Source organism: Winogradskyella ludwigii, assembly GCF_013403985.1.
In the GTDB taxonomy this organism is placed as follows: domain Bacteria; phylum Bacteroidota; class Bacteroidia; order Flavobacteriales; family Flavobacteriaceae; genus Winogradskyella; species Winogradskyella ludwigii.
The window spans coordinates 922745-1038087 of the sequence record NZ_JABFDF010000001.1 but is presented as its reverse complement, the minus strand read 5'-3'; the positions used below and the strand labels follow the sequence as shown (position 1 = coordinate 1038087).

Annotated in this window: 92 protein-coding genes (2 of these 92 running past the window's edge); 51 read left to right on the top strand and 41 right to left on the bottom strand. The window is 32.3% G+C overall.

Features of this window, described 5'->3' with window-relative positions:
• From HM981_RS04335 to HM981_RS04320, 4 genes are all read left to right on the top strand, one after another.
• On the top strand, positions 1-523 hold the 3' portion of the coding sequence (locus HM981_RS04335; protein ID WP_179337345.1) for a succinate dehydrogenase cytochrome b subunit. The gene continues 149 nt to the left of window position 1, outside the view; 523 of the gene's 672 nt are visible here — the last part of the coding sequence; its start codon lies beyond the left edge, outside the window; it ends in the stop codon at positions 521-523.
• Between the two features lie 14 nt (positions 524-537).
• The gene (locus HM981_RS04330) at positions 538-2550 is read left to right on the top strand and encodes a fumarate reductase/succinate dehydrogenase flavoprotein subunit (protein WP_179337344.1); all 2013 of its coding nucleotides are present in this window, start codon (positions 538-540) and stop codon (positions 2548-2550) included.
• A gap of 10 nt (positions 2551-2560) precedes the next feature.
• The gene (locus HM981_RS04325; protein ID WP_179337343.1) at positions 2561-3307 is read left to right on the top strand and encodes a succinate dehydrogenase/fumarate reductase iron-sulfur subunit; all 747 of its coding nucleotides are present in this window, start codon (positions 2561-2563) and stop codon (positions 3305-3307) included.
• Positions 3308-3417: 110 nt separating this feature from the next.
• Positions 3418-5190 carry a MutS-related protein gene (locus HM981_RS04320; protein WP_179337342.1) on the top strand — a complete coding sequence of 591 codons (1773 nt, stop codon included), beginning with the start codon at positions 3418-3420 and terminating at the stop codon, positions 5188-5190.
• A gap of 2 nt (positions 5191-5192) precedes the next feature.
• Here HM981_RS04320 and HM981_RS04315 read toward each other — a convergent pair whose 3' ends face one another.
• The 3 genes from HM981_RS04315 to rplU form a co-directional block, all read right to left on the bottom strand.
• Positions 5193-5441: a GldM family protein gene (locus tag HM981_RS04315; RefSeq protein WP_179337341.1), complete on the bottom strand. Its 249-nt coding sequence runs from the start codon at positions 5439-5441 to the stop codon at positions 5193-5195.
• 178 nt (positions 5442-5619) lie between these two features.
• Positions 5620-5880: a 50S ribosomal protein L27 gene (rpmA, locus tag HM981_RS04310; RefSeq protein ID WP_179337340.1), complete on the bottom strand. Its 261-nt coding sequence runs from the start codon at positions 5878-5880 to the stop codon at positions 5620-5622.
• A gap of 41 nt (positions 5881-5921) precedes the next feature.
• On the bottom strand, positions 5922-6554 hold the full coding sequence (gene rplU, locus HM981_RS04305; protein WP_179337339.1) for a 50S ribosomal protein L21: 633 nt from the start codon (positions 6552-6554) through the stop codon (positions 5922-5924).
• 288 nt (positions 6555-6842) lie between these two features.
• Between rplU and HM981_RS04300 the strand changes: the two genes are divergently transcribed.
• Together HM981_RS04300 and HM981_RS04295 are read left to right on the top strand one after the other, a co-directional pair.
• Complete coding sequence (locus HM981_RS04300) at positions 6843-8171, top strand: M16 family metallopeptidase (RefSeq protein WP_179337338.1); 1329 nt, start codon at positions 6843-6845, stop codon at positions 8169-8171.
• Positions 8172-8190: 19 nt separating this feature from the next.
• Positions 8191-10272 carry a M16 family metallopeptidase gene (locus HM981_RS04295; RefSeq protein WP_179337337.1) on the top strand — a complete coding sequence of 694 codons (2082 nt, stop codon included), beginning with the start codon at positions 8191-8193 and terminating at the stop codon, positions 10270-10272.
• 61 nt (positions 10273-10333) lie between these two features.
• On the opposite strand, the gene HM981_RS04290 is transcribed toward HM981_RS04295, so the two are convergent.
• Positions 10334-11206 (bottom strand): DMT family transporter, encoded by an 873-nt coding sequence (locus HM981_RS04290; protein ID WP_179337336.1) that lies wholly within the window; start codon positions 11204-11206, stop codon positions 10334-10336.
• Between the two features lie 95 nt (positions 11207-11301).
• Here HM981_RS04290 and HM981_RS04285 point away from each other — a divergent pair, with 95 nt between their 5' ends.
• Positions 11302-11817, top strand: a complete 516-nt coding sequence (locus HM981_RS04285) for a cation transporter (RefSeq protein WP_179337335.1) — start codon at positions 11302-11304, stop codon at positions 11815-11817.
• An 80-nt stretch (positions 11818-11897) separates the two neighbouring features.
• On the opposite strand, the gene HM981_RS04280 is transcribed toward HM981_RS04285, so the two are convergent.
• The 3 genes from HM981_RS04280 to HM981_RS04270 all read right to left on the bottom strand — a co-directional run bounded on the left by HM981_RS04280 (position 11898) and on the right by HM981_RS04270 (position 16608).
• Complete coding sequence (locus tag HM981_RS04280; protein WP_218846273.1) at positions 11898-12269, bottom strand: hypothetical protein; 372 nt, start codon at positions 12267-12269, stop codon at positions 11898-11900.
• A 75-nt stretch (positions 12270-12344) separates the two neighbouring features.
• Positions 12345-13802, bottom strand: coding sequence for a DUF5689 domain-containing protein (locus HM981_RS04275; protein ID WP_246286103.1), 1458 nt, complete (start codon positions 13800-13802; stop codon positions 12345-12347).
• Between the two features lie 43 nt (positions 13803-13845).
• On the bottom strand, positions 13846-16608 hold the full coding sequence (locus HM981_RS04270; RefSeq protein WP_179337333.1) for a carboxypeptidase regulatory-like domain-containing protein: 2763 nt from the start codon (positions 16606-16608) through the stop codon (positions 13846-13848).
• Between the two features lie 139 nt (positions 16609-16747).
• Between HM981_RS04270 and HM981_RS04265 the strand changes: the two genes are divergently transcribed.
• Complete coding sequence (locus tag HM981_RS04265; protein WP_179337332.1) at positions 16748-17809, top strand: endonuclease/exonuclease/phosphatase family protein; 1062 nt, start codon at positions 16748-16750, stop codon at positions 17807-17809.
• 77 nt (positions 17810-17886) lie between these two features.
• Here HM981_RS04265 and HM981_RS04260 read toward each other — a convergent pair whose 3' ends face one another.
• Both HM981_RS04260 and pbpC read right to left on the bottom strand, forming a co-directional pair.
• Entirely contained in the window at positions 17887-18327 is a 441-nt protein-coding gene (locus HM981_RS04260; RefSeq protein WP_179337683.1) for a hypothetical protein, read from the bottom strand.
• Between the two features lie 50 nt (positions 18328-18377).
• Complete coding sequence (pbpC, locus tag HM981_RS04255) at positions 18378-20729, bottom strand: penicillin-binding protein 1C (protein ID WP_179337331.1); 2352 nt, start codon at positions 20727-20729, stop codon at positions 18378-18380.
• A 79-nt stretch (positions 20730-20808) separates the two neighbouring features.
• Here pbpC and HM981_RS17555 point away from each other — a divergent pair, with 79 nt between their 5' ends.
• Entirely contained in the window at positions 20809-23256 is a 2448-nt protein-coding gene (locus HM981_RS17555) for a T9SS type B sorting domain-containing protein (RefSeq protein WP_179337330.1), read from the top strand.
• A gap of 52 nt (positions 23257-23308) precedes the next feature.
• Here the strand turns inward: HM981_RS17555 and HM981_RS04245 are convergent, their stop codons facing one another.
• The 7 genes from HM981_RS04245 to HM981_RS04215 all read right to left on the bottom strand — a co-directional run bounded on the left by HM981_RS04245 (position 23309) and on the right by HM981_RS04215 (position 34277).
• Positions 23309-24160 (bottom strand): SH3 domain-containing protein, encoded by an 852-nt coding sequence (locus tag HM981_RS04245; RefSeq protein WP_179337329.1) that lies wholly within the window; start codon positions 24158-24160, stop codon positions 23309-23311.
• A 197-nt stretch (positions 24161-24357) separates the two neighbouring features.
• Entirely contained in the window at positions 24358-29934 is a 5577-nt protein-coding gene (locus HM981_RS04240) for an alpha-2-macroglobulin family protein (RefSeq protein ID WP_179337328.1), read from the bottom strand.
• 590 nt (positions 29935-30524) lie between these two features.
• Positions 30525-31547: a DUF6090 family protein gene (locus tag HM981_RS17535; protein WP_179336532.1), complete on the bottom strand. Its 1023-nt coding sequence runs from the start codon at positions 31545-31547 to the stop codon at positions 30525-30527.
• Between the two features lie 60 nt (positions 31548-31607).
• Positions 31608-32390, bottom strand: a complete 783-nt coding sequence (locus HM981_RS04230) for a DUF6090 family protein (protein WP_179337327.1) — start codon at positions 32388-32390, stop codon at positions 31608-31610.
• A complete protein-coding gene (locus HM981_RS04225; protein WP_179337326.1) occupies positions 32387-33106 on the bottom strand; it encodes a DUF6090 family protein in 720 nt (239 codons plus the stop codon). The genes HM981_RS04230 and HM981_RS04225 overlap by 4 nt, the downstream gene beginning before the upstream one ends.
• A 41-nt stretch (positions 33107-33147) precedes the next feature.
• A complete protein-coding gene (locus HM981_RS04220; protein WP_179337325.1) occupies positions 33148-33483 on the bottom strand; it encodes a hypothetical protein in 336 nt (111 codons plus the stop codon).
• Between the two features lie 23 nt (positions 33484-33506).
• Positions 33507-34277: a DUF6090 family protein gene (locus HM981_RS04215; RefSeq protein ID WP_179337324.1), complete on the bottom strand. Its 771-nt coding sequence runs from the start codon at positions 34275-34277 to the stop codon at positions 33507-33509.
• Between the two features lie 286 nt (positions 34278-34563).
• Between HM981_RS04215 and amaB the strand changes: the two genes are divergently transcribed.
• The 5 genes from amaB to HM981_RS04190 all read left to right on the top strand — a co-directional run bounded on the left by amaB (position 34564) and on the right by HM981_RS04190 (position 40329).
• Complete coding sequence (gene amaB, locus HM981_RS04210; protein ID WP_179337323.1) at positions 34564-36117, top strand: L-piperidine-6-carboxylate dehydrogenase; 1554 nt, start codon at positions 34564-34566, stop codon at positions 36115-36117.
• A gap of 122 nt (positions 36118-36239) precedes the next feature.
• A complete protein-coding gene (locus HM981_RS04205; RefSeq protein ID WP_179337322.1) occupies positions 36240-36935 on the top strand; it encodes a carboxypeptidase-like regulatory domain-containing protein in 696 nt (231 codons plus the stop codon).
• Positions 36913-37617: an outer membrane beta-barrel protein gene (locus HM981_RS04200; protein ID WP_179337321.1), complete on the top strand. Its 705-nt coding sequence runs from the start codon at positions 36913-36915 to the stop codon at positions 37615-37617. Before HM981_RS04205 ends, HM981_RS04200 begins: the two co-directional genes overlap by 23 nt.
• A 152-nt stretch (positions 37618-37769) precedes the next feature.
• Positions 37770-39131: a DUF1800 domain-containing protein gene (locus HM981_RS04195; RefSeq protein ID WP_179337320.1), complete on the top strand. Its 1362-nt coding sequence runs from the start codon at positions 37770-37772 to the stop codon at positions 39129-39131.
• A 10-nt stretch (positions 39132-39141) separates the two neighbouring features.
• On the top strand, positions 39142-40329 hold the full coding sequence (locus HM981_RS04190; protein WP_179337319.1) for a DUF1501 domain-containing protein: 1188 nt from the start codon (positions 39142-39144) through the stop codon (positions 40327-40329).
• Between the two features lie 381 nt (positions 40330-40710).
• Here the strand turns inward: HM981_RS04190 and HM981_RS04185 are convergent, their stop codons facing one another.
• From HM981_RS04185 to HM981_RS04170, 4 genes are all read right to left on the bottom strand, one after another.
• Positions 40711-41844: an ATP-binding protein gene (locus HM981_RS04185; RefSeq protein ID WP_179337318.1), complete on the bottom strand. Its 1134-nt coding sequence runs from the start codon at positions 41842-41844 to the stop codon at positions 40711-40713.
• Between the two features lie 37 nt (positions 41845-41881).
• On the bottom strand, positions 41882-42970 hold the full coding sequence (locus tag HM981_RS04180; protein WP_179337317.1) for a hypothetical protein: 1089 nt from the start codon (positions 42968-42970) through the stop codon (positions 41882-41884).
• 4 nt (positions 42971-42974) lie between these two features.
• Positions 42975-43730: an SDR family NAD(P)-dependent oxidoreductase gene (locus tag HM981_RS04175; RefSeq protein ID WP_179337316.1), complete on the bottom strand. Its 756-nt coding sequence runs from the start codon at positions 43728-43730 to the stop codon at positions 42975-42977.
• Positions 43731-43791: 61 nt separating this feature from the next.
• Positions 43792-44655 carry an aldo/keto reductase gene (locus HM981_RS04170; protein ID WP_317167160.1) on the bottom strand — a complete coding sequence of 288 codons (864 nt, stop codon included), beginning with the start codon at positions 44653-44655 and terminating at the stop codon, positions 43792-43794.
• A 104-nt stretch (positions 44656-44759) separates the two neighbouring features.
• Between HM981_RS04170 and HM981_RS04165 the strand changes: the two genes are divergently transcribed.
• The 16 genes from HM981_RS04165 to HM981_RS04090 all read left to right on the top strand — a co-directional run bounded on the left by HM981_RS04165 (position 44760) and on the right by HM981_RS04090 (position 61765).
• The gene (locus HM981_RS04165; protein WP_179337315.1) at positions 44760-45329 is read left to right on the top strand and encodes a DUF4382 domain-containing protein; all 570 of its coding nucleotides are present in this window, start codon (positions 44760-44762) and stop codon (positions 45327-45329) included.
• Between the two features lie 201 nt (positions 45330-45530).
• The gene (locus tag HM981_RS04160; protein ID WP_179337314.1) at positions 45531-46532 is read left to right on the top strand and encodes an AAA family ATPase; all 1002 of its coding nucleotides are present in this window, start codon (positions 45531-45533) and stop codon (positions 46530-46532) included.
• Between the two features lie 98 nt (positions 46533-46630).
• The gene (locus HM981_RS04155; RefSeq protein WP_179337313.1) at positions 46631-47497 is read left to right on the top strand and encodes a DUF58 domain-containing protein; all 867 of its coding nucleotides are present in this window, start codon (positions 46631-46633) and stop codon (positions 47495-47497) included.
• Positions 47498-47628: 131 nt separating this feature from the next.
• The gene (locus HM981_RS04150) at positions 47629-49263 is read left to right on the top strand and encodes a hypothetical protein (protein ID WP_317167159.1); all 1635 of its coding nucleotides are present in this window, start codon (positions 47629-47631) and stop codon (positions 49261-49263) included.
• 2 nt (positions 49264-49265) lie between these two features.
• Positions 49266-50270 (top strand): vWA domain-containing protein, encoded by a 1005-nt coding sequence (locus HM981_RS04145; protein WP_179337680.1) that lies wholly within the window; start codon positions 49266-49268, stop codon positions 50268-50270.
• On the top strand, positions 50263-51303 hold the full coding sequence (locus HM981_RS04140) for a vWA domain-containing protein (RefSeq protein ID WP_179337312.1): 1041 nt from the start codon (positions 50263-50265) through the stop codon (positions 51301-51303). Before HM981_RS04145 ends, HM981_RS04140 begins: the two co-directional genes overlap by 8 nt.
• A gap of 120 nt (positions 51304-51423) precedes the next feature.
• Entirely contained in the window at positions 51424-52269 is an 846-nt protein-coding gene (locus HM981_RS04135) for an aerotolerance regulator BatC (protein WP_179337311.1), read from the top strand.
• Between the two features lie 41 nt (positions 52270-52310).
• Entirely contained in the window at positions 52311-54080 is a 1770-nt protein-coding gene (locus HM981_RS04130; RefSeq protein ID WP_179337310.1) for a BatD family protein, read from the top strand.
• Between the two features lies 1 nt (position 54081).
• Positions 54082-54849 carry a tetratricopeptide repeat protein gene (locus HM981_RS04125; RefSeq protein WP_179337309.1) on the top strand — a complete coding sequence of 256 codons (768 nt, stop codon included), beginning with the start codon at positions 54082-54084 and terminating at the stop codon, positions 54847-54849.
• A gap of 47 nt (positions 54850-54896) precedes the next feature.
• On the top strand, positions 54897-55190 hold the full coding sequence (locus HM981_RS04120; RefSeq protein WP_179337308.1) for a hypothetical protein: 294 nt from the start codon (positions 54897-54899) through the stop codon (positions 55188-55190).
• Positions 55191-55440: 250 nt separating this feature from the next.
• Positions 55441-57033, top strand: coding sequence for a SulP family inorganic anion transporter (locus tag HM981_RS04115; protein WP_179337307.1), 1593 nt, complete (start codon positions 55441-55443; stop codon positions 57031-57033).
• Positions 57034-57038: 5 nt separating this feature from the next.
• Positions 57039-57842, top strand: coding sequence for a universal stress protein (locus HM981_RS04110; RefSeq protein WP_179337306.1), 804 nt, complete (start codon positions 57039-57041; stop codon positions 57840-57842).
• A gap of 36 nt (positions 57843-57878) precedes the next feature.
• The gene (locus tag HM981_RS04105; protein ID WP_179337305.1) at positions 57879-58508 is read left to right on the top strand and encodes a carbonic anhydrase family protein; all 630 of its coding nucleotides are present in this window, start codon (positions 57879-57881) and stop codon (positions 58506-58508) included.
• A 37-nt stretch (positions 58509-58545) separates the two neighbouring features.
• Complete coding sequence (locus HM981_RS04100) at positions 58546-59193, top strand: DUF2490 domain-containing protein (protein ID WP_246286101.1); 648 nt, start codon at positions 58546-58548, stop codon at positions 59191-59193.
• Positions 59194-59263: 70 nt separating this feature from the next.
• Complete coding sequence (locus tag HM981_RS04095; protein WP_179337303.1) at positions 59264-61126, top strand: SulP family inorganic anion transporter; 1863 nt, start codon at positions 59264-59266, stop codon at positions 61124-61126.
• Positions 61127-61138: 12 nt separating this feature from the next.
• Complete coding sequence (locus tag HM981_RS04090; protein ID WP_179337302.1) at positions 61139-61765, top strand: carbonic anhydrase; 627 nt, start codon at positions 61139-61141, stop codon at positions 61763-61765.
• A 26-nt stretch (positions 61766-61791) separates the two neighbouring features.
• Here HM981_RS04090 and HM981_RS04085 read toward each other — a convergent pair whose 3' ends face one another.
• Positions 61792-62319, bottom strand: a complete 528-nt coding sequence (locus HM981_RS04085; protein ID WP_179337301.1) for a CvpA family protein — start codon at positions 62317-62319, stop codon at positions 61792-61794.
• A gap of 193 nt (positions 62320-62512) precedes the next feature.
• Between HM981_RS04085 and HM981_RS04080 the strand changes: the two genes are divergently transcribed.
• The 7 genes from HM981_RS04080 to HM981_RS04050 all read left to right on the top strand — a co-directional run bounded on the left by HM981_RS04080 (position 62513) and on the right by HM981_RS04050 (position 71022).
• Positions 62513-62869, top strand: a complete 357-nt coding sequence (locus HM981_RS04080) for a hypothetical protein (protein WP_179337300.1) — start codon at positions 62513-62515, stop codon at positions 62867-62869.
• A 70-nt stretch (positions 62870-62939) separates the two neighbouring features.
• Complete coding sequence (gene pheS, locus HM981_RS04075) at positions 62940-63959, top strand: phenylalanine--tRNA ligase subunit alpha (RefSeq protein ID WP_179337299.1); 1020 nt, start codon at positions 62940-62942, stop codon at positions 63957-63959.
• A gap of 167 nt (positions 63960-64126) precedes the next feature.
• A complete protein-coding gene (locus HM981_RS04070; protein WP_179337298.1) occupies positions 64127-64630 on the top strand; it encodes a GbsR/MarR family transcriptional regulator in 504 nt (167 codons plus the stop codon).
• A gap of 13 nt (positions 64631-64643) precedes the next feature.
• Entirely contained in the window at positions 64644-65777 is a 1134-nt protein-coding gene (locus HM981_RS04065) for an efflux RND transporter periplasmic adaptor subunit (protein WP_179337297.1), read from the top strand.
• Between the two features lie 21 nt (positions 65778-65798).
• On the top strand, positions 65799-68936 hold the full coding sequence (locus tag HM981_RS04060) for an efflux RND transporter permease subunit (RefSeq protein WP_179337296.1): 3138 nt from the start codon (positions 65799-65801) through the stop codon (positions 68934-68936).
• 4 nt (positions 68937-68940) lie between these two features.
• Positions 68941-70359, top strand: a complete 1419-nt coding sequence (locus HM981_RS04055; protein WP_179337295.1) for an efflux transporter outer membrane subunit — start codon at positions 68941-68943, stop codon at positions 70357-70359.
• Between the two features lie 267 nt (positions 70360-70626).
• Positions 70627-71022, top strand: coding sequence for a hypothetical protein (locus tag HM981_RS04050; protein ID WP_179337294.1), 396 nt, complete (start codon positions 70627-70629; stop codon positions 71020-71022).
• Between the two features lie 205 nt (positions 71023-71227).
• Here the strand turns inward: HM981_RS04050 and HM981_RS04045 are convergent, their stop codons facing one another.
• From HM981_RS04045 to HM981_RS04035, 3 genes are all read right to left on the bottom strand, one after another.
• A complete protein-coding gene (locus HM981_RS04045; RefSeq protein ID WP_179337293.1) occupies positions 71228-72229 on the bottom strand; it encodes an NAD(P)H-dependent glycerol-3-phosphate dehydrogenase in 1002 nt (333 codons plus the stop codon).
• Positions 72230-72326: 97 nt separating this feature from the next.
• Positions 72327-73520 carry a helix-turn-helix domain-containing protein gene (locus HM981_RS04040; protein WP_179337292.1) on the bottom strand — a complete coding sequence of 398 codons (1194 nt, stop codon included), beginning with the start codon at positions 73518-73520 and terminating at the stop codon, positions 72327-72329.
• A 65-nt stretch (positions 73521-73585) separates the two neighbouring features.
• On the bottom strand, positions 73586-75307 hold the full coding sequence (locus tag HM981_RS04035; protein ID WP_179337291.1) for a T9SS type A sorting domain-containing protein: 1722 nt from the start codon (positions 75305-75307) through the stop codon (positions 73586-73588).
• 156 nt (positions 75308-75463) lie between these two features.
• Here HM981_RS04035 and HM981_RS04030 point away from each other — a divergent pair, with 156 nt between their 5' ends.
• A complete protein-coding gene (locus HM981_RS04030; protein ID WP_179337290.1) occupies positions 75464-76405 on the top strand; it encodes a nicotinic acid mononucleotide adenyltransferase in 942 nt (313 codons plus the stop codon).
• Positions 76406-76557: 152 nt separating this feature from the next.
• Here HM981_RS04030 and HM981_RS04025 read toward each other — a convergent pair whose 3' ends face one another.
• The 4 genes from HM981_RS04025 to mfd form a co-directional block, all read right to left on the bottom strand.
• Positions 76558-80994, bottom strand: a complete 4437-nt coding sequence (locus tag HM981_RS04025) for a chemotaxis protein CheB (protein WP_179337289.1) — start codon at positions 80992-80994, stop codon at positions 76558-76560.
• Positions 80995-81700: 706 nt separating this feature from the next.
• The gene (locus HM981_RS04020; protein ID WP_179337288.1) at positions 81701-83002 is read right to left on the bottom strand and encodes a TlpA family protein disulfide reductase; all 1302 of its coding nucleotides are present in this window, start codon (positions 83000-83002) and stop codon (positions 81701-81703) included.
• A gap of 49 nt (positions 83003-83051) precedes the next feature.
• Positions 83052-83924: a DMT family transporter gene (locus tag HM981_RS04015; RefSeq protein ID WP_179337287.1), complete on the bottom strand. Its 873-nt coding sequence runs from the start codon at positions 83922-83924 to the stop codon at positions 83052-83054.
• A complete protein-coding gene (gene mfd, locus HM981_RS04010) occupies positions 83924-87277 on the bottom strand; it encodes a transcription-repair coupling factor (protein ID WP_179337286.1) in 3354 nt (1117 codons plus the stop codon). The genes HM981_RS04015 and mfd overlap by 1 nt, the downstream gene beginning before the upstream one ends.
• A gap of 273 nt (positions 87278-87550) precedes the next feature.
• Here mfd and HM981_RS04005 point away from each other — a divergent pair, with 273 nt between their 5' ends.
• Positions 87551-87982, top strand: a complete 432-nt coding sequence (locus HM981_RS04005; protein WP_179337285.1) for a tellurite resistance TerB family protein — start codon at positions 87551-87553, stop codon at positions 87980-87982.
• 84 nt (positions 87983-88066) lie between these two features.
• Here the strand turns inward: HM981_RS04005 and fbp are convergent, their stop codons facing one another.
• Complete coding sequence (gene fbp, locus HM981_RS04000) at positions 88067-89077, bottom strand: class 1 fructose-bisphosphatase (RefSeq protein WP_179337284.1); 1011 nt, start codon at positions 89075-89077, stop codon at positions 88067-88069.
• Between the two features lie 131 nt (positions 89078-89208).
• On the opposite strand from fbp, the gene HM981_RS03995 reads away from it, so the two are divergent.
• The 4 genes from HM981_RS03995 to HM981_RS03980 are packed head-to-tail and all read left to right on the top strand — an operon-like array spanning position 89209 to position 93793.
• Positions 89209-89685, top strand: a complete 477-nt coding sequence (locus HM981_RS03995; protein ID WP_179337283.1) for a GNAT family N-acetyltransferase — start codon at positions 89209-89211, stop codon at positions 89683-89685.
• Positions 89685-90935, top strand: a complete 1251-nt coding sequence (locus HM981_RS03990) for an aspartate kinase (RefSeq protein WP_179337282.1) — start codon at positions 89685-89687, stop codon at positions 90933-90935. Before HM981_RS03995 ends, HM981_RS03990 begins: the two co-directional genes overlap by 1 nt.
• A gap of 19 nt (positions 90936-90954) precedes the next feature.
• The gene (locus HM981_RS03985; RefSeq protein ID WP_179337281.1) at positions 90955-92787 is read left to right on the top strand and encodes a GNAT family N-acyltransferase; all 1833 of its coding nucleotides are present in this window, start codon (positions 90955-90957) and stop codon (positions 92785-92787) included.
• Positions 92774-93793, top strand: coding sequence for a carboxypeptidase-like regulatory domain-containing protein (locus HM981_RS03980; protein WP_179337280.1), 1020 nt, complete (start codon positions 92774-92776; stop codon positions 93791-93793). The genes HM981_RS03985 and HM981_RS03980 overlap by 14 nt, the downstream gene beginning before the upstream one ends.
• Positions 93794-93843: 50 nt before the next feature.
• On the opposite strand, the gene HM981_RS03975 is transcribed toward HM981_RS03980, so the two are convergent.
• The 12 genes from HM981_RS03975 to pth all read right to left on the bottom strand — a co-directional run bounded on the left by HM981_RS03975 (position 93844) and on the right by pth (position 105905).
• The gene (locus tag HM981_RS03975; protein WP_179337279.1) at positions 93844-94311 is read right to left on the bottom strand and encodes a hypothetical protein; all 468 of its coding nucleotides are present in this window, start codon (positions 94309-94311) and stop codon (positions 93844-93846) included.
• Positions 94312-94384: 73 nt separating this feature from the next.
• Positions 94385-94771 (bottom strand): VOC family protein, encoded by a 387-nt coding sequence (locus tag HM981_RS03970; RefSeq protein ID WP_179337278.1) that lies wholly within the window; start codon positions 94769-94771, stop codon positions 94385-94387.
• Positions 94772-94822: 51 nt separating this feature from the next.
• Positions 94823-95278, bottom strand: coding sequence for a DUF1801 domain-containing protein (locus tag HM981_RS03965; protein ID WP_179337277.1), 456 nt, complete (start codon positions 95276-95278; stop codon positions 94823-94825).
• Positions 95279-95306: 28 nt separating this feature from the next.
• A complete protein-coding gene (locus HM981_RS03960; RefSeq protein WP_179337276.1) occupies positions 95307-96290 on the bottom strand; it encodes a 2-hydroxyacid dehydrogenase in 984 nt (327 codons plus the stop codon).
• A gap of 322 nt (positions 96291-96612) precedes the next feature.
• Complete coding sequence (gene mgtE / locus HM981_RS03955; RefSeq protein ID WP_179337275.1) at positions 96613-98013, bottom strand: magnesium transporter; 1401 nt, start codon at positions 98011-98013, stop codon at positions 96613-96615.
• Between the two features lie 32 nt (positions 98014-98045).
• Positions 98046-98834 carry a 16S rRNA (adenine(1518)-N(6)/adenine(1519)-N(6))-dimethyltransferase RsmA gene (gene rsmA / locus HM981_RS03950; RefSeq protein WP_179337274.1) on the bottom strand — a complete coding sequence of 263 codons (789 nt, stop codon included), beginning with the start codon at positions 98832-98834 and terminating at the stop codon, positions 98046-98048.
• Positions 98835-98968: 134 nt separating this feature from the next.
• A complete protein-coding gene (locus tag HM981_RS03945) occupies positions 98969-99289 on the bottom strand; it encodes a DUF4286 family protein (protein ID WP_179337273.1) in 321 nt (106 codons plus the stop codon).
• A 126-nt stretch (positions 99290-99415) separates the two neighbouring features.
• Complete coding sequence (locus HM981_RS03940) at positions 99416-101200, bottom strand: tetratricopeptide repeat protein (protein ID WP_179337272.1); 1785 nt, start codon at positions 101198-101200, stop codon at positions 99416-99418.
• Between the two features lie 323 nt (positions 101201-101523).
• Positions 101524-102795, bottom strand: a complete 1272-nt coding sequence (serS, locus tag HM981_RS03935) for a serine--tRNA ligase (RefSeq protein WP_179337271.1) — start codon at positions 102793-102795, stop codon at positions 101524-101526.
• A 213-nt stretch (positions 102796-103008) separates the two neighbouring features.
• Positions 103009-104316: an HTTM domain-containing protein gene (locus HM981_RS03930; RefSeq protein WP_179337270.1), complete on the bottom strand. Its 1308-nt coding sequence runs from the start codon at positions 104314-104316 to the stop codon at positions 103009-103011.
• Positions 104309-105217, bottom strand: a complete 909-nt coding sequence (locus HM981_RS03925; protein WP_179337269.1) for a bifunctional riboflavin kinase/FAD synthetase — start codon at positions 105215-105217, stop codon at positions 104309-104311. The genes HM981_RS03930 and HM981_RS03925 overlap by 8 nt, the downstream gene beginning before the upstream one ends.
• Before the next feature lie 55 nt (positions 105218-105272).
• Positions 105273-105905, bottom strand: a complete 633-nt coding sequence (gene pth, locus HM981_RS03920; protein ID WP_179337268.1) for an aminoacyl-tRNA hydrolase — start codon at positions 105903-105905, stop codon at positions 105273-105275.
• A gap of 274 nt (positions 105906-106179) precedes the next feature.
• Here pth and HM981_RS03915 point away from each other — a divergent pair, with 274 nt between their 5' ends.
• From HM981_RS03915 to HM981_RS03880, 8 genes are all read left to right on the top strand, one after another.
• Positions 106180-107340 carry a homogentisate 1,2-dioxygenase gene (locus HM981_RS03915; RefSeq protein WP_179337267.1) on the top strand — a complete coding sequence of 387 codons (1161 nt, stop codon included), beginning with the start codon at positions 106180-106182 and terminating at the stop codon, positions 107338-107340.
• 117 nt (positions 107341-107457) lie between these two features.
• Entirely contained in the window at positions 107458-107934 is a 477-nt protein-coding gene (locus HM981_RS03910; RefSeq protein WP_179337266.1) for a CCC motif membrane protein, read from the top strand.
• Positions 107935-107970: 36 nt separating this feature from the next.
• The gene (gene hppD / locus HM981_RS03905) at positions 107971-109131 is read left to right on the top strand and encodes a 4-hydroxyphenylpyruvate dioxygenase (RefSeq protein ID WP_179337265.1); all 1161 of its coding nucleotides are present in this window, start codon (positions 107971-107973) and stop codon (positions 109129-109131) included.
• A gap of 288 nt (positions 109132-109419) precedes the next feature.
• Complete coding sequence (locus tag HM981_RS03900; RefSeq protein WP_179337264.1) at positions 109420-110208, top strand: DUF3108 domain-containing protein; 789 nt, start codon at positions 109420-109422, stop codon at positions 110206-110208.
• A 13-nt stretch (positions 110209-110221) separates the two neighbouring features.
• Positions 110222-111154: a tryptophan 2,3-dioxygenase family protein gene (locus HM981_RS03895; RefSeq protein ID WP_179337263.1), complete on the top strand. Its 933-nt coding sequence runs from the start codon at positions 110222-110224 to the stop codon at positions 111152-111154.
• Between the two features lie 12 nt (positions 111155-111166).
• The gene (locus HM981_RS03890) at positions 111167-112474 is read left to right on the top strand and encodes a peptidoglycan DD-metalloendopeptidase family protein (protein WP_179337262.1); all 1308 of its coding nucleotides are present in this window, start codon (positions 111167-111169) and stop codon (positions 112472-112474) included.
• A gap of 8 nt (positions 112475-112482) precedes the next feature.
• The gene (gene pgi, locus HM981_RS03885; protein WP_179337261.1) at positions 112483-114129 is read left to right on the top strand and encodes a glucose-6-phosphate isomerase; all 1647 of its coding nucleotides are present in this window, start codon (positions 112483-112485) and stop codon (positions 114127-114129) included.
• Between the two features lie 160 nt (positions 114130-114289).
• A protein-coding gene (locus HM981_RS03880) for a TonB-dependent receptor (RefSeq protein ID WP_179337260.1) crosses the window boundary here: on the top strand, positions 114290-115343 show its 5' portion. It continues 1481 nt past the right edge of the window; the window shows 1054 of its 2535 coding nt (coding positions 1-1054); its start codon is at positions 114290-114292; its stop codon lies beyond the right edge, outside the window.

Sequence of the window (115343 nt, the reverse complement as noted above, 5' to 3'; positions counted from 1 at the left end):
GGGGACGTTTTGGGTGATTCAATATGTTATACAACCTATTTTAATTATTGGTGTTATTTTTCACTTTGTAATGGGTTTTGTATTAGAAATCAAAAACAACAAAGCAAATGGTGTTAAATATGCTAAAAACAATGGTGCTGCCAATTCTACATGGATGAGCAGAAACATGATTTGGAGTGGAGGTTTTATCCTAGCATTCTTAATCATTCACTTTATTGATTTTTGGATTCCAGAAATTAATACAAAGTATATTGTTGGAGATATGACTGGAATGCACAATGGTGAGTTCAGATATTTTCATGAATTACAAGAAAAATTTGTTCCACTTTGGAGAGTTGCATTTTACATCGTAGGTTTTGTGTTTTTAGCACTTCACTTATTACATGGTTTTGACTCTGCATTTCAATCTACAGGCGCAAATAACAAATACACAAAAGGATTACAGGGATTCGGAAAAGCTTACGCGATTTTAGTTCCATTAGGATTTATTTTCATTGCGTTATTCCATCACTTTACTCACTAAAAAACATATCTAATATGGCTTTAGATTCAAAAGTACCAAAGGGTCCAATTAAAGATAAATGGACAGATTATAAAAATAAAATTGATTTAGTAAACCCAGCCAACAAACGTAACATTGATGTTATTGTTGTTGGTACAGGTCTTGCTGGAGGTTCTGCTGCTGCAACTTTAGCGGAATTAGGTTATAATGTAAAAGCATTTGCATATCAAGATTCACCTCGTAGAGCACACTCAATTGCTGCTCAAGGAGGTATTAATGCAGCAAAAAATTATCAAGGTGATGGTGATTCTACTTACAGGTTGTTCTACGATACTGTAAAAGGTGGTGATTACCGCTCTCGTGAAGCAAACGTTTACCGTTTAGCTGAGGTGTCTTCTAATATTATTGACCAATGTGTGGCGCAAGGTGTTCCTTTTGCACGTGATTATGGTGGATTATTAGATAACCGTTCGTTTGGTGGTGTTTTAGTCTCTAGAACATTCTACGCTAAAGGTCAAACAGGTCAACAATTATTATTAGGAGCTTATTCTGCAATGAATAGACAAATTGCTCGTGGTAAAATTGAGATGTTTAACCGTCACGAAATGCTAGACGTTGTTATTGTAGACGGAAAAGCAAGAGGTATTATTGCTCGTAATTTAATTACTGGTGAAATAGAAAGACATTCAGCTCATGCTGTTGTTATTGGTTCTGGTGGATACGGAAATGTATATTTCTTATCAACAAACGCTATGGGTTCTAATGCAACTGCAGCTTGGAAAATACATAAAAAAGGAGCATATTTCGCAAATCCTTGTTACACACAAATTCACCCAACATGTATTCCGCGTTCGGGAGATTACCAATCGAAATTGACTTTAATGTCAGAATCATTACGTAATGATGGTCGTATTTGGGTTCCTAAAAACATGGAAGATGTAATGGCAATTAGAGAAGGTCGTAAAAAACCAACTGATCTGTCAGAAGATGAACGCGATTATTACTTAGAACGACGTTATCCTGCATTTGGTAACTTAGTGCCTCGTGATGTAGCATCGAGAGCAGCAAAAGAACGTTGTGATGCTGGTTATGGTGTAAACGCAACTGGTGAAGCAGTTTATTTAGATTTTGCTTCTGCTTTTCAACGTTATGGAAAAGAGCAAGCTAAAATTCATAATTTAGATAATCCTACTAAAGAAAAAATAATTGAATTAGGTCAAGCTATCGTAAAAGAAAAATACGGTAACTTATTTCAAATGTATGAGAAGATTATAGATCAAAATCCATACGAAACACCAATGATGATTTACCCAGCAGTACATTACACAATGGGTGGTGTTTGGGTAGATTATAACTTAATGACTACCATTCCTGGATGTTACTGTATTGGTGAAGCTAATTTCTCTGATCACGGTGCAAACAGACTTGGAGCTTCGGCCTTAATGCAAGGTTTAGCAGATGGTTATTTTGTATTGCCTTATACAATTGGTGATTATTTATCTGATGATATTAGAACTGGGGAAATTCCAACAAATACTAAAGAGTTTGATGATGCTGAGAAAGAAGTTTCTGAGAGAATTAATTTCTTTGTAAACAATAAGGGAACAAAATCTGTCGATTATTTCCATAAGAAATTAGGGAAGGTAATGTGGGACAAGGCAGGAATGTCTAGAAACGCAGAAGGCTTAACTGAAGCAATGGTAGAAATTAAAGCGATTAGAGAAGAATTTTGGAAGGAAGTTTCTGTACCAGGAACAGCTAATGAAATGAATACTGAGCTTGAAAAAGCAGGTCGTGTTGCCGATTTCTTAGAATTAGGAGAATTATTCGCAAAAGATGCTTTAGTAAGAGCTGAATCTTGTGGTGGTCACTTTAGAGAAGAATCTGCAGAATTAGATGGTCCTCAAAAAGGTGAAGCAAAACGTAATGATAAAGATTTTGCGTTTGTATCTGCTTGGGAATATAAAGGAGAACCTGCTGATGCTGTTTTACATAAAGAAGAATTAGAATTTAAAGATATTGAACTAAAACAACGTTCATACAAATAAGAAAGACGATATGAATTTAACACTTAAAATTTGGAGACAAAAAGACTCACAAGCTAAGGGTCAAATGGTCGATTATAAAGTAACTGAAATTTCAGAACACATGTCTTTCTTAGAAATGATGGATGTTTTAAATGAACAGTTAGTAAACTCTGGTGAAGAACCTGTAGCCTTTGATCATGATTGTCGTGAAGGAATTTGCGGAATGTGCTCAATGTACATCAATGGTGAAGCTCATGGACCTGACAGAGGAATTACAACATGTCAGTTACACATGCGTATGTTTAATGATGGTGATACAATAACAATTGAGCCATTTAGAGCAGCAGCATTTCCTGTAATAAAAGATTTAGTAGTAGATAGAATGGCTTTTGAGCGTATTCAACAAGCAGGTGGTTACATTTCTGTAAACACTTCTGGTAATACACAAGATGCTAATAATATTCCTATTTCTAAACATGATGCTGATGAAGCTATGGATGCAGCAACTTGTATTGGTTGTGGTGCTTGTGTAGCAACTTGTAAAAACTCTTCTGCTATGTTATTTGTTGGTGCAAAGGTGTCTCAATATGCATTATTACCGCAAGGACAAGTAGAGGCTGCAGATCGTGTTCAAAACATGGTAGCGCAAATGGATCTAGAAGGTTTTGGTAACTGTACTAACACAGGAGCTTGCGAAGTAGAATGTCCTAAAGGCATTTCTCTAGAAAATATTGCACGTATGAATCGTGAGTATTTATCAGCGACTCTAAAAGGTTAAGCCTATTAAATATCTTCTTTTAGTGAAGACGTTAAATGATATATAAATCCCAAGCATAATTATGACTTGGGATTTTTACTTTTCTTATATTTCGCATTTAAAATCGCATCATGCAAAATCCAAATACATTTTATAAAGAACAATTAGAACGTAATCAAATTGAATCTAAACGTATATTTAAACAACTAAGCCTGTTGAGTATTACGCGGCTTTCAGTTTTTGTTCTTACTGGAATAGGGATCTACTTTACCTATCTGAATTGGCAAGTTGCTGTTGGAATTGGAGTTGTAGGAATGGCAGTTTTTCTTTTCCTCTTATCTAGATATACAGATTTAAAGTCGAAAAGGGATTTACACAAACGACTAATTACAATCAATGAAGATGAATTAAGAATTGCAAAAGGCGATTTTTATGAGCGACCAGATGGTTTAGAATTTCAAGATCCTAAACATTTTTTTAGTCTTGATATAGATTTATTTGGAAAAGGTTCTTTCTTTCAATTTATGAATAGAACAGCTGTAAAAGAAGGTGCTCAAAAACTAACAGAAAATCTATTGTCTAACGATATTACTAATATCAAAGAACGTCAACAAGCCATACAAGAACTAGCAGCATTACCAGAATGGAGACAAAACTATTCGGCCATTGCACAAGGTGTTGAGATAGAACATTCGGCAGCCTCAATTATAACTTGGTTAAAAGACTACAAGCCTTTTTTAGGAAAAACACAATATGGTTTAACTATTATATTTAGTATCGCTTCATTGGTACTTATAGGCTTAGGAATCGCAGAAATAATACCGATTTCTATTGCTGGTTATTGGCTGTTTTTAGGTCTTGGAATTACGGGTAGCTATTTAAAACAAATCAATAATTTAGCCCAACATACCGAAAGAGCAAAAGACACTTTTAGACAATATGCTTTATTACTAAAAGCGATTGAAGGTTCAGAATTTAATTCAGAATTATTAAAGTCTAAACAAAAAATGATTCAATCAGAAGGTTTAAAAGCTTCTGAGATATTCTCGAAATTCTCAAAGGTTTTAGACGCTTTAGATAATCGAAACAATCTGATATCGGCGGTTTTTGGAAACGGTTATTTACTTGTAGATATTAGAACGAGTTATAACGTTGAAAAATGGATTACTGAATATTCAGATAAAGTAGACGATTGGTTTGAAGTGGTTACCTTCTTTGATGCGTTTAATAGCTTTGGAAATTATGCGTTTAATAATCAAGATTTTACCTACCCAATTCTAACAGAAGAGCCTATGACTATTTTAGCCGAAGAATTAGGACATCCGTTATTAAATGCTGAAAAGCGAGTTGATAGTGATTTAAAACTAGAAGAAGAACAATTCTTCATCGTAACAGGTGCAAACATGGCAGGTAAGAGTACCTTTTTAAGAACTGTAGCACTTCATATTGTTATGTCTAATGTTGGATTGCCTATTTGTGCTAAACAAAGTAAATACAAGCCAATTAAACTTATTACAAGTATGCGAACAACAGATTCGTTAACGGATGATAGTTCGTACTTCTTTAGTGAGCTTACGAGATTAAAGTTTGTTGTAGATACTATTGAAAATGATAAAAATTATTTCGTTATTCTAGATGAAATTTTAAAAGGAACCAACAGCACAGATAAGGCTATTGGGTCACGAAAATTTGTAGAAAAATTAGTAAAGCTGCATGCTACAGGAATCATTGCTACACATGATTTAAGTCTCACGGAAATTGAAACCCAATTAGAAGCTGTAAAAAATTACTACTTTGATGCTGAGATTATAAATGATGAACTCTTTTTCGATTACAAATTAAAACAAGGCGTTTGCCAAAATATGAATGCGAGTTTTTTATTGAAGAAGATGGAGATTATTTAAGGCTATTTTATAATTGTAATCGAAATAGGATCTAAGCTTTCTCCAGATTCTAATTTGATGTCAAATAAAATAACAGTATCGCCGACTTTAGATGTAGAGGCGTATTTTCTAGCTTCAGCATTAAGTTGACTACCTTTTATAGCAACAGTTTTTTGTTTAGGAACTTTGAATTTAAATTCTGCTATCGCTTTATTGTCTAAAGCTTTACAATCAATAGTTAGTTTTTTTAATGTAATTGTGTTTTTTGTCATTTCAATATTACAATTACTAGTCGTGCTTTTTGCTTGTGCGTTTATTTGCAGAGAAGCTAAAAGAAAAAGACAGATGGCAAAATATTTCATAAGAATTGATATTAGTGCCGTAAAAATAAATAAAAAACCCTCTCTATAAATAGAAAGGGTTTTTACAATTTGTTAAGAAATGAATTTCTTAAGCCTCAAAAGGCTCAATAGAAACGTAAGACTTGTTGTCTTTTTTCTTAGTAAATTTTACTAGACCGTCAACTTTAGCGTGTAAAGTGTGATCTTTTCCTTGGTATACGTTCTCAGCTGGGTGATGTGTATTACCACGTTGTCTTAAAATGATATTTCCAGCAATAGCAGCTTGTCCACCAAATATCTTAACACCTAAGCGTTTTGATTCTGATTCTCTACCATTCTTCGAACTACCAACTCCTTTTTTATGAGCCATGATCTAAGGTTTTATATTGTTATACTTAAGTAGTTATGCAATTAAGCCTTACCACCATCTAATTCGTCTTGCCATTTTTGAAGCTCGTCCCACTTACCATCAGCAGCTAATTGTGCTTGTGCTGGCCAAGTGTCAGTAACATGGTTACCACGAACTCCTGCGATAATTTCAGAAATTGCTTCTGGTGTAGCTTTAGCTAAATCAGAAAAAGTAGCGATACCAGCTTCTACTAAAGTAGTTGCAATTTTTGGTCCAATACCTTCAATTTTCTTTAAATCATCAGCTTTACCAGTTGCTTTTTTAGGAGCAGCTTTTGGTTCAGCTTTTTTAGTTTCTTTTTTCGGAGCTGCTTTTTTAGCTCCAGAAGTAGCAATACTTTCAATTACAATTTCAGTTAAAGATTGTCTGTGTCCATTCTTAACACGGTAACCTTTACGTCTTTTCTTTTTGAAAACTATTACTTTGTCACCTTTAAGGTGCTTCAAGACTTTCGCACTAACTTGTGCTCCGTCTATAGCTGGGGCGCCTAAAGTAATATTGTCACCATCACCAATTAAAAGAACGTTATCGAAATCTACTTTCTCACCTTCTTCTATTGCTAAACGGTTAACAAAAACTCTTTGGTCTTTTTCAACTTTAAATTGATGCCCTGCTATCTCTACAATTGCGTACATAGCGTAAACGTTTTTATTAATTTGTTTATAAATAAATTGCTTTCTTCTCAGAAAGCGGATGCAAATATACTTCTAAATTCTTAATAGGCAAACGTTTTAAGCGTTTTAGGCTCTTTAATTTTAAATTCATGAATAGTGAAAGTAAAATAACTAGCATAAGGTGTCAAAATTTAGATAGATTTCACCTTTTATTATAAAAAATCTTTAATTCATTGCTTATTTTTGTAACAATCTGCATTAACAACAGACAAACACTTGAATCAATTTTAATTATTAAACAAAACTACAATGAAAAACTATTTACTGGCTTTGACTTCTTTGTTGTTTATAGGCCATCAGGCTATAGCGCAAGAAGTTAAATTTGAAGAATTTGACTTAGACAATGGATTGCATGTTATTCTTCATCAAGACAACACTGCTCCTGTAGTAATTACATCAGTTATGTATAATGTTGGAGGAAAAGATGCGGGAGGAACCGCTGAAGCACCTCGTACAGGTTTTGCTCACTTTTTTGAACACCTTTTATTTGAAGGGTCAGAAAATATTGCACGTGGTGAATTCATGAAAATCATTCCTGCTAATGGAGGAAGATTTAACGCAAACACGTCTCAAGATAGAACTTACTATTATGAGGTTTTTCCATCTAATAAACTAGAATTAGGTTTATGGTTAGAATCTGAGCGTATGTTACATCCTGTTATTGACCAAGTAGGTGTTGATACACAGAACGAGGTTGTTAAAGAAGAAAAACGTCAGAGATACGAATCTCCTTATGGTAAAATATTTGAAACTTTAGGATCTAATCTTTTTAAAGTGCACCCTTATAAAGATCCAAATATTGGCTTTATGAAAGATTTAGATGCTTCTACTTTAGAAGAGTTTAATACTTATTTTAAAGATTATTATGGACCAAACAATGCTGTTTTAATTGTAGCTGGAGATATTAACCCTAGTGAAACTAAAGAATTAGTAAAAAAATACTTTAGCGAAGTTAAAAGAGGACCTGAAGTTGTTAGAAACTTCCAAAAAGAAACACCAATAACAGTTACAGAAAAAGCAAAAGCTTACGATAAAAACATTCAAATTCCTGCTATCCTTGCAGCATATAGAACACCTGGATTTGGAACAAAGGATGCTTATATTTTAGATATGATTTCTTCATATTTAAGTGGTGGTAAAAGTTCTGTACTTTATAAAAAATTAGTAGACAATCAAAAACAAGCTTTAGCCGTACAAGCTGTTAATATTTCGCAAAAAGATTATAACATATTTGCAATGTTTGCACTTCCACTTGGTGAGGTTACTTTAGAGACGTTATTAGCTGAAATAGATGAAGAAGTTGTTGAAATGCAAACGAATTTAATTTCTGAACGTGATCATCAAAAATTAATTAATCAATTTGAAAATCAATTTGTAAATGCAAATTCAAGTATTGAAGGTATTGCTGGATCATTAGCAACATATTATTTATTATATGATGATGTAAATTTAATTAATAAAGAAATTGAAATTTACAGATCTATTACAAGAGAGGACATTCAAGCAGTAGCTAAAAAATACTTAAGTCCTAATCAACGTGTTGAAATTGAATACTTACCACAAACAGACGAACAATAAGATGAAAATTATATATAATATGAAAACGAAATTATCAGCATTTATTTTACTGTTCTTAATATCAGTAGTAAGCGTAAATGCACAATTAGATCGCTCAAAGCAACCAAAATCAGGACCAGAACCATCTATTTCGTTAGAAGTTCCTAGTGAATTTGAATTGAAAAATGGGTTAAAAGTTTTAGTTGTTGAAAACCATAAACTTCCTAGAGTTACTTATTCTTTAAATATTGATAATAATCCTGTTGCTACTGGTTCAAAAGCTGGTATTGAAAGTCTTATTGGAAGTATGTTAGGTAACGGAACTACAACTATTTCTAAAGATACCTTTAATGAGGAAATCGATTTTTTAGGTGCTAGTTTAAACCTTGGTATTAGTGGTGGTTTCGCAAGAACACTTTCTAAATATTCTGAAAGAATTTTAGAATTAATGGCAGATGCTGCTATTAATCCTTTATTAACTGAAGAAGAATTCGAAAAAGAAAAAACAAAACTTATCGAAGGCTTAAAGACAGAAGAAAAAAGTATTGATGCTATAAGTAGTCGTGTAGGAGCTGCATTGTTATATGGAGCAAAACATCCTTATGGAGAGTTTGTTACAGAAGAAACAATTAATAATGTAACTTTTGGTGATGCTCTGGCGTATTATGAAAAGCACTTTAATCCAAATAACGCTTATTTAGTTATTATAGGTGATGTAAATTATAAAGATGTAAAAAAGCAAGTAAAAAAGTATTTTGGTGATTGGGAAAAATCAGTAGATGTCACAAATACTGTTCCTGCTGTTAGTCCAAATGCACAGTACACACAAATTAATTTTGTTGATTTACCTAATGCATCTCAATCTAGTATTGCAATTAAGAATACTGTAGATTTAAAAATGAATGACGAAGATTATCACGCAAGTATAATTGCTAATAGCATCTTAGGTGGTGGTGGTGAAGGTTATTTGTTTAAAAATTTACGTGAAGATAAAGGGTATACATATGGTGCTTATTCTAGTTTAAGAGCAAATAGATATGGAGCAGGAAGTTTTAATGCTACAGCTAAAGTAAGAAACATGGTAACTGATAGTGCTGTTGTTGAAGCGATGAAAGAAATCAATCGTATTAAAACAGAATCAGTAGATCCTCAGATGTTAAAAGATACCAAAGCAAAGTATGTAGGTAACTTTATTATGGGATTAGAAGATCCTCAGACTGTAGCACGTTATGCTTTAAATATTAAGCTTAATAACTTACCTGAAGATTTTTATACTACGTATTTACAAAAAATTAATGCAGTATCTGCAGAAGATGTAATGCGTGTAGCTAATAAATACATTAAGCCTGAAAATGCGAGAATAGTAATTATTGGTAAAGGAAGTGATGTTATAGAAAATCTTGAAAAAACAGGTATTCCTATTAAGTATTACGATAAGTTCGCTAATGCTACTGAAAAACCAGTTTTCTCTAAACCAATACCAGCAGGTGTAACAGCTGAAACTGTTGTTAGTAAATATGTAGCAGCAATTGGAGGTGAAGCAAATCTTAAAAAAGTTAATTCTCTTTTAATGAATGCAAACGTTGTTATTCCAGGAGCTCCTTACAAGCCAACGGCAATTATGAAGCAAATGGTACCTAATAAATCTTCTATGGAATTAAATATAGAAGGTATGGGAACTGTAATGAAGCAAAGCTTTAACGGTGAAACTGGCTACCAAGAGGGTCAAGGTCAAAAAGCACCTATGGATGATAAGACTTTAGCATCTAAGAAAGCTGAAAAAGGTTTATTTTCTGAATTATATTTTGAAGCGTCTGCATTAGCTTTAGAAAGTGTTGCTACTATTGAAGGAGCAGATGTTTATAAAATTAAAGTAACTAAAGGAGATACTTTTGAATATAGATATTACAGTGTTGATTCTAGTTTATTAGTAAGAACGGAAGAAACAGCAGAAGCTGGTGGACAAACTGTGACTACCATAACTGATTTTAAAGATTATAAAGATGTTAACGGTGTTATGATGCCTTACAGTTTTAAAGTTGCTACAGGACCACAAGTCTTTGAGTTTAATATAACAGATATTAAAGTTAATGAAGGTGTAACTGCTGCTGATTTTAACTAAGCTTAGAAAGCAATAAATTACATAAAAAAAACCGAAGCGAAAGCTTCGGTTTTTTTTATATCTATTTTTTATGAGATAGATAGACACCAACTAAAATAAGTAAGGCGGCTATACCTTGAATAAGACTAAAGGCTTCGCCATCTAATATCCCCCATGTCAGTGCTACAATTGGCATTATATAAGTTACTGAAGAGGCAAAAACAGGGGTTGATAATTGTACCAACTTAAAGAAAATTATTTTTGCTAACGCTGTTCCAAAAAAAGCGAGAATACAAATGTACATGAGTGCTTTTGGTAAAGCAGGATTACTAAATGTTTCCGCTGTAAAGAAATCACTAAATAACAGTACAATTAATGCTGGTAATACGATAAATACATAATTTCCAGTGGCAATGGCTAAAGGTTTTACATCTTGTAAATACCGTTTTATAATATTTACATTAGCGGCATACATTACAGTTGATGCAATAACAAAACCGGCATATAAATAATTTTGATTCGGGTTTAGTTCAGAGCCCTTTAATATTAAAATTGCGGTACCAATAAATCCAATAACAACACCCAAAACTTGACGCTTAGTCGACGTAATTCTAAAGACAGCAAAACCAAGCAAGATGGTATTTAGTGGAACAAGTGAATTTAATATGGAAGTTACAGCACTATCAATTTCGGTTTCAGCAATGGCAAAAAAGAAAGCAGGAATAAAAGACCCTAGCATACCAGAGAGAAAAAGCCATTTCCATTTAGACTTTGGTATTGTTTTGAGTTTATTAAAACCGAAAGCTAACAATAAAATACCTGTAATTATGGTTCTTAGTGCTCCAAGCTGATAAGCTGTAAGACCTAAAAGTGATTTTTTAATTAAAATAAATGAACTCCCCCAAATAACAGAGAGCATTAAAAGATATATCCACTTAATGTTAGGGCTTTTCATAAAAAGGCTTTAAAAAGAATCACAAAATTCGTTAATTCCTTTACAATGAACGTCAATATTCATTAAATTTATGCAAAATTTAATAGTTAGAATCAATGAAGACATTAAAGACATTAAGTATCGTAGCTATTATGGCTTTCGTTTTTACCTCTTGCAAAAACGAAACTCAGCCAGAAGTAAAAACTGTAGATATAGAAAAGACTAAGAAAGATGTTGCTACAACATTAGATCCAAATGCGACGTATGCTAAAGTGGAATTTGGTATAGATGGTATGACTTGCGCTATGGGTTGTGCTAAAACCATCGAAAAGAAAATGGCAAAAATGGAAGGTGTAAAATCTGCAAAAGTAGATTTTGATAATCGTTTAGCTATGGTAGAATATGATGAAGCTAAAGTAACTCCAAAGTCTTTAGAAGAAGCTGTTGGTAAAGTTTCGGATACTTATAAGGTTAAAGATATGCATGCAGTAGATGCTTTTGGTGCAGAGAAGAAAGCTTGTAAAGCAGACTGTAAAGAAGCGTGTTGTGCAAATAAAACAGATGCTGAAAAAGTAGCTTGTAAAGCAGATTGTAAGAAAGAGTGTTGTAGTAAAGCGAAAAAAGCTAAATAACTTACACTTAAATAAATAATAAAAAAAACGCTATCCTTTTGGGTAGCGTTTTTTTATTATAGTACTATTTGTAAGTTCCGTTATTGTACTTGAAGCAATATAGACGCAATAGCTAAGCATCCTATAGGTAGTATCCATAATAAGTATATAGATGTATCTGTGCGGCGCGATTTAGCGTTAAGCATCATTCTTTTTTTGCCATTATAGCGCATCCAGTTTTTAGCGATCACAAATAGGGCAATTATAGTAAGCAAAACCCAAAACTTTGTAGAAGACATCAGTTGCATTTTCATCTGACTAGCAAACCCCATCAAAAAGGCTGCTAAAGCAAGCACAATAGAGAGTTCTAGAAAATTAATATATAGAAGTGCTATGGTTAAACTTTGTTTACCAAGCGTCTTTTTATAATGATTTAAAATTGTGATATAATACGTGTCTAAAATTGATCCCATTTTAAGTGACTTGTTAAAAATACAAAACCTGCTAATTGTACAATCAGCAGGTTTTTTGTATAAAATTATTAATTATTAGTTTTCTCCTAAAATCTTATAATTATCTATTTCAAATGTTCCATCGATATCTCCACTACTTGGAAAACCACCAATATATTTAAATGCAACATATGCCGTACCAGAATAAGAACTTAAGTTAATCAATCCAGAATCAATCCAGTCTTCATAATAAACATCAGCACCTACTACTGTAGCAGGAAGTGCAGTCCATGTAGCTGTCGCAACATTTGCTGTTGTACCATCCCAATCCGTAGATATTAAAACTTGTAATTCGCTCTCATCAGAAAAACTATTTGAAGATTGGAAATTAACAAATTCTGTACTTTGAGCATCTAAATCAATAGATGGGCTAATTAACCAAGCAATGTTTACATCTGTGTTAGAGTTGTAAGCGCCCATTGAGGCAATAGTATTACCAGGTCCAGGGTTTCCTGCGTCAGTTGTTGTTAAAGCTCTCCAGTTGTATGTTCCTACTTCAGCGTAAGACGTCCAACCATTACTTGAAATTGCAGATCCAGTAGACATACCTTCAAAATCTTCTTCGAAAATAGTAGCGAAATCTCCAAGGTCTAATAAAGAACATCTAGCACCTTCCATTGCTACATCATCAACAGAATTTAATGCTAAAATAAAACTAACAGCATCGAATGTTTTACTAACAACAGCTTTTATTGTACCGTTTCCTGTTGGTAAATCAAATGCTTTGAAAGAAGAAAAAGAACTTGTTTCTAATATAAAGGTATCATAACCAAAACCATTACAAGATTGTAATGTTCTTGCTGTATCATAAACTTCAATTGGATCAAAATACTGTAATCCAGCTAAGTTATCAGCGAACTCAACATTATCAACCTGGACAAACATACCTACATGTTGATCTGTAATTTCAGAAAAAGAAAGATTTAAAGGAATAATTTCTTCAGAAGTACTTGAACGTAATACGTTTTGAGCAATTTGATTAAAGTTTAATGATGTTACTGTACCACCAAATTGATCGAATTCTGGTGTAGCACCAATAGTGTAAACGTTACTACCTGTACGTTCTTCACCAATATAAAGTCCTGTTAATTTAACGTAAACTTCTCTTCCTTTGTTAAATTGATTGTAATTATCTACTTGGTCTAAAGTGATTTTCATTGCGCTAGTTGGATTTTCTGAACTATTTTGAATGTATAGTTCTTTATAGAAATTTCCTGTTCTATCACTTGATGAAATATAACCTTTGATGTAGATGTCATTTTCTACTTCGTAAGGAATAGCGTCGTCATTATCTCCATCATTATTTGGGTCAGAGTCATATAATGCTTTAGCGTAATCAAAAGAAACCTCTGTAGAAGTCGCTAATAAATCTTGAAGCGCTTTATTTTCTTCGTCTCCTAAGCTACCAGGAACAGTATAGTCGTCATCTTGCACACAAGAGGTAATAGTAACAGAAGCTATTACAACTAGGATTAATTTTAAAAATTTATTCATTTTCATAATTTGTAATAATTATTAATTAATTTTTCTTTTTTTTTTAGAATCTTACGTTAAAGTTAACAAAATAATTTGCACCACGTCCATACCAGTATTTAGAACCAAATCTAGGATTGCCATCTGCATTGTCATCTCTTAACTCTGCGTAGTTAGCATTTCTACCTTGTTCAAAACCACCAGTTTTATATACTACATCTAGTAAATTACCAACACTAGCAAACACACTAATGTAATACTCGCCTACTTTCCAAGACTTACCACCAACAAGGTTTACTACCATGTAATCGCTAATTTCTTCTTGCTTCAATAATTCTGTAGCTAAATCTTCATCATAATCGTTTACAGGTAACCCATCTGAACCTAAGTAGAAGTTTTCTGTTCTTGTCAATGCATTTACGTCAATATAAGCATTAGAAAAGAAGTTTGCTGTTGCTCCAAACCACCAGAAATCAGGATCTCTATATTCAAAGCCTATAGAAGCAGCTCTTTGAGGTCCTCCTGCAAGTTTATAATCTTTTAAGTTTGCTTTTCCAAAAGGAATAGATCCATCTGTAGTATTAAAACTAGCTGATGTTAAATATAAATCTGGATTGTTATCATAAGTATACTGACCAATTGAAGCTGCACCTTTTAATTTAATAGTTGGTGTTACTTGTGCTTCAATACCCAATTCTACTCCTAAGTGTTTTTTGTCTATACCTTGTAAAACTTCTTGAACAAAGGCAGAGGTATCATTATCATCAATATCGTTTCCACCACTTAAGCCATCTGCATAGTAAAAGCCTACTTCGTTAGCATCTGCTATTTTAGTATAGAATCCAGTAACTTTAGCCGTTACTATTGGTGATCTAAAAATATAACTTGCATCAAAAGAACTTACTTTTTCTTCAGTAATATTTTTTACAACGGTATGATTTTCTCTAGAGTTAGAGAACGTGTTACGTAAGTTTGGTGCTCTAGTAAGGTAACCTCCATTAACATCAATTAAATGTTTTCCAGAAATTTTATAAGTGAATCCCGCTTTTGCGCCAACACCTGTAAAAGAAATTTCGTCTCCTTTACCATAAGATAAATCACCTAAGAATCTACTATGTTCCCATAAACCTTCTCTTTGGTATGTTGTACTTGTAATGTTACCCGATAAATAGAAATCAAATTTGTTGTACTTAAACTGACCTTGAGCATATGCAGAAAGAACATCAGCATATAAGTTATAGTTATATCTGTATTTATCTCCTTCACCTACAATTCTACCTCCGTTTCGGTTATCGTATTCAAAACCATCGAAAGAATCTACATTTAATAAACCAACATTAGATCCTAATAAATCGATAACTTCACCAAAATTTTCTGATTTTAAATTTTTGTAGTTTACGGCACCATTAATAATAATGTTGTCAGTAATTTCAGAAGTAAATATAGAGTTAACCGTTAGTTGTGTATCATCTGCTCTGTCTTCATATAAAGCGTAAGCCGACGTAATATCATTAATATTGTTTGTAACGTTAGCATCGATTAGTCTTTCCCAATCAATTTGGCCATCGTCTAAAAATCTTTGCTCTGCTAAATAAGCTCCTGCAAGATCATCTCTTTGTTCATGGTAACTTGGTAAAAGTTGGTAGTATGCAGCACTTGGGTTTCCACCACCACTGTAATCTATTCTACTATTTCCTAATTTACCAAATTGGTAACCAACATTAGTGTTTAATTTTGTTTTAGAAGAAATGTCCCAATAATGGTTTAACATAAAGATAGGCTCTTCAACTTCTTTAATTCTAGAGTTACGTTGTTCTCCATCTAAGCTTCCCCAATATTCATTATATTTAATCCCTTTAAGGTCATAAATTTCTTGCGTGTTTGGTGAAGATTTCCCTCTTCTATTTGGTGTATAAACAGATGTAAAGTTTATGCTATGTTTTTCGTTTATTTTCTTTTCTACAGAAGCAAAAAATGAATTAGAATCATATAATGTTGCGTCTACAAAACCTTCATCTCCCCAACGTCTTCCTATCATTAAAGCGTAAGACCAACCACCATCTAATAAACCAGAAGCATAACTTGCCATAGCACGATTAGTATAACTTCTATTTGAAGAAGATAATGTAATTCTACCACCTTTTCTATAAGAAGAAGCTCTAGTAATAATATTTGATGTTCCTAATACACCACCAAAATTGTATTCAGAAGGAGTTAAGCCAGATGTTAATACTTGATTACGCATCATGTCATTTAAGCCTCCCCAATTACTCCATTGTGGTCTTCCATTATAAAGTTTGTTCATTTCAATTCCGTTCATTAAAACAGAACCATTGTCAGAATCTAAACCTCTTACTTTAAAGAATGAAGAACTAAATTCGAAAGCTGCTGTTCTTTGGAATATATCTAACGATGAAGATAGTAATCCAGAAATGTTATCCGCACCACTTGTATCATCATTAAGTTCATCATCAGATAATGTAATTGTAAACATGTCCTGAACGTCTGAAACATCGATATCTAAGGTCATGTCCGTAATATCTACAGTTTGTCCTTGGTTTACGATAATAGGGTAACGTTTAGTTTCATAACCTGTTTTTGAAATTTTTAAAACCTGTTCTCCTAACGGTACGTCGCTAGAAAAAATAAATTCTCCAAACCCATTAGTTAATGTAGTTTGTTGAGTTTCTTCGATTGTAATAGTTACATCAGGTAATGGTTCTGAAGATGCAGCATCTTTTACGCTACCTTTAATAATGGTACTTTGTGCCATCATGGTAAAGGAAGAAAAAACTCCAAATAATAAAATAATTAAACTTTTTTTCATACCAAATTTTAAGTTAATAATGTCTGTGTTTTAAATAATTGAATTATTTAAGCTGTGCAAATTAACATTAATTTATAATAAATATCTACTTTTGGTCTAAGATTTGTAATATCCTTAATGTAAATTTAATATAAGCTAAATGAAAATTTTTAAGATTAATTTGATTGTCGCGTTGCTTTGTGCTTCGGTATGTATAAATGCACAAGAAAAGAAAAAGTATAAGATACATACTGTAGCATTTTACAACTTAGAGAATCTATTTGATACCATAAATGATACTACAAAGTATGATGAGGCAAGTCCTATTATGGAAATGAATGAGGCTTTAAGAGGGAAAGCTTATAAAAATAAGCTTCATAATATGGCAACAGTGGTTGCAGATATTGGACAAGCTGATACAAAAAATTCACCTGCTGTTATAGGTGTTTCTGAGGTAGAAAATAGACAGGTACTTATGGATTTGGTTAATGAGCCAGAATTATTAGATAAAGATTATGGTATTATTCATTTCGATTCCCCAGACAAAAGAGGGATTGATGTTGCATTATTATATCAAAAAGCACTTTTTAAACCTATTGATTCAAGTTCTCATGAATTACTTATATATGATGATTCTACAAGAGAACGTGTATATACGAGAGATCAGTTGTTAGTGAGTGGTGAATTAGATGGAGATTTAATTCATATTATAGTTAATCACTGGCCTTCTCGAAGTGGAGGTGAAGCAAGAAGTAGATTTAAACGTGTTGCTGCAGGTAAATTAAATAAGCGAATTATTGATTCTTTACAATCTATAGATCCTTATGCTAAAATTATGACTATGGGTGATTTCAATGATAACCCTACTAATGATAGTATGAAAAAGGAAATAAAAACAGAAGCAAATAAAGATAAGGTAAAACTTAAAGGTATTTATAACCCGTATGAGAATCAGTTTAAGAAAATGGGTTTAGGAACAACCGGCTATAGAGATGCTTGGAGTTTATTTGATATGATATTGATTTCACAACCATTTTTAGAAAAGGATTATTCATCATTCAGGTTTTATAAAGCAGGTATTTTTAATCAAACGTACTTAACTAATAAAGAAGGACGTTATAAAGGGTATCCTTTAAGAATGATTAATGCAGGACTTTCAGGCGGTTATAGTGATCACTTTCCAGTATATATTTATTTGATTAAGGAAGATACTAAACATTAGTAAACTAAAAGTTACAATATAAAAAAAGCGTCTTGAAATTATTTCAAGACGCTTTTTTTTATGTGTTGGTTTTAAATTTAAAACCATAAACCCCATGGAATTTTTGCTAGTACTAAAACTAAGGCTAACGTATAAAAAATAGCTAGGAGCTTAAATTTTGGTCTGGAGGTTAATTTCTTTTTATGTTTAGAATAGCCAATAGTAAGTAAGGCAACAGCAATAATCATTGTAAGTGGATGCTCAACAATAAGATTCCTTAGTGGCTTATTTGCCATTAATTCACTCATGCCACCAATCTCTTTAATGGTTCCAAAATAATCCTTTGTGAAAAATAAAATAATACCTAGCAATAATTGAATGTGCATTGTAATAAGCGCGAATAATGAAATTCTAAAATCTTTAGCATCAAATTCTTTATCACCAAAAAATTTAATAAGTGCGTTAAAAGTGGCAAGAACTAAAACTAATAGAACGAGATAAGCCCATTTTGAATGTATAAACTGAACAATTTCCATAATTAATAAGTTGATTTATTTCTGCAAACATAACGATTTGTGCTTGAATGATCTTAATCTGAAATCGTAATTTTATGTTTCAGTTCGTTACCTAATTCATCTATAACTGTAATGATGTGTTCTCCAGAAGGTGGTAAAACAGCCATATCGTGAATGTCTTTTGTACTGCCAATATATTTACTGTCAATATACCAATGGATTTCTAATTGGGGTTTAGAATGGGCTACTTTTAAGATGACATCATTAATATTACCATCAAAATCTTTAGGTAAATAAATGGTACTCTGCTGATTTGGGTATATAAATTCCATTGAAATTCTTGAAGCCTCTGTGCAGTCAACTCTATAAGGTGGTACAACTTTGTAAAAGGGGTTTTTAGATTTGTAATAATAGGCTTGTAACGGAGGAAGTATAAACCATGGTTTGGTGTTTATGTTTGAAACCGATTCGCAAGACGAATTTACCTGATAACGTTCCAAAGCATCTAAATGAACTAACTTATGAAAAGGACAAGGTTCTGTTTTCTGTCCACTTGTTTGAATATACCGCAGTTCTGTATCATCACAAATTGAAGATGCTCTATAACCACTTTTTTTGCAGATATTCACCTCTAACATTTCGTCATAAGGTGTCGCAAACCAATCACTTTTTGGTAATACATCAAAGACATCAAATAGAATTGGAGCAGCCGTTTGCACACCAACCAAGCCTGGTCGTCCTTCTCCATCTGCATTGCCTACCCAAACACCAACCACATAATCTTTTGTTGTGCCAATAGCCCAAGCATCTCTAAAACCAAAACTCGTTCCTGTTTTCCATGCAATTTCTTGCGAAGAATCGTAAAACTCCCAACTCTCGTCACTTTGTGGTCGGTTTACCTGTTTCATACTTTCAAAAGTTAGAAATATGGAAGCGGCATCAAAAACCGTTTTCTCATTGGTTAGTTTTCCGAAGTTAACGGGCTGCTTAAAATTATAAGTGGGTTGAATAAACTCTTTGGTGTAATACTGACTAGAATTGTTATTAAAATGATTTAAAGTTGAAGCCATTGCAGCATAGCTTTTACACAAATCCCATAAGTTACTTTCTGCACCTCCAAGTACTAATGATAATCCGTAATGATTAGCATTGTATTTTAAATCCTTTAATTTAAGTTGTTTCAAATAATGATAAAACCGATCCAACCCAAAATCTTGAAGCATTCTAACGGCAGGAACGTTAAGAGAACGCGATAAAGCTTCATTTGCAAACACAGCACCATCATATGAATTATTAAAATTTTTAGGTTGATAACTGCCAAATTGAGTTGGTATATCCGCGACCAATGTATTTGGTAGCAAATCGCCAGCATCTAACATAGAAGCATATAAAAACGGTTTTAAAATACTACCTGTACTTCTTGGTTTATCAATAATATCCACGCTTTTTTGATGCGCATTATCTGTTGGGGAATTGCCAACATAAGTTAACACTTCTCTAGTGTGAACATTTAATACTAGTACCGAAACGTTATAAATTTCATTCTGCTTCAGCCGATTGTAGTGCTGCTTAACAATGGCATTAGTTTGTTTTTGAAGCGCTGTTTTTAATGTGGTTTTAATACGTTCGCCTTTATATCTTTTAGCAACTTTTTGAAGTAGATGAGGTGCTATTTGTGGCAAAGGATATGGTTTTTTTGGTAAACCTTCAGCAATAGATAACTCGTAGGTTAGTGTATCAATGGTGCCATTTTGATTTAGTTTTTTTAATAATCGATTGCGTTTATCTAGTAAACGCTGTTGATTTTTCCCAGGGTAAATTAAACTTGGTGCATTAGGTAAAACAGCCAAAGTGGCACTTTCTGCCCAAGATAAATCGGAAGCGTTTCGATTAAAATATCTCCAAGCAGCTGCGTCTATTCCTACGACATTACCTCCAAATGGAGCATGACTAGCATAGAGATTTAGAATTTGGTCTTTAGATAATCTAAATTCTAACCGCGTTGCTAGAACAAGCTCTTTTAATTTCTCAAAATACGTTCGCGATTGTCCTTTCCGTGACAATCTAATAACTTGTTGCGTTATCGTACTTCCTCCACGTTTTATAGTGCCAGAACTTAAGTTGCCTTTTAAAGCTTTAAATATTGAAATAGGATTAAAACCAGGATGTTTGTAAAAATATTCATCTTCAAATTGAAGAATACAAGTTTTAAATTTATCAGGAATACTATCACTTGCTGGGAACCTCCATTGTCCGTCTTTTGCTATCAATGCTCCTAGTAATTCATCAGATTGACTTGTGATAACTGTGGTAGTAGGATCTTTAAATAATTGTTGAGGTAAACAGAAATAATATGCAATCAGTAGAGCAATAAGCACTACAGATTTAATTTTATTTTGTTTAAAACATCTAATTAACCTATACATAAACTATACAAAAGGGGTTTCTGCGTTCTTTTCATTGAACTAACGAATTTATTACACAAAGTTATCTATATATTTAAACGTGCAAAATTCAATATTAGATCTCAAAATACTCATAATTTTATGTTTTTCTTTTTTTACAAAGGAGTTGCATGCGCAATTAGGATTTTGTCAAGGAAATTCTGGTGATCCTATTTTTTCTGAAACCTTTGGTTCGGGAACAAATTATGGACCAGCCTTGTCTTCAGGAACTACAACTTATACATATGTTAATTCTGGAGGGCCACAAGATGGTGAGTATACAATTTCTCAGAACACCTTTTTTTATGGGTGGAATTTGCCTAGTGATCATACTGGAGATGTTAATGGAAAAGCGCTTATCGTAAATGCGAGTTTTACAACAGGTGAGTTTTATAACATAGCAGTTAGTGGCTTATGCGAAAATACAACATATGAATTCTCGTCTTGGTTAATAAATATCTTACCAATTTCGGGTTGCGGAGGGAATGGAATACCTGTAAATGTTGAGTTTCAAATTTGGGATGATACAAATACAAGCCTTTTAGCAAATGGTGATACAGGAGATATTTATAGTTCTTCTACTCCTAATTGGGAACAATATGGTTTGGTGTTTCAAACGTTGCCTAGTCAAACTTCCGTTATCTTAAAAATAATTAATAATGGAGCAGGTGGTTGCGGTAATGATTTAGCTATAGACGATATTATCTTTAAAAGTTGTGGAGACTTAATAGCAACAGAAGATAATGGTACAGGGAATTCTGTTGTGATTTGTAGTACTCAAACCCCTTTTTCAGACACCATTACAGCGGTTCCTGATAATACTGTTTTTAGTACTCATTTTTACCAATGGCAAGTGAGTAATGATGGAGTTAATTGGACTGATGTCGCAGGAGAAACAAATGCCTCTATAGGAGTATCTGGAATTACGACAACGACTTATTATAGAGCGAAAGTTGCAGAGTATGCTGCAAATTTGAACAATTCTGATTGTTTAACGTTTTCTGATGTTTATGAGATTATTGTTAATCCAGCTCCACCGATGCCAATATTAGAATGCTGGGAAACTGCAACATTTGATGATTCGTCGTGTAGTTGGACAGTTGTTGGAACACAGCCTATTGAGCCAACAGGTTTGGAGTGTTGGGAAATAACGTCATTCAATAGCACAACTTGTACTTGGGATATTTCAGGAACACAACCCTTACAACCAAATTTAGAGTGCTGGGAAATAGCAACCTTCAATGATACCACTTGTTCATGGGATGTTTCAGGAGAGCAACCAACACAACCAAATATTGAGTGTTGGGAGACTATCATCTTTAATGCGACAACATGTACTTGGGATATTTCAGGAACACAACCCTTACAACCAAATTTAGAGTGCTGGGAAATAGCAACCTTCAATGCTACCACTTGTTCGTGGGATGTTTCAGGAACACAACCAGCACAACCAAATATTGAGTGTTGGGAAACTACCATCTTTAATGCGACAACATGTTCTTGGGATATTTCAGGAACGCAATCAGTACAGCCCACTTTAGAGTGCTGGGAAATAGCAACTTTCAATGCTACCACTTGTTCGTGGGATGTTTCAGGAGTGCAACCAACACAACCAAATATTGAGTGCTGGGAAACTACCATCTTTAATGCCACAACATGTGCTTGGGATATTTCAGGAACGCAACCAGTGCAACCAAGTTTAGAGTGTTGGGAAATAGCAACCTTCAATGATACCACTTGTTCTTGGGATATTTCTGGGACACAACCTGTTCAACCAGCTCTAGAATGTTGGGAAACAGCAATATTTAATAATACAACGTGTAGTTGGGACATTACAGGAAATCAACAAATAGATTTTATTGATGAATTCTTAAGCTTCTGTGCAGGTGATGAGGTAACCATGCAGGCAGATTCAGATTTAGTAAATCCTACTTACCAATGGAATTCAGGTGAAATCACTGAATTTAAAACAGTTGATGTTGCCGGAACTTATGTTGTTGTAATTACTGACGGCTGTTTTACAATTGAGAAAACGATTTATGTAGAACAAACACAAAGTCCAGTAATTGAAAAGATAGTGTCTGATGGTAGTTCAATTATTGTAAACATGTCTAATTCTGGTGATTTTGAATATTCCTTAGATGGTATTTTATTTCAATTTAGTCCTGTATTTTCTGGTATGGATGGTGGTTCATATACCATTTATGTAAAAACACTTGATTGTGATATTGTTGTAGCAATGGATCATTTTCACTTTTTTATTCAAAAATTTATAACACCAAATGGTGATGGAGATAATGATTTCTTTTCTTTAAACATAGCTCAATACTTTACAACTTCCGAAGTTTATATTTTTAATCGTTATGGTAAATTAGTATTCTCAGCGATTAACAGAAATGTCTTTTGGGATGGGACTTTTAATAATGAAGATTTACCAACGTCAGATTATTGGTATCGTATTGTTTTAGACGGAAAAGAAATAGTTGGACATTTTAGTTTGAAGCGTTAAAATATAAACCTGACAGATTTTTGAGACCTATCAGGTTTTATTAATTGTTGTATTAACAGCCATTAGCCATATCAAACTCAATCACTTTTTCGGTGATATTATCTTCAGAATCTGTTAAAATAATTTTTAGAAAAACCCGATTTGTAGACACTCCAACAGGATAATTCTTAATGTTTTCAATAGTCTTAAAATAGTTTAGCCAATCTTCGCCACATTGGTCAATAACTTCTGTTTTTAAATCTTCAATAGATGTTTTAATAAAATTTTTCCAGTCGTTCTCTGTGTAAGTTAAAGTTTCAAACGTATTTGATTTAAGCTGCTTTAATGGCTGCCATTGCGAATCAAAATGTTTCCAATCCTTGGAGTCACATTGAGGATTAGCACTCATAAAAGACATGCTATTTTCATAACGCTGAAAAATGTTAACACTTTTATAATCGTTTTCTACTAATACAATCTTTTTTCCTTCTGGAGAATCAGTTAAATCTACATTAATAGAAATAGAATCATTCTTTTTTAGATTATGTATTCTTTTATAATCACTTGTGGCGAGGTTTTTAATTTCTATTTGTAGTTCATCCAAATCAATCCTAATTGTTTTAGCAATTTTATCTGGTGATAAGTAGCCATTAAATACATAACCAATATGGTTTCTAGTTTCTACCTTTACCCATTCTCCACTTACTTTTTTACCACCATCGAGAATGACTAATTTATGATCTGTTTTTTCTAGGACTCCAATAGCTTCGCCATAAGCTAATTTGCTTAGCATTTTACCGCTTACATCTGGTTGATCTCTAAGTGATAATCCACTTTCTGCAGCGACGTACGCTTCTTGTTGTGCGCTAAGTATTGCGACATTCAATAATAATCCAATGGCTAAAATTTGCTTTAAAATGTTCATAGTTTTTTAAATTTAAGGTTAAACAATTTAGCGGTTTGTTTATTGGGTCCTTGCCTGTCGACCGACAAAGGTTTAGTTTATGTTTGTTTTTTTGTTATGTGAAACGTCATTGGGAAGCTGACTTTTTGGTTAGCTGTGGCAATCTATTTCTGGTTTGTCTTACACTTCGTGAGATTCCTGCTTTTAAAGGAATTTGGTTACTTTTCAACAGTCACCCATTCTCCTTTATTCCTAACCAAATAATCATCATTATCATACATGGCTTCGGCTTGTGCTCCTGGTAAATAATAAGTTCCTAGGTAAGACGCATTCAACATTACAGAAAAAGTTTTGGTGCCATTTCTACCTTGTCTACTCATATCAAAATAGAAGTTAACACGATCATCTCTTATATCTGTATATCTCGCATTGCTCACAGTAGTATCTCCAAAATCGGTAAATCTTGTGTTTACAATATCCCAACCTGATGGAAAAATTTGAGTTAAAGCCACATCATTAACATTATCACTTGTTAAGTTTGAAATACTCACTGTTGCCACAAAATCTTGTCCTTGTTGTAGTTTAGAGACATCAATTTTATTGCCTTGTAAATCTTTATAAACCGTAGAGATTGATAAGCCACGTTGTTCTACTAATTCTTCGCCTAATTTTAGTTTCCCAGAGTTAAGAATTCGCACGTAAACCAGATTATCTTTTCCATTAGTCATAGTGATTTGGTTTGCACCATCGTTAATTGAAATATTGCGTTGTGCAATACCATTTTTAGTGTCAATAGTTTCTGTTTTGCCATTGATTTTATAGGTCAATTTTAATTCTTTACCTCCATTTTGAGTAATCATTTTACCCATAGCCAATAAATTATAAGCTGTGGTTTGTGTACTCATCCAACGATCACTAGCTAAGGATTTTGCAATAGATTTAGCTAAATTGGTTTTCTTAGAATCATTAGTCAATAACATTGTTTCTAATGCCATAGCTCTATTTCTATATATGGATCCATAGGTGTAATTATCACCTTCGGGACTTTGAAAATCTATATTTGCTGATTTTGAAATCGCTTCACTCGCTTCTTTTTGTCCTGCTAAAGCATAAGCAGCAGCTAACCTCCATTTTGCATCGTTAGAAATTTCATTGAATTCTCTTAATCTATTCATACTTGCTAAATCTGGACTTCCAGCTAGAGCTAAAGTGTATAAACGATAAGCTTGAGCAAAATCGCTGTGATACGATTTATAACTTGGTCTCCAATTACGAGCGGCTTGTCTTTGGTAGGCAATCCAATTACTCTTAAATGTTAATGGCAAAACGAATCCTTTTTTCTCTGCTTCAATCATATAATGACCAGCATAACTTGTTCCCCAATCATTAGATGTGCTTTCTCCCATCCAATATCCTAATCCTCCACTAGAATTTTGAAAACGTCCTAAGCGCTTAATTCCGTTTTCAATATTACGTTGAATTTGTTGCTTTTTTTGATCTGTTAAATCGAAAATATCGGCTAAGAATAATTGTGGAAATACACTAGATGTGGTTTGCTCGACACAACCATGTGGATAACGAATTAAATACTCCATTCGTTTTGTAAAATCCATTGGTGGTAATGTTGAAAATTCAACCGTTGCTGAGTTTGTTCCTGCAACTCCAAAAGTGGTAATATCTAGAGTTTGTTCTGCATTTTCTTGTAATTCTGCATCAATAACACGAGAGGTAAAAGGGTTTGGGTTTTCTACATCAATCTCAACTTTGTAAGTTGATTTTTCTCCATTTCCTGTCGCGATAACTTCAATTGTATTTATGCCGTTTACTTTGGTAACGTCTAACTCAAAATAAACCATTTTTTCATCTGGTTTACTAAATTGAAGCGATTGTGTTGCGCTTCCTTTTACGGTAATGCCATCGCTAACTTTTACGGAAAGCGTAACGTCTTTCACTTTGTTCTCCATAGCAAAAACGGTTACTGGCAAGGTTACTTTTTCACCTGGACTTAATTTACGTGGTAAGGTTGCTAAAACCATTAATGGCTTTTTTACTTGTACTGATTTCTCTGCACTTCCATAGGCTTCCATATTATTGTTACCTGCAACAACCATAGCTCTTACAGCACCAATATAATTTGGCATTTTTAGTTGATGTGTTTTGGTTTGGCCTTTATCTAAAAGGAAAGGGCCCAAATACGTCACCACAGGCTTAAAGCGATTTGCTTTTTTGTTTTTTCCGCCTGCTGCACTGCCATCTCCACCAATAGCAAATACTTGATCTATACTACCAGAATACGCTCCGATAACATCATCGAAAATATCCCAAGTTTTTACGCCTAAAGCTTCGTGAGCGTAGAAGCTATTCCAAGCATTTGGGGTTTTAAAACGGGTTAAATCTAAAAGCCCTTCTTCTACAACAGCAATAGTATATGTCATGGCTTTGTTGTTCTTTTCTGATACTTTTATCTCGTAAGATTGCTCTGGTTGAATCACATCTGGCATATTCAAAACAGGTTCTAACTTCGTTTCTGGATTTTCTACCATCATTGGAATCACTCCATATAAACGTATTGGTAAATCATTAGATGTGATGGCATGCGGTTGCAATAATGAAATATTGATAAACACATTTGGTGCCATGTCTTTTGTCACGGGAATATCAATCGTAGTTTCTCCTGGCTTTGTTTTTACCCATTGATGTTGTAATACTTCAGTTCCATTTTCAATACTTATTAAAGCTCTGCCTTCGCTACCAGATGGAAAGGTTAGTTTTGCAGTGTCACCAACATTATAGTTGTCTTTGTCTGTTGAAAAGACTAACATTTTTGCCGCTTCTTTATCACCTGAAGCTGAATTAGACCACCAATTTTTATAGAAATAAGCAGTACGTCCTGTGGCATGACCACTTACAGGATCTACAACTCTAATTAAATAGCGACCACGATCACTTTCTGGAATATTGAGTTTAAAACTCGCTTTTCCGTTAGCATCAGTATTTACAGAATATTGTTGTACAGGTCTGTGGTAATTACTGGATACGTAGCTTGATAGGTTGTCGTAAGAAGAATTCCACCACCAGCGCCATTCAATTTTATAAACTTTTACTTCTAAGTTTTTACGTTGAATTGGTTTGCCTTCAGCTGTAACTGTAGCAATATCAAACGTTTGATTTTCGTCTGTAAAGAAAGAGCCATAGTTGTTCCCTTTTGGAGATTGTAGGCCAACGAAACTTTCATAAGGTGCATAAGGCATTGTGAATGCATCGAGAGAGAAATCACCTCCGTTTTCAAACGCTCTTACTAGAAATTGAGCAGTTAACATACCTGGAGCATTCTTTCCGATATTTAATTCGGTATCCACTTTGGCGTTTCCATCGGCATCTAAATAACCTTCAAAAACATTAGTTTCTTCTGTACTAAAATTTTTGGTTGGATCACTAAACGTATAGTTTTTATAGCCTTTAAAACTGGTATAAGCTGTTGTGAATTTTGCTTTTATTTCAGCTTTTAAATTCTTTGCTGGTGCTCCGTGTAACCAAGTTACTTTTAAGTCTCCTTCCAGAGGTTTGTTGTTGGTTAAGACTTCATCTTTAAAATCTATTTTTATTTTTAATCTATTAGGTTTAACGGTTTCAATTTTTAAGCCTTTAGAAAATGAAGCTCCACCAACAGACACTTTAGCATTGTAGTTTCCGGTTTTGTAATCTGGAGATGTTGGTACTGTAAAGTCATAGAAATTATTGATATTATCTATAGATACTTTTCTGTAAACTAATTTACCAACAGGATCTGTAATTTCTAGTTTAACAGGATGACGCTTTGGTAGTTTGTTGGCTTTGTCATTAAGCATAAAAGTTAAAAATAAACTGTCTCCTGGTCTCCAAACACCACGTTCTCCGTAGATGTAACCTTTTAATCCGCGTTGCAATCTGTTTCCAGACACATCAAACTTACTTAGCGATAAAGAATTACCATCAAAGAGCTTAACATAACTAACATTTTTTCCTTTTGAAACTATAGCAAAAGCAGCACGTTTTTTAGCATCGATTTCTATAATACCGTCTTTATTGGTGTTGCCATTTGCTAATTCTTGTTGTTGGTAGTTATATAAAGTCACTTTTGCATTGGCTTCAGGATCTGTAGTTAGAATATTTGTTACAGCAAAGAAGTAGTTGTTGTCATTACCTTGTTTTGCAATTACGCCAAGGTCTGAGCTTATTAAATTCTGAGAAACCGTTCTGTTTCCATAGTTAAAATAAGAATCTGTACAAGGGTTGTCTCTTTCTCTATAACGATAGTTTGTGTTTCTATAACTGTAGCTTAAATTATCCCAATAACGTTCTTCGCGAAGTTCCTCTTCTTCAGCAGTAATGTCTTCTGAAGTTGAAAAATCCTCTTCGTAATAATCATCGTAGTAATCGTCTTCATCCACATCTATAGTTTCAGAATTTGATGTGCAATCGTACAATGAATAGTCCTTTTTAAAGCCCACTTCTACTCTGTAAATAGCGCCTGGATCTGCTTGTAAATATTGAGATAAATCGATGCTATAGGCTTTCCACTCTCCAGTATTTAAGTTTTCATCTTGAATAAGCGTCATGGTTTCTTTTGCAATACGGCGACCAACTTGTTTTATGGAACCTTCGTAATTGCTATCCATATTGTTTTCTTGCAAAAACTGAAGCACATTATCTTCAAATATTTTGATAATTCTTACATCTACTTTACTCAGGTTTACAGCTTCAAAATTGAATTTTAAATCTTTTGAATTTGGTAAAATTGAACCATTACTAATTAATCTGACTTGAGGTTTTAATTCTTCAAAAGTTAAGGTTTGTGAGTAGGCGTTTTTAAGCTTAAAACCGTCGGTATTTTTAATACCTGTGAATACATCTACTTTAATAGCACCAACTAATTTAGTGTCTGGATACACTTTTAACACGTTTCCGTCTATGATGTATTTTGGGTTTTTTACATTTTGAATAGTAACTAAGCCTGCAAAGTTTTGTTGTTTTTTTAAAGGATCGGAAAAGTTAATAGATAAATATTGTTCTGGACTTTGAACCACCTGTGTTTCTATAATTGTAAAGTTGTTTTTCCCAGGAATGTTAATGTAATTCTCTCCTTTATTTTCGGCATTAATAGCTTTTCCGTCCCAATACACATCAATTTTACTGTCTTCTATCTCACGTTTGATGCTGTCTATTCTAAATTCAAAATATTTAGAAGGTTCTGAGGCTTCTAACCAAACTAAATCTAAATCTTTTTTATTTTGTTTAGCAGAGACTAATTTTTTAGCATCTTTTAAGTTAATAACATCAGAAGAACGTAACTGACCCAAAACGTATTGCCATTCTTTGCTATACGATTGTATGTTGTTAGTCATTATACTAAAACTTGGAGTAATGGTTTTGAATTGAAAGGTGTAATCTTCAAATTCTGTTGGAGTGGTTTTGTAGATGTCTCCTAGTTTTAAAGTTACCGCATATTCTGTTGCTGGTTCTAATGGTTCGTCTGGAGTAAAAAGTAAAGTGTGTTTATTAAGTGCTTTTAATGTGCCTTGAATATGAGGTTGCGTTTTAATTACATTAGCATCAATTTCTTGATCCATTTCCCAACCTTCAACGTCTTTTGCAAGATTAATTTTAATTGGTGTTGTTATTGAAACTACGCCAGAAGTGGTGTAACTGATGTAATCTCTGTACTTAAAAATATTATCCGTTTCTACAGGCTTTTTTTTACAAGAAAATACCAAAGTTAGAATAAGAAGTAGGAGAAGGTGCTTTTTGATGTTCATGGTATTGATGGATTGAGTGTGAAACTTCGATTAAAAAGAAGAGTAGGTACTTTCTTGTTAATTAAGTACGCTCACATTTTTAGTTTTAGACGTAGGCTAATTGTTAAATTGGTCTTAAAGTTAAGAAATGTTTGCAGATGAGTTAAGGAAATTGGAATAGAATTCTTACGGAATTTAATTTTTTTATTTCTATTCAAACGGTTTATATATTTCGTATTCAGCTATGCTGTTTGAGATAGTTTTAAAATTACATTAATTATATATTTTTAATTTGGATGTTGTTATTAATATTTACTAGTGCAGCAATTAAAAATAGTTGTAAACTAGTAGATTATCTTGCTAATGGCGTATTTGAACTATTTGGATATTTTGTTTTTTATAATGATATTTTGACGAATTTTTCTAAAGAATTTAATCATTCTGTTTATCTTTTTTTTCTTGTTGAGCTTTTTTATAGAGTTGGAACAAGCGTATGCCTAATCTTGCGAAAAGTATTATGGTTATCACCATTACAATGTCCATTCCGTTCATTTTTGTGCTAATTAGTGTTTTAAAAAATTATTACGGTCTTAGATGCTTAAAGAAAGATACTATTCTATTTTTATTAATTCAGCTTCTCCATCATCATATTTTGCTATGATTTTTACAACTTGGTTTTTATCATTCTTTACTAATGTTGATGTTGCTTCTTCATCATACAACTCAGTAGTACTTTTATAATAGAGAAAAATAGTATTACTACTGTTTACAATTGTTAGCTCTAAGCTGTATTTACCTGCTTTTATTGTAATAGGCTCATTTAGAGGCATTAATTCGCCTGTAGGCGTTGTGAATTTTACCATTTTGTAATTGCCTATAATGGCCTCTAGATCTTGTGGTGTTGGTTCTATTAAATGATGAGGTATAAAATCTGGTAGTGTTTTTGGGTAACCCGTTAGTTCTGCAATAGTTCTATAAACGTTACTTGCGTTTTGATTAAAACTAGAGATATGCCTACCTAAATTATCAGATGCGTTTCTATAAATGTATAGGTCATTTTTATATAATGAATCATTTAAAAAAAAGTGTATCGCATCATCACTAATATTTTCGTAAAGATTATAAAACCAAGGCTTTGATGTGGCAAGGTTATCCATTAAACGATCGGTAACTTTATCTATCCTGATGTCGAATTTATCAATTTCGTACTTATTGTAGGTATAAATTTCATTTAGAGGTGAAATTAATTCTTGATACTTCTCTGGTATATTATCTATATTATCGGTTAATTTTTTATACCCATTATTATGAATTTTAAGGTGAAAAGCGTTCATAGCAACATATATGAATTCATGCCTATTAGCACTTAAATAATTTTCTCGTGTTAATTTGTTGTCTAAAGCCAATTGTATTATCGAGTCTCTTTTGTTATAGTAAGTAAACAACGCTTTAGATTTAACAATATCTTCTTCTAAATCTTTTTGTATCTCTTTTAAAATTGTTGCTATCTTGTTTTCGTTTTTACGTTTTTCGTTCCAATTATTGATTTGAAGCGCAATGAGAATCCCAATCACCACAAGGACAATTTCTCCGATGGCATATTTGAAATACTTGGATGTTTTGCCTGTTTCCATGAGGTTGTATCTTATTTTTCTAAAAAATTTTATCATGTTTAAACTTTAATTTTAAAGATGTTATATCTTCTTTTCTAAATAATCATTTATGAGTTTTATTGTTGCTTTGCCTTTTTCGTAGAGGGTAGTTCTAACTTTGTTACTGTACAAAATGTTTTCTTTCATTAACGTTAAATCTTTAAGTGCTTCTTTTTTTTGTTCTTCATTTAAATTTTCATAAAAATGAATGATATCTTCATAAGTTACCGCGTTAGTATTTGAATTCCATCTTGGTGCCATTGAAGCCTCTCTTAAAAATGCATTGTCTGTATAATCATTTATCCTGTAATATGCACTTGTCTGTAAGGCAACGTAGATGTTTTCTTGTTTTATAACTTCTTCTACTTGCTTATAATAGTTCTGTATACTTTCTCTTAATTCCTCTGAAGCGATTAGCGCTAGCTTACCAGAAAATTTCATTTCATTAAATACTACGTCGTTGCCTTCAAACCAGTTGGTCCCTTGAACTTTACTTAGAGCCGTTAAGTAAGCTTGTTGATTTGATGTAATTGAATTAGTCTTTTGTATACGCATTATCTCGGTAAATGCATCTAGTTTTAATGTGTCTGTATTGAGATGCATCTCAAGTTCTACTTGATCTTTATTTAAATCCTTTAGAATTCTTTGCAGATAGTTTTGTTCGTATTGGGTATTCTTTCTGTTTTCGTTCCAATTATTAATCTGAAGTGCAATGAGAATCCCAATCACCACAAGGACAATTTCTCCGATAGCGTATTTAAAGTACTTGCTTGTTTTACCTGTTTCCATAAGGGTGTATCTTATTTTTCTAAAAAATTTTATCATGGTTTTAAGTTTAGCTCTGAATTAAATAAATTGGTTAAGCGCTCTCTCATGGCTTTAAATTCTTTTAAAATTGCCTTTTGGGTAACAAGCATCTCTAACTTAAGGGTTATGATATTCCATGCTTCTAAATTATTAAATAGCCATTCAAAATCTGTATCAGGTCCTCCAGATACGAGGCTGGTTTTATACCTATCTAGAGCAATTTGTGAGTAATTAAGATGCTTGTTTATAAAAGGCTCTATGGTCAATACATATTGATCGCCTATTCCTTTATCAAGAGCCTTAAAGCGGTTCAATTGAAAACTAAATGCTTGCAACTCTTCTTTAATTTTGGTGTTATTTACTTTAGCTAAATAGCCTTCATTCATAAACTCTTGAACAATTGGATAATTAAAACTATTGACCCAAGCTGTACCCAATGCACCTAGGGTTTTTTGCAGAGTTGGTATAGAATCTTTATTGTTAGAACTTAATATTTCGAGCGTTTTTCTATTTAGCATTACTAAACTATCAATGCCAAGAATTAAATTGTCTAGATCGTTACGACTACTTTCTAACTCTTCGTGCATACGTTCGTAGTAATTGCTTAATGTGAGTTTTTGAAGACGTTTTTGATTCCAATTATTAATCTGTAGCGCAATTAGAATTCCAATAACTACAAGTACAATTTCGCCAAAGGCGTATTTGAGGTACTTACTAGTTTTGTTTTTTTCCATAAGATCGTAGCGTAATTTTCTAAAGAAGTTTATCATTACTATTAGTAAAGTGTTTTATCTAAAGTCATATCTAAACGTTCTTCCATCATACTAAAACTGCAATCCGAAAAGAATATCTTATACATTTCTCTTCTAAAAGCAGCAAGTTCCATTTGGCTGTAATCGTGGTTGTTAATGACCTTTTCAATTTTATCTAAACGCTTTTTTTTAGAATGGCTATGGAATTTTTTATGCATTTTAAGAAAGGTTTTTTTAGATGTTTTGCTTTGTATCATGTCTAACTCTTCTTCAGTTTCGGTTTTATCTGCATTAGCACAGAGTAGCATAATGTAAATTTGTAATTCAGTTTTGGTCCAGTTTGGTTTTTTGTTTTTCATGATGTGATGTTTAATTAATAGCTTTATTTGTTTTCTAACTCGTGTTCAATTTCAATTAGAATAGTTTCTATTTGCGATTTTATGCCGCTAAATAATCGAGGTCCATTTGTCGCTTTGGCTAACAAATAATAATCCACTAGATAATTTTCGAATTCTATAGAATTAAAGATGTCCTTGTTGTCTGTCTTTGTAGAGATAGATTGAAACTGTAAATCAATCATATTTAAATCTGTAACAATAGTTCTAGCGCTACCGTTTTTAAAGAAAAGACTTGTTAAATTTCGTTGTGTAAAATCAGCATCATTTACTTGCGTGCTTAAATGATTTATTGTGCTTTCAAAAGAAGCTAGATCTTCTCTTAAGTTTTTATTTAAAATGATATTGAGTTTACCAGAACTAATGACGTCATTTAAAACTCCTGTTGTTGGTGTATACTGAATATCACTGCCTAAAATAGGTCCAAGTAATTGAGAGATTGTCTGAGGTTTAATGGTGTCGAGCACATTTTTGTTGAATAAAGTCAAAACTTTTTCTAACGTTTTTATGCGCTGTTCATTGACTTGAATAGCGGTATTTATTTTACTCAAATTTGTTTCAAATTCTGATTGAAGAGAGCTTAGGTATTCTTGTTCTACTTTTCTCTGAGCATTGAAGTTGTTGTTGTTATTAATGCCTAGTGCAATGAGAATCCCAATGACCACAAGGATAATTTCTCCAATAGCATATATTAGATATTTCGAAAATTTGTTTTCGGTTAGAAGCCGTTGCCTAAATCGGCGGAATAGTGTAATCATTTACGTTCTTTAGCTTGAAAGTAAATTAGGTCAATGGTTGTAGTTGAGGTTGGTTAACTGTTTGTGTTTAAAGTTATTAAAATGTTACAAATAATAGCTTCACATTGTGTTTTAATCTTAAAAAAAATATATATCGTACTAAATTAAAAAAAAATTAAAATCTAATTTATGACATAGTTACCCAAGAAATATTAGGGTTTTATTTGCTACAGATGCTTTAGGTAAAGCTGATTTTTTATTAGTAACTTCGCATGAAAATCTAATAATTCATAAAAAATAAGTAAATATGGAAGCAATTGCTACCGATTTCGGAATAAAAGAAGCTTTAAGCCAGTTAGGTGTAAAGGATATAAATGAAGGAACTTCTACGGGTTCAAATAATTTTTCTAATGGAGATATTATTGAATCTTACTCGCCTGTAGATGGAAAATTAATAGGGAAAGTAAAAACAACGACAAGAGCAGATTACGATAGAGTAATGGATGCGGCAACTAAGGCATTCTTGTCATTTAGAGATATGCCAGCACCACAACGTGGCGAAATTGTACGTCAGTTTGGTAATAAATTAAGAGACTTAAAAGAGCCTTTAGGGAAGTTGGTATCTTATGAAATGGGTAAATCTTTGCAAGAAGGTTACGGTGAGGTTCAAGAGATGATTGATATCTGTGATTTCTCAGTTGGATTGTCTAGACAATTAAACGGTCAAACCATTCCATCGGAACGTCCAGGTCACGTAATGAGAGAGCAATGGCATCCAATTGGAGTTGTTGGAATTATCTCTGCATTTAATTTCCCTGTCGCAGTTTGGGCTTGGAATACAGCTTTAGCTTGGATTTGTGGTGATGTTTGTGTGTGGAAAGGTTCTGAAAAAGCACCTTTATGTTCTATTGCTTGTCAAAATATAATTGCAGCAGTTTTAAAAGATAATAATTTACCAGAAGGGATTTCTAATATCATTAATGGAGACTACAAAGTAGGTGAAATGATGACTACAGATCATAGAATTCCTTTAGTATCTGCTACAGGATCTACAAGAATGGGAAGAATCGTTGGAGCAAAGGTTGCTGAACGTTTTGGAAAATCTTTGTTAGAGTTGGGTGGTAACAATGCCATTATTATTACACCAACTGCAGATTTAAAAGTGGTAGTTCCTGGTGCTGTATTTGGTGCTGTTGGAACTTGTGGACAACGTTGTACTTCTACACGTCGTTTAATTATTCACGAATCAGTTTACGATAAAGTAAGAGATGCAATTGTTGGTGCTTATGGACAATTAACTATTGGAAATCCTTTAGATGAAAAAAATCATATTGGACCATTAATTGATAAAGATTCTGTAAACACGTATTTAGCGGCGATTGAAACAGCAAAAGCAGAAGGTGGAAACGTTTTAGTTGAAGGTGGAGTTTTAGAAGGTGAAGGTTACGAAAGCGGTTGCTACGTAAAACCAGCAATCATCGAAGCAGAAAACCATTTTAAAATTGTTCAGCATGAAACATTTGCTCCAATTTTATACTTAATGAAATATTCTGGAGATGTAGAAAATGCTATTTCTAAGCAAAATGGTGTGGCTCAAGGTTTATCGTCTGCAATTATGACTAATGAATTAAAAGAGGCAGAGAAATTTTTATCTTATGCTGGTTCAGATTGTGGAATTGCTAATGTAAACATCGGAACTTCTGGTGCTGAAATTGGTGGTGCTTTTGGTGGAGAAAAAGAAACAGGTGGTGGACGTGAGTCTGGATCTGATGCTTGGAAAGTGTACATGAGAAGACAAACAAATACAATTAACTATTCGGATGAATTGCCATTAGCGCAAGGCATTAAGTTTGATCTTTAAACTGAAGTTAAGTTTTTAAAAATTATAAAAGCCATATCGAAAGATGTGGCTTTGTTTTTTTAACATTGTAATACGCAACCTTTTCTTACAAATTGCATCTTTATTAAAACCGATCTATTTTTATGAAACTACTATTTAAATTCTTATTAACAACGTGCGTTCTCATGACGGCCTTAAGTTGTGAGGTGCATCTTGAGGATAATACCAGGATTTTAGTTGAAGGCACAATTATAGATGAAAATAATTCACCTATTTCTGATGCAAAAATCAGTGTTCTAATTAAAAGAAGTAATTACAGTGAAGGAGAAAATCAGTATGTTATAGGCGAAGGTTATAGTAATGCTGAAGGTGAGTTTTCTGTTACATCGTTATATGATAAGGACGAAGATTTTGCAATTGAAATTCATGGAGGTGAAGATTATAGTACTTATGTCTATAAAACGAATACTTTAGAGTATACACCTTTAGATTTAACGTTTAATCTAGAAACTGTAAGCTTAAAAAAATTAGCCACCTTTAACTATCATATTGAAAGAACAAGTGGAGAAGCTAATACGCTTAGGTATACTTTTAAATATATTGAAGGGTTCTGTTTAGAGTATTATGAAGGGACAACACTTAATGAGTTTCAAAGTTCGTGTTATCAAGAACAAGTGGTAAGTCAATTTCTTAATGATAGTAATCCTGATATAGAATGGTTATTAAGTATCCCATTTGGTGGCGTTGTAGAGTTTACATATGCTATAAATGACGAGCCAGAAATAACAGAGTTTATTACAATAAATGAAGACAACTATGACTTTACGTTCACTTATTAAGGCCGTTTGGCTCATTGGTATATATTTCTTTTGTCTTATTGGTTTTGCACAAGAAACCTCTTCTAATAGCGAGTCTGAAACCAATTCTAAAAGTACTTTTTTTGATTCAAAAGAACGTCAGCGATTTTTTGCAATTATGATTGGTGGACATAAACCTTTCACGAGTGGAGATAATTTTATGGGAGAAGGTTTAGAAGGTAAATCTGGAATTGATTTTAAAGTGCAGATGTATATCTACAAACATTTTTTTATAGGACTTTCAACAGGTGCTAGTTATTTCAATGTCAAAAATCAGGAACTTTTAGGCGCGTACAAGAAATCTAGGATTGCAGAAAATTATGTTTACATAGGATATGAGTTTTTTCCAACAGATAAATTAAGATTAGGACTTAATATTTCTATTGATAGTGATTTAGATTATAAAAACACGGGTTTTAGTACGTCTGATATTTCTGAGCAGAATGATTCTGCAAAGTTAAATCGCTATGGATTATATCTCAATTATGAATTGTCGAAGCATTTTATGGTATACCTAGATTATGGTTACAACGAGAGTAAAACCGAAATTGTTGTACCAGCTGAATTGGATAATTTCTTTAAGAAAGGAAAATATAGTACTATAGGTTTAGGTCTCGTTTTTACAATTGGAAGTCGTGATTTGATATCTCGTTTTGTAGATTGATAAAAAAATAAATAGTATTATACTTGTTGATTTTCAATTATATAGTTTGTTTTTGAAAATAATTAGACATAAAAACCGTTTCTATTAGAAAGGGTTTTCTTTTTAAAGGAAGTCTCAATTAAACGTTTCTAAAAAGTATAGGTCTTAATAATATGACGCAGCAAGAACTTCAACATTTATATTGGCGAGCAGGTTTCGGGATTAATCCTGACAGGCTTAAATCTATGTCTAAAAATAAGAAGCAGGTAGTTAAGGACATCTTTGCAGCGTCAAAATATGTTTCACCATTACATATCGATTTATCTTATTTAGATGGAATCACGCAAATAGATCTTAAAAATTTCCCGGAATTAGCAAAGGAAATCAGGAAGAAAGGAAATAAGAAAATTTTAGAACTTAATTATGCTTGGATTAAACGATTAATTAATCCAAACGAATTACTAAGAGAACGTATGACGTTGTTTTGGGCGAATCATTTTGTGTGTCGTGATAGAAGTCCATTATACGCTGAGCAATATAATAATACCCTTAGAGATTTTGCATTAGGTAATTTTAGAGACTTCGTTAAGGCTATTTCTAAAGAAGCAGCTATGCTCAGGTATTTAAACGGCAATAAAAACAGAAAGAAAAGACCAAATGAGAATTTTGCGCGCGAATTAATGGAGTTGTTTACTCTAGGAGAAGGCCAATATTCCGAAAAAGATATCAAAGAAAGTGCAAGAGCTTTTACAGGTTATACTTATAATTTTGAAGGAGAATTTTTATTCACAGAATCTAAACATGATAATGGGACTAAAGTCTTTTTTAACAGAATAGGAAAATATGATGGAGATGACATAATTGATATTATACTAGAAGATAAAAAATGTGCACGTTTTATTTCCGATAAAATCTATCGTTATTTTGTGAATCCAGCACCAAATAGAAAGCATATTGAAGCTATGACTGAGGTGTTTTATAAAGATTACAATATAGAACGTCTAATGCGTTTTGTATTCCTTTCAGATTGGTTTTATGACGACGCAAATATGGGTTCAAAAATAAAGTCGCCTATAGAATATATGGTAGGTATGGCAAATACAGTTCCTGTTACATTTGAAAAAGAAAAGGACTTACTTAAAATTCAAAAAGTATTAGGGCAAATCTTGTTAGATCCACCAAATGTGGCTGGTTGGAAAGGTAATAAAGCATGGATAGACGCTAATACCATTATGGTACGTTTAAAACTGCCTTCAGTGCTACTGAATAATGCGGTTATTGCTTTAGATGAAAATGATGAATTTAGGAAAAAATTTTTCAAAAAGAACAAAGGGAAATTACCTTTTAAAACCATTCCGGATTGGAATGCATTTTTAAAGAATTATGAACTTGTTGAAACTAAGAATCTTCAAGATTATGTTATTCAAGGCAACCTAAATAAAGGAACTTCAGGTTATTTAAAAACGCTTAGTAAATCATCGAAGCAAGAGTATTGTGTTCAGCTAATGTCCTTACCAGAATATCAAATGTGTTAATCGTAAAATTATGGATAGACGTAAATTTATTAAGAATTCAGCTTTAGCGAGTAGCTTATTTTTTGTGCCTAATTTTGTAAAGGCATTTGAATCTGTAGCAACAAAACAGTTCGGTTACAAACGTTTAGTGATTGTTCAATTAGCAGGTGGTAATGATGGTTTAAACACTGTTATTCCGCATAATAATGATTTGTATTATAATGCAAGACCTCGACTTGCTATTAAAAAAGACATTCTAAAATTGAATGATGATTTAGGGTTACATCCTGGCTTAAGTCCGTTGCGATCATTGTTTGATAACGGAGAGTTATCTATTATCAATAACGTAGGTTATCCAAATCCTGTACGATCACATTTTAGATCTATGGATATTTGGCAAACAGCAAGTGGGGCTGATGAGTATTTGCAAAGTGGTTGGTTGGGTCGTTATTTAGATCAACATGGCGAAAAGCCATACAATGCCATGGAAATGGATGAACAGCTTAGTTTGGCTATGAAAGGCGAACATTTTAACGGCATTGCTACTAATGATTATAAGGTGCTGTATAACGCAGCAAAAGATCCGTATTTTCAAAGTGTTATTAACCATTATAACGATGCACATCTAAGCGAACATAATTTGGGCTACCTATACCAAACGATGATTGAGGCAAAATCTTCTGCTAACTATATTTTTGAAAACACCAAGGTAAAACCATCTCAAGAGGCTTATCCTCAAAATAGTTTTGCTAAACAACTTAAAAATGTAGCTCAATTTATTAATTCGGATTTAGATACAAAAGTGTTTTATACTTCTTTAGGCGGATTTGATACACACGCAAATCAAGAGAACACACAAGCCCGATTATTATCACAATATGCAGAAAGTGTTTCGGCATTTGTAAAAGATTTAAAACGAAACGATACTTTTGAAAATACGTTGATATTAACCTTTTCAGAATTTGGAAGACGTGTAAAACAGAATGCAGCCAATGGTACGGACCATGGAGCAGCAAGCAATGTCTTTGTGATTGGTAAAAATTTAAAGAAAGCCGGTTTTTATAATGATCTCGCTAGTCTAAGTGATTTGGATGCTAATGGAGATTTAAGATATAGTGTAGATTTTAGATCTATATATGCAACAATTCTTTCACAATGGATGGGTGTTTCTTCTAAAGGTATTATTCCTAGCCAACATAAAAACTTAGATTTCATTTAAGTACGAATTAGAAATGAATACTAAGGAGTGTTTTTAGTGTTTAATGAGGGTCATAAAAAAAACCTTGTTTCAATTCGAGCTTTTAGGCTTAGAGAAACAAGGTTAAGTATTTGATTAATAGCACTACAAATATGAACAATATTTATAATGGTCAGCAATTTTTTTGATAAATGGTCAATAAAAATGTGTAATCAGTAATATTTTTGTCACTGTTCCGATAAGGCGCAAAAAAAGCAGATGAAAAATCACTTATTTACGACGAATTAATTTTCTTTCAGATTTAAAATTATAATTAGCGTTTTAATTTTAAAGGTATTAATCTGTTGATAGTTAGTGTTTAATATTGTGTGTTTAGGTTAATGGATTGTTTAATGAGTCGTTTTAATTATATTTTACTTTCCTCAAAACTCGAATAGTTTCTTTATAGGAATTGTAGAGGTTTGGACTGTGATTTTTTATATATGGTTTTGCAAATTCAAGTTTAGGTAAAGCCTCGTCAAATCCGTTGAGGTAGCAAATTAAATAACTAGCTGCTAAATTCCTTAAATCCTCATTTTCATTTTGAGATAATTCTCGCTTATTTTTAAGCTTTTCTATAATTGCATTGTTTGTATTGTAAATATGATGTAATACTTTTTTGTCAAATTGTGGCGGTTCAAAAATAAGATTAGCTTCAATGGTGTAGTTAGCATTGTCATTAAAACTAATTATTTTTTCTTCAAGCTTATAGTACTTATAAGATTTGTATAGCCCAAGCCTTACGTATTCTATAATCTTAAAGGCGTTTTCTGTATAAGAAATAGCAACGTCATCTAAAGCCGAATAAAACAAGCGAACCTGTTCGTTAATTAATTCGATATCTACTCTTGAAAAGAAGGTTTCTTCTTTGACTTCTTTTTTAGCTCCAGACCAGCATAATACAAAGTACTCTTTAAAAACTTTGTATTGCGGATTAAAGTCTTGGCGTTTATTCATAAAATCAAAAACCCCATCGAGTGTGAGTTCAATATTGTTTTGTGCATGATTCTCTATAGCAGCAACAATTTTTGAATTCACATCTTTAATCTCAATGTCAAAAACTTTAGGCATGCTTATGCTACCATCTCTAAAAAAGACCGATCCACCATAATATTTCCAAATGTTCTTTTTAAGAGAAGTAAGCCCATTAATGGGTCTAATAGTAACTAAACCTACTACTTTATTATCTGGTAAATGCGGAAATGGAATGTTTTCGTAATGTACAATTGGTGGATTGCTGAGGTAAGCATTAATTAGATTTTGAATTTTGCTATCGTCAAAAAAGTCGACACCAATAATTTTGTTGTCCTCGTCCTCAACACCAATAACGATATATGAATTGTTTTTTGGATTGCTATTAGAGAGTGCGCAAACATGTTTTAAAAACTTTCCTTTCCCTTCTTTTAGACTTATATTAATCTTTCGTTTTTTGTCATAGAAACTGTTCTCATCGTTGTGAGCAAGTAAATGCTTTATGAGTAGTCTTTTGTTGATCATACAACTTCCTGCGAAGGCAGGAATCTTATTTATTAATTTAGAATTCTATTGGTATATAAAATTGATCTGTAAAAGTTTTGGGAATAAACTCAATAATATCCTTAGTAGTTGCTTTGAGTCCTGGTGGCGACTTTATAGTTATTTGAGTTGTTTGCCAGGGCTTTAAACCTTTAATTTTTTCAATAATATCATCTGCGTTATTTGGGTCTTGAACATAAATTTTTTTGAGTTTTGGCATAGAATCAAGGATGAATTTATCAATTTTTCTATTGAAAAAAGGAAACGAATACCCGATCACAATCAATACATCAGTGTTTTTTGCAGAATTAGCTAAATCATTATAAAAGTTAGAATTACTATTAAAATTTTCCCAAGCAAATGACATATTTGGCTTATGATTGTCAAATAGAATTTTACTTTCATATAATTCAAGGAAACTTGTTATCAGATTTTCTTCCTTAATATCAAAATCAAGAATTAAATCATAAACTTCATTGTCTTTATCAGTTACATTAGTTGTTCCATTTACTTTAAAAATACTAAATTCATTATTTCTTTTATTTGTTTCATTTTTATTTCCTTTAGAAAATATATTTAATGTTTTTCTAGTATTTTTAATATTGGAATTAGCGAAGTTATTGAATGCTATTTCAAGTTGTGAGTCGTAATTCCAAGAAATTACCTTAAGTTCATTAGGTATTTTTGATAAATCATCTAAAATAGATGCAAAGAAAGAATCATATCGTTTGTCGAAATTTAAAGTTTGTTCATATAGAAAAAAGCAGGAAAGGATATATTTTAGTTTTTTTAAATCATTACCTCCTTGTAAATAAAGTTTTTTGGCGAAAGTATCAATACTAGTATGTTTTTCAGATTCGTTTTTTAGCCATAAAATATCTCCATGAAATTGTTTAATAGTATTAAATTTCTCTTCTTGAATTTTTGGGGAATTAATATTAAGTAAATATTTTTCAGCTATGTTAGATTTTTGTTTATGTAGTAAAAGATAGTTTAAAGATGAAAGTTTGAATTGACTAGCAAAAACTTCTAAGCGTCCAGGAATTTTGTTTACTATCGGTAGTGCTTCAAAACTTGCTCCAGCACCTAAAAGATATGTTACATTCATATTATTAATTTTTTTTCACAATCGTAGAGCTCGCTTGTGCTGTGCAAAACATCAAAACATCTGCAATATTCACATGTGCAGGTCGTGATACGGCAAAGTAAATAACATCTGCAACATCTTCTGGTTGCAATGCTTTGTAGCCTTTATATACATGATCTGCTGCAGCATCTCCTTTAAATCTTACTTTAGAAAACTCAGTTTCTACCAAACCAGGATTAACAGCACCAACTTTAATTCCAAAGGGATTTAAATCTATTCGCATGCCTTCAGTAATTGCTAAAACAGCGTGTTTACTTCCGCAATACACATTGCCGTTTGGGTACACTTCTTTTCCTGCAGACGATCCAATATTAATAATATGTCCAGATTTACGTTCCGTCATTCCAGGTATAATTGCTTTGCTTACATAAAGTAGGCCTTTTACATTAATATCCATCATGGCATCCCAATCGTCTAAATTCCCCGTTTGTATTGGGTCTAAGCCATGTGCATTTCCTGCATTATTAATTAAGATATCAATGTGTTGAAACTCTTTTGGTAAAGATGCAATAGCATTAAATGTCTGTTCTCTATCTCGCACATCAAAATTTAAGGTATGTACTATAGTTTGTTTGGATAACGCTTTTTGCACACTGTCTAATCGCTCTTGTCTGCGGCCACACAATACTAAATTTATGCCGTGTTTGGCAAATTCGTGAGCAGTTGCTCTGCCAATACCACTTGTTGCACCTGTAATTAAGGCTACTTTTCTCTTATTCATGTTGTTTTAAAAATTTAAAAAGTTTTTCATTTCCAAAAAGTTAAATAATAATATGTCCTTTTTAAGGAACTGAATGTCCTTGAGCAGCTTCCAAAATTAAAAACCAGTCTTCTAGTTCTAAGTCTATTTTTGTAGCTTCAATAGCCAATTTTAATCGCTCTTTAGTTGTAGTACCAGTTACAGGGTGAATATGAGATGGATGTTTCATTATCCAAGCCAATATTAACTGATCTTCAGTAGCATTGTATTTAGCTTTTAAGGCACCAAGTTGTTTGTGTATACGTCTGGTTTGTTCATTGTCGTCTTTGAATACAGCACCTAAAGGAGACCAAGCCATTGGTTTTATGCCATTGGTTGTTATATAATCTAACGTGCCATTGTGCATGGCAGAATGTTGGGTAAGCGAAAATTCAATCTGATTCACATCAATATCCATACGTAAACCAATCATGTCCATTTGCGATGGTGTAAAATTAGACACACCAAAATCTCTAATCTTTCCGTCTTTCTTTAAGGTGGTAATCGCTTCGGCAATATCTTCGGCAACCATTAAAGGACTGGGTCTATGTAATAACAATAGATCTAAATACTCGGTTTCAAGATGTTTTAAAGATTCTTCAGCAGACCAAATAATATAGTCTTTACTATAATTATAATGTTTAACGGTATTATTTCGGTTGTCACTAAAGTCTTGAATGCCACATTTAGAAATTAGTTGAATGTCTTCACGTTGCAATCCAGAATAGGTAAGTGCTTTACCAAATTGAGCTTCAGTTGTATAAGATCCATAAATATCGGCATGATCAAAAGTGGTAATTTGGTTTTGTACGCAGAAGTTCATTAAATCTGCCATTTCGGTTTTCGAGAGCTGTTTTCCCCAACTTCCCCAAGTCATGGTGCCTGCTATTAATCGAGAATATTTCACTTTTTTTTCAGTTTATATAGGTTTTTGTGCAATTCATGTATAAAAATACTCAAAACCTAAGGATTACAGTATCATTGACCTGTAATAATTAAAGCCCCCAAATTATGAAATCATTACAAACTATAAAATCTGTTATTTTTACGCTTATCATCTTAGTATGCTTTTCTAGCTGTTCTAAAGATGATATAAATACTGAGTCAGAGTTTTCTGGTGTATCAGTAAAATTGAAAAGTACAGTAGGTACTCTTGATAAAGTTTATATTGAAGTTGAATCTGTACAATTAAGAGTTAAAGAAAATGCTAATGCTGCAGATGCTTGGATAACTTTAAATACAATTAATGATGGAGCTCAAAAAGCATCAGATTTTGTTCAGGATTCAGAGTTACTTTTAGTAGATGATTTTGAAGTTAACTCAACTAGTATTTATGAAATTAGACTAGTACTTGGAGATAATAACTTTATGGATATGAATAATATACTATATAGTTTAGATATTACTGAATCTGGTAACGCAACACCTTCTAACTTAGTGCAGTCAGAATTATTAGCAAATCGTTTTTATGATTTTACAATAGAGATCGATATTGACGAATCTGTTAGCTTCAACGAAGACGAAAATATGATGGTTTTAAACCCTAAAATTTATACAGAATTAAGACAAACTAAATATTAATTATCCTAATCCATGATTAATACTGATAAAAAAGAGTAATGCTTAGGCATTACTCTTTTTTTTTAACCAATTGTTAACAGCAACTAAGAAAAAATTTTAACACTTTGCACCTTCTAAAAGATACTAAATCATTTCTTGTTTTAAATTAGTTTATTAGAAGAAAGAATATAAAAAATAGTTTTGTTTTTAAAGCCTTAAATAATGGAAGAAACGAGTACAGTTGATATCAAATCAATTAACGAAAAGATAGAAAGAGAAAGTGCATTTGTAGACTTATTAACCTTTGAAATGAATAAGGTTATTGTTGGACAAAAACATATGATAGAGCGTTTGCTCATCGGTTTATTAGGTCAAGGTCATATTTTATTAGAAGGTGTTCCTGGTTTAGCAAAAACATTAGCGATTAATACACTGTCTAAAGCCATTGATGCTAGTTTTAGTAGAATTCAGTTTACGCCAGATTTATTGCCAGCAGATGTTGTAGGTACATTAATCTTTAATATGAAAGAGAATGACTTTACTATTAAAAAAGGGCCAATTTTCGCCAATTTTGTTTTAGCAGATGAGATTAACAGAGCACCAGCTAAAGTGCAATCTGCATTACTTGAAGCAATGCAAGAAAAACAAGTTACTATTGGAGACGAAACTTTTATTTTAGAAAAACCATTCTTAGTAATGGCAACTATGAATCCGGTTGAGCAAGAAGGAACATATTCTTTACCAGAAGCACAAGTCGATAGATTTATGCTAAAAACAGTAATTGATTATCCTAATATTGAAGACGAGCAACAAATAGTAAGAGCCAACTTAAGAGGAACTTACGATAAAGTAAATCCTGTAGTGACAATCGCTCAAATTTTAAGTGCACAAAATGCCGTTAGAGAGGTTTACATGGATGAAAAAATCGAAAAATATATTCTCGATATTATTTTTGCAACACGTTACCCTGAAAAATATAGATTAGGAGATTTAAAACCTTTAATTTCTTTTGGAGCTTCTCCTCGTGGAAGTATCAACTTAGCAACAGCTGCTAAATGTTACGCTTTTATAAAACGAAGAGGTTATGTAATCCCAGAAGATGTACGTGCAGTTGTACACGATGTATTACGTCACAGAATTGGTATTACTTACGAAGCCGAAGCAGAGAATGTAACTTCTGAAGATATTATTAATAAAATCGTTAACGAAATCGAAGTACCATAGATAGTGGTCATAAAATCAATATTTAGTTGGTGTTATACGATTTGAATCTTGATTTTAATTAAAGGCTTACTGAAGACTGCACACTGCAAACTGAAAAAATGGATACTAAGGAATTACTTAAAAAAGTACGAAAAATAGAGATTAAGACACGTCGTTTGTCTGATCATATATTTGGAGGTGAATATCATTCTACCTTTAAAGGTCGTGGTATGACGTTTTCTGAAGTGCGTCAATACCAATTTGGAGATGATGTTAGAAACATAGATTGGAATGTTACGGCAAGAACTAATGAGCCACACATTAAAGTTTTTGAAGAAGAACGGGAACTTACTATGATGTTAATGGCAGATGTTTCTGGTAGTGCGTTGTTTGGAACAAAAAATCAATTTAAAAATGAAATTGTTACTGAGATTGCAGCAACATTAGCGTTTTCTGCCACTCAAAATAATGATAAAATAGGCCTTATTTTATTCTCTGGAGATGTAGAACTTTATATACCACCTAAAAAAGGGCGTTCTCATGTACTTAGGATTATTAGAGAACTTATAGAATTTGAGCCTAAAAGTAAACAGACAAATGCAGCAGAAGCATTTAAGTTTTTGTCTCGTGTTATGAAAAAGACAGCCATTGTTTTTGTGTTGTCAGATTTTATTGCAGACGATTATAAACAGAATCTTAAAATTGCAGCGAATAGACACGATATTACTGGAATTAGGATTTATGATAGACACGAAGCCGAAATTCCAAATATTGGAATGGTGCAAATGGAAGATGAAGAAACAGGAGAGTCAATGCTTGTTAATACCGCTTCAAAAAGTGTAAGACAAAATTATAGCAAGTTTTATAACGAAAAAGTGAACTACTTTAAAGATAGCTTTACAAAATCTGGAGCAGGTGTTATTGATATTCGTGTCGATGAAAGTTACGTGAAAAAACTGTTAGGTTATTTTAAGAGAAGAGGATAAAGACTAGGAAGTAAAAAGTGTAAAGTAAGAAACGTAAAGTGAAAAGTTTAAATTATATATTCGGCATATTAACTAAAAATGAGATCGCATCGATCTTCCGTCTTCGGTCTTCCGTTTTCGGTCTATTTTTTGTGTTCTTTTTTCTAGGTTCTTTATTTTCATTTGCTCAAGTTTCAACAGAAATTGACACTACTAAAATTAGAGTCGGCGAGCAAATTAATTATAAAATTAAAGTTGAAGCAGATTCACTAGCATTGGTTGTATTTCCAGAAGGTCAAACCTTTATGCCTTTAGAAAATGTTGAAGCATTAAAGATCGATACTACCAAACGCGAAGCTAAGTTTCTCTTATCAAGAATCTATAAGCTAACACAATTCGATTCGGGAGTTTATACCATTCCAAGACAAAAAATTATTATAGGAGATCAACCATTTTTTACCGATTCTTTAAAAGTTGACGTAAATACCATTGTGGTTGATACGACCAAACAGAAATTATACGATATTAAACCCATCATAGAAGTTGAAGAGAGTGGAAGCGATTGGTGGAAATGGGTTTTAATAGTGGTGCTTATAATTGCTGCAATCGCATTTTTACTATACTGGTTTATATGGAGAAAAAAACCATTAACAGAAGCGGAAGAAATTGCCTTATTACCACCTTACGATCGTGCAAAGTTAGCCTTACAGAAATTAGATGAGAGTCAGTTTTTGTTGCGCTCAGAAGTCAAAGAATATTACTCGGAATTAACCTTTATCATCAGAAAATATTTAGATGAAAAAGTTTACGATCGTGCTTTAGAAAGTACCACATCAGAGCTTATTACGAGATTAAATTTATTAAAGGATGGCAACCAAATTCCGTTGTCTAAAGAAACTATTTTACATATTGAATCTATTTTACAGCGTGCCGATTTAGTAAAGTTTGCGAAGTCTGCACCAGACAAAGCACTTGCCGAAATGGACAAATCTACGATAGATAAAGCCATAGATCATGTTAAGGTGAGTTTGCCAGAACCATCGGAAGAAGAGAAGTTATTAGATCAGAAATATAAAGAAGACCAAGAACTTAAAAAGAAACGTAGAAAAATCTGGATAACTGTTGGTATTTCGTTATTCCTTGTTATTGCTACTTTTATTGGTTTTGGACTAAAATATGGTTTTGGTTATGTAAAGGATACTATTATTGGTCAAGAAAGTAAAGAACTGTTAGAAGGTAATTGGGTAGAAAGTGCTTACGGATTTCCACCAATTTTTATTGAAACACCAGAGGTTTTAAAACGTGAAGACGTTGAGGTTCCTGAAGAATATAAAGATAAAATTAGTACAGCCTTATTTAGGTATTTATCGGAAAAATCTGGATTAGATGTTCAAGTCAGCACTACAGCTTTCAAAATTACCGATGCGCAAGGTCAACCAAAAGAATTGACTGATGATGAAAAATCGCAAGATTTACAAAAAACATCTGAAACTTATTTAAAACAATTAGAAGCACAAGGCGCAAAAGATATTATAGTTAAACGAGAAAAGTTCACCACACCAAATGGTGCTGAAGGAGTTAAAACGTACGGTACAATGAACTTGGCTCTGAGTGATGATCATATGGTGCCAGCAAAATACAACCTGTTTCTTTTTAGATCAGAAAGCGTTAGACAACAAATAATTTTAAGTTGGAGGACTGATGACAATTATATAGATGATATCATTGAACGTATTGTAGACTCCATAGAACTTAATTCTGAACAGGTAGAAGAAGAGAAAGAATGATGATGCTCGAAAACATACAATTTTTAAATAAAGAATTTTTCTGGTTATTATTGCTTTTGCCAATAGCAATAGTTTGGTACATTCTTAAGCATAGTAAGCAAACGGCAGCGCTAAAAATGTCTAGCATACAGGGTTTTAAAGGGATGTCTTCATTTTGGTCAAAATTTAAACATGTACTTTTTGCATTGCGTTTAATTGCTTTAGCATGTTTAATTACAGCACTAGCAAGACCAAGAACTGTAGATGTTTCTACGAAAACAAAAACCACTAGCGGAATTGATATTGTTATGGCAATTGATGTTTCTGCAAGTATGTTGGCAAAAGATTTACGACCTAACCGATTAGATGCCTTAAAGGAAGTCGCAGCAGATTTTATAGATGGTCGTCCAAACGACAGAATAGGTTTAGTAGAATATGCTGGAGAAGCCTATACTAAAACACCTATTACTAGTGATAAATCTATTGTAAAAAGAGCATTAAGAGATATTAATTATAATACTATTATCGAAAGCGGAACAGCAATTGGTATGGGGTTAGCAACTTCTGTAAACCGATTAAAAGACAGTAGAGCCAAGAGTAAAGTAATTATTTTACTTACAGATGGTGTCAATAATTCTGGTTTTATAGATCCAAAAATCGCCAGTGAATTGGCTGTTGAATACGGTATTAAAGTATATGCTATTGGATTAGGTACAAACGGAATGGCATTATCACCAATTGGTATTAATTCTAATGGAACATTTAGATATGGTCGTAGTCAAGTAGAAATTGATGAAGTATTATTAAAAGAAATCGCAGCAGAAACTGGTGGCAAATATTTTAGAGCGACCAATAATGATAAGTTAGCCGAAATTTATAACGAAATCAATAAGCTTGAAAAAACCGAAGTTGAAGAAAAAAAATACTACAACTACGCTGAGAAATATAGACCATTAGTTTTGTTTGCAGGACTATTATTGTTGATAGAAGTATTATTGCGACACACAAAATTTAGAAGCTTTGTTTAAACTCGATGAAAAAATATGGTTTTGGACGTTACTGGTAATTCCAGTAATCATTCTGTTGTTTATATTCCTTCAGATATGGAGGCGTTCTGCACAGAAAAAATTTGCAGATTCTGCGTTGTTAAAACGTCTGAGTCCTAATCAATCATTATTTAAAAGTATTTTAAAAGTCGTAGTGCTTTGTTTGGCTTTTGCGTGTTTGTCTTTGGCATTGGTAAACCCTAAAATAGGAACAAAACTAGAAACAGTTCGTAGTGAAGGTGTAGATATTGTATTTGCTATAGATGTATCTAAAAGTATGTTGGCAGAAGATATTGCGCCAAACAGATTGCAAAAATCACAACAATTAGTAACACAAATCATTAATAGTTTGGTTAGTGATCGTGTTGGTATTATTGCTTATGCAGGTAAAGCATTTCCGCAATTACCTATTACTACAGATTATGCTTCGGCAAAAATGTTTTTACAAAACATGAATACTGATATGTTGTCTTCTCAAGGAACAGCAATTAGCGAAGCAATTCAACTTTCAAAAACATATTACGATAACGAAGAGCAATCTAATCGTGTTTTAATTATTATCTCTGATGGAGAAGATCATGATGGAGAGGCTTTAGAAATTGCTGAGGAAGCAGCAGAACAAGGCATAAGAATATTTACTGTTGGTGTTGGTGATGTTAAAGGTGGTCCAATTCCTATAAAAAGAAATGGTGTTGTTTTAAATTATAAAAAAGACAACCAAGGAGAAACGGTAATTACTAGATTAAACGAAACCACGTTAAAAGACATTGCAGCAGAGGCTAATGGTGTTTACATTAATGGTAGTAATACTGCAGAGGTTGTAAATATGATAAAAGAAGAGTTAAATAAAATGGATAAGCAAGAGTTTGAATCTAAACAGATCGCAGACTTTAAAGACCAATTTCAGTGGTTTTTGGCTTTCGGAATTTTCTTTTTATTCATTGATATCTTCTTTTTAGAACGAAAAACAGCTTGGTTAAAGAAGTTAAATTTATTTAATGAAACTTATATCTAATCTCAATTTATTGGAGCTATAGAAGGGATTGAAATAAATTTCTAAGATTTAAATTTTCTTTAACGCTAAGTCATTAAAGGCTTTAGTAATTTAGACGTTGTTTTCATAATTAATATACATATGAAATTTTATATACTACTTATTACGCTAATAACTGGAAGTCTTGGGTTTTCTCAAGATCAAAATGAGGAGCAGTTAAAAGCAGAAAAAAATGCAACTAATTTGGTTTATAAAGCAAATGAGTTAGCAGCAGAAGATAACTATGTAGAAGCAGAAATGGAATACAGAAAAGCCATTTCAGAAGCACCAAGTAAAGCTGTAGGAGCTTATAATTTGGCACATTCATATTATAAAAAAGGCAGTTTTGATGAGGCGCTATTCAGAAGTCAAGAAGCCGCTAAAAACGCCATTACAAAAGACGAAAAACACAGAGCATTTCATAATATTGGAAATATTTTAATGCAAAATGAACAATGTAAAGAAGCTGTAGAAGCTTTTAAAAATGCGTTGAGAAACAATCCCAATGATGAAGAGTCACGCTACAACTTCGCCTTAGCTAAAGAATGTGCAGAACAGCAGCAGCAAGATGGTGGTGGAGAAGACGATAAAAAGGACGAGGATAAAAACGAAGAAAAAGACAAAGAAGAAGATCAAAAGAAAGACGACGAGAACAAGGACGATAAAGACAAGAAAGACGACCAAGATAAAAAGGACGAAGGAGATAAGGACAAAAAGGATGGCGATAAGGATAAGGATGATGAAGGAAAGCCAAAAGATGATAAAAAGGATGAAGGCAAAGGCGATAAAGACGAAAAGAAACAACCTAAGCCTCAACCAGGACAAATGTCTCCTCAGCAAATAAAGAACATTTTGGAAGCCATGCAGAATCAAGAACAAAAGGTTCAAGAGAAAATGAATGCTGAAAAGCAGAAAGGAGCAAAGGTTAAAACTGAAAAAGACTGGTAGGTTTAATAACTTTATTTAGTCTGATTTACCCTAAATTATAAATGAAACTAATAAAACACATATCAATTCTTTTCCTCATACTTGCAACAAGTATCGCTTCTGCACAAGTAAAATTTGAAGCTAAAGTAAGTAAGACAACATTAGGAATTAACGAGCGTTTGCGTATCGATTTTGAGATGAACCAAGATGGTGACAATTTTGTACCACCAAGTTTTGAAAATTTCGATGTGGTAGGTGGTCCAAACACCTCTGTTAGTAATTCTTGGAGAAATGGTAAACGCTCTTATCAAAAAACGTATAGTTATTTTTTAGCACCAAAATCTCGTGGAAAATTCACAATTAAGCAAGCTACCATAGAAATAGATGGGGAAACTTATAAGACATTTCCAATAACAGTTAATGTTACAGCAGCAGTAAGTAAACCTAATGGAAGCACAGCAGCTTCGGATACTGCTAATGATAAGATTCATTTAGTAGCAGAGGTTTCAAAAGCAAACCCATATCTAAACGAAGCCATAACAGTAGTTTATAAACTCTATGTGTCACCAGATATTGGTGTTAATAGTTGGAGAGAAAAAGAGACTCCTAGGTATAATGATTTTTGGAGTCAGAACATAGAAATAAAAGGAATTAATGCTCTCGAAGGAGAATATAAAGGAGAGCGATATCGTTACGTAGTTCTTAGAAAAACGGTGCTTTATCCTCAGAAAACAGGAGCCTTAAAATTAGAACCTTTAGTATTAGATATTACAGTAGAGGTGCCCTCTAACCGACGAGATATTTTTGGACGTGCTTTAATGACAAAAGTACCTAGAGTGGTTACAGCTGGTAGTAGAACTATAAATGTAAAAGCGTTACCAGAACAAGGTAGACCTGCAGATTTTACAGGTGCTGTTGGTACTTATGAGTTTAACGTTACAACATCTAAAACGCAGTTAAACGCAACAGAATCGTTACAAGCAAAAATTGAGGTAAAAGGAAAAGGAAATTTAAAATTGTTTGAACTACCAAAGTTAACCGTTCCTAGTTCTTTAGAAGTTTATGAGCCAGAACATCAAGAGAATGTTCGTACCAACTTAAGTGGAATGCAAGGTAGTATTTCAGATACTTATACTATTGTGCCTCAGTACAGAGGTAAATACCCAGTGCCAAGTATTTCATTTTCATATTTCGATCCTAATTCTGAAAGTTATAAACGTATTACTTCAGACGAAGTTATAATTGATGTTATAGAAGGGCCTACTGCAGCAAGCAGTAATGCGGAAAATGTAGCAGTAGATAATAAACAAAGTGTAAATCCTACTAGTCATACATTTGCGTTTATAAAAACGTCATCTAATTGGTCTGATATCACATCAGAACCGCTCTTTAAATCTACACGATTTTGGTTGTTACTACTATTGCCATTTTTAGCGATTCCTTTAGCTATCATTTTTAGACGTGGTAGAGACAAGCGAAATGCAGATGTTCAAGGTAACCGAATTAGAAAAGCAGATCGTTTAGCTAAAAAGTATTTAGGAGAAGCTAAAAAAGCCTTAGGAAAAAAGGAAGCTTTTTATTTAGCTTTAGAGAAAGCCCTTCATAATTATTTAAAGGCAAAATTAAATATTGAAACTAGCGATTTTAATAAAGAAAAAATTGAAAGTCTATTAGCAGAACGTGAGGTTCAAAGTCATGTGGTTTCAGATTTTTTATCCATTTTAGAGAATTGTGAATTGGCACGTTACACACCAATTACACAAGTTACCATGCAGAATGATTTTGACAAAGCAGCAAATACAATTTCATTAATAGATAAGCAATTGAGATAATATGAAAGCCATTAAAATTTATTTGGTATTACTTTTATGTTGTTTTAGCAGCATTGGATTCTCTCAAAACGACCAAAAGTTTAGTGAGGCCAATACGTTATATAATAACGGAAAGTATGCAGAAGCTATTGATAAATATGAATCCATTTTAGACTCTAAGCAGCATTCGGCTGAGTTATATTTTAACTTAGGGAATGCCAATTATAAGCTCAATAATATTGCACCTAGTATTTTTTATTACGAAAAAGCATTACAATTAGAGCCTAACGATAAAGACATACAAAACAATTTGGCGTTTGCACAAAACATGACGATAGACGCCATAGATAAAGTTCCTGTAGTTGGTTTTTCTCGTATTATCAATAATGTAGTCAATATATATAATACAGATACTTGGGCTATGATTGCTATAGCTGGAGTGCTCTTATTTGTTATAATATTTTTAGCATATCATTTTTCTCACACAACAACTAAAAAACGAATTGCATTTGTTACAAGTGTAATAGCCTTATTTATTGCTTGTTTTTCTGTTGCCATGGCGTTTCAGAAGTATAGTTTAAATAAAAAATATAATCCTGCTATTGTATTTTCTCAAGAAAGTAGAGTAAAAACAGATCCTAGTGCTACAAGTGAAGAAGTCTTTAGATTGCATGAAGGAACCAAGGTCCAAGTCATAGAAACGTATGATGATTGGAAAAAAATTAAAATCTCAGACAATTCTACAGGTTGGATTCCTACAAAAGATATTAGACTATTAAAAGATTTTTAGAACTTATTTAACAGTTGTTAATATCTAACTTATTATCTTTGTCGCTTATGCAAAAAAGCACTAAGAACAAAATAGCCATTTTTGTTACCATATTATTTATGGCACTTATCAGTGCACCTACAGTTATTTTGACTATTGATGACTCAATAGACACAACTTGCTTTTTAAGTGTAAACGAAGAAGAAGAAAATGCAAATGCGAAGCTTCTCTTTGATAAAGATCATCAAACTCCAGAATTTTTGTTTGAAGATCAAGAAAACACACACCTTATTGGATATACGTTTAAACAGTATACCAAACCTCACCTTAATTTAGTTTTTCCTCCTCCCGATTTTATTTAAAATAGAAGTGGCATAACCATTCGTTTTAATTCGGAAATCATAGATGTTTTATCTTTAAGATGCTTTTATAAATCACATAGTCATGGGCTATGCCATTTATAAAAGTAAAAATTTAGGTAATGTAATATCAAATTTTCGAGAAACATTAAAGTTCCAATAACGTCATTTTACTCGTCCGACATTCATTGTCCTCAAAATAAGTATTAAAATCACTGTTGAATTCCATTCAATAGTAAAATCATTATATCAAATGTTCAAAACATTAAAAAACGACTTGCCTGCAAGTGTTGTTGTATTTTTTGTAGCCTTACCTTTATGTTTAGGTATTGCTTTAGCCAGTGGCGCACCTCTTTTCTCTGGAGTAATTGCCGGAATTATTGGAGGAGTTGTAGTAGGAGCCTTAAGTGGTTCTAAAATTGGAGTAAGTGGACCTGCAGCAGGTTTAGCTGCTATTGTATTAACTGCAATTGGTACTTTAGGAGGTTATGAAAACTTCTTGGTTGCCGTAGTTTTAGGTGGTGTTATTCAATTAGTTTTTGGAATTTTAAAAGCCGGAATTATTGGTTATTATTTTCCTTCATCTGTTATTAAAGGGATGCTTACAGGTATTGGAATAATCATTATTTTAAAACAAATACCGCACTTCTTTGGTTACGATGCTGAAGCGGAAGGAGCAGATAGCTTTGTAGAAGCTTCAGGAGAAAATACGTTTTCTGCAATTTGGCATATTTTTGATAACCTTATTATAGGTTCAATGGTTGTTGGTTTTATAGCCTTAGGTATTTTAATATTATGGAGTAATGTTTTAGTAAAAAAAGGAAAGTTTTTTGAAATTATTCAAGGTCCTTTAGTTGCCGTTGTAGTAGGAATCGTTTTTTTCTTAGTAACAAAATCTAATGAAACACTAGCTATTGCAAATTCACATTTAGTAAGTGTACCAGTTCCAGATAGTATAGATTCTTTTATTGGTCAATTTAGATTTCCTAATTTTGCAGTTATCACAAATCCAGAAGTTTGGGTTGTTGCTTTCACTATTGCTTTAGTAGCAAGTTTAGAAACATTATTATGTGTAGAAGCATCTGATAAGATAGATCCAGACAAAAATGTTACACCTACAAATAGAGAATTATTAGCTCAAGGTACAGGTAATATTTTATCTGGTTTAGTTGGTGGTCTTCCAATAACTCAAGTAATTGTAAGAAGTTCTGCTAATATTCAATCTGGTGGAAAATCTAAGATGTCGGCTATTTTTCACGGGTTATTATTATTGATTTCTGTAATTTTAATTCCTACACTACTTAATAAGATTCCTTTATCTGTATTAGCTGCAATTTTATTGATAGTGGGTTACAAACTTGCAAAACCATCACTATTTGTGAAAATGTATAAATTAGGATGGAAACAATCGGTTCCATTTTTTGTAACTGTAGTAGGTATTGTTTTTACAGATTTATTAGTAGGTATTGGTTTAGGATTGGCTGTTGGTATTGTTGTTATATTACTAAAAAGTTACCAAAACTCTCACTTTCTTCATATCGAAGATAATAGTAACGGAAAACATAAAATTAAAATGGAACTTGCAGAAGAAGTAACCTTCTTTAATAAAGGTGCTATTTTAAAGGAATTAGATAGTTTGCCAAGAGACACTTATTTAGAATTTGATGTGACTAAAACAAGATATCTTGATTATGATATTGTTGAAATTCTCGAAGATTTTGCGTTTAAAGCAAAAGAACGAAATATAGATATTAAGTTAATTTCAAAACGTGGTATTGTAGAAAATCCGCCAAGTTTTATTGAGTTTTTTCAATTAAGACCTAAGTCTAATATCAGTTTAAGTTAGAAATCATGAAAAACGGTAACTATAAAATACTGGTACTTTCAGATTTAAATAAAGCGACGACTACAACGTTAAAAAGTAGTGTGAGTTTAGCCAACATGATAGATGCAAAAATTGAATTGTTTCATGTTAAAAAATTCATTGATATTGTAGATCGTGACAATCAGTTATCTGCCATTAGAACCTTAAATGAAGAACATAACAATACCAAAAAGACCATTGAAAGATTAGTAAAGACAATCTCAGCAGATTATAATGTAACAATTGGTTTTAGTTATTCATTTGGAAAAATAAAAGAAGAGATTAGAGCTAAAATTGAAAGTGTTAAGCCAGATATTATTGTTTTGGGTCAGCGCGATTCTAATCCACTTCAACTTATTGGAGATAGCGTTACACGTTTTATATTAAAAGAGTTTAAAGGCATTATCATGATTGCATCCAATGAAAATGCATTAGTGCCAAATAAAAAAATGACTTTAGGTGTTTTTAATGATTCTAATAAAATTTTTGAAAGTAAGTTTTCGCAAGATCTAATCACACATTCAGAATCACCTTTAAAATCTTTCAAAATTATTAATAGTCAAACCCAATTAAATACTACAGCTTTAGAAACTGAAGAAAATAAAATTGAATATGTCTTTGAGCAAAATGATAATGCCATGACTACGCTTTCTTCATATCTATTAAAAAATAAGATTAATTTACTGTGTGTAGATAGAGATCCAAGCAAAAATAAAAACACAACAGGAACCTCATTAAAAGAGGTCATAAGTAAGTTGAATGTTTCATTGTTAGTCTCTGACGCATTGTAAAAAAATCAATTTTAATTATTTAAAAAACAAAACATTATGAAAGCACATACAAAAGAAACACAATCTACAATGACACCTGCAAAGTCATTACAATATTTAAAAGAAGGCAACCAAAGATTTCAAAATAACTTAAAAGCAAACCGAAACCTTTTAGAACAAGTAAATGATACAAGTGATGGGCAATTTCCTTTCGCTACTATTTTAAGTTGTATTGACTCTAGAGTTTCTGCAGAATTGGTATTCGATCAAGGTTTAGGCGATATTTTTAGCGTACGTGTAGCAGGTAACATTGTAAATGAAGACATCTTAGGAAGTATGGAGTTTGCATGTAAATTAGCAGGTACAGAATTAATAGTTGTATTAGGACATACAAGTTGTGGTGCTGTAAAAGGAGCTTGTGATCATGCAGAAATGGGTAATTTAACGAAGTTAATTCAGAAGATCACACCAGCTGTAAATGCCGTTAAAGAGCCTAAGGACGAAAGTTTAAGAACGTCTAAAAACTTAGCATTTGTAGATGAGGTTTCACATATTAATGTAGATCTAATGATCGATAGAATTCATGCTGAAAGCCCAGTTCTAACAGAAATGGAGAAAAATAATGAGATTAAAATTATTGGAGCGATGTACGATGTGAATTCAGGAGCCGTTACTTTTTATGAATAAAAGAACATCAATATATTCTATAAGAAAGAGATTAAGCATGGTAGCACTGACATTTTTGTTGGTGCTACCTGTTTTTGTAAATGCACAAGACAGTGATTTAGGAAATTGGCTAATCTATATTGGAAATAAAAAACTGAATTCAAAATGGAATATTCATAATGAAGTTCAGTACAGAAATTATAATGCTATTGGAGATCTAGAGCAATTGCTTATAAGAACTGGAGTTGGTTATAATTTATCAGATAATAATAATATATTACTAGGTTATGGTTACATATTATCAGAAAATTATAGTGGTGACACTGATGATAAAGTTTCGGTAAATGAACATCGCATATTTCAACAATTTACTACAAAACAAAAGATAGGAAAAGTAGGTTTGAGTCATAGATACCGTTTTGAGCAGCGTTTTGTAGAAGACGATTTTAAAATGCGCCTCAGGTATTTTTTAGGCATTAATATTCCGCTTCAGTATAAAGAAGATGGGAAGAATCCTTTATATCTTTCTATGTATAATGAAATATTTTTAAATACAGAGTCTGCTGTTTTTGATAGAAATAGAGTTTTTGGAGGTTTGGGCTATAAATTTTCTAAGACGCTAAGGTTAGAATTGGGTTATATGAATCAGTTTTTTGAACATTCAGGAAGAGATCAAATCAATATAATTGCATTTGTAAATCTTTAATAAATAACGAAATTATAATTTTTAATTCACCGAGATTTGTGGTATTTTAATAGACGCTAATAATTAGACCATGAAGAATTTGTTTTCGAATATTAAAGGTGATGCTTTTGGAGGTATAACAGCCGGAATTGTTGCTTTGCCTTTGGCATTAGCTTTTGGTGTTTCTTCAGGTTTAGGTCCAGAAGCAGGTTTGTATGGAGCCATTTTTATTAGCTTCTTTGCAGCGCTTTTTGGTGGTACAGCGACTCAGATTTCTGGGCCAACAGCACCAATGACTGCTGTAAGTATGGTTATTATTGCTGGTATAGTTGCGGCAAACGATGGCAGTGTAGAAAAAGCATTACCTGCTATTCTAACCGTTTTTTTATTAGCAGGTCTTATTCAAATTGGTTTAGGGTTTTTAGGAGTTGGGAAATATATAAGATACATTCCTTACCCTGTGGTTTCTGGTTTTATGACTGCGATTGGCGTTATTATTCTCTTAACTCAAATTCTACCATCCTTAGGGTATTATCCTAAAGAAGATGAAAGCTTTGTAGAACAGTTTAAGCCACAAGCCGAAGAAGTTATTCTAGAAAATATACTAAAGGAAGAAGCAGGAGAAGGTATCCTAGTGCTCGAAAACTTTAAAGAAACTATTGATAGAGCAGATTTAATTACAGCAGAAGAGATTTTAAACGAATCGAGAACTTTAGCGGCTAAAGAAGCTTCAGGTACTATTGGCGCAATCAAAGTTTTACCAAGAGCTTTACAGCATATAAAATGGCTAGAGCTGTTGTTGGCTTTAGGAACTATATTTATTATTTATGGTTTTAAACGTATTACTACAGCGATTCCAAGCACCTTAGTTGCTTTAGTTGTAATGTCCGGAATTGCTTTTGGATTTGACTTAGGTTATGTTCGGATTTCTGAGATACCTGGAGGGATTCCAGTTCCAAAATTAGAGATGTTTACCAATTTTAATTTAGGAAACATTACACCTTATATATTCACAGCATTAACATTGTCATTATTGGGAGCTATAGATTCGCTGTTAACAAGTGTAGTTGCAGATAACATGACCAAAACTAAACACAAACCAAATAAAGAATTAATTGGTCAAGGGATTGGAAACAGTATTGCATCAATATTTGGAGGTATTCCTGGTGCAGGAGCAACCATTAGAACAGTCGTAAATATTAATGCAGGAGGAAGAACAAAACTATCAGGTATGATAGCTGGTGTAATGCTATTAGTTATTATGTTAGCATTAGGACCTATTGCTTCTAAAATTCCTGCAGCAGTTTTAGCAGGTATATTAATTACGGTTGGTATAGGAGTAATGGATTATAAAGGTCTAAAAGCAATTCCAAGTTTACCAAGAGATATTAAATTTGGTCCTTTAAAGTTAAGTTCAGAAGTATTAATAATGCTTGTTGTTTTAGTACTTTCAACATTTTGGGATTTAATTTATGCTGTAGGTATTGGTTTAATTATTGCGTCTTTAATGTTTATGAAAAAAATTGGAGACTTAACAGCAGAACGTTCAGATGTGAAGTCACTTAAAGAGGAAGCTTGGGAAGATGAAGCTAGTTTTCCTTCAGCTTTAAAAGAAGAAGTCTTTATAAAACATCTTAAAGGCCCTTTGTTTTTTGGTTCTACAAGTGATTTTCAAGCCTTAACCGAACAGATACCTAAAACAGCAAAAACGGTCATTTTAAGATTAGGGAGAATGCAATATATGGATCAATCAGGTTTATATGCTATGGAAGATATGCTTCAAGAATTGAAAAAGAATGATATCGAAGTTTTATTTGTTGGGCTTTTAAAACAGCCACGATATATGATGGAGCGTATTGATATTATACCAGATTTTATTCCGAATGAACATATTTTTAAAGATTTTAGAACATGTTTACAATGGATAAAAAATAACGTTGCAGATAATTATTAAAGAAGAAGACCTATGGATTTAAGTAACGTATTTAGAAATAATGAAAAGTGGATTAAAGACAAATTAGAAAATGATGCCGCTTATTTTGATAGGTTAGGCGAAGGTCAAAATCCAGAGTTGTTATTTATTGGGTGCTCAGATAGTAGAGTAACCGCCGAAGAATTAATGGGGCTTGGTCCTGGTGATGTTTTTGTACACCGTAATATTGCCAATATGGTAGTTGGTACAGACGCTAATGGCATGTCTGTAGTTAATTACGCGGTTACACATTTAAAAGTAAATCATGTCGTAGTTTGTGGACATTACGCATGTGGTGGTGTAAAAGCAGCCATGCAATCTGCAGATTTAGGGGTGTTAAACGGTTGGTTACGTAATATTAGAGACGTTTATAGAATGCATCATGATGAGTTGAATGCTATAGATTGTGAAGAAAAAAAATACGATCGTTTAGTAGAACTTAATGTACAAGAGCAATGTGTAAATTTAATTAAAACAGCAGCAGTACAAAAAGCTTATAGAGATAGAGGCTTAAAAGTACACGGTTGGGTGTTTGACGTTCACACAGGAAAATTAATAGATTTAAAAATTAATTTCGAAAAATATCTCAAAGATATTATGGAGATCTACCACTTGGATTAGATGAAATCCAATAGAGAAAGTGGCTTTTATTCTTCTTCTTCTTCTTCTTCTTCTTTAATTATAGTGTCGTCTTCACTCTTTATTAAACTAGGAAAAATCATTGGCGCTAAAGATTTTACAGGTTTATAAAGCATACTTTCTTCTAGATCCTCTTTTTCCATAAAAGGTAAGGTATTATTCATTTTATGAAAAACAATTAAAAGTACACTAAGAATTAATCCAATCTTAACAGCACCAAAAACACCACCTGCCAGTTTATTTATAATGCCTAAAGCAGCAAAATCAGCTAATTTGGTTAATGCTTTTCCTGCTAAGCTAATCACCAAAACAATCACCACAAAAGTGATGGCAAAAGCGATAATATTTATGGTTCTTTCATTCCAATCGACCTTAGATTCTAAAAGTTCAGAAGCAAAATAACTAAAGTGAATAGCACCATAAACACCCAAAACAAGTGCAACTAAAGAAGCAACTTCTACAAAAAGTCCTTTAGATAAGCCACGTATAAATCCAAATAATAAAAGGGCTGCTAAAATAATGTCAATTATACTCATAGTGGTAGTGGTTTAGACAAACGTACACAATTTTCCGCATTTATAAATAATAACGCAATTCAAGATGCTTTAGTTTCTTAACTTTGAAGTCTTAAAAAAGGTTAGAGTTGAATTCCCAATTATAAATTCAATGCATGGAACCTAATAGTATTAAAATAATCAAATAAGATTTCCATTTATATAGTAAGAGAACATGGCAAGAGACGAACAATTAAAAGTACGATGGGATTTGGTGGTAGAGAAACTCTCTAACCAGTTTGCAGACGGAGATCGATTAGATCTCGATTCTATAATTTATCTTATTGGTGTTCAAGAGCTTGGGCAATTGCATCGCGAATATAAAAAAGATCATAAACTAGATTTAATGCATATTGCAATTTGTAAGGTTTTAGAGCCTTATGGGTTTTATGAATTCGATTTTGTAGACGACGATGGTTGGCCACATTATAAAGTATTAGCGCAATTGCCTCATCTTAAAGCTGGTGAGCAAAGTGTGTTAATGAAAGAAGCGATTGTTAATTATTTTGTAGAAACAGAATATATTGAATAGCTTAGACATCGTTCAGTTACCATAACTCGCAAAAAAAAACTAAATTTGCACTCGTTTTTGAATAGATACCATGATAGATAAGATAAAAGAACTTATAGCAGAAGCAGAAGCTTTTAAAGCACAATCTAAAGAAGAGGTTGAAGCCTTTAGAATTAAATACTTAGGTGCAAAAGGGCATTTAAAAGCATTTTATGGCGAATTAAAAAATGTAGCGAATGATCAGAAACGAGAATTCGGACAAATAATTAATGAGCTTAAAAATACAGCTGAAACTAAAGTTAATGACTTAAAGGAAGCTTTAGAAAGTCAGGAGGAGGATAAAGGAATTTATGGAGATTTATCTCGACCAGGAGAACCAATATCTATTGGTGCGCGTCATCCTATATCTATAGTTAAAAATGAAATTATTGATATCTTTTCTCGTATTGGTTTTAACGTAAGTGAAGGTCCAGAAATCGAAGACGATTGGCATAATTTTACAGCGTTAAATTTACCAGAATACCATCCGGCAAGAGATATGCAGGATACGTTTTTTATTCAAACTGATCCAGATATTTTATTACGTACACATACCAGCTCTGTGCAAGTGCGTTATATGGAAAACAATAAACCGCCAATACGTACTATTTCGCCAGGTAGAGTTTATAGAAATGAAGCAATTTCGGCACGTTCACATTGCTTTTTTCATCAATTAGAAGGTTTGTATATTGACAAAGATGTCAGTTTTGCAGATTTAAAACAGACCTTACAATACTTTACAACAGAATTATTTGGTAAATCTAAGATCAGATTACGTCCATCTTACTTTCCATTTACAGAACCAAGTGCAGAAATCGATGTGTTTTGGGGATTAGAAAGCGAAACAGATTATAAGATAACCAAAGGAACAGGTTGGTTAGAAATTGGTGGTTGTGGTATGGTAGACCCAAATGTTTTAGCAAATTGTGGTATAGATGCCACCGAATACTCAGGTTTTGCCTTTGGTGTTGGTATAGATCGTATAGCAATGTTGTTAAACCAAATTAGTGATATTAGATTATTGAGCGAGAATGATGTTCGCTTCTTAGAGCAGTTTAAATCTGCCTTATAAACTTCCAAAAAATATATTCTAAAGCCGACTGTTATCAGTCGGCTTTTTTTATTAACATCAATTTAACTTCGTTTAGTTCGGTTTGTTCCGAACTAATAATATATTTGCATGAAATTTATTGTGAATAGTTCACTTTCAAATAACAGTAATCAATAAATTAATTAAAAATGAAAGAAAGTATATGCCAAAAAAAAATGGGTTTAGTTGAAAAACTAGGTGTCCATTTAGAAGCAAGAGAACAATTAGCTCCTGTGGCTGCGCGTATTTTATCTTACATTATACTAACAGGTAAAACCGGAGCAACTTTTGAAGATATGGTGAGTATTCTTTGTGCAAGTAAAAGCACAATTTCTACACACCTTAATCATTTACAAGATCTAAATAAAATTGAATATTTCACAAAAACAGGAGATCGTAAAAAATATTTTATAATTAATAAAAATACGATTATTCAGCATGTAGATAGAATGATAAATCATTGGGATCAAGAGCGAGAAATTCATTTAGAAATCAAAGATTATAAAGAAAAACAAAACACTAAAAAAATTGAAAACGTAGATGAGAAATTCGATTTAAGTTTTCATAATGATTACGTGAAGTTTATAGATGAAGCCACATCATCAGTAAAAGAATTAAGAGAAAAGTTAATAAACAACCAATTCCATATATAAAGAAAGATTAAAAATGAAAAACAAAATTTTATATACCATTATAGCACTAAGTTCATTCTTAGTTATTATCAGTTGTGGTGAGAACAAAGATAATGCCGCAGCTGCTCAAGAAGCTCCTCCTGCACCTTTTCCTGTCACTCAATTACAAATTAAAACTGTAACAGGTTTTACAGAATATCCTGCAACTATAGAGGGTGTTGTAAATAGTGATGTAAGAGCTAAAACATCAGGTTATATTGAAAAGGTATATGTAGATGAAGGACAGAAAGTACGTAAAGGTCAAGTGTTATTTAAGTTAGAAACACAATCTTTAAGTCAAGACGCAGGTGCTGCAAAAGCACGTATTAATGTAGCACAAGTAGAGGTAGATAAATTGATTCCTCTTGTAGAAAAGAACATTATTAGTGCCGTACAATTAGAAACAGCAAAAGCAAATCTAGCACAAGCAAAAGCAAATTATAGTGGAGTTTCTGCAAATATCGGTTATGCAACCATTAAAAGCCCAATAGATGGTTATGTTGGTTCTATTAATTTCAGAGAGGGGACTTTAATTAGCCCGAGTGATGCAAGGCCTTTAACTACTGTAAGTGAAATAGATCAAGTTTATGCTTTTTTTAGTTTTAACGAAGCACAATATATCAATCATTTACAACGCTCAGAAGGAGCAACGAAAGCTGAACGTATTAAAAATTCACCAGACTTAAGTTTGATTTTAGCGAATGGTAAGATGTATTCTGAAAAAGGACGTATTCAAACAAGCACAGGACAAGTTAACCAAAGTACAGGTACTATTAAGATTAGAGCCGCTTTTGATAACCCTAACGAAATTTTAACTAACGGAAATAGTGGTAGAATTAGATTTCCTATAGAATATAAAGATGCGATAGTTGTACCTCAAACAGCAACTTTTGAGCAACAAGGAAATGTAATGATTTTTAAACTTGGTGAAGATAACAAAGTAGAAACTGCTATTTTAGAAATAGAAGGAACAGTAGATAACTTATATGTTGTAGGATCTGGTTTAGATGTAAAAGATAAAATTATTATTTCTGGAGTAGGTAAACTAAGAAACGGAATGGTAATCGCACCACAAGACACAACTTTTGAAGAAGCAATTAAGCCCATTGCAACTTTATTCAGAAATTAAATAACACCAAACATATTAGTCATGTTAAAAACATTTATTGAAAGACCTGTGCTTTCGACAGTAATTTCTATTATTATAGTTTTACTAGGAGCAATAAGTATTGGTACGTTACCAATAGAGGAATACCCAGATATTGCACCACCAACAATTAAGGTGTCTGCAAGTTATACTGGTGCAAATGCAGAAACCGTTTTAGAGAGTGTTATTATTCCTATAGAAGAGCAAATTAATGGTGTAGAAGGAATGACATACATTACGTCTACGGCATCAAATACAGGAACTGCTGAAATTACGGTCTATTTTGATCAGGATATGGATGCAGATATTGCAGCTGTAAACGTACAAAACCGTGTCGCTAGAGCAACACCATTATTACCACAAGAGGTTACTCAAACAGGTGTAACCACACAGAAACAAGAAACGAGTGCATTAATGTTTGTTTCTATGTATTCTGAAAGTGAGAATTATGATGCAACGTTTATTCAGAATTACTTAAAAATTAACGTTATTCCTGCAATGCAACGTATTAGTGGTGTTGGTGATGTTAGTGTATTCTCACAACAAGATTATGCCATGCGTATTTGGTTAAAGCCAGAAAAATTAGCAGCTTATAATCTAATTCCTTCAGATATTTCTGCAGCTTTAGCAGAACAAAATTTAGAAGCCGCAGCAGGTTCTTTAGGTCAAAATAGTGGAGAGTCTTTTTCATATACCTTAACTTATAGTGGTCGTTTTAAAGACGAAGCACAATACAGTGATATTGTAATTAAAGCTTTAGGAAACGGTGAGTTTTTAAGATTAAAAGATGTAGCAACTATAGAATTAGATGCACAATCTTATGCAGCAAATGCAATGAGTTTAGGACATCCTGCTGTTTTTATGGGGATTTTTCAAACTAAAGGTTCTAATGCACAAGAGATTATTGAAGGTATTAAAACCACTTTAGATGCTGTAGAAAATGATTTACCTGAAGGCTTAGGTATTTTTGTACCTTATGATACCAGTTTATTCTTAAACGCATCTATAGAAAAAGTAATTCATACTTTACTTGAAGCCTTTTTACTGGTATTCTTAGTGGTATTTATTTTCTTACAAGATTTTAGATCGACATTAATTCCGGCAATTGCAGTACCAGTTTCTATTATTGGTACGTTCTTTTTCTTGAATGTTTTTGGGTATTCAATTAACTTGTTAACACTATTTGCACTAGTTCTCGCCATTGGTATTGTGGTAGATGATGCCATTGTTGTTGTGGAAGCCGTCCATGCTAAAATGGATGAAGGAGAAAAAGATCCAAAGAAGGCGACATTAACTGCTATGAATGAAATTTCTGGAGCAATTATCTCTATTACTTTGGTAATGGCTGCTGTATTTATTCCGGTAACTTTTGTAACAGGTCCAACAGGTGTGTTCTACGAACAATTTGGTGTGACGTTAATTATTGCGATTCTAATTTCTGCAGTAAACGCCTTAACATTAAGTCCGGCTTTATGTGCATTATTATTAAAGTCACATAAAGAAGATGAAGAACTAAAAGGAAAAAGTCCATTAAAACGTTTTTATACACTTTTTAATCGTGGATTTAATGCCACAATAAACAAATACGGAAATTCACTTCAGTTCTTATATAAGAAAAAATTTGTGTCTGTATTGTTATTAATTATTGCAGTTGTAGGTATTTATTGGGCAGCAAATAATACACCAACAGGTTTCGTACCTAATGAAGATAGAGGTATTATTTTTGCCAATATTGAATTACCAGCTGGTGCATCTTTAGATAGAACAGACGGTGTTGCAAGAAATCTATACTCTAAAATTGATGGTATGGACGGTATTGTAGGTGTCAACTTTATTAAAGGTAGAAGTTTAATAAATGGTACAGGCTCAAACTACGGAATGGGAATTATTAAGTTGAAGGATTGGAGTGAACGTGAAGATCCATCACTTTCTTCAGCAGCTATTACAGGAAAATTGTTTGGTATTGCAGCTGGAATTCCAGAGGCTAAAATTATTTTCTTCTCACCACCTAGTATTCGTGGATTTGGTAATTCAGCAGGATTTGAAGTTAATTTATTAGATAAATTTGGCGGTGAATTCACCGACTTAGATCAAGCCAATAAAGATTTTACAATGGCTTTAATGAGTCATCCAGAAATTAAATATGCACAATCGGCTTTTAATACAAGCTATCCACAATATGAGATGGAAGTAAATGTGCCTTTAGCAAAAGAAAAAGGAGTTGATATATCTAGTATTTTTTCAACCTTACAAGGTTATATAGGTGGTATATATGCTTCAGATTTTTCTAAATTCGGAAAACAGTTTAGAGTATATATTCAGGCTTTACCAGAAGACAGAGCAGATGTAAATGCTTTAAACAGCATGTATGTAAGAACAGATACAGGCGAAATGACACCAATTACACAGTTTGTAAACTTAGAACGCGTTTATGGACCACAATCGGTAACGCGTTTTAACTTATTAAATTCTACGAGTATTACAGGTGCTACCAATGAAGGGTTTAGTACTGGTGATGCTATTAGAGTCATTGAAGAAGAAGTCGCAAAATTACCAAGTAATTATACCGTTGCTTATTCTGGTTTAACTCGTGAAGAGGTGAGTGCAGGAAACCAAACAACGTTCATTTTTATCTTAAGTATTTTGTTTGTGTATTTCTTATTAAGTGCACAATATGAAAGTTATTTATTACCGTTTGCTGTAATTCTATCTTTACCATTTGGAGTATTTGGTGCTTATATAAGTACCCATCTTTTAGGATTAGAGAATAATATTTATTTTCAAATTTCCTTAATTATGTTAATTGGTTTATTAGCCAAAAATGCCATACTTATTGTAGAAGTTGCATTACAACGACGAAAAGCAGGAGAGAGTATTGTTGATGCGGCTATTACCGGAGCAAAAGTACGTTTGCGTCCAATTTTAATGACATCATTTGCTTTTATATTAGGGTTAATGCCGTTAGTATTAGCAACAGGAGTTGGTTCTGAAGGAAACCGATCTATAGGAACCGGAGCCGTTGGTGGCTTGCTTATAGGAACCATTTTAGGGGTCTTTGTAATTCCTATTTTATTTATATTATTTCAATGGTTACAAGAAAAATTTTCTAGTAAACCAGCAGTACAAATTATTGAAGAATAAAACTATGAAATCAATTATAAAACATAGAAATTTTAGTAAAGGAGCTCTTTTACTAATTGTAGCGCTAACATTACAAAGTTGTTTTGTAGCACAAGATTATGTGCGACCAGAATTAGATATAGAATCTGAAGCGCTTTACAGAACAGAAAATCTTCCAACAGATAGTATGTCTATGGCAGATGTATCTTGGAAAACATTATTTACAGATCAGAAGCTTCAAGACTATATTGAAGAAGGTCTACAAAATAATATGGACATACGTATTGCAATACAGCAAATGATAGCTGCAGAGGCTTATGCAAAACAAGGAAAAGCAGGTTATTTGCCTACTGTAAGTGTAGGAGCTAATTATACGCGTCAAGAGTTTTCAGAAAATAGCCAATTTGGTTCAATTTTTAGTGGTGGTTTAGATACCTATGATGTTACTGCAGATTTATCTTGGGAAGCTGATATCTGGGGAAAAATAAGAAGTAATAAAAGAGCGTCGCAAGCTGATTATTTACAAAATGTTGCTGGACATCAAGCGGTGAAAACACAACTGATTTCTAGTATTGCAAACACGTATTACAACCTATTAGCTTTAGATGCACAGTTAGAGATAACCAAACAAACTATAGCAACTAGAGAAAGTGGTGTAGAAACCATTAAAGCTTTAAAAGATGCTGGCCAAGTAACACAAGTTGCTGTAGATCAAAATATCGCTCAATATAATAGTGCAAGAGCATTACAAGTAGATATTGAAGTTGCTATTTTTAAAACAGAAAATACGTTGAGTATTTTGTTAGGTAAAGCTCCTCAAGAGTTTGAGAGAAGTGATTTAGATACTCAAAGTATTTCTCAGGATTTGAAACTGGGAGTTCCTGCAACATTGCTAAGAAATAGACCAGATGTTATGGCTGCAGAATATGCTTTAATTAAAGATTTTGAGTTAACCAATGTAGCCAATAGTAATTTTTATCCATCGTTAACTTTAACAGCTTCTGGTGGTTTGCAAAGTTTAGAATTAGATAAGTTATTTAATGCTAATTCATTATTCGCTACAATTGTTGGTGGCTTAACGCAACCACTTTTAAACCAAAGAAAACTTAAAACTCAAAAAGAAGTTGCCCTTGCAAATCAAGAAGCTTCACTTTTAAATTTTAAGAAAACCTTATTGGTTGCTGGTAGTGAAGTCTCTAATGCTCTATATTCTTTTGATGCCGAAACTAAAAAATTCGAATTTAGAAAAAATGAAGTTGAAGCGTTACGCACTGCTGAGGCAAACTCAGAAGAATTACTTAAAAATGGTTATGCTAACTATTTAGATTTATTAACTGCAAGGCAGAGTGCTTTAAGTGCAGAGCTTAACATTATAGATAGCAAATTACAACAATTAGTATCTATAGTAGATTTATACGAAGCCCTTGGTGGTGGGTGGAAATAAGTATTAAAACATAATTTATTTTAAAACACACCTATTAGCAATTTGTAAAATGTACTATTGAAAGTGCTCCTGAAGCATCAAAATCAATTAGTAATTACATTAACAATATCACGGAGAATATTATTAGTGATGAGTTACAGTTATTTGCTCTAGAAAAATAAATTGAAGATTAAGACGTCTTTATTTAACCACAATTACGAAAACGAAAAGCAGATTTTAGAGATAGAATCTGCTTTTCTGTATTAAATAGATTTGTATTTTTGCAGCATGAAGAAAGATATTGAAATTCCAGAAGTTAAAGATGTTTATGTTGCCGTTGTGCAAGAAGAGCATATTGAATATAAAACTCAAGACTGGAATGCTTATATCATTAACAATACTGATAAAGACCTAGAAACGGTTTTAATTGTTTCTCAAGGTTACACAGATAAGAAAATGACGCCTCCAATGCGTCATACGCTTTCTAAATTGCCGGCAAGAAGTTACGCTAAGATTGAATATTTACAGGAAAAAGTTTTAGAGCTGAATAACGAATTTAAAATCACGTTTTTTGAAGGCAATAAAATGTTTGATAAAACCTATTTGTTCAGAAAAAACACGATTAATGATAGGGCTTTACAGACTATTCCATTAATGCAATTGCGTGGTGTTTTGGTAAAATAAAATTCCTGCGAAGGCAGAATCTCTTTGTGTATTGATAATAACTAAACAGTGTCAACTAAAGATTGCAAAGTTGGTGCGTTAGGGATTACTCATATATTCTATTTTATTAAATATGAATTCGTGAGTGTTTCACAATTGAAACGGCATCCTTTTGTTTTTTTTCAAAAGATATAGTGGAAATCCCGACCTTTAGGTAACGCGATAGTTAATCCAGCTTATCAACTAATTTTTTAAATGTTTTTTTAGCATCTTTCCCTTCATATAAAATATCATAAACTGCATTTATTATAGGGAGTTGCGTTTTCTTTTTATTCTTTTTGTTTAATTCAAAGGCACTTTTTGTGGCGTAATAACCTTCTGCAACCATATTCATTTCCATTTGTGCAGATTTTACGGTGTAGCCTTTGCCAATCATATTTCCAAACATGCGGTTTCTAGAAAATACAGAATAACCCGTTACTAATAAATCTCCTAAATAAGCCGAGTTATTAATATTACGTTTCATCTTATGCATCTTTTTAATAAAACGCTTCATTTCACGAATAGAATTACTCATTAATACACTTTGAAAATTATCTCCGTAGCCTAAACCATGAGCTATTCCAGCAGCAATAGCGTAAATATTTTTTAGCATAACTGCGTATTCAATGCCAATAACATCGTCACTAGTTTTTGTTTTAATATAATCGCTTGCTAAATTATCTGCTATGGCTTGTGCTTTTTTAGTATCGTCACAAGCTATGGTTAAATACGATAAACGCTCAAGTGCGACCTCTTCTGCATGACAAGGACCAGCGATAACTGCAATGTTTTCGAAAGGAATATTATAGGCATCATGAAAATGCTCACCAACTAATTTTCCGGTTTCTGGCATAATACCTTTTACGGCAGAAACTATAGTCTTTTTACTAATATCTGTAGTGAGTTTTTCTAATTCGGAATGCATAAACGCAGATGGAATCACAAAAATAAGGACATCTGCCCAATCTGCAATTTCGTTAATATCGTTGCTAAGTTTTAATTGCTCTGTATGAAACTCTACAGAACTTAAATAACTGGGATTATGTTTTTCTTTTAGGATATGTTCCTTAGCATAAACACTTCGCATGTACCAACCAACTTCATCTAAATTTTCGCAAAGCATTTTTACAATGGCTGTTGCCCAACTTCCTGCGCCAAATACAGCATATTTTGTGGTGTCACTCATAGTGATTGTGTCATTTTTCTATATCAAAAATAGTCAAAATAATGTGAAATTTAGTTTTAAAGGACTAAGTATTGTCTCTTAAAGTGCGGTAAGATATTTAGGATACTTCCTGAAATTTTTTATTATAATTAGAGGGTGAGATCCCTTCTTTTTGCTTAAAAATTCTATAAAAACTGGCTTTAGACTTAAAACCGGCATCATAGGCTATAGAAATAATAGTGTATTTTTCAGCATCACCATTTTCAAATCGTTGCTTAATGGCATTAATGCGGTATTCATTAATTAAATCGTAAAAATTAGTATTTAAATGATGATTTAGTAATTCAGATAGTTTTTTGTTAGAAATATCCATGTACTCGGAAAGTTGAGTTAGATTAAGATCCTCATTGAGATACACTTTATCTTCTGTTAAAAGTACGTGTAGTTTTTGTTTTAAATTTTCAATTTCTAGAGGCTTTAAGCTATCGAGTTGCCTAACTATTGTTTTTTCCTTTTCTGTTGTAGTATCAGTGTCTAAAATAGGATCTTTAAAAGATGTTTGAGTTTCATCTAATTGGTCTAATAGAAAGCTTGGAATAAGAATTTGAGCTTGATATAATCCCTTATAACCCAAATAAAGATATAGGAAGAATAACATAAAGGCGATAACGGTACCAATATTCCATAAATCTACTGTAAAAAAGAATTCGTAAACACTAAGTAGCGAATCTATAATCACAATGATTAAAAATCCAATTATAAAATGTTTATACCACTGAAGATTTTGTGACGATAGATTGGCATAATTTTCTTGTATGGATATTTTTAAACGATTTAAAAATTTAAGCGTTTTAAAAATGTAAAAAATGATGAATATATTTTCTAAGATATTAAATGGAATCTCTAATGTAATATAAAGGTTGTGATAACTATCAAAATAATCTGTAGTCATTGCAATGAATAGTGGCACATTACAAAACACAAAAACTAAGGCAAAAGGAATGAGACTCTTTAGATAGGGTTTTAAAATTTTCTCTTTAGAAAACACTAAGGATTTAACCAAATACAAAAAAGAGGGTCCTAAAAGGTAACCAACTCCATGACCAAAAAGTATAGCAATACCTCCCGTAATTCTAATTTTGTGGAGATAAGAGTAGTAATAGAGTAAAAAGAAAAAGGCGTTTATAAAAAATATGTTCAGTATAGTTTTTGAAAAATGAACTTTAGATTTTATAAGTATAAGAATTAAGAACGCTAAGAAAGACATTCCTGCGATTAAAAAGAAATCGATAAACATTTCCCAACTATACATACTTCGAATATAGAAAGGTTATGCGTTGAATCCAAAAATTACCTCAAGAATGTCTGTTTTAGTTATTATTTTTTTAAAATTTTAAAAGTTTGATAACTTTCATTTAATGATAAAAAATAAAATCCACCTTTTAAATGGCTGATATTGATTTCATTATTAAATAGTAATTTACCTGATAAAATTAATTTACCGTTTACATCAAAAATGGTGTAGTTTTCAGAAAGTATTGGCTGCTGACTAGTTATGTAAAGAATGTCATCTACAGGGTTTGGATACACTTTAAGGGTATTGTTAATGCTATTATCTGTTATGCTTAATAAATTACCTTGGGCAATTTTAAAAAGGTAATTATCTCTAAATCCAGAAGATGTAATTTGTAAGTTCTCAGTTGAAAAAGGACTAATATCTGCAGTTTCTCTAAAGGATCCAGCAACTATAATATTGTCATTAGTGTCTACGGTTATAGGTTGAGTCTCTATTGCGTTTAGAGCTCCAAATTGATATGCTCCTATAAATGCTCCTGAGCTATTTATTTTTAATAAATAACTATCAAAAATATGGGTAGTTTGTTTATTTAGTGTGTAACCACCAACTGTTATTGATGCACTAAAGAAACCGGTAGCATAAACATTGTTGTTAGAATCTGTATCTATGCCGTAACCAAAATTTGATTCTGTACCTCCATCAATCTCTTTAATCCAAACGGTGTTTTCATTAGTGAAGTTAATTTTTGCAATAAAAGCTTCATAATTGCCATCAGAATCAATGGTTAATTGATCCGTGGTGCCTTCATTAGATGTTAAAACACCTCCATAATACCCAGTTACATAAGCGTCATTATTAGTGTCAACAGCAATTGCAGTTCCGATGCATTCAGATTGGGCTTCGCCAACTTTAATTGCATTTTGGTAATTACCTGATGCATCTAGTTTTAGAGCAAATAAACCTCTGTAGTTAGCGGTAGTACTTAGGGTAATTGCACCAGGACCAAACATAGGCGTGTAAAAAGTAGCCGTTTCTCTATATTGCCCAGTAATATAAGAATCACCTGTTGGTGTTACATCTATGCTCATACCCAAGTCAAAGTCTGTACCTCCAGCACTGTACATCCAAACATAATAACCTTCAGAAGCATATTTTAAAACAAATATATCAGAGTATCCGCTGCTTGTAATAGATGAAGTTCCTGCAGCATGAGCAATTGATATTGTACTACTAAAATATCCTGTTACATATATGTCTCCATTACTGTCTGTGCCAACATCAGTTATACTCTCAAAAGAATCATCGGTTGCTCCAAAAGAAGTTGCCCAGATAAAGTTTCCATTAGTATCTAATTTTACAATAAACATTTCATAATTTGTAGAACTTAGAATATATTCTTCAGAACCAGGATTGGCATCAAATTCTCCAGCATCAAAATAACCGACAATAATGACATTGCCATTTAAGTCTACAGAAATACTTTTAGGTATTACAGAATGATAAGGGTCAATATCACTATCATCTGGTTGAGCCAATGATTTTGCCCATAAGACATTTCCAGCGCTATCAGTTTTTGTTACAAACCCATTAAAGAAACCTAAACCGCTTAAGGTAACTGTGCCAAAAGTAGAAGTTTCTGCAAAATAACCAGTTGTATAAGTATTGTCATTATTATCTGTTGCAACAGATAGCATTACGTCTTCTGAATACCCACCAAATTTTTGGTGCCATTCTACGGTTTGAGCTTCACAAATTAATGCAACACAAAGGCTAATGCATAAGAGGGTAATTTTCTTTTTCATAATATAGTTTTAAAGGATTGTTCTTTACAAATGAACCAATTTCTTTTTATAAAAGGTTCTTATTGGAAGCATTGATACTAATTTAAGACCATACATCATCGATATTTTGGCACGCCTTTTGAAACTACACTCATATAACCTTAAAACCGTTAGATTATGAGAAATTTAAAACTACTATTAGGATTTGCATTTGTTGCCACATTATTTACATCATGTTATGTAGAGGAAACAGCTTATATAGATGAGCCTACAATTTCGTTAAATCAGTTATTAAATTCTTATGATTTATGGTACGTAGATATTAACGCTACCCAAGGTTATAGCGAAACACCGTTTTTACAAATAGCGTTTACAGTATCTTTTATTAATGGTCGTATGTATGCTAATAATAACCTTGTTGGAATTGGAAATCAAGGAAATGGTTACGGTGTAGAAATAGGAAGTTATAATGCTTATGATATGATTTTGGATGTAAACCACATTATTGATGGTTTTGATAGTTTTGATGTTTACCAGATAGATAATAATACCATTGAATTATACAATCCATTTAACGATACATCTTACTTTTTAAATGGTTATCAGAAATCTAATTTCGATTACGACTATGTGTTTTATGATAATATCCATTATTTCTTACAAGAATACGAAGCTTGGGAAAAAACATATACGAGTAATTTTGGTGCTTTAAATGATTTTGATAACGAAAACTATTTACAGTTTTTATCAGGAGGTAATGATGATACCTTTAGAAGTTCTCAAGATGCTGGTGTAAATAATATCAATAATCTTTTTTGGGATTTTACAGGGGATTATGGAGTGGGAGATGTCTCTGGAAATATGTATCTAAAAACATTAACATTAGATTATGATTTCTTTGACAATGAATTCTTCGAACTCACCGTTATTAATGATAGTAAGATAGAGTTGTTTCATTCAAACTCTGGAACAGTTTATAAGTTTAACGGTCGTAATTACATTGCTTATTACAGAGAATCTGCAGAAGAAGGAAAATCTGATAAAACAGAAGAACGATTAAAAAAACGTAAACGTAAAACTAAGAAAGTAGAAAATACTAGAGAAAATACAAGAAGCTAAATTTGGTTGGTTATTTAGCTTCTTAACACTCATCTGAACTTGATTTGGATGAGTGTTTTTTTTATATGATAATTTAAATTGGTTTTTTAAAAAAAAAGTCAGCTCATTGAGCTGACTTTTTGAGTTAAATTATAACTTGTTTATAAAATAGATTAGTCTTCTATATTAATATATTTATTTAAGGTTGCATAAAGCTCGTCTTTAATAATTGGCTTAGATAGAAAACCTAAGCACCCTTTCTTATAACACTTTTCTTTTTCATCTGGCATGGAGTAAGCTGTTTGCATGATAATTTTAGCATTAGGATCAATTTTTAAAATCTTTTCTATGGCTTCAATACCGCTCATAACAGGCATTCTAATGTCTAGTAAGACAATATCTATGCCTTCTGTTGTAGAGTATATGTCTACAGCTTCTTTACCTGTTTTAGCAAATAAAACTTGAGCTCCAGTATCTTTAAGTACTATTTTAAATAATAGTCTTATTAAAGAGTCGTCTTCAGCAATTAAAATGGTTCTATTATTTAAAAAGTCTTTTCTCTTAGGTAACACAGCTTGTTCTAATTCTGCATCTGCTTTCGCATATTTTATAGGTATAGTAAACTCAAACAACGTTCCCTCGTTTTCTTCTGAGGTTACATTAATATCTCCTCCTAAAAGTGTTAGGATTCCTTTACAAATAGTAAGACCTAGACCTGTACCACCATATTTGGCATTACTTTCATAATTGAGTTGTTTAAAGCGTTCAAATATTTCTATTTGTTTACTTTTCTTAATACCCATTCCGTTGTCTTTAACAAAGAATTTAATGTCCTTTTCATTGACATTAAAACCAAATGAAATTTCTCCTTTTTCAGAAAACTTTAGAGCATTATTTAAAAGGTTAGAAACAACTTGTTGAAGTCGTTGTCCATCAGTTACAATACGTAAATCTTCAACAGGGATATGAGTTTTAAAGTCAATATCTTTTTTATGTTTTGCAATTTTTAATTGATTGTAAGTAATCTCTAAATTTTTAATAAGTGTAGAGACGTTACAGTCTTTAAAAGTTACTTTTAGCTCGTTAGATTCTATTTTTGCAATATCTATAATATCGTCTATTAAGTTAAGAAGTTGTTTAGAGTTTCCATCTATAATTTCAAGATATTTGAAACGCTCATCTTTAGTTAAACTATCATTTTTTAATAATTCTGAAAATCCTAGAACTCCATTCATTGGTGTTCTAATTTCATGACTCATATTAGCGAGAAAATAATTTTTGTGAAGATTTGCTTCTTCTGCTAGTTTTTTCGCGTTTATAAGTTCTGATTCTGATAGTTTTTGTCTTGTAATATCTTGAGCAGCGCCTCTTAAGGCAATAATATCGCCTACTTTATTTTTTACCGCTTCTCCTTGTGCCTTAATCCATACCAAATCTCCATTATCTTTAGAGAGGTTTAATTCTAATTCATAAGGGGTCCCAAACTTCTGAGCTTTTTCTACGGCATTAGATAGCGTTAACCAGCTGTCTTTCGAAAAGATTTTAATCTGTTCTTTATAATCTGGTGGTGGTAAATTAGGGTCTAAACCATACATTTTATACAATTGTTCAGTCCAAATAACTTTGTCTGTAATTAGATCTAGATACCAACCTCCTACATGAGTTAATTCTTGAACTCTATTTAGTTCCGCTTCACTTTTACTCAGTGCTTCTTCTTTATTTTTAAGCTCTGTGAAATCTGAAATTGTACCTGCAAATTCTCCTTCCTTAGGAGAGAATATATTTACTAAATAATATTTATCTGTAGAAGCAATATAGGCTTCAAAGGTTTGATTTATACCTGAGAGTGCTGTTTTTCCATATTTAGGTAACCAATCATTCGGATCATTTTTTACATCCGGATGAATGGTAGAAACGCGTTTACCTACAATATCGTCATTTTTTAAATTGATTATTTTTTCGAAAGCAGGATTTACATCAATGTATTCCCAATCTATAGGCTCGCCTTTATTATTTGTAATAATTTTTGCGTGCATAAAACCTTCATTAAGGTTTTCAAATAATTTATGGTATTTTATACCTGTATCAACAAGTTTAAGCTCTATTTCTTTAAGTTTGTTTATATTGTTTAATGTAATTACAACACCATTAATTATTTTATTCGCAGTAATAAAAGGACTAATACGTAATAGGTAGTAATTTTCGTTTTGATCTTTTACTTGCCTTTCAACGACCTTTAATTTGTCTAAAACAAATTTAGAATCTTCAATAATTGAGTTTCTTGTTTCTTCTCTAAAATTAGAGGTAAAGCTAGATAATGTTCGTCCTAGATCTACTTCGTCTAAATTAAAGACCTCTTTAAGAGCAGGAGTAAATTTTCTAATGCGTAAATCTGTATCTAAAAATAACGTCGCGATTGCCGTATTGTCCAGTAAGTTGGTTATATCGTTATTTAAATTGGTAAGCTCTTTGTTTTTTTCCTGCATTTCTGTATTTACAGTATACAGTTCTTCATTTACAGATTGAAGTTCTTCATTTGTACTCTGAAGTTCTTCGTTAGATGCCATTAACTCTTCATTAGAAGATTGCAACTCTTCGTTACTTGTTTCTAATTCTTCAATAGCATTTTGTAATTCTGTTTTAGCTATTTTAAGAGCGGTTTCTAAGTCTTCGAGCCGTTGATTGGATACCTCATCTAAATTAATAGTATCTATGATTAAAGGTATGCTTTCCGATAAAATTACATCATTACTAAATTCAATTAAATAACATTTATTTAAATTATCATAGTCTTTTACTTGATGAAAGTTCAAGTCGAAAGAATACGTCTGACTTGCCGTTTCATTCATGACGCCTTCAATAACAATATCTTGTTTTGTGGCTTCAACCCTTCTAATACCGCTTCTAATAATTACAGCGATATCAGTATTTACCATTTTTAATAAATTATTCTGAAAAAGGCCAGAACCATGTGATAATCGTTTGCCTGCATCACCATTTATAAATAGAATATTGAAATCTTGATCTATAAAAATAGAAGCTGGACTAAATTTTTGACTTAAATATTTATGAAAAATTAATTCTGGATTTTCCTTTATGTTTAGAGATGGAACGCTTCTTGGTATTTCAGGGTATTTATAAGCAAGTGTTGTTATTCTATCTAAATTAGAGCTGTGAGATGGTATTTGTTTTGCAGGTGAAATGTTTTGGAATATTTTCCATTTTACATCTATGGTTTTAAAAAGTTTAGCTGTTTCTCCTAACGACTCACTATTACCTAGAAATAAATAAGAAAATTGATTTAAGGCAAATTGAAAATTGAACATTACCTTTTTTTGTATATTACTATCAAAATAGATAAGTAAATTTCTACAAGAAATAAGATCCATTCTTATAAATGGAGGATCTTTAATTAGGTTATGATTAGAGAATACAATCTTTTCTCTAATGCGTTTTATAATTTGAATTTTATCACCATTTTTAATAAAATATTGATCTAAGTATGGCTTTTCAATTTCATTTATAATATTTACGTGATATACACCCAAACCAGCAATAGCAAGTGCTCTTGGATCTATATCTGTTGCAAATATTTTAAAATCAAGGTTTAATTGATGCGTTCTTAAGTAATTATCTATTAAAATAGCCTGGGAATACACTTCTTCTCCTGTAGAACAACCAGCAATCCAAACACGAATGGTACTTTCGCTATTTCTGTTCTTGCAAATTTCTGGTATAACGTTATCTTTTAAACTTTTAAAAGCCTCTGTATCTCTAAAAAAACGAGTGACACCAATTAGAAAATCTTCTTGAAGTGATTGTTGCTCAGTAACATTGCTTGATAAGAAGGTAGCATAATCAAACACATGTTCAATATTGTTTATATTCATACGTTTTTCAATTCTTCTCAAAAGCGTATTCTTTTTATATTCTCTAAAATCTATTCCAGAGTGCTTATAAACAATAGTAAGTATATCGTTAATTAAAGTTTCGTTAGAGGGGTGTTTGTTAAAATCTTCTTGTAACAGAGGTCTGCTCGTTGGATTTTTATGTAATATTTCAGCTATTTTTTGCGGATTTAAAATGTAATCTACAGTGTTGGTTGAAATAGCAGAATTAGGCATTCCATCAAACTGTGCAGACGCAGGGTCCTGAACAATTATAGTTCCTCCACCTTCTTTTATAGTTTTAATTCCTCTAGAACCATCAGATCCTGTTCCAGATAGAATTACACCTATAGAGTGTTCTTTATATTCTTCTCCTAAAGTGTGAAAAAAGATATCTATTGGTAAGTTAAGATTGTGTTTAGGGCCTTTGTCTAACAAATAAAGCTCAGAACCCTTTACATGTAAGTTTTTACTTCTTTGATTTAAGTAAATACAGTTAGGATTAATAGTTTGTTTGTCTTCTGCCGTGAAAATGGGCATTTTGGTATGCTTACTAAGCAATTCTGGCATTAAACTCTTAAAATCAGGAGAAAGGTGTTGAATGATTATAAATGCCATTCCTGTATCGCTTGGAAGATGATCAAATAAGTTTTGAATAGCATCTAGGCCTCCAGCTGATGCACCAATGCCAACCACGTAAAATTTGGGGTTTTTCTTTTTCATTTTATGTTCTTGTAAAAGGTTTAGGGATAAAGCCTTTTACACTATTTAGGGATTAGTTTTTAAGACAACATATTTTAGAACTCGTATACATATACGTATAAATGTGAAAGACGGTTTTTACAAATAGTGTAGGTAAATGTAAAAATGTATAATCACACTAATAAAATTGTGTTCTTGTTTTAGGGATTTGCTAATGAATAGAAATTAATTATAAAAAAACAATATTCATATAGCATTCAGCTAATTAATCAAAGGTTTATAAAGTTGTGTTGTTGTTTTTTTATCAGTCTTTTTTAAATGACAAAGGAATATTACAATACTTCTTTTTAATTGTGCGTATGTATGCTTATGGAAATTTAATTTTTTAATTTTTTGAGAGGTGAAAGATGTTATTTCTTTGGCTTGTAGTGTCTTACGGTTAAGATACTTGGTCTTTACTGTAATTATTGTTATTGGTAAATGAAGAATGGATTTACCAGAATCTATTATAGAATGAATCATAAATTTTATAATAGATACAAATATAACGAAATATATTGCTTTTAAACGAGGTTTTTAAATTAAGCCTAGATTATATTTGTACTAATTAGATAAGGTTTTGATCATTTAATATATAGTGATTCATGTATCAATTCTGAAATGAGAATTGATACATGAATTGCCAATTAAAAACAAAAACAATATAATTATTGCTGTTTTAAAGATTTTAAAGCGTCTTTAAGAGAACTTCTAAAGCTTCAAAATCATTAGGTTTAGCTACAATTATTTTAGAAGCATTTAATATAAAATAAGATGGTGTAGCTGAGATATCATACGTTTTTACAATAGGGTTGTCCCATTTACCTAATCCTTTTTTATGGATAAATTCTGGGTAGTTTTTTATTTCTGTTTCCCAATTACTTTTATCATTTTCTAAACCAAAAGCAACGACTTTTAAGTGAGGTTTGTTGGCAATAAGTTCTCTTACTTTGGGTAATTCATTGAGGCAATGACCACAAGCACTGCTCCAAAAAATTAGTAAATAATGATCTGCTCCTTCTAATTGCTGTAAGCTTGTTTCTTTTCCATCTAATGTGATGTCAAAATTGGGAGCTAAAGCACCTATTGAGGTGTTTTTATAAGAAATTAGCATATCTTCTAAAACCTTGTTATTTGTTTTCTGAGCTAATTCTAATAAATAGCTGTCTGCAATATAATTAGCTACAGTATTATTTTTTAAGGCTGTAAAATTTTGCCAAAGGACTTGTAAAAGAGTTGTTTTAATTTTTAAATCTTCGTTCCCAATAGCTAAAGCAACATCGTCTATGTGTTGTTTGTAGGTATCATTATTTGGGTTTTCAACCATATTAAACACATAAGCCGTTACACGATCTGTTAGATACGACGAGCTCTGTAGCAGGTAATCACTAAAGTTTACTTGGCTAAGATAATGTGATTTAAGATTTTGTGAATAGGTAGTGATATCTTCATATTTGGTTGGTATGTAAGGTCTGTTGGCTTTTATAAAACGAGAAACTAATTTGTCTTGAGCTAATTCTTCGTACGCTTTTTGGGTGTCGTTCAGGGTTTTAAAAATAGCATTGAAGCCTTTCTTATCTGAGTTATCTTTAGTGTAATAATTACTTATTGTTTGGTTTACCATAGCAATACTTTTTAGGTAAGAACTCCAAAGTTTATTTTCTTCAGATTCTGTGAAATTTACGCCTTTGTCATTGCTAAAATTAAAGCTCACACTTTCTTTTCCGTCGTATATAAAATCGAAATTATTTTCTTCTGGAGGAATGGCATATACAATCTTATAAATACCTGGTTTTACTGTAGAGTCTAATTTAATTTCAAAATTCCCAAGACTATCAAGCTTTCCTCTGTTGACGTAATTTGCACTTTCTGGTGTGGCTTCGTAGAGAAATGCATAACTAAAATCTTCGGCTGGTGAAAATGTGCCCTTTACACTTTGAGAAAAGGAAATTAATGGTAATACGAATAAGATAATTAGGATTCTTTTCATTTAAATAAGCTGTTTTATTTGTAAATAGGACTTCAAAAATTAAGCCATATTAATCATTCAATGTCTTTTTAGACCTCACACTCTCAACAATAACTGTGGCTAATATTAAAGCACCTCCAACAAAGGTATGTTTTGTTGGTATTTCATTCAAGAAAAAGTAAGCCATAATAATTCCGAAAATAGGTTGAGAGCTTCCAATAATACTGGCTGTACTCGCTTTAAAATGCTTTAGACTATTTACAAACATAGTGTGTCCAAGAGTTGTAGTCACTAAAGCGAGTATTAAAACATAAGGATATTGTGTGGTAATAGATGAGGTTCCCATGAAATATAACGTAGGTGCCAAAACTACCGATAGCACTAATACTTGGTAAAACATAAGCATGGTACTATTATAATTGGTAGTGTGGCTTTTTAGAATAAGAATCCTTACGGCATAACACAAAGCCGATAGTAGACCAAATAGAAGTCCTTGTAATTGACTGCTTTCTATATTAAATTCCGGAGCCAAAATATAAATCCCTAAAAGCACCATAGCTCCTAATAGAATATGTATGGGGTCAAATTTAGTCTTAGCAAATAAGGGTTCCAAAAACGCTATTAAAACAGGAAATGTAAACAGCGACAGCATTCCAATAGCAACATTAGAGAGTTTTAGAGCATAGAAATAAAAAATCCAATGACCTCCCATAAATAATGCTGCCACAAAAAATGTCCAACGGTCTTTATTGTTTTTAATTTTCAAGTTAATGCCTTTATATAAGCAGAAGATTAACAGAAAAAAAACGGATAAAATAGAGCGCCACCAAATAACAACAGGTGTTGGCATATCTATAAATTTGCCTAACGTACCAGAGGTACTAATAAATAATGTTGCTATGGTAAGCAGTAATAAATTATTAAAATGGCTTTTTTCGCTCATTATATATCAGATAAAGCAGAGAGTGCTTGTTTTGTTGTTTTTATTTTATCGAAAGTAACCAATAAACGAAGCCCTTTTCGGGTTTGCTTTTCTTTCATTTTACATTTACTAGCATTCATTTGTACAAATTTTAGCACGTTAGTAAAGGCTTCACTTTGATAAAATCCACTTTGCTGATCCTGTACAAAATAACCAATCATCTTACCTTGTTTCATAATCAGTTTTTCAATACCCATTTTAGTCGCAATCCATTTAAGACGTACACTATCTAATAAGTCTGCTACTTGTGTTGGTAATTCTCCAAAACGGTCAATAATTTCCGTTTCAAATTTAGCGAGTTCTTCTTCAGTTTTAATCTCGTTAAGTTTGGTGTAAAGATTTAAACGTTCCGTAATATTATTAATGTAATCGTCTGGGAATAATAATTCAAAATCCGTGTCAATGGTGATATCCTTTACATAGTTTTTAGGTTTGCCATCATCTTTATATAAATCTGAAAACTCAGTTTCCTTTAATTCTTCAATGGCTTCATTTAATATTTTTTGATAGGTGTCAAAGCCAATATCGCTAATAAATCCACTTTGTTCGCCACCTAATAAATCTCCTGCACCACGAATCTCTAAATCTTTCATAGCAATATTAAATCCGCTACCAAGCTCTGTAAATTGTTCTAATGCTGAAATTCGTTTTCTGGCATCATTGGTCATTGCAGAATATTCTGGAGTAATAAAGTAACAGAAGGCTTTTTTGTTACTTCGACCAACACGACCTCGCATTTGGTGTAAATCACTCAATCCAAAATTATTAGCATTATTAATAAAAATGGTGTTGGCATTTGGGACGTCTAAACCACTTTCTACAATAGTAGTTGCTACTAAAACATCAAACTCACCATCCATAAAAGCAAGCATTAAATTCTCTAATTTTTTACCATCGAGTTGTCCATGTCCAATACCAATTTTAGCATCAGGCACTAAACGTTGAATCATTCCTGCAACCTCCTTAATATTCTCGATTCTATTATGAATAAAATAAACCTGACCTCCACGTTGAATTTCATAACTCACCGCATCTCTTATGGTTTCTTCTCCAAATCTAATAACATTACTTTCTATAGGATATCTGTTTGGTGGAGCTGTATTAATTACCGATAAATCTCGGGCAGCCATTAAACTAAACTGCAATGTTCTTGGAATTGGTGTCGCTGTTAACGTCAGTACATCAACGTTTTCTTTTATTGTTTTTAGCTTTTCTTTTACCGAAACTCCAAATTTTTGTTCTTCATCTACAATGAGTAAACCTAAATCTTTAAATTTTACGTTTTTACTCGCTAATTGGTGTGTGCCAATAATAATATCAATATTTCCTTTTTCTAAACCTTCTAAAGTTTCACGTTTTTCTTTAGCTGTTCTAAAACGATTCACGTAATCTACAGTCACCGGAAAATCTTTTAATCGTTCTTTAAAAGTTCTAGAATGCTGATAAGCTAATATGGTTGTTGGTACTAAAACAGCAACTTGCTTTCCGTTATCTACCGCTTTAAAAGCTGCTCTTATGGCAACTTCTGTCTTTCCAAAACCAACATCACCACAAATTAAACGATCCATTGGTCGCTCACTTTCCATATCTGCTTTAATATCTGCCGTTGAGGTTATTTGGTCAGGCGTATCTTCATAAATAAAAGAAGCCTCTAACTCTAATTGCATATGGCTATCTGGCGCGTATTGAAATCCTTTTTTTAATTTTCGTTTAGCGTATAGCTTTATAAGATTGAAAGCAATTTCCTTAACTCTAGACTTGGTTTTTTGTTTTAAAACTTTCCAAGCTTTACTACCTAATTTATAAACTGTTGGTGGCTTACCATCTTTACCATTAAATTTTGTGATTTTATGTAAAGAGTGAATGCTTAAATATAAAATATCACGCTCACCATAAACCAATTTTATAGCCTCTTGTTTTTTGCCTTCGACATCAATTTTTTGAAGTCCACCAAACTTTCCAATTCCATGATCTATGTGTGTTACATAATCTCCAATTTCAAGATTTGTCAATTCTTTTAAAGTAATAGCTTGCTTTTTGGCGTAGCCATTTTTAAGTTGAAATTTATGGTAACGATCAAAAATTTGATGATCTGTATAAATAGCAATATTTAGGTCTGGCGCTATAAAACCTTGATAGAGCGAAAGTACTACCGTTTTATAATGTACAGTTTGTTCAGCATCATCAAAAATATCATGAAAACGTTTGGCTTGTTGTTCGCTAACGCAAGCAATGAAATTAGTAATGCCATTAGCGTGATTTTCATTTAAATCTTCAATTAATAAATTGAATTGTTTATTAAATGCAGGCTGAGGTTTGGTATTAAAAGCAATAAGCTGTTTTGCAAATTGGGCTTCAGTACCAAACTCCACTAAACAATAGTCTAAGAATTGACGCTTTAATAAATCTGAATTACAGAATAATTGATTTGGTGAAGCCTGTTTTACTTCACTAGTTAGATTTTTAAAAGCGTCTTCTGCTTTATTATAAAAATCATCAATTCTTGAAAATATTAAAGCGGCATTTTTAGAGAAAATAACCGTTTTATTAGAAATGTATTTTAAAAAACTTTCACGCTCTTCTGCAATAAGTTTGTTGGCTACATTTGGAATAATACTCACTTTTTTAATGCGCTCAGTAGAGAGTTGTGTCTCTACATCAAACGTTCTAATACTATCTACTTCATCCCCAAAAAACTCTATTCTGTAAGGTTCATCATGCGAAAACGAAAACACATCTACAATACCACCTCTAACTGAAAAATCTCCTGGTTCTGTAACAAAGTCTACACGTTTAAATTTGTACTCAAATAAAACTTCGTTAACAAAATCGATACTTAAATCGTTGCCAACTGAAATCTTTAAAGTATTCTTTTCGAGTTCCTTTTTAGTGACTACCTTTTCAAAAAGTGCATCAGGATAGGTGACAATAATACATGGTTTTTTACGCGAATTAATTCGGTTTAAAACTTCGGCACGTAAGAGTACGTTGGCATTATTGGTTTCTTCAATTTGATAAGGTCTTCTGTAACTTCCAGGATAGAATAATACATCTTTATTATTGATGAGTTGTTCTAAATCGTTGAGATAATAGGCAGCTTCTTCTTTATCATCAAAAATGAGTAAAAATGGTTGATCTGCGGTTTTAAAAGCTTCGGCAACAGAAATTGAAAAAGAAGATCCTATTAAACCTTTTAAATGTGTTTTAGATTTGCCTTGAGAGGAGTCTAAAAGTTCACTTTGGGCAATAGCAGTTTTTAGATTTTGCAATTGCAAAGTCTGTGCGAATGTTTGGGCAATAGATACTTTACTCAAGTTTCTTTGTTTGGAAGTACAAATATAAAAGTTTTGAAGTGTTCATTGTTCTACTTATTTAAACTTTTTCTAATTATAAAAGAAATAGTGTTTTTTAGTAGGCTTTTGTTATTTTAATACGTCCAAAACGGTAAAAGTATGGTGAAAATGAGTTTAACGTGTGCAATATTTAATGTTCCCTGAAATTCAAAAAGTTTAATTGAGTGGATGATAATTCTTTGAATAGAATTATATTTGTCCGAATTAATAATTAGATACTAAAATAAAACATATATGTCATTTTCAGATTTATTCGATAGCGGATTTAAAAAACGTAATGAAGACCATTTTGCTGCGATTGTAAGAGTTGCAATGAGTGATGGTGTTATTTCCGACAACGAAAAAGCCTTTTTAGATCGTTTAGCTACAAGATTAAGTATTTCGGAGCTCGATTATGAAACAATTTTAGGGGATTATAAAAGTCATCCAATTAATGCTCCTCATTCTTATGATGAGCGTTTAGAACGTTTGTATGATTTAGCACGAATGGTTTGGGCAGATGATATCGAAGGGCCAAATCAGCATTGGTTACTAGAGAAGCTATGTGTTGGTTTAGGGTTTCATGCTCAAAATGTTAAGTACATTGCAGATAAGGCTTTGGCTTTAGCTTATGACAAATTAGATGCTGATACTTTTGTTGAAGAAATGAAAAATATGAATAGATAATACTTAGTGTATTACATTTCTATAAATTAAAAAAGCAACCTAAATTTTAGGTTGCTTTTTTAATTACAAATGCTATTGTATATCTTATTCCTTATTGTTACGCATAAATTCTTCAGCTTTGTCTACCATGTTTTTACTACCACATATAAATGGTACGCGCTCATGAAGTTCTGTTGGCTCTATATCCATAATTCGTGTAAAACCATCACTAGCTTTTCCGTTAGCTTGTTCTGCAATAAAAGCCATAGGATTACACTCATAAAGTAAGCGCAATTTACCTTTTGGGTTTTTAGTACTTTTTGGATACATGTAAATTCCACCTTTTATCATATTTCTATGAAAATCAGAAACTAAAGATCCTATGTATCTGCTTGTATATGGTCTTTCACCTTCGTCTTCTTGGCAGTATTTAATATATTTTTTGATACCTGTTGGGAAATCAGAATAGTTACCCTCATTTACAGAATAGATATTTCCATCTTCAGGAAATTGCATATCTGGATGCGATAAATAATAAGATCCAATTGCAGGGTTTAATGTGAAACCATTAACTCCGTGTCCTGTAGTGTAAACTAACATTGTAGAGGTTCCGTAAACCACATAACCTGCAGCAACTTGAGCACTACCTTTCTGAAGAAAATCTTCTAAAGTAACAGGTGTTCCTAATGGAGTAACACGTCTATAGATTGAAAAAATGGTTCCCACAGAAACATTAACATCAATGTTAGAAGAGCCATCTAAAGGGTCAATTAAAACCACATATTTATTCTGATGATTTTCATCTTGGCTATTAATTGTAATAAAATCATCTTCCTCTTCACTAGCAATACCGCAAACAATATTCCGTTTCGTTAAAGTTTGAATGAATTTATCATTAGCATAAACGTCTAATTTTTGCTGGTCTTCACCTTGGATGTTGGTATCTCCAGCAGCACCAATAATATCAACCAAGCCGGCTTTATTTACTTCGTGATTAACCACTTTAGCAGCTAAACGAATAGAGTTAATAAGTCTGGAAAGTTCCCCAGATGAGTATTTAAAAGAGGTTTGATTTTCAATTATAAATTCCCCTAAGGTTTGATTTCTTTTAGACATGAAACTGAATTATTGATTATTAGCACACAAATATCGCTTTTTTTAACAAACTATAACGTTTTCGTAGACTAAAATAATTGTTATATAAAGTGAGTTTAGATTATCTTTGATATCCTTTTTAAAATTACACAATGAATCAACCACGATTAGCCGTTAAACAAGATATGTCAAGAGTTTTAGAACTCATTCAAGAGTTAGCGACTTTTGAAAAAGAAACAGATGCTGTAGAAGTAAACGTTCTTGATTTGGAAAGAGATGGTTTTGGTGAAAATCCAAAATTTACTTGTTTTGTTTTAGAAGTTAACAATAGTATTGAGGGTATTGCTTTAGTTTATCCTAGATATTCTACATGGAAAGGAGAGGTTTTACATTTAGAAGATCTCATTGTAAGTGAGAAATGTAGAGGCAAAGGTCTAGGAACATTGTTGTTAAATTCAGTAGTTAAACATGCCAAGCAGTTAGGTGTAAAACGTGTTAGTTGGGAGGTTATAGACTGGAACGATCCAGCGATAAAGTTCTACGAAAGCAAAGGAGCCAATGTTATGCGAGATTGGGACGTTGTGCAATTAGACGAAAAAGGAATTGAAAATTATTTAAAAGCTATATAATGCGAATTTATAAATTTGGTGGAGCATCTGTAAAAGATGCAGATGGTGTTAAAAACCTAGCAAAGGTTTTAAAAACAACAGGTTATAATAATACTTTGGTTGTCGTTTCTGCAATGGGAAAGACAACGAATAGAATGGAATTGGTGATTAAAAATTATTTTGAAAATAAAGCCGAATTGCAAAATGCTATTCACGAAGTTATTAAATGTCATAACGATATCTTAACAGACTTGTTTGAGAATAATCAACATCAAGTATTTACAGATGTAAAAGCACTTTTTGATGAGTTAAATGCATTTTTTAAAAGTAATAAGTCACCAGATTATAATTACGTTTATGATCAGACTATTGGTTTTGGAGAATTAATTTCTACTACAATTATCAGCCATTATCTTAATGAAATTGGCATGAAAAATAATTGGATTGATGTTAGAGAATTTATAAAAACGGATAATTACTACAGACGATCTAATGTGAATTGGGAAACCACACAAGAAAATATGTCGTCTAACTTAGATACCAATATTTTAAATATTACTCAAGGATTTTTAGGGAGTGATGCCAATAATTTCACGACGACTTTAGGAAGAGAAGGAAGTGATTATACAGCAGCAATTTTCGCCTATTGCTTAAATGCACAAAGTGTTACCATTTGGAAAGATGTACCAGGAGTATTAAATGCAGATCCTCGTTATTTTGAAAACGCACAGCTACTACATCAAATTTCTTATAGAGAAGCTATAGAATTAGCGTTTTATGGTGCGTCTGTAATTCACCCTAAAACACTTCAGCCATTACAACAAAAGGAAATTCCTTTATATGTAAAATCGTTTTTAAATCCTGAAAATGATGGTACGTGTGTAAGTAAAGGAGAGGCTTTAGTGCCAGAAATTCCATGTTTTATCGTAAAGAAAAATCAAACCTTAATTTCATTATCATCCTTAGATTTTTCATACATCATGGAAGATAACATTAGTGAAATATTTAGTCTATTACATTTGTATAAAATGAAGGTCGATGTTATTCAGAATTCAGCGATTAGTTTTTCTGTATGTATTGATAACCTATTTGATAATTTAGAGAAATTATTACAGCACTTAAAAGCAAAATTTAATGTAACCTGTCACCAAAATGTAAGCTTGTATACAATTAGGCATTATAATGATGCTGCTATACAAGAACTTGAAAAGGATAAAGAATTATTATTGAAACAGTTAACACAAGGTACAGTTCAGATTGTAACTAAATAAACTTTACTACATTTGCTTTATGAGGAAATCGTCTGATACAGGTTTAGTAACCCCAAAGGAAGTTGCTAAGGCAATCCATGCTGATAAGTATGGTTTCTTAGGTACGTTTTTTGGTTGGATTTTGATGAAGGTTCTTAAAATCTCTACCATCAATAAATTTTACTTGCGTAATAAGCATCTTAGTGATGTTGATTTTCTTGATGCCATTTTAGATGAATTTCAGATTAAATTTGAAATACCTGAAGAAGACATGAAACGTCTCCCTAAAGAGGGACCTTATATTACCATTTCTAACCATCCATTAGGTGGAATTGATGGTATTTTATTATTGAAATTAATGGTAGAACAACGTAGTGATTTTAAAATCATTGCGAATTTTCTGCTTCATCGTATAGAGCCGTTAAAGCCATACATAATGCCTGTTAACCCTTTTGAAGATCGTAAGGATGTTAAAAGTAGTATCGCTGGATTTAAAAATGCAATTTTACATTTAAGAGCAGGTCATCCGTTAGGTGTTTTTCCTGCAGGTGAAGTGTCTACGTATAGAGATGGGAAATTAGTGGTAGATAAAGAATGGGAAGCATCAGCGATGAAACTGATACAGAAAGCACAAGTTCCTGTAGTTCCTATTTATTTTCATGCAAAAAATAGTCGTTTATTTTACAGACTTTCTAAGTTAAGTGATACGCTAAGAACGGCAAAATTACCGTCAGAAGTATTATCGCAAAAACGTCGTGTTATTAAAGTGAGAGTCGGTAAACCAATTTCGGTTAAGGATCAAAAAGAACACCAAAGTCTTTCTGAATTTACAGATTTTTTAAGACGAAAAACCTATATGTTATCTAAAACGTTTGAAGATAAACCTAAGATTTTAGATAATTTACAATCACAATTAAAACCACCAAAACCACCAAAACGAATTGTAACTCCAATCGCTCCAGAGGTTATGATTGCAGAGGTAGATAAGCTTAGAGAAGGTGATAGTAGGCTTTTAGAAAGTAAAAATTATGAAGTATTTTTAGCTTCAGCAAAAGAGATTCCTAATTTATTAAGAGAAATAGGAAGGCTTAGAGAGATTACCTTCAGAGAAATAGGAGAAGGTACCAATGAAGCTATTGACTTAGATACGTTTGATACGTATTACCACCACATGTTCTTATGGGATAATGAGAAAAAAGTCATGGCAGGCGCGTACAGAATGGGTATTGGTTCTCAGATTTTTGAGCGCTATGGTATAGACGGATTTTATTTGCAAGATTTATTTCGTTTTGAGCCTGAACTGTATAAAATGATGAGCCAATCTATAGAAATGGGTCGTGCGTTTATCATTAAAGAATACCAACAAAAACCTATGCCATTGTTTTTACTTTGGAAAGGTATTGTGCATACCACATTACGTTTTCCGGAGCATAAATATTTAATTGGAGGTGTAAGTATAAGTAATCAGTTTTCTAACTTCTCTAAAAGTTTGATGATTGAGTTTATGAAATCACATTATTACGATCCATACGTGGCACAATATGTTCATCCTAAAAAAGAATTTAAGGTAAAACTACAGGATGCAGATAAAGACTTTGTGTTTGATGCTACTGAAGCCGATTTAAATAAATTTGACAAGATTATAGATGAAGTAGAACCCGGAGCTTTACGTCTTCCTGTTTTACTAAAAAAGTATATTAAGCAAAATGCCAGACTTGTAGCATTTAACGTCGATCCATTATTTAATAATGCCGTTGATGGTTTAATGTATATAAAAATCGCGGATTTACCAGAAAGTACGGTTAGACCTGTTATGGAAGAATTTCAAGCAGAATTAGAGCGAAAATTCATGGATAACCATGATGATAAATAAGACGAGTATAATTTTACTTCTTCTGCCTTTGTTCTGTGTTTCGCAAACTTTTACAGGACGAGTTGTAGATAAAATAACCCAACAACCCATAGAAACGGTTGCAGTTTATTTTGATAACACAACCATTGGCACCACTACAAATAACAATGGTGAATTTTCTATTTCATTTACAGACGGAGTTCAATCGACGTTAGTTATTTCTTACCTAGGTTATGAGAAAGCCTTCGTTTCTGATTATAGAAACCAAAACAATATTGTAATAGAACTTGTTGAAGCTGATGCGGCTTTAGACGAAGTTTATATTACGTATGATGATGGCTTAACCAGACGACAAAAATTACGATTATTTAGAAAAGAATTCTTGGGAACCTCTAAGTTTGGAAGATCTTGTAAAATTGAGAATGAAGAAGATTTAATATTGAAATATGACCAATATAATAAAGCCTTGTATGCCAGTTCTAAAGTGCCACTTAAGATTATAAATAAGGCATTGCAATACGAAATTTTATATGATTTAAAAGATTTTGAAATCAATTTTAGATATATAAATATCAAAACTTATAGCTTTACTATAAACTCAGTTATGTATTTAGGAACCACGTTTTATAAAGATTTAGAAAAAGTTCATAAAAATAAAACAACTAAAAATAGAGAATTAACATACAAAGGCTCTGTGCAACATTTTATGCGTTCGCTTTTTAATAAAAATCTTAGAGATGAAGATTATAGGATTTTTTATGATGGCTTTGTAGTAGAAGAATGGAATTATTTTAAGGTAGAAGATCTTGATAATTCAGATTTTAAAAAGGTGACTTTAAAAGAGAAAGTTTCTATTTTATACAACAAAGAATTACAGACAGAATTACAATTAGAAATGAACGATTTTTTTGTAGATACTTTTGGGAATTACGCACCTATTACAGGAGTCTATTTTATTGGTGATATGGGAGATCAGCGCGTTGGAGATACTTTGCCTTTAGATTATCGCTTAAAAAAGAATAAATAAAAAACCCAGAACGCTAATTCTGGGTTTTTTATTTCTAATAATTTAATATCTTAGAACCAAGGTTTTTTACCAACTTGGTACGTGTTGTAAAATTCTTCATCAGATTTTGTGAGGTATATAATACCTTCAATAAGACCAATAATTCCAGGAATCCAAATGATTAAAAGACCAATACCTACACAAGATAAGATAGCTCCTAGCAACCAAATACCTAATAAAATACCACCTTCTTTATTGTAGCCTAAAATAAATTTATGTACACCTAAGCCACCTAAAATAATAGCTAATATTCCTACTAACACTTTTTTGTTGTCACCAGCACCTTTATCAAACGCTTCTTTGGCACTATCTGAAAATTCTTTAGCAGATTCTTTGGCTTCACGTCCTATTTCTTTAGCCTCTTCTGAAATTTCGCTAGCTTTTTGACTTATTTTATCGCCTGCTTTTTTTGCTCCATCTTTAGCATCATCTAGCATATCGTTAAGATCATCTCCTAAATTTTTATTATCATCTGACATTGTACTTTTATTTTTTGGTTAGTAATATTAATAATAAGTTGAAGCTATAAAATTAGTAAAAAAACACATACCATTATTGAAATGCGGCATCTATAGGTTCCCATAATTCAATTTTGTTGTTTTCATTGTCTAGAATCCAAGCAAATTTTCCGTAATCGTAAGTCTCTATGTCGCCTACAATAGTTACACCTTCATCCTTTAAAACCTTTAAAAGTGTCTCTAAATCTTCGACGCGATAATTAAACATAAACTCTTTTTTTGAAGGCTCAAAGTGTTTACTATCTTCTGCAAACGGACTCCATTGTGTAGAGCAATCTTTTCCTTCTTTATCTTTCCACCAAAACGTAGAACCATAATCGTCTGTATTAAAACCAAGGTGTTTACTGTACCAATCTTTTGCAGCTTTAGGATCTTTTGTTTTAAAGAATAATCCTCCAATACCTGTAACTCTTTTTTTCATTTATCCTGAATTTAGTTCAGGATCTTAATAACTAAACCCTGAATTGTTAGTTTACTTTTTTATCGTTTTTTCATAAATATCAACCCATTCATTTACGGTCATTTTTCCTAATAACTGCTCAATTAAATTATAAGGAATATCATCCATTTTTTTAAACCGAATACAGCTCTTTCCTATATCTAATTTGTATTTGCAATGCTTTGGGTATTCTGCTACAAACCAATCGTACAATTCTTTTTTTGCATACATACCAGAATGGTAAAGTGCAATAAAGTTTTTTTGAGAGGCTAAATTTATAAATGGTAACGGCGGAAACGGTTTACAATGGTAGCCATCTGGGTAAATAGACTTTGGTACATAGTAAGCCAGCATTCCATATGCCATTCCTGTCTCTAAACCTTTAGGCATATGTTTTATTATAAGATTATTTAATTTTGTAATTGCAGCTTTTCTATCTTCAGGAAGTTGTGCAATATAGTCTTCAGGTGATGTGGCTTGAGATGTCATAATTAAGGTCTTTTAATAAAACTGTAAGTTAGCAAAATTTAGCTTTTACTTTATCTACAATGGTTTGTGACAGTTTTATGTTACTTTCAATAGTCCAACCTGCAACATGTGGTGAGAGTAAAACGTGTTCTGAATTAATTAAATATTGAAATGCTTCTGGCATATTATCTGATACTTCTACTTCTTTAAGTGCGTTATGGTCGTTATCATTTGAAGGTTTGAATAAGTTTTCAAAAGAGGCCTTTTCATATTCTAAAACATCTAATCCAGCTCCTAGAATTTTCTTAGCTTCTAAAGCTTCAACTAAATCTTTTGTAACAACACTTTTCCCACGAGCCGTGTTAATGAGCCAAAATGGTTTTTTGAATCCATTTATAAATGCAGAATCCACCATATTTAAAGTTAAATCAGTTTGTGGAATATGAAGACTTAAGACATCTGCTTTGGTTTGTAGCTCTTCTAACGAAACTTGTTTTGCGTTTCCGTCTGCAACATTTGGTTTAATATCATAACATAAAACTTCGACATCAAAACCTCTTAGTTTTTTAGCAAATGCTTTTCCCATATTACCATAACCAATAAGGCCAACTGTTTTTCCATCTAACTCTAATCCGCGGTTTTCCTCGCGTAACCATTTACCTTGTCTTACTTCTTTGTCTGCTTTATTCAATTTATTAAAAAGCGAAAGTAGCATACCTAGAGCATGTTCGCCAACCGCATTTCTGTTACCTTCTGGCGCAGAAATGAGGTAAATGCCTTTTTCTGTCGCATAGTCGCAATCAATGTTTTCTAATCCTGCACCAACTCTACCTATAAATTTTAAGTTTTTGGCTGCGTCTAAAAATTGTTTGTCAATGGTGAAACGACTTCGGATTATGAAACCATCATAATCTGCAATTTTAGCTTCTACTTCTGATTTTGAAGATGTGAAATCTGTGTGATTTGTATAGCCTAAATCGTTAAGTTGCTGTAAGAGTAATGGATGGTTTTGGTCTAAGTGTAGTATTTTCATAACAATGTCTGCTAAAGCAGGTGTTTTTTGTGAGTTTTAGATCGACTAGTTTTTATGAAAAATTAGTGTCTGCAATTTCTAAAGTAAAAAAAGGATGCGTGTATCACTTTTTAAATTCTATTAGATTTCATGAAATATTGAAGTAAAGTTAAGTATTATCAGATACTGAAACAAGTTAAGCAAGACAAATAAGAAGTTTTGTCTTTAGCTTTATTGCAATGAAGTTAGAGGTGACTGCGTTAGCGGTTGCAGCGGAAATCCTTTTGTTTTTTTACAAAAGATTGTAACGGAAAACGCGACCCTTGTGGTAACGCCCAAAAAATTAAATTCCTAAAATTAATTTAGCGATTAAGAAGTAAATTAATATGCCAAAAACATCATTACTTGTGGTAATAAATGGCCCTGTGGCAACGGCAGGATCAATACCTCTTTTGTTTAAAAATATGGGAATAAAAGTGCCAATTATTGCGGCCATTACAATCACTGCAATTAAGGCTATGCTGATAGTTATGGATACAATATATGGTGTGCCAAAAATAAAATGAGTAATAAGTATGGCTACTAAAGAAATGGCCACTCCATTGACGAGACCTAATAAAAATTCTTTAAATAAGCGTTTTAGAATGTTGCCATCTATAGTGCCATTTGCAATACCTTGAACGACAATTGCAGAGGATTGCACACCTACGTTTCCAGCTGTGGCTTGAATTAAGGGAACAAAACTAAGCAGTACAATAAAGTTGCCCATATTATCATTGAATTGTTCAATAATACTTGCGGCTCCCAAACCTCCAAACATACCAATAAACAACCATGGTAAACGTGCTTTGGTTAATTTTAGAATACTATCATCTGCTTCTACACCTTGCGAAATACCTGCAGCCATTTGGTAATCTTTATCTGCTTCTTCACGGATAACATCTATAATATCATCAATGGTAATTCTGCCTACTAAAGTTTGATCGTCGTTAACCACAGGAATGGCTTCTAAATCGTATTTAGCCATCACTTTTGCAACATCCTCTACGTCATCGTTAACATGGACCCAATCCACATTTTCTTTTACAATATCAGATATTTTTTGATCGCTTTTTGAAGTAATTAAGTCTTTTAATGATAATCTTCCTACGAGTTTGTCTTGCTTATCTACAACGTAAACAGAGTGTACTCTGGTAACATCTTTTGCTTGACCTCTAATTCTGCGTAAGCAGCCTGCAACGGTCCAAGTTTCGTAAACCTTAACTAACTCTTTAGCCATGAGTCCACCAGCTGTGTCTTCATCGTAAGCTAAAAGTTCTTGTATTTCTTCTCGGTGTTCTTCGTCTTCTATTTGAGAAATAACTTCTGCTTGCCGTGCTTCGGGAAGCTCAGAAATCATGTCTGCTGCATCATCGGTATCGAGTTCTTCGACTTCTTCTGCAATTTCTTTTGAGGATAGGTTTTTAAGTACTTTTTCTCTAATATCCTCATCAAGTTCCATGAGGATTTCTGAGGTGGTTTCAGAATCTAGAAGTTTAATGACGTAAACGGCATCATCGAGATCTAGTTCGTCAAGAATTTCTGCAATATCTGCATGATGATACTCATTTAGTAAGGTTTTTAAATCTTTGTCGTTTTGGTCTTCGACAAGGATTTCTACCTTTTCTACAAGCGCATTAGTTAGCTGAAATTGTATGTTTTCTTGAATGTCTTCCACTAGATTTTTTTTTTGCTTAAAAAGCATTTAGACTGTGCTCAGTGTGACAACAGTAAAAATTAGTTGATATCGTTTTGAATTAGCAACGTTAGCTCAATAAATTGTGAAACGCTTAATTGTTCTGGGCGTTGCCCAAATATAGTATTTGCTTTTAAGTTATCCGATAGATTAAAGGTTTTTAAACTATTTCTTAATGTTTTTCTACGTTGTTGAAAGCCTGTTTTTACAACTCTAAAAAATAGTTTTTCATCACAAGGTAATGTGAAGTTCTCTTTACGTTTAAGACACAAAACTCCAGAATCTACTCTTGGTGGTGGATTAAAAACGGTTGGTGGTACAGTAAAAAGGTATTCTGCATCGTAAAATGCTTGCGTAAGTACAGATAAAATACCATAAACTTTAGAACCTTCTTTTGAACAAATTCTCAACGCAACTTCTTTTTGAAACATCCCAGAAAATTCTGGAATTTGATGTCTTAATTCTAGCGTTTTAAATAAAATTTGAGACGATATATTGTATGGAAAATTACCTATTATAGCGTAAGGTTTGTCTTTAAAAACAAGGTTTAAGTCGTATTTTAAAAAATCTTTTTCAATAATTCGGTCAGCAAGAGTAAGGTAATTGTTTTTTAGATAGTCTACAGATTCTGTATCTATTTCAATAACGTGTGTTGTAATATCTTTTTTTAGAAGATACTTGGTAAGCACTCCCATTCCTGGGCCAATTTCTAAAACGTCGTCGTAGCCTTTGTAAGATAAGCTATCTGCTATGTCTTGGGCAATGGTTTCGTCTTCTAAGAAATGTTGTCCTAGGTGTTTTTTTGCTCTTACTTGATGCTGATTTGCCACGAATATAGGAGTGTTTTAAAATTAGTAGTTACGCAAAGATACACAGAGTTGTAACTAAATTGAGGTTTTTTATAGTAGAGGTGTAAAGTTGCAACGTATAGCATTACTATATTTTGCTGTTTTGCTCGGTGTTTTTATTTAAAATCAACAGAATACTCGTCTACAATCTCTAACTCCGTTCTAAAGGCTAACATTTTGTCTGAAAACCGTTGTAAGCCATCTTGTCTTAGTTCTTCTGCATGCTCTGCGTAATACGAATCTAAAGCTTCTCTAGAATGGGCTCTGTATTGTACAGAATAAGTATCTGTTTCAATATCTTCTACCAATACTTTGGTAAGCTTGGCTTCTTTAAATTTTCCTGTTGCTAAAACTTGTGGAATGTGTTCTTTAATCCACACTAGCCATTCATTGTGGATGCTTTTATCTATGTTAAGAGTAACGTTGTATATAATCATTTTTGGGTAATAAGAATTTGATGCAAAAATATGAATTTAGATGTTAATGCTTTGTGAAGTTTTGGGAAGTCTTAAAGTTGAAAAAGCGCTACAGGAAGTAGAAAAGGATTTTGTAAAAACTAAGACTTAATTAATGCTATCTCCTCTTAGCATCCTAAACATACGTCTTGCTTCAATGAAGTAAATGCTGTCCTGAAATTCGAAGATTATTTTTTCGTAAAGTTCCTTGGCTTGTTCTGGTTTTGCCAAATGTGTGTTGTAAAGTTCTGCTAAATAATAATGTGCGTCGTCTGCTAAGATGCCATCGCTGTAATTTGTTATAATTTCTTGGTAATTGGCTTCAGCTTTAGTGTACTGTTTCTTTTTCTCGTAGAGTTTGGCTTGTTGAAAAAGTGTTTGACTAATAATATTTTCAGTTTTATGTTCTTCTAAAATTTTGTCTAAAAGAGAAATAGCATCATCCGTTTTATTCTGAAAGGCATATAAATCTGCTTTCGCATAATACTTTAAGGCGGTTTGTAAACTGTCCTCGTATTTATTATCTGAAATTAATAATTTTAAGTCTAAGGCGTCGTTTGCAATTAATTGAGACGTTGATGATTTTAGAATTTTTAGCTGTGCTTCTGCCCAATCAAAATCACCTTTATAATAACTGGTTTTAGCGACTTTAAATCTAGCTTCTTGAGCAATAACACTATTTTTTAAATTGGCCTGAATTTGAGAATAGAAGATTAAAGCTTCGTTAAACTTTTCTTGAAGTACTAAAATATCTGCTAATAATAATTTTACTCTGGCTTGTTGATATGAGGATAGGTTCAGCTTTAAAGTCTCCTTTAAAAAGCGTGTTGCAGTTTTTGCATCTTTTTGGTTAAAGGCTAAGAATTTTCCGTAAGATAATTGTAATGATAAGGTTAATGAAGAAGAGCCAAATTCCTTAAATAAGTTAGTGTACGTTTCGTTAATCTGTTGTAATGTTTTTTCATCTGCATCTTTGGTGTCCATTTCCAAAATATACTGATGTGCAGTTAAGGCTGTTGTTGGTCCTTGTGTGGTTTCTAAGATGTAATTGAAAATTAATTTTGCGGCGTCGTCATCGTCATCTTTATGTGCTATTTCAGCCAATTCAAAAATACGATCTAAACTTTCAGGATTACGTTTGTAAAGTGCTTTCTCTTGAACAAAAGATTTGCTATATGCTTTCTCTTGAACATACAACCAACTGAGCATTTCGTACCAAATAGCTTTGGGTTCTTGTTGTATTTTTTTTAGAAGTAAACGCCTTAAATAGGTATTGTTTTCTGAGTCTCTATTTTCTGATATAAAATCGTTGATAGCACGCTTAATGTTGTTAAGGTAATTAGGTTTATCATCTACATATTCTATGTAGTTTACAAACATTTGTTCTACATTACCTTGGTCTCCGTAAATACGAGCGAGCTGAATATTGTAGTTTTTATCTGGTGTTAGAATCTTTCCTTTTTCGTAAGTTCTAATGGCTTGATCTAAAAGTGAATAATCTTCAAATTTCCGAGCAATTGTATAGATGTAATTAGGTTTTTCATCTGCATAAGTTATAGCTGCTTCGTAGAGTGTGGTTGCTCTTTTTATGCTGTCTTTAAGTTGAAAATTATAACCTAGAGCAATTAGCATTGCCGGATTTTGTCTTTTCTCTAAGCGTTCTACTAGGATTTTTTCAGAAGCATCATATTGTTCTAATTGCTGATGGATATCTACTAATTTATAAATGTAATTATAGCTAGTTGGATTTTCTTTTTGAAGGTTTTGGTATATAATTAGTGCTTTTTTAAATTCCCCTTTTTTGTAATAGCTTTCTGCTTGGTCTTCGCTGTTTTGCGAGAAACCAAAATAGGATGCCAATATTAAAAGGATAACGAAAAACCGCTGTTGCATATTTAAATTTTAGAAAAAAATAAACTAGTTAACTTCAAATATAGCAAATGCTTTAGGTAGATGTTGTGAAAAAAAATATAAAAAAAATACCTAAACTTTAGTTTAGGCATTTTAGTAGAAAAATAAAAGTGCTATTAATCAATATTTTATAAAATATGATTCAATTATTTTGTCTTTAATCCAGTAATAATCTAATTAATTTAGACGACATTGGAATGTCTAATATCTAAAAAAAATATCATAAAAACGAAGAAAGACCAAAATAATAGATGAAATACGTATTACCTTAACAATTGTGCTGAAATACTCCTGTTATTTCTTTTTTAAGAAATGCTATCAAAATTCGTGTAAGGGATTAAAACATCTGGAATTTTAATGCCATCTTCTGTTTGATAATTTTCTAAAATTCCGGCTAAAACTCTTGGTAAAGCTAAAGAACTTCCGTTTAATGTGTGGCATAATTCATTTTTACCTTCACTATTTTTAAAACGTAATTTTAAACGATTAGCTTGATAGGTTTCAAAATTAGAAACTGAAGAAATCTCTAACCAACGATCTTGTGCTGTTGAAAACACTTCAAAATCGTAGGTTAATGCCGCAGGAAAACCAGTATCTCCACCGCATAATTTTAATATTCTAAATGGTAATTTCAATTCGCGTAAAATATCTTTTACATGCTCTATCATACCTTCAAATGCTTTATAAGAATTATCAGGATGCTCTACTCGTATAATTTCAACTTTATCAAATTGGTGTAATCTATTTAAGCCACGTACATGTGCTCCATAACTTCCGGCTTCACGTCTAAAACATGGTGTGTAACCTGTAATACCAATAGGTAAATCCGTTTCATTTAATAAAACATCTCTAAAAACATTTGTTCCAGGAACTTCTGCAGTAGGTATTAAATATAAATCGTCTGTAGCATCGTGATACATTTGGCCTTCTTTGTCTGGTAATTGTCCTGTTCCATAACAAGAAGCTTCATTAACTAAATGCGGTAATTGGTATTCTGTATAACCAGCAGCTGTGTTTTTATCTAAAAAATAAGCGATTAATGCACGTTGTAATCGTGCTCCTTTACCTTTATAAACAGGAAAACCAGCACCAGTAATTTTATTGCCTAGTTCAAAATCTATGATATCATATTTTTTGGCTAGTTCCCAGTGTGGTTGAGCATCTTTATGCAACGTAGGAATCTCTCCTTCGTTAAAAATTTCTTCATTATCTGCATCAGAATTTCCTTTTGGTACAGATGCGTGAGGAACGTTAGGAATTTTATATAAAAGTGTTGTTAAGGCCTCCACTTTATCATTAAGCTCTTGCTCATAATTCTTTGTAGATTCTTTTAATTGGGTTGTCTTTTCCTTTAAAATAGTCGCTTTTTGAGCTTCTCCAGATTTATATAAGTTACCAATTTCTTTAGATAAAGCGTTAGATTCTGCTTTTGTGTTGTCTAATAATGTTTGAAGTGCTTTTCGATCTTCATCTAAAGCAATGGCATCATTAATCATTTGGGTAGCATCAATATTTCGTTTAGCTAAACGTGCTATGATGTCTTCTTTATTGTCTCTAATAAAAGGAACTTGTAACATAATTCTATTTTAAGTTAACGCCAACTAGCGTAGGAAATACAAGCAACAAAAGTAAAAAGAAAATGAGCAGAAAAAAATATAATACGTGCTATTTTAAATGCGGTTGAAATTTAAAGACTAACGACTAATTTAAGAGTAGATAAAACTAAATCTGCTATTTAACTTTATCCAAGATAAATTAATGAATAGGATTTGTCTTTATACATTTTGAATTTAGTCCGAAGTTAATATCCAGTCTTGATGCTTAAAATGGTGCCATTCTTCATTCGCAATATCAACTTTTGGGTCAATAAGTCGTTTTGAAGCTTTACCATTTATACTTACAAAAGCGTTAACGTAAACTTTTATAGTTTTGCCCTTTTTAGCATAATCTTGTTTTAGGTGTTGTGCAAATTGCCAAATAACATCTGGTTTTGTGCTGGCACCACGTTGCTGCTTTTTAGTTAAATAATCATCTAACCTTATCTTAATTCCTAAATTGGTTTCAGCATCTATAACCGAATATGTTGTTCTGCCGCTTTTTGCACGCAACATCATTCTCCAAGATAAACGATGACCTTCTTCTGTTAATAAAACATCGCCTTTAAAAAAATGATGTCTTAAAGGTAAAGCCACTTGGACTATAAAATAAATTGAGAATAGTGAGATTAATAGGATTCTGTGATTTGGAACACTAATTTCATTAGCATCATAAAAATCTTTCTTCTTTAAGAATATATTCCGAACGATTTTAGGTTCAAAAAAGAAGAGACTAAAAGCTAATGACATATATGGGAAAATACCAATCTGAAATACAATAGAATTAAATAGATGAAAAAATGTAGATGCGAAAAACGCATATTTTCGAGTGGGTTTAAATAGTAACAATGGAATGATTAAACCATCAAACAAAATACCACCATAAGCTAACATATAATGCACGGTTTGTTGTTGTAAGAGTTCTCCGATTATGAAGTAATTAGATTTACTTCTCATAAGAATTTCCATTACTGAGCCATCCAACCAGTCAGGATAAAACTTAGCTAATGACGCATAGGTGTAAAGAATAAATAACTGAAGTACAAAAACCCATTTACACCAACTTGGCATCGAGATTTGTTTAAGTGAAGGGTTTAGTTTCGCGTCTAAGGAAGCATAACGATTTGCAGGTAAAAACACCATTAAATAACTTAATAACATGAGTAAATAATAGTGGTTATTATACGAAGATTTTTGCATGAGGTAAGTAGCCGTCCACATAAGTGCAAACATGAGCATGGTAAATCTGTATTTGTAACCCAACATTATGCAGAGTCCTAAAAGTCCCATTATAAAATAATAGACATACATCCAATTTCCAGGAAGTGGTTGCAGCCACTCAAATCCAATAAATGAAAATGTAAATTCAGGTTCTATTAACGTACGTCTAATCCAACCTGTAAAAATGGCTCCGAAAGCTTCTAAAGCACATAGCAATCCAAAAATGATTCTGAAAACAATGAGTCCTGAATTGTCTATATGTTTAAATAAGAATTTATTCATTTAAGGTTTTTATGTAGCTATGAGCATTTGTCATATCTTTCTTTAGTTGCGCTTTTAAAGCTTCAAGATTTTCAAATTTTTGTTCGCTACGTAAGCGTTTTAAAAATTCAATCTTTAATTCAGAATCATAAATATCTTGGTTGAAGTTAAAAAAATGAACTTCAATTGAGCGTTTTTTCCCATTAACTGTAGGATTTGTACCAATATTCATCATTCCAAAAACGGTTTTGTTGTCAATTTTGGATTTTACAACATAAACACCATCACTTGGAATAAGTTTATAAGCTGCTGTTACATTAATATTTGCTGTTGGGAAATCTATAGTTCTACCTAAGCCTTTGCCTTTAATAACAGTACCTGTAATAAAGAAATTGTATCCTAAATACGAATTTGCTAAATCTACTTCTCCTTGGTTTAAAGCTGTTCTAATTTTTGTAGAACTCACAGTAACATCTTTTAGATCTTGTGCAGAAATTTCTTCAACATTAAAATTATAGAGGTCTGCAAATGCTTTAAGGTCATTTATATTAGCACTTCTGTTTTTGCCAAAATGATGATCGTAACCAATAACAATATTTTTGGTGTTTAACTCGTCTAACAAAATTTGTTTTACGTAATCTTTAGCAGAGAGGTTGGCAAAATCTTTGGTGAATTTTTTTACAATTACCTCTTTTATACCGTGGGATTTTAGTAATTCTATACGTTCTTCAATGGTGTTTAATAAACGAATAGAATCGTCTTTTTGAAGCACCATTCTTGGATGCGGAAACAAGGTGAGAACCACAGGGACATAACCTTGCTTTTTAGCAAGAGCTACCACCTGTTTAAGGATTTTTTGATGACCAATATGGATACCGTCGAAGGTGCCAATAGTTGTAACTTTTGCTGATTTTGAATTCAAATTAAACGGTATTGTTGTTTTTGATTTAGAAACGTACTGAAAACAAAGCTAAATGTTATTTTCCATTAAATTGGTTCATCGTGGTATTTACTCCGGCTAAAGCAAAAGATTTTACAAGATCTGCTGAAATTTTTAAGCGTTCTTTAAGCGCTGTGTTTTCGTCTTCAGTCCATTCTCCTAAAACGTAATCTACTTGTCTTCCTGTGCTAAATTCAGCACTAATACCAAATCTAAAACGGTTATACTTTACGGTCTGTAATTTGTCTTGCGTGTCTTTTAAGCCGTTGTGACCACCATCACTTCCTTTTGTTTTTAGTCTAAGCGATCCAAACGGAAGATTTAAATCGTCAGTGACAACGAGCAGATTTTCTAAAGGTATTTTTTCCTTCTCTAACCAGTATTTTATGGATTTTCCGCTGAGGTTCATAAATGTACTTGGCTTTAAAAGAATAAGTGTTCGACCTTTTATTTTTAAAGTGGCAACATCTCCAAGTTTTACGGTTTCAAAAGGAATTTCATTAGTTTCGGCTAAATAATCTAGAATTTTAAAACCAATGTTATGTCTGGTATTAGCATATTTTTCGCCTATGTTTCCTAAGCCAACGATTAAGAATTTTTTCATTTTGTCTTCTTCTGTGAGTTCTGTTTTATCACTAAAACTGAGCCAATTTTTTAAAAACCTATACATAGGTATTTCTAGTTTGTGCAAAAGTAAAAAGAAGTTGACTAAAAACTAAAGTGGTAAGTGATTTCATTTTAAATGATTTTTCTAATTCTTTTTAAATACCAAAAAAATATTGATATTTGTAACAGCATGAAACCATTCTGGGCCAATATAAAACTTCACCTTCATTTCCTTATCATTAGGAACCCAGAATAGATACGCATTTTTTGTACCTTTAAAACCTATGAAGTTTATACCATTAAACGTATAAATACATCAACTTTTAAACTAATTAAAAATGCCATTCTATCATAAGCTAGGAAACATACCACCAAAACGCCACACACAGTTTAAAAAAACAAATGGCGATTTTTATTACGAGCAATTGTTTGGTACTATTGGTTTTGACGGCATGTCTACCAACAGCTATCATGAGCAACGACCAACGCAAGTCAAGGAAATTAAAAAACAATACAGTGTTGCGCCTAAGATTGCTAAGGAAAACAATATGCAATCGTATCGTTTTAGAGGGTTTCAAGTAAAGCCGGAAAACGATTATTTAGAGAGTCGGAAAATAGTATTGACAAATAGCGACTGTAATATCATCTTAGCAGCACCAAAACAATCTACAGAATCCTATTTTTATAAAAATACAGATGCAGACGAATTAATTTTTATACATAAGGGTACAGGGAAACTAAGAACGCATCTTGGGAATCTAGATTTTAAATATGGTGATTATTTACTAGTGCCAAGAGGTGTTATTTACAAGCTGGATTTTGATACAGAAGACAATAGGCTTTTTATAGTAGAATCTCGCAGACCAATTTATACACCAAAGCGATACCGTAATTATTTTGGCCAATTACTAGAGCACTCTCCATTTTGTGAGCGCGATTTACGTCAGCCTCAAGAATTAGAAACCTATAATGAGTCGGGCGATTTCCTAATTAAAATTAAAAAGCAAGACGACATTTTTGATATGGTTTATGCCTCTCATCCTTTTGATGTGGTAGGTTATGATGGTTATAATTATCCGTACGCCTTTTCAATTCACGATTTTGAACCTATTACAGGGAGAGTGCATCAACCACCACCAGTACATCAAACTTTTGAAACTGATGCTTTTGTAATTTGTAGTTTTGTACCGCGTTTATACGATTATCATCCTATCGCTGTACCAGCACCATACAATCACAGTAATATAGATAGTGATGAGGTATTGTATTATGTTGATGGTGATTTTATGAGTAGGAATGATATAGCTGCAGGACACATTTCGTTGCATCCAGCAGGTATTCCTCATGGACCACATCCAGGAACCATGGAAAAAAGTATTGGTAAAGTAAAAACAGAAGAATTAGCAGTAATGGTAGATACTTTTAAACCCTTAAAAGTAACTGAAGAAGCTTTAAAAATTGCTGATGAAGATTACTTTAAATCGTGGCTAGAACACTAAATTGACAAAAATAAAATAGAAGTTTAACAAAGGCTACATACTCAACAAAAAGAGCCCCTTTTCAAAGTAATGCCAATAGTGGTTAATACAGGAAGGTAAGGTTGGGACTTATAAAAAATGAATCAGAATAAATTACCTGCAGATCCACTATCACTTATATTAGGAATATTAGCATTAGTTATTGGTATAGCTGGCTGTTGTTGTTATGGTATTACGGCTATTATTCCTTTAATTATGGCCATAATTGGATTGGTTTCGGCTAATAAAAGTTTACGAGAGTTTGGAGAGAATCCGGAAGCTTATAATGCGCAATCGCGTAGCAATGTTAATACAGCTAAGATTATAAATATTATAGCTATTGTGCTTAATGGTTTAGTGGTTCTTTTTGCGCTAGCTGCACTTGCTTTTTATGGTACTTTAGTTTCATCAGCTGTTTTAGACGGTATTCAGAATGGAAATTTTGAAGAAGATGACTATTATTACGAGTCAGAATATGACGATACAATAATAGAATCTGAAAGTTCTGATACTTGGGAAGATGATACTTATATTATTGAAGAGGAAATAGATTCAGTTGAAGTTGAAGATTTTTAAAATAGAATTAAGTTATAGTTTTTAAAATAGAATATTATGGCAAAAGAAGTAGAAAACGTAAACTACGGTTTAGAAAAGATATTTGAAGGTGCACAAGATTTTTTGCCGCTTTTAGGAACGGATTACGTAGAGTTTTATGTTGGTAATGCAAAACAATCAGCTCACTTTTACAAAACCGCTTTCGGATTTCAATCCTATGCGTATAAAGGTTTAGAAACAGGCTCAAAGGATTCTGTAAGTTATGTGTTAAAGCAAGATAAAATACGCTTAGTACTAACAACTCCATTAAATAGTAAATCTGAAATTAATAAGCATATCGTTCAACATGGAGATGGTGTAAAAGTGGTGGCGCTTTGGGTAGATGATGCTCGTAAATCTTACGAAGAAACAACTAAACGTGGTGCTAAATCTTATATGGAACCAACCGTTGAAAAAGATGAATTTGGTGAAGTGGTAAGAGCAGGTATTTACACTTATGGAGAAACCGTTCACATGTTTGTAGAACGAAAAAATTATTCGGGTACGTTTATGCCAGGATTTGTAGAGTGGAAAAGTGATTACAATCCAGAACCAACAGGACTAAAATATATAGACCATATGGTTGGTAATGTAGGTTGGGGAGAAATGAATACTTGGGTAAAATGGTATGAAGATGTTATGGGCTTTGTTAACTTTTTATCTTTTGATGATAAGCAAATCCATACAGAATATTCAGCTTTAATGAGTAAAGTAATGAGTAATGGAAATGGTCGTATAAAATTTCCAATAAATGAACCTGCAAAAGCAGCTAAAAGATCGCAAATTGAAGAGTATTTAGATTTTTACGAAGGTTCAGGTGTGCAACATATTGCTGTGGCAACAGACGATATTATTACAACGGTATCTCAATTAAAATCTAGAGGAGTTGAGTTTTTATCTACGCCTCCAGATGATTATTACAGAGCAGTACCAGGACGTTTAGAAGAACATAGTCATGCACTTAGAGAAGATATTGAAACTTTAAAAGGTTTAGGTATAATGATAGATGCAGATGAAGAAGGCTACTTACTTCAGATTTTTACAAAACCAGTAGAAGATAGACCAACCTTGTTTTTTGAAATTATTCAGCGCATGGGAGCTCGTGGTTTTGGTGCAGGAAACTTTAAGGCTTTGTTTGAGTCTATTGAGAGAGAACAAGAGAAAAGAGGAACTTTATAAAACATAATTCAACGTCTCTAATATCTGAAACTTATAGGTTTTCTTAGTGTAAAAGGAATTGCTTTTACATTTAAAGACACAATTCAATGCTGTTTTTTATTGTAATTCAATGGTTTTAAAGAATTGGAATAGTAATTGTATTTAATATAAATGTAACACAAAAGATGAGTTACATTAATTACATTTACAAACTAGAAATTATGAAATGAGCAATACAAATATATTAGTGCTCTATGCTATAATTAATAGGAATCACATGTGATAGTAAATGACAATATATAAAAACACATGAAACATATATTTACCATAATATTATTTTTTGTAGGATTTCAAGGTTCTGATGTGAAACAGAAATCTGCATTTCAAGATGGAGAGTGGTTTAAATTTGAAATGAGTTACAGTGGTTTTGTCACTGCAGGAAATGCTACATTATCTGTAAAAGAAACTAAATTAGACAAGAGGCCAGTGTTTCACGTTGTGGGTAAAGGCTGGACAACAGGACTCGCTAAATTGTTTTTCAAAGTTAAAGACAGATACGAAAGCTATTTTGATGCAGAAACTGGTGCTCCTTATAAGTTTATTAGAAAAATAGATGAAGGTGGCCATACCAAAGACATCGAAATTAACTTTGATCATGAAAATAAGATTGCAGAGGTTGAAAACAAAAAACATAAGGTCACTAAAAGAATAACTACTGAACAAGATATTCAAGATATGGTTTCTATGTATTATTATTTAAGAAATAATATAAATATAGAATCGTTAAAACTAGGCGACGAGATAAAAACAAATATGTTTTTTGATGAAGAGAACTATGGTTTTAAACTCAAATATTTAGGAACAGAAACTATAGAAGTGGATGTTAACGGTGCTGAGGTAAAAGTAAAAACAATTAAGTTTAGACCATACGTTATGGCAGGTCGTGTGTTTAAAGAAGAAGAAAGTTTAACCCTTTGGGTAAGTGCAGATAAAAATAGAATTCCTTTAAAAATTAAAGCAGATTTAGCTGTAGGCTCTCTGCGTGCAGATCTTATTGAATTTAAAGGTTTAAAACATTCATTTCAAGTAGAATTTTAAGATTAACTAGTATATGCCAGACCAACCAAACTACGATAACATTATAAAGTCTCTTGAAGAGAAGTATGAAAAAATAGATCAAGACACAGACGATCATCTATATGGTTTACTCTACAGTAAGCCCATAACATATTGGGATTATATTCATACAGATGCGTTATTAAATTTACAGATTCAGCGTACAACACTTCCAGATGAAATGGTTTTTATTGCTTATCATCAAATTAATGAATTGCTGTTTAAAATGATTCTTTGGGAAATTTCTCAAGTTGCAGAAAAAGAAGATTTAGAGGTTACATTTTTCGAAAGTAAACTGATGAGAATTAGCCGCTATTTCGACATGTTATCTACTTCGTTCAATATCATGAGAGAAGGTATGGATGTAGAACAGTATATGAAATTTAGATATACACTAACTCCTGCAAGTGGTTTTCAAAGTGCACAATACAGACTGATAGAGTTTTCATCTACTGAATTAATTAATCTTATCGACTATAGATTCAGAAAAGATATTGATAGAGATACCTCTTTTACACATGCTTTTGAGCATTTATATTGGCAAGCAGCAGGAAAAGATCATAAAACAGGGAAGAAATCGACACTTTTGGTTAATTTTGAAAAACGCTACAAAGACGAGTTTTTAAGGTTTATGGAAACATATAACACTAAAAACCTTTGGACACGCTTTAAAGAACTGCCAGAAAAAGATCAGAAAAACGAAGAGCTTATAAAAGCTATGCGTCATTATGATTATACGGTTAATGTGTCTTGGGTAATGGCGCATTACAATGCCGCAAAACATTACATAGATAGCGGAATTGGGGATGGAGAGGCAACTGGAGGAAGCGATTGGAAAAAATATATGCATCCAAAATATCAAAAACGTATTTTCTTTCCAGAATTATGGAGTAAAGAAGAAGTAGAAAATTGGGGAAATAATTTATAATTAGCTTAATTAATGCAATTAAAACAATTAATCGCAATAGCAGTAATTGCGATAAGTATATATGCTTGTAAAGAGGATAACTCAGCCGAAGTAGACTTAGAAAAAGAACAAGCAGAAATTGTTGAAGAAGAAAAAATTCTAGAGTTTGGTTTCGATATCAAGAACTATAGAGTAAAACGAGACACCATTAAATCTGGCGATAGTTTTGGTGAAATTATGCAACGAAATAATATTGGGTATCCTAATATTTTTCAAATTGCAGAAGTTACTAAAGATACTTTCGATATTAGAAAATTACATCCAGGGAGACCTTATACGTTGTTGTATTCTAAAGAATCAGAAAAAGATAGTCTGCCAAGTCCAAGTACGTTTATATATCAGCCTAATCAAGAAGAATATGTGGTTATTGGTTTAAAGGATTCTATTCACGCTTATAAGAGTAGAAAACCTATAACCTATGTCGAAAAAACAGCTACAGGAATTATAGAAAGTAGTATTTCAAAAACTCTAGAAGATAAAGGGTTGAGTCAGCGATTAGCTTATAAAATGGCCGATGAGATTTATGCGTGGACTATAGATTTTAGACGTTTACAGAAAGGTGATCGTTTTAAAGTAATTTATACTGATAAATATATAGACGATACTATTTATGCAGGAATTCAGAATGTAAAAGCAGCTTATTTTGAACATAATGGAGATTCGCTATATGCTTTTCAATTTGAAACCGATTCTATTCATAACATTAGAGATTATTTTAATGAAGAAGCAAAAAATCTGAGACGTGCATTTTTAAAAGCTCCAGTTCAGTTTAGTCGTATTTCATCACGTTATAATTTAAAACGAAGAATCGCACATTACGGATATCGTATTAAGGCACATCGCGGAACGGATTTTGCAGCACCAAATGGCACGCCAATATTGGCAACAGCGAGTGGTACAGTAACGAGGTCTGGTTATGGTACCGGAAATGGTAAATTTGTAAAAATTAGACATAACGCTACCTACGAAACACAGTATTTACATATGTCTCGTCGCAAAGTTAAAGTGGGCGAATTTGTAAAACAAGGAGATGTTATAGGCTACGTAGGTAGTACAGGTAGTTCTTCAGGAAATCATGTGTGTTATCGTTTCTGGAAAAATGGTAAAGAAGTTGACCCTTTTAAACAAAAGCTTCCAGAAGCTAAACCAATTTCTGATAGTTTAAAAGTGAAGTATTTAGAGCATATTAAACCAATTAAGCAACAACTAGATAATATCTTTTTCTTAGAGGCACAACCTAAAGAAACAGAAAATACAATAACGGAAGATCCAATTTTATAATTAAAATTATGGCATTAAAAGCAACCAATCCAACCACAACAAAAGCTTGGGGAAAATTACAAGCACATTTTGAAGATATTAAATCTAAACATTTAAAAGATTTATTTAGTTCAGATGCAGAAAGGGCAACTGATTTAACGGTTAAATGGGATGACTTTTATGTAGATTTTTCTAAAAATAGAATTACAAAAGAAACGGTAAATCTACTTATAGAGTTGGCTAATGAGCTAGACTTAAAAGATGCTATATCTAAATATTTTGATGGTGATATCATTAACGTCACAGAAGACAGAGCAGTTTTGCATACCGCTTTAAGAGCGCCAGAAGATGCTGAGGTTTTAGTAGATGGTGAAAATGTGATTCCTGAAATTCACGAAGTAAAACGTAAAATTGAAGCATTTACAAATTCTGTTGTCAATGGCGATCATAAAGGTTTTACAGGTAAAGCAATTACAGATGTTGTAAATATTGGTATTGGAGGCTCTGATCTTGGACCTGCAATGGTGGTAGATTCACTTCAGTTTTACAAAAATCAATTAGAAACACATTTTGTTAGTAATGTAGATGGAGATCATTACCAAGAAATTATAAAAAACTTAAATCCAGAAACAACACTTTTTGTAATTGTATCTAAAACATTTACAACACAAGAAACGCTTTCTAATGCTAACTCTATTAGAGCTTGGTTTTTAGAATCTTTACCAAAAGAAGCAGTGTCTAAACATTTTGTTGCTGTTTCTACTAATATTGAAAGTGTAAAAGCTTTTGGTATTGATGAAGATAATATTTTCCCGATGAAGGATTGGGTTGGTGGACGATTCTCACTTTGGAGTGCTGTAGGTCTTTCAATTAGTTTAGCTTTAGGTTACAAACATTTTGAAAGCTTATTAGAAGGCGCTCATAAAATGGATACCCATTTTAAAACAGCAGACTTTGATCAAAATATCCCTGTAATTTCAGCATTATTAACCGTTTGGTATAATAACTTCTTTCAATCGGAAAGTGAGGCAATTATTCCGTATACACAATATTTAAACCAATTCGCCACTTACCTTCAGCAAGGTATTATGGAAAGTAATGGTAAAAGTGTAGATAGAGATGGTAACAAAGTAAATTACCAAACCGGAACCTTAATTTGGGGAGAGCCAGGTACTAACTCGCAACATGCCTTTTTTCAATTAATACATCAAGGCACAAAACTTATTCCAACAGACTTTATTGGTTATGTCAATTCATTATATGGTAATAAAGATCATCACGATAAATTGATGTCTAATTACTTCGCACAAACGGAAGCGCTAATGAATGGTAAAACTGAAGCAGAAGTTTTAGCTGAATTTGAAGGCAAATCGATGTCTAAAGAAGCGATTGATGCATTAGCACCTTTTAAGATATTTGAAGGTAATAAACCAACCACTTCGTTGTTAATTCAAAAGCTAACTCCAGAGAGTTTAGGGAAATTAATAGCCATGTATGAGCATAAAATCTTCGTTCAAGGCATCATTTGGAACATTTATAGCTACGATCAGTTTGGTGTTGAGCTAGGAAAACAACTCGCGAAATCTATACTAGATGAGCTTAATAATGCTAGTAAAGATGGTAATCATGACGCTTCTACGCAAAATTTACTAGCTTTCTATATGAATAATTGTTAAAAATTGTTAAAAAGTTTTCATAAAATTGATTATCAATCTATAAAATTTGTTGATTCTATAATTTATCTTCACAATGCTTAATTGTTAACATTAAGTTAATGTTTTAGCTGTTGTATTGCGTAATTTTGCGCAGATAAAAACCAATTAACTGAAATTTTATATGAAAAAATTTAGTCATTTTTTATGTATTGTTGTTTTAACATGTTTCTCAACATTTGCATATGCCCAAACTACTGTCAAGGGTAAAATTATTGATAGTGACACTAACTCGCCACTTCCTGGTGCTAATATTATAGTAAAAGGAACTACGAATGGTGCAACCACTGATTTTGATGGTGAATTTAGCTTAAATGCAGCATCAAGTACTGGTGAAATCCTTATTTCTTATGTAGGCTATTTATCTCAAACTATAGCTTATAGTGGAGAAACGGATTTAGGAACAATAACTTTAATGTCTAGCAATGTTGGCTTAGATGAAATTATGATTATTGCTTCTGTAGCGGTGGATAGAAAGACTCCAGTTGCGGTTTCAACAATTAAGGCTGAAGAGATTGCTATTAAGTTAGGTACTCAAGAATTTCCTGAAATTTTAAAATCAACACCAGGTGTTTATGTAACAAGACAAGGTGGTGGTTATGGAGATAGTAGAATAAACCTTAGAGGGTTTAGTTCTGAAAACGTTGCTGTAATGATTAACGGTGTTCCTGTAAACGATATGGAAAATGGTGCTGTTTATTGGAGTAACTGGGCAGGTTTAGGAGATGTAACTTCTTCTATGCAGGTTCAAAGAGGTTTAGGTGCTTCTAAAGTAGCAGTAGCTTCTGTTGGTGGTACAATTAATATTATTACTAAAACGACTGACGCAGAACAAGGTGGTAAGTTTGGTGCTAGTGTAGCTAATGATGGTTACTTAAAGTATGGTATGACGTACTCAACGGGATTAAGTGATAAAGGTTTTGCAGCTACAGTTAGTGCTGCTAAAATTACAGGTGATGGTTATGTTGATGGAACTGAGTTTTCAGGATACAATTATTTCTTAAGTTTATCTCAACAAATAAATGACAAACATAGATTGTCATTTACTGCTTTTGGTTCGCAACAGCAACATGGTCAGCGTTTTAATCGTTCTACGATTGCTGAATTAAAGGATACAGATTCAGGTCCGCAAAAAGCAAATAAAGATTGGGGTTATAAAAATGGTGAAGTTTATCATC

Excerpts from the sequence above, each read along its gene's own strand:
- HM981_RS04330 (WP_179337344.1), top strand. The coding sequence starts at position 538 with ATGGCTTTAGATTCAAAAGTACCAAAGGGTCCAATTAAAGATAAATGG.
- HM981_RS04325 (WP_179337343.1), top strand. The coding sequence starts at position 2,561 with ATGAATTTAACACTTAAAATTTGGAGACAAAAAGACTCACAAGCTAAG.
- HM981_RS04320 (WP_179337342.1), top strand. The coding sequence starts at position 3,418 with ATGCAAAATCCAAATACATTTTATAAAGAACAATTAGAACGTAATCAA.
- HM981_RS04315 (WP_179337341.1), bottom strand. The coding sequence starts at position 5,441 with ATGACAAAAAACACAATTACATTAAAAAAACTAACTATTGATTGTAAA.
- rpmA (WP_179337340.1), bottom strand. The coding sequence starts at position 5,880 with ATGGCTCATAAAAAAGGAGTTGGTAGTTCGAAGAATGGTAGAGAATCA.
- rplU (WP_179337339.1), bottom strand. The coding sequence starts at position 6,554 with ATGTACGCAATTGTAGAGATAGCAGGGCATCAATTTAAAGTTGAAAAA.
- HM981_RS04300 (WP_179337338.1), top strand. The coding sequence starts at position 6,843 with ATGAAAAACTATTTACTGGCTTTGACTTCTTTGTTGTTTATAGGCCAT.
- HM981_RS04295 (WP_179337337.1), top strand. The coding sequence starts at position 8,191 with ATGAAAACGAAATTATCAGCATTTATTTTACTGTTCTTAATATCAGTA.
- HM981_RS04290 (WP_179337336.1), bottom strand. The coding sequence starts at position 11,206 with ATGAAAAGCCCTAACATTAAGTGGATATATCTTTTAATGCTCTCTGTT.
- HM981_RS04285 (WP_179337335.1), top strand. The coding sequence starts at position 11,302 with ATGAAGACATTAAAGACATTAAGTATCGTAGCTATTATGGCTTTCGTT.
- HM981_RS04280 (WP_218846273.1), bottom strand. The coding sequence starts at position 12,269 with ATGGGATCAATTTTAGACACGTATTATATCACAATTTTAAATCATTAT.
- HM981_RS04275 (WP_246286103.1), bottom strand. The coding sequence starts at position 13,802 with ATGAATAAATTTTTAAAATTAATCCTAGTTGTAATAGCTTCTGTTACT.
- HM981_RS04270 (WP_179337333.1), bottom strand. The coding sequence starts at position 16,608 with ATGAAAAAAAGTTTAATTATTTTATTATTTGGAGTTTTTTCTTCCTTT.
- HM981_RS04265 (WP_179337332.1), top strand. The coding sequence starts at position 16,748 with ATGAAAATTTTTAAGATTAATTTGATTGTCGCGTTGCTTTGTGCTTCG.
- pbpC (WP_179337331.1), bottom strand. The coding sequence starts at position 20,729 with ATGTATAGGTTAATTAGATGTTTTAAACAAAATAAAATTAAATCTGTA.
- HM981_RS04245 (WP_179337329.1), bottom strand. The coding sequence starts at position 24,160 with ATGAACATTTTAAAGCAAATTTTAGCCATTGGATTATTATTGAATGTC.
- HM981_RS04240 (WP_179337328.1), bottom strand. The coding sequence starts at position 29,934 with ATGAACATCAAAAAGCACCTTCTCCTACTTCTTATTCTAACTTTGGTA.
- HM981_RS17535 (WP_179336532.1), bottom strand. The coding sequence starts at position 31,547 with ATGGAAACAGGCAAAACATCCAAGTATTTCAAATATGCCATCGGAGAA.
- HM981_RS04230 (WP_179337327.1), bottom strand. The coding sequence starts at position 32,390 with ATGATAAAATTTTTTAGAAAAATAAGATACACCCTTATGGAAACAGGT.
- HM981_RS04225 (WP_179337326.1), bottom strand. The coding sequence starts at position 33,106 with ATGGAAAAAAACAAAACTAGTAAGTACCTCAAATACGCCTTTGGCGAA.
- HM981_RS04220 (WP_179337325.1), bottom strand. The coding sequence starts at position 33,483 with ATGAAAAACAAAAAACCAAACTGGACCAAAACTGAATTACAAATTTAC.
- HM981_RS04215 (WP_179337324.1), bottom strand. The coding sequence starts at position 34,277 with ATGATTACACTATTCCGCCGATTTAGGCAACGGCTTCTAACCGAAAAC.
- amaB (WP_179337323.1), top strand. The coding sequence starts at position 34,564 with ATGGAAGCAATTGCTACCGATTTCGGAATAAAAGAAGCTTTAAGCCAG.
- HM981_RS04205 (WP_179337322.1), top strand. The coding sequence starts at position 36,240 with ATGAAACTACTATTTAAATTCTTATTAACAACGTGCGTTCTCATGACG.
- HM981_RS04200 (WP_179337321.1), top strand. The coding sequence starts at position 36,913 with ATGACTTTACGTTCACTTATTAAGGCCGTTTGGCTCATTGGTATATAT.
- HM981_RS04195 (WP_179337320.1), top strand. The coding sequence starts at position 37,770 with ATGACGCAGCAAGAACTTCAACATTTATATTGGCGAGCAGGTTTCGGG.
- HM981_RS04190 (WP_179337319.1), top strand. The coding sequence starts at position 39,142 with ATGGATAGACGTAAATTTATTAAGAATTCAGCTTTAGCGAGTAGCTTA.
- HM981_RS04185 (WP_179337318.1), bottom strand. The coding sequence starts at position 41,844 with ATGATCAACAAAAGACTACTCATAAAGCATTTACTTGCTCACAACGAT.
- HM981_RS04180 (WP_179337317.1), bottom strand. The coding sequence starts at position 42,970 with ATGAATGTAACATATCTTTTAGGTGCTGGAGCAAGTTTTGAAGCACTA.
- HM981_RS04175 (WP_179337316.1), bottom strand. The coding sequence starts at position 43,730 with ATGAATAAGAGAAAAGTAGCCTTAATTACAGGTGCAACAAGTGGTATT.
- HM981_RS04165 (WP_179337315.1), top strand. The coding sequence starts at position 44,760 with ATGAAATCATTACAAACTATAAAATCTGTTATTTTTACGCTTATCATC.
- HM981_RS04160 (WP_179337314.1), top strand. The coding sequence starts at position 45,531 with ATGGAAGAAACGAGTACAGTTGATATCAAATCAATTAACGAAAAGATA.
- HM981_RS04155 (WP_179337313.1), top strand. The coding sequence starts at position 46,631 with ATGGATACTAAGGAATTACTTAAAAAAGTACGAAAAATAGAGATTAAG.
- HM981_RS04145 (WP_179337680.1), top strand. The coding sequence starts at position 49,266 with ATGCTCGAAAACATACAATTTTTAAATAAAGAATTTTTCTGGTTATTA.
- HM981_RS04135 (WP_179337311.1), top strand. The coding sequence starts at position 51,424 with ATGAAATTTTATATACTACTTATTACGCTAATAACTGGAAGTCTTGGG.
- HM981_RS04130 (WP_179337310.1), top strand. The coding sequence starts at position 52,311 with ATGAAACTAATAAAACACATATCAATTCTTTTCCTCATACTTGCAACA.
- HM981_RS04125 (WP_179337309.1), top strand. The coding sequence starts at position 54,082 with ATGAAAGCCATTAAAATTTATTTGGTATTACTTTTATGTTGTTTTAGC.
- HM981_RS04120 (WP_179337308.1), top strand. The coding sequence starts at position 54,897 with ATGCAAAAAAGCACTAAGAACAAAATAGCCATTTTTGTTACCATATTA.
- HM981_RS04115 (WP_179337307.1), top strand. The coding sequence starts at position 55,441 with ATGTTCAAAACATTAAAAAACGACTTGCCTGCAAGTGTTGTTGTATTT.
- HM981_RS04110 (WP_179337306.1), top strand. The coding sequence starts at position 57,039 with ATGAAAAACGGTAACTATAAAATACTGGTACTTTCAGATTTAAATAAA.
- HM981_RS04105 (WP_179337305.1), top strand. The coding sequence starts at position 57,879 with ATGAAAGCACATACAAAAGAAACACAATCTACAATGACACCTGCAAAG.
- HM981_RS04100 (WP_246286101.1), top strand. The coding sequence starts at position 58,546 with ATGGTAGCACTGACATTTTTGTTGGTGCTACCTGTTTTTGTAAATGCA.
- HM981_RS04095 (WP_179337303.1), top strand. The coding sequence starts at position 59,264 with ATGAAGAATTTGTTTTCGAATATTAAAGGTGATGCTTTTGGAGGTATA.
- HM981_RS04090 (WP_179337302.1), top strand. The coding sequence starts at position 61,139 with ATGGATTTAAGTAACGTATTTAGAAATAATGAAAAGTGGATTAAAGAC.
- HM981_RS04085 (WP_179337301.1), bottom strand. The coding sequence starts at position 62,319 with ATGAGTATAATTGACATTATTTTAGCAGCCCTTTTATTATTTGGATTT.
- HM981_RS04080 (WP_179337300.1), top strand. The coding sequence starts at position 62,513 with ATGGCAAGAGACGAACAATTAAAAGTACGATGGGATTTGGTGGTAGAG.
- pheS (WP_179337299.1), top strand. The coding sequence starts at position 62,940 with ATGATAGATAAGATAAAAGAACTTATAGCAGAAGCAGAAGCTTTTAAA.
- HM981_RS04070 (WP_179337298.1), top strand. The coding sequence starts at position 64,127 with ATGAAAGAAAGTATATGCCAAAAAAAAATGGGTTTAGTTGAAAAACTA.
- HM981_RS04065 (WP_179337297.1), top strand. The coding sequence starts at position 64,644 with ATGAAAAACAAAATTTTATATACCATTATAGCACTAAGTTCATTCTTA.
- HM981_RS04060 (WP_179337296.1), top strand. The coding sequence starts at position 65,799 with ATGTTAAAAACATTTATTGAAAGACCTGTGCTTTCGACAGTAATTTCT.
- HM981_RS04055 (WP_179337295.1), top strand. The coding sequence starts at position 68,941 with ATGAAATCAATTATAAAACATAGAAATTTTAGTAAAGGAGCTCTTTTA.
- HM981_RS04050 (WP_179337294.1), top strand. The coding sequence starts at position 70,627 with ATGAAGAAAGATATTGAAATTCCAGAAGTTAAAGATGTTTATGTTGCC.
- HM981_RS04045 (WP_179337293.1), bottom strand. The coding sequence starts at position 72,229 with ATGAGTGACACCACAAAATATGCTGTATTTGGCGCAGGAAGTTGGGCA.
- HM981_RS04040 (WP_179337292.1), bottom strand. The coding sequence starts at position 73,520 with ATGTATAGTTGGGAAATGTTTATCGATTTCTTTTTAATCGCAGGAATG.
- HM981_RS04035 (WP_179337291.1), bottom strand. The coding sequence starts at position 75,307 with ATGAAAAAGAAAATTACCCTCTTATGCATTAGCCTTTGTGTTGCATTA.
- HM981_RS04030 (WP_179337290.1), top strand. The coding sequence starts at position 75,464 with ATGAGAAATTTAAAACTACTATTAGGATTTGCATTTGTTGCCACATTA.
- HM981_RS04025 (WP_179337289.1), bottom strand. The coding sequence starts at position 80,994 with ATGAAAAAGAAAAACCCCAAATTTTACGTGGTTGGCATTGGTGCATCA.
- HM981_RS04020 (WP_179337288.1), bottom strand. The coding sequence starts at position 83,002 with ATGAAAAGAATCCTAATTATCTTATTCGTATTACCATTAATTTCCTTT.
- HM981_RS04015 (WP_179337287.1), bottom strand. The coding sequence starts at position 83,924 with ATGAGCGAAAAAAGCCATTTTAATAATTTATTACTGCTTACCATAGCA.
- HM981_RS04005 (WP_179337285.1), top strand. The coding sequence starts at position 87,551 with ATGTCATTTTCAGATTTATTCGATAGCGGATTTAAAAAACGTAATGAA.
- fbp (WP_179337284.1), bottom strand. The coding sequence starts at position 89,077 with ATGTCTAAAAGAAATCAAACCTTAGGGGAATTTATAATTGAAAATCAA.
- HM981_RS03995 (WP_179337283.1), top strand. The coding sequence starts at position 89,209 with ATGAATCAACCACGATTAGCCGTTAAACAAGATATGTCAAGAGTTTTA.
- HM981_RS03990 (WP_179337282.1), top strand. The coding sequence starts at position 89,685 with ATGCGAATTTATAAATTTGGTGGAGCATCTGTAAAAGATGCAGATGGT.
- HM981_RS03985 (WP_179337281.1), top strand. The coding sequence starts at position 90,955 with ATGAGGAAATCGTCTGATACAGGTTTAGTAACCCCAAAGGAAGTTGCT.
- HM981_RS03980 (WP_179337280.1), top strand. The coding sequence starts at position 92,774 with ATGATGATAAATAAGACGAGTATAATTTTACTTCTTCTGCCTTTGTTC.
- HM981_RS03975 (WP_179337279.1), bottom strand. The coding sequence starts at position 94,311 with ATGTCAGATGATAATAAAAATTTAGGAGATGATCTTAACGATATGCTA.
- HM981_RS03970 (WP_179337278.1), bottom strand. The coding sequence starts at position 94,771 with ATGAAAAAAAGAGTTACAGGTATTGGAGGATTATTCTTTAAAACAAAA.
- HM981_RS03965 (WP_179337277.1), bottom strand. The coding sequence starts at position 95,278 with ATGACATCTCAAGCCACATCACCTGAAGACTATATTGCACAACTTCCT.
- HM981_RS03960 (WP_179337276.1), bottom strand. The coding sequence starts at position 96,290 with ATGAAAATACTACACTTAGACCAAAACCATCCATTACTCTTACAGCAA.
- mgtE (WP_179337275.1), bottom strand. The coding sequence starts at position 98,013 with ATGCTTTTTAAGCAAAAAAAAAATCTAGTGGAAGACATTCAAGAAAAC.
- HM981_RS03945 (WP_179337273.1), bottom strand. The coding sequence starts at position 99,289 with ATGATTATATACAACGTTACTCTTAACATAGATAAAAGCATCCACAAT.
- HM981_RS03940 (WP_179337272.1), bottom strand. The coding sequence starts at position 101,200 with ATGCAACAGCGGTTTTTCGTTATCCTTTTAATATTGGCATCCTATTTT.
- serS (WP_179337271.1), bottom strand. The coding sequence starts at position 102,795 with ATGTTACAAGTTCCTTTTATTAGAGACAATAAAGAAGACATCATAGCA.
- HM981_RS03930 (WP_179337270.1), bottom strand. The coding sequence starts at position 104,316 with ATGAATAAATTCTTATTTAAACATATAGACAATTCAGGACTCATTGTT.
- pth (WP_179337268.1), bottom strand. The coding sequence starts at position 105,905 with ATGTATAGGTTTTTAAAAAATTGGCTCAGTTTTAGTGATAAAACAGAA.
- HM981_RS03915 (WP_179337267.1), top strand. The coding sequence starts at position 106,180 with ATGCCATTCTATCATAAGCTAGGAAACATACCACCAAAACGCCACACA.
- HM981_RS03910 (WP_179337266.1), top strand. The coding sequence starts at position 107,458 with ATGAATCAGAATAAATTACCTGCAGATCCACTATCACTTATATTAGGA.
- hppD (WP_179337265.1), top strand. The coding sequence starts at position 107,971 with ATGGCAAAAGAAGTAGAAAACGTAAACTACGGTTTAGAAAAGATATTT.
- HM981_RS03900 (WP_179337264.1), top strand. The coding sequence starts at position 109,420 with ATGAAACATATATTTACCATAATATTATTTTTTGTAGGATTTCAAGGT.
- HM981_RS03895 (WP_179337263.1), top strand. The coding sequence starts at position 110,222 with ATGCCAGACCAACCAAACTACGATAACATTATAAAGTCTCTTGAAGAG.
- HM981_RS03890 (WP_179337262.1), top strand. The coding sequence starts at position 111,167 with ATGCAATTAAAACAATTAATCGCAATAGCAGTAATTGCGATAAGTATA.
- pgi (WP_179337261.1), top strand. The coding sequence starts at position 112,483 with ATGGCATTAAAAGCAACCAATCCAACCACAACAAAAGCTTGGGGAAAA.